69 protein-coding genes and 1 pseudogene are annotated in these 84,136 nt (G+C 67.1%); 26 read left to right on the plus strand and 44 right to left on the minus strand.

Features of this window, described 5'->3' with window-relative positions; genetic code table 11:
* Positions 1-66 precede the first annotated feature (66 nt).
* The 3 genes from ACFE87_RS00845 to ACFE87_RS00855 all read left to right on the plus strand — a co-directional run bounded on the left by ACFE87_RS00845 (position 67) and on the right by ACFE87_RS00855 (position 1,408).
* Positions 67-618: a thioesterase family protein gene (locus tag ACFE87_RS00845; protein ID WP_375457694.1), complete on the plus strand. Its 552-nt coding sequence runs from the start codon at positions 67-69 to the stop codon at positions 616-618.
* Positions 619-742: 124 nt separating this feature from the next.
* Positions 743-940: a hypothetical protein gene (locus ACFE87_RS00850; RefSeq protein WP_375457695.1), complete on the plus strand. Its 198-nt coding sequence runs from the start codon at positions 743-745 to the stop codon at positions 938-940.
* A gap of 66 nt (positions 941-1,006) precedes the next feature.
* Complete coding sequence (locus ACFE87_RS00855; RefSeq protein WP_375457696.1) at positions 1,007-1,408, plus strand: hypothetical protein; 402 nt, start codon at positions 1,007-1,009, stop codon at positions 1,406-1,408.
* Positions 1,409-1,607: 199 nt separating this feature from the next.
* Here ACFE87_RS00855 and rpsD read toward each other — a convergent pair whose 3' ends face one another.
* The 8 genes from rpsD to groES all read right to left on the minus strand — a co-directional run bounded on the left by rpsD (position 1,608) and on the right by groES (position 9,445).
* On the minus strand, positions 1,608-2,225 hold the full coding sequence (rpsD, locus tag ACFE87_RS00860) for a 30S ribosomal protein S4 (protein ID WP_375457697.1): 618 nt from the start codon (positions 2,223-2,225) through the stop codon (positions 1,608-1,610).
* 210 nt (positions 2,226-2,435) lie between these two features.
* Positions 2,436-3,326: a glutamate racemase gene (murI, locus tag ACFE87_RS00865; RefSeq protein WP_375457820.1), complete on the minus strand. Its 891-nt coding sequence runs from the start codon at positions 3,324-3,326 to the stop codon at positions 2,436-2,438.
* Between the two features lie 79 nt (positions 3,327-3,405).
* Positions 3,406-3,744 (minus strand): SMR family transporter, encoded by a 339-nt coding sequence (locus tag ACFE87_RS00870; protein WP_375457698.1) that lies wholly within the window; start codon positions 3,742-3,744, stop codon positions 3,406-3,408.
* A complete protein-coding gene (locus ACFE87_RS00875; RefSeq protein WP_375457821.1) occupies positions 3,741-5,066 on the minus strand; it encodes a flavin monoamine oxidase family protein in 1,326 nt (441 codons plus the stop codon). Before ACFE87_RS00875 ends, ACFE87_RS00870 begins: the two co-directional genes overlap by 4 nt.
* A 73-nt stretch (positions 5,067-5,139) precedes the next feature.
* Positions 5,140-6,354, minus strand: a complete 1,215-nt coding sequence (locus ACFE87_RS00880; RefSeq protein WP_375457699.1) for an alpha/beta hydrolase — start codon at positions 6,352-6,354, stop codon at positions 5,140-5,142.
* A 71-nt stretch (positions 6,355-6,425) separates the two neighbouring features.
* Positions 6,426-7,169, minus strand: a complete 744-nt coding sequence (locus ACFE87_RS00885) for an RNA methyltransferase (RefSeq protein WP_375457700.1) — start codon at positions 7,167-7,169, stop codon at positions 6,426-6,428.
* A gap of 144 nt (positions 7,170-7,313) precedes the next feature.
* Positions 7,314-8,975, minus strand: a complete 1,662-nt coding sequence (gene groL, locus ACFE87_RS00890) for a chaperonin GroEL (protein ID WP_375457701.1) — start codon at positions 8,973-8,975, stop codon at positions 7,314-7,316.
* Positions 8,976-9,133: 158 nt separating this feature from the next.
* Complete coding sequence (groES, locus tag ACFE87_RS00895) at positions 9,134-9,445, minus strand: co-chaperone GroES (protein WP_375457702.1); 312 nt, start codon at positions 9,443-9,445, stop codon at positions 9,134-9,136.
* A 241-nt stretch (positions 9,446-9,686) separates the two neighbouring features.
* Between groES and ACFE87_RS00900 the strand changes: the two genes are divergently transcribed.
* Both ACFE87_RS00900 and ACFE87_RS00905 read left to right on the plus strand, forming a co-directional pair.
* A complete protein-coding gene (locus tag ACFE87_RS00900) occupies positions 9,687-10,490 on the plus strand; it encodes an HAD family hydrolase (RefSeq protein WP_375457703.1) in 804 nt (267 codons plus the stop codon).
* A 135-nt stretch (positions 10,491-10,625) separates the two neighbouring features.
* Positions 10,626-11,783, plus strand: a complete 1,158-nt coding sequence (locus ACFE87_RS00905) for a dimethylmenaquinone methyltransferase (protein WP_375457704.1) — start codon at positions 10,626-10,628, stop codon at positions 11,781-11,783.
* A gap of 71 nt (positions 11,784-11,854) precedes the next feature.
* On the opposite strand, the gene ACFE87_RS00910 is transcribed toward ACFE87_RS00905, so the two are convergent.
* Positions 11,855-14,044 carry a hypothetical protein gene (locus ACFE87_RS00910; protein WP_375457705.1) on the minus strand — a complete coding sequence of 730 codons (2,190 nt, stop codon included), beginning with the start codon at positions 14,042-14,044 and terminating at the stop codon, positions 11,855-11,857.
* A 306-nt stretch (positions 14,045-14,350) separates the two neighbouring features.
* Here ACFE87_RS00910 and recA point away from each other — a divergent pair, with 306 nt between their 5' ends.
* The 5 genes from recA (at position 14,351) to ACFE87_RS00935 (ending at position 18,066) form a co-directional block, all read left to right on the plus strand.
* Positions 14,351-15,433 (plus strand): recombinase RecA, encoded by a 1,083-nt coding sequence (recA, locus tag ACFE87_RS00915; RefSeq protein WP_375457706.1) that lies wholly within the window; start codon positions 14,351-14,353, stop codon positions 15,431-15,433.
* A 250-nt stretch (positions 15,434-15,683) separates the two neighbouring features.
* On the plus strand, positions 15,684-17,090 hold the full coding sequence (leuC, locus tag ACFE87_RS00920) for a 3-isopropylmalate dehydratase large subunit (RefSeq protein ID WP_375457707.1): 1,407 nt from the start codon (positions 15,684-15,686) through the stop codon (positions 17,088-17,090).
* Between the two features lie 10 nt (positions 17,091-17,100).
* Entirely contained in the window at positions 17,101-17,364 is a 264-nt protein-coding gene (locus ACFE87_RS00925; protein ID WP_375457708.1) for a hypothetical protein, read from the plus strand.
* A gap of 7 nt (positions 17,365-17,371) precedes the next feature.
* Entirely contained in the window at positions 17,372-17,827 is a 456-nt protein-coding gene (locus tag ACFE87_RS00930) for a metallopeptidase family protein (RefSeq protein WP_375457709.1), read from the plus strand.
* Between the two features lie 65 nt (positions 17,828-17,892).
* A complete protein-coding gene (locus ACFE87_RS00935) occupies positions 17,893-18,066 on the plus strand; it encodes a CsbD family protein (protein WP_375457710.1) in 174 nt (57 codons plus the stop codon).
* A 210-nt stretch (positions 18,067-18,276) separates the two neighbouring features.
* Here ACFE87_RS00935 and ACFE87_RS00940 read toward each other — a convergent pair whose 3' ends face one another.
* Positions 18,277-19,233 carry a Tim44 domain-containing protein gene (locus tag ACFE87_RS00940; protein WP_375457711.1) on the minus strand — a complete coding sequence of 319 codons (957 nt, stop codon included), beginning with the start codon at positions 19,231-19,233 and terminating at the stop codon, positions 18,277-18,279.
* A 299-nt stretch (positions 19,234-19,532) separates the two neighbouring features.
* Here ACFE87_RS00940 and alaS point away from each other — a divergent pair, with 299 nt between their 5' ends.
* On the plus strand, positions 19,533-22,196 hold the full coding sequence (gene alaS / locus ACFE87_RS00945; protein WP_375457712.1) for an alanine--tRNA ligase: 2,664 nt from the start codon (positions 19,533-19,535) through the stop codon (positions 22,194-22,196).
* Between the two features lie 77 nt (positions 22,197-22,273).
* Here alaS and ACFE87_RS00950 read toward each other — a convergent pair whose 3' ends face one another.
* The 7 genes from ACFE87_RS00950 to ACFE87_RS00980 all read right to left on the minus strand — a co-directional run bounded on the left by ACFE87_RS00950 (position 22,274) and on the right by ACFE87_RS00980 (position 31,479).
* The gene (locus tag ACFE87_RS00950) at positions 22,274-23,779 is read right to left on the minus strand and encodes a diguanylate cyclase (protein WP_375457713.1); all 1,506 of its coding nucleotides are present in this window, start codon (positions 23,777-23,779) and stop codon (positions 22,274-22,276) included.
* Between the two features lie 71 nt (positions 23,780-23,850).
* On the minus strand, positions 23,851-25,065 hold the full coding sequence (locus ACFE87_RS00955) for an NADP-dependent isocitrate dehydrogenase (RefSeq protein ID WP_375457714.1): 1,215 nt from the start codon (positions 25,063-25,065) through the stop codon (positions 23,851-23,853).
* A gap of 115 nt (positions 25,066-25,180) precedes the next feature.
* The gene (locus tag ACFE87_RS00960) at positions 25,181-26,032 is read right to left on the minus strand and encodes a 2-keto-4-pentenoate hydratase (protein WP_375457715.1); all 852 of its coding nucleotides are present in this window, start codon (positions 26,030-26,032) and stop codon (positions 25,181-25,183) included.
* Positions 26,033-26,126: 94 nt separating this feature from the next.
* Complete coding sequence (locus ACFE87_RS00965) at positions 26,127-27,713, minus strand: FAD-dependent monooxygenase (RefSeq protein ID WP_375457716.1); 1,587 nt, start codon at positions 27,711-27,713, stop codon at positions 26,127-26,129.
* The gene (locus ACFE87_RS00970; protein WP_375457717.1) at positions 27,710-28,681 is read right to left on the minus strand and encodes a ketopantoate reductase family protein; all 972 of its coding nucleotides are present in this window, start codon (positions 28,679-28,681) and stop codon (positions 27,710-27,712) included. The genes ACFE87_RS00965 and ACFE87_RS00970 overlap by 4 nt, the downstream gene beginning before the upstream one ends.
* 8 nt (positions 28,682-28,689) lie before the next feature.
* Positions 28,690-30,417 carry a thiamine pyrophosphate-requiring protein gene (locus ACFE87_RS00975; RefSeq protein WP_375457718.1) on the minus strand — a complete coding sequence of 576 codons (1,728 nt, stop codon included), beginning with the start codon at positions 30,415-30,417 and terminating at the stop codon, positions 28,690-28,692.
* Between the two features lie 141 nt (positions 30,418-30,558).
* A complete protein-coding gene (locus ACFE87_RS00980) occupies positions 30,559-31,479 on the minus strand; it encodes a LysR family transcriptional regulator (protein ID WP_375457719.1) in 921 nt (306 codons plus the stop codon).
* A gap of 193 nt (positions 31,480-31,672) precedes the next feature.
* On the opposite strand from ACFE87_RS00980, the gene ACFE87_RS00985 reads away from it, so the two are divergent.
* Genes ACFE87_RS00985 through ACFE87_RS00995 form a run of 3 tightly spaced genes read left to right on the plus strand, consistent with a single transcriptional unit; the run spans position 31,673 to position 34,917 of the window.
* Positions 31,673-32,659, plus strand: a complete 987-nt coding sequence (locus ACFE87_RS00985) for a Bug family tripartite tricarboxylate transporter substrate binding protein (RefSeq protein WP_375457720.1) — start codon at positions 31,673-31,675, stop codon at positions 32,657-32,659.
* Positions 32,660-32,682: 23 nt separating this feature from the next.
* Complete coding sequence (locus ACFE87_RS00990; protein WP_375457721.1) at positions 32,683-33,678, plus strand: Bug family tripartite tricarboxylate transporter substrate binding protein; 996 nt, start codon at positions 32,683-32,685, stop codon at positions 33,676-33,678.
* A gap of 33 nt (positions 33,679-33,711) precedes the next feature.
* Positions 33,712-34,917 carry an FAD-dependent monooxygenase gene (locus tag ACFE87_RS00995; protein ID WP_375457722.1) on the plus strand — a complete coding sequence of 402 codons (1,206 nt, stop codon included), beginning with the start codon at positions 33,712-33,714 and terminating at the stop codon, positions 34,915-34,917.
* A gap of 37 nt (positions 34,918-34,954) precedes the next feature.
* Here the strand turns inward: ACFE87_RS00995 and ACFE87_RS01000 are convergent, their stop codons facing one another.
* Genes ACFE87_RS01000 through ACFE87_RS01020 form a run of 5 tightly spaced genes read right to left on the minus strand, consistent with a single transcriptional unit; the run spans position 34,955 to position 42,050 of the window.
* Positions 34,955-35,710, minus strand: a complete 756-nt coding sequence (locus ACFE87_RS01000) for an SDR family NAD(P)-dependent oxidoreductase (protein ID WP_375457723.1) — start codon at positions 35,708-35,710, stop codon at positions 34,955-34,957.
* 8 nt (positions 35,711-35,718) lie between these two features.
* On the minus strand, positions 35,719-36,897 hold the full coding sequence (locus ACFE87_RS01005; RefSeq protein ID WP_375457724.1) for an NADH:flavin oxidoreductase/NADH oxidase: 1,179 nt from the start codon (positions 36,895-36,897) through the stop codon (positions 35,719-35,721).
* Between the two features lie 5 nt (positions 36,898-36,902).
* Positions 36,903-38,921, minus strand: a complete 2,019-nt coding sequence (locus ACFE87_RS01010; protein ID WP_375457725.1) for a hydantoinase B/oxoprolinase family protein — start codon at positions 38,919-38,921, stop codon at positions 36,903-36,905.
* Positions 38,918-40,966, minus strand: a complete 2,049-nt coding sequence (locus ACFE87_RS01015; RefSeq protein ID WP_375457726.1) for a hydantoinase/oxoprolinase family protein — start codon at positions 40,964-40,966, stop codon at positions 38,918-38,920. Before ACFE87_RS01015 ends, ACFE87_RS01010 begins: the two co-directional genes overlap by 4 nt.
* A 40-nt stretch (positions 40,967-41,006) precedes the next feature.
* Entirely contained in the window at positions 41,007-42,050 is a 1,044-nt protein-coding gene (locus tag ACFE87_RS01020; protein WP_375457727.1) for an extracellular solute-binding protein, read from the minus strand.
* 232 nt (positions 42,051-42,282) lie between these two features.
* On the opposite strand from ACFE87_RS01020, the gene ACFE87_RS01025 reads away from it, so the two are divergent.
* Genes ACFE87_RS01025 through ACFE87_RS01040 form a run of 4 tightly spaced genes read left to right on the plus strand, consistent with a single transcriptional unit; the run spans position 42,283 to position 45,734 of the window.
* Entirely contained in the window at positions 42,283-43,371 is a 1,089-nt protein-coding gene (locus tag ACFE87_RS01025; RefSeq protein ID WP_375457728.1) for an ABC transporter ATP-binding protein, read from the plus strand.
* Complete coding sequence (locus ACFE87_RS01030; RefSeq protein ID WP_375457729.1) at positions 43,368-44,273, plus strand: ABC transporter permease; 906 nt, start codon at positions 43,368-43,370, stop codon at positions 44,271-44,273. The genes ACFE87_RS01025 and ACFE87_RS01030 overlap by 4 nt, the downstream gene beginning before the upstream one ends.
* Positions 44,273-45,100, plus strand: coding sequence for an ABC transporter permease (locus tag ACFE87_RS01035; protein ID WP_375457730.1), 828 nt, complete (start codon positions 44,273-44,275; stop codon positions 45,098-45,100). Before ACFE87_RS01030 ends, ACFE87_RS01035 begins: the two co-directional genes overlap by 1 nt.
* A 22-nt stretch (positions 45,101-45,122) precedes the next feature.
* Positions 45,123-45,734 (plus strand): helix-turn-helix domain-containing protein, encoded by a 612-nt coding sequence (locus ACFE87_RS01040; protein ID WP_375457731.1) that lies wholly within the window; start codon positions 45,123-45,125, stop codon positions 45,732-45,734.
* Between the two features lie 323 nt (positions 45,735-46,057).
* Here ACFE87_RS01040 and ACFE87_RS01045 read toward each other — a convergent pair whose 3' ends face one another.
* The 12 genes from ACFE87_RS01045 to ACFE87_RS01100 form a co-directional block, all read right to left on the minus strand.
* Positions 46,058-48,124, minus strand: coding sequence for a beta strand repeat-containing protein (locus ACFE87_RS01045; RefSeq protein WP_375457732.1), 2,067 nt, complete (start codon positions 48,122-48,124; stop codon positions 46,058-46,060).
* A 568-nt stretch (positions 48,125-48,692) separates the two neighbouring features.
* Positions 48,693-49,343, minus strand: a complete 651-nt coding sequence (locus tag ACFE87_RS01050) for an FkbM family methyltransferase (protein ID WP_375457733.1) — start codon at positions 49,341-49,343, stop codon at positions 48,693-48,695.
* Positions 49,344-49,553: 210 nt separating this feature from the next.
* Positions 49,554-51,869: a glycoside hydrolase family 99-like domain-containing protein gene (locus ACFE87_RS01055; RefSeq protein ID WP_375457734.1), complete on the minus strand. Its 2,316-nt coding sequence runs from the start codon at positions 51,867-51,869 to the stop codon at positions 49,554-49,556.
* A 116-nt stretch (positions 51,870-51,985) separates the two neighbouring features.
* Entirely contained in the window at positions 51,986-54,652 is a 2,667-nt protein-coding gene (locus ACFE87_RS01060; RefSeq protein WP_375457735.1) for a glycosyltransferase, read from the minus strand.
* A gap of 123 nt (positions 54,653-54,775) precedes the next feature.
* Positions 54,776-55,756 carry a GDP-L-fucose synthase family protein gene (locus tag ACFE87_RS01065; protein WP_375457736.1) on the minus strand — a complete coding sequence of 327 codons (981 nt, stop codon included), beginning with the start codon at positions 55,754-55,756 and terminating at the stop codon, positions 54,776-54,778.
* 40 nt (positions 55,757-55,796) lie between these two features.
* Positions 55,797-56,867, minus strand: coding sequence for a GDP-mannose 4,6-dehydratase (gene gmd, locus ACFE87_RS01070; protein WP_375457737.1), 1,071 nt, complete (start codon positions 56,865-56,867; stop codon positions 55,797-55,799).
* A 124-nt stretch (positions 56,868-56,991) separates the two neighbouring features.
* Entirely contained in the window at positions 56,992-57,714 is a 723-nt protein-coding gene (locus ACFE87_RS01075) for a class I SAM-dependent methyltransferase (RefSeq protein WP_375457738.1), read from the minus strand.
* Positions 57,715-57,946: 232 nt separating this feature from the next.
* The gene (locus tag ACFE87_RS01080) at positions 57,947-59,899 is read right to left on the minus strand and encodes a hypothetical protein (protein ID WP_375457739.1); all 1,953 of its coding nucleotides are present in this window, start codon (positions 59,897-59,899) and stop codon (positions 57,947-57,949) included.
* A gap of 315 nt (positions 59,900-60,214) precedes the next feature.
* A complete protein-coding gene (locus tag ACFE87_RS01085; RefSeq protein ID WP_375457740.1) occupies positions 60,215-60,463 on the minus strand; it encodes a hypothetical protein in 249 nt (82 codons plus the stop codon).
* A gap of 341 nt (positions 60,464-60,804) precedes the next feature.
* Complete coding sequence (locus ACFE87_RS01090) at positions 60,805-61,890, minus strand: metallophosphoesterase (protein WP_375457741.1); 1,086 nt, start codon at positions 61,888-61,890, stop codon at positions 60,805-60,807.
* A 283-nt stretch (positions 61,891-62,173) separates the two neighbouring features.
* Positions 62,174-63,490, minus strand: coding sequence for a protein kinase (locus tag ACFE87_RS01095; RefSeq protein ID WP_375457742.1), 1,317 nt, complete (start codon positions 63,488-63,490; stop codon positions 62,174-62,176).
* Between the two features lie 10 nt (positions 63,491-63,500).
* Positions 63,501-64,484 (minus strand): hypothetical protein, encoded by a 984-nt coding sequence (locus ACFE87_RS01100; RefSeq protein WP_375457743.1) that lies wholly within the window; start codon positions 64,482-64,484, stop codon positions 63,501-63,503.
* A 166-nt stretch (positions 64,485-64,650) separates the two neighbouring features.
* Between ACFE87_RS01100 and ACFE87_RS01105 the strand changes: the two genes are divergently transcribed.
* Positions 64,651-65,937: an NAD(P)/FAD-dependent oxidoreductase gene (locus ACFE87_RS01105; protein WP_375457744.1), complete on the plus strand. Its 1,287-nt coding sequence runs from the start codon at positions 64,651-64,653 to the stop codon at positions 65,935-65,937.
* Positions 65,938-66,043: 106 nt separating this feature from the next.
* Here ACFE87_RS01105 and ACFE87_RS01110 read toward each other — a convergent pair whose 3' ends face one another.
* From ACFE87_RS01110 to ACFE87_RS01145, 8 genes are all read right to left on the minus strand, one after another.
* Positions 66,044-67,045, minus strand: a complete 1,002-nt coding sequence (locus ACFE87_RS01110) for a Bug family tripartite tricarboxylate transporter substrate binding protein (protein WP_375457745.1) — start codon at positions 67,043-67,045, stop codon at positions 66,044-66,046.
* A gap of 54 nt (positions 67,046-67,099) precedes the next feature.
* On the minus strand, positions 67,100-67,696 hold the full coding sequence (locus tag ACFE87_RS01115) for a thiamine pyrophosphate-dependent enzyme (protein WP_375457822.1): 597 nt from the start codon (positions 67,694-67,696) through the stop codon (positions 67,100-67,102).
* On the minus strand, positions 67,696-68,232 hold the full coding sequence (locus tag ACFE87_RS01120; RefSeq protein ID WP_375457823.1) for a thiamine pyrophosphate-binding protein: 537 nt from the start codon (positions 68,230-68,232) through the stop codon (positions 67,696-67,698). Before ACFE87_RS01120 ends, ACFE87_RS01115 begins: the two co-directional genes overlap by 1 nt.
* A gap of 587 nt (positions 68,233-68,819) precedes the next feature.
* A complete protein-coding gene (locus ACFE87_RS01125) occupies positions 68,820-70,328 on the minus strand; it encodes a tripartite tricarboxylate transporter permease (protein ID WP_375457746.1) in 1,509 nt (502 codons plus the stop codon).
* 9 nt (positions 70,329-70,337) lie between these two features.
* Positions 70,338-70,817: a tripartite tricarboxylate transporter TctB family protein gene (locus ACFE87_RS01130; protein ID WP_375457747.1), complete on the minus strand. Its 480-nt coding sequence runs from the start codon at positions 70,815-70,817 to the stop codon at positions 70,338-70,340.
* 10 nt (positions 70,818-70,827) lie between these two features.
* The gene (locus ACFE87_RS01135) at positions 70,828-71,799 is read right to left on the minus strand and encodes a tripartite tricarboxylate transporter substrate binding protein (RefSeq protein WP_375457748.1); all 972 of its coding nucleotides are present in this window, start codon (positions 71,797-71,799) and stop codon (positions 70,828-70,830) included.
* Between the two features lie 236 nt (positions 71,800-72,035).
* Positions 72,036-73,865 carry an EAL domain-containing protein gene (locus ACFE87_RS01140; RefSeq protein WP_375457749.1) on the minus strand — a complete coding sequence of 610 codons (1,830 nt, stop codon included), beginning with the start codon at positions 73,863-73,865 and terminating at the stop codon, positions 72,036-72,038.
* A gap of 83 nt (positions 73,866-73,948) precedes the next feature.
* Positions 73,949-74,836: a LysR substrate-binding domain-containing protein gene (locus ACFE87_RS01145; protein ID WP_375457750.1), complete on the minus strand. Its 888-nt coding sequence runs from the start codon at positions 74,834-74,836 to the stop codon at positions 73,949-73,951.
* A gap of 192 nt (positions 74,837-75,028) precedes the next feature.
* On the opposite strand from ACFE87_RS01145, the gene ACFE87_RS01150 reads away from it, so the two are divergent.
* The 6 genes from ACFE87_RS01150 to ACFE87_RS01175 all read left to right on the plus strand — a co-directional run bounded on the left by ACFE87_RS01150 (position 75,029) and on the right by ACFE87_RS01175 (position 81,937).
* A complete protein-coding gene (locus ACFE87_RS01150; protein WP_375457751.1) occupies positions 75,029-76,285 on the plus strand; it encodes a ribulose-bisphosphate carboxylase large subunit family protein in 1,257 nt (418 codons plus the stop codon).
* Positions 76,282-77,652 carry a four-carbon acid sugar kinase family protein gene (locus tag ACFE87_RS01155; RefSeq protein ID WP_375457752.1) on the plus strand — a complete coding sequence of 457 codons (1,371 nt, stop codon included), beginning with the start codon at positions 76,282-76,284 and terminating at the stop codon, positions 77,650-77,652. Before ACFE87_RS01150 ends, ACFE87_RS01155 begins: the two co-directional genes overlap by 4 nt.
* A 23-nt stretch (positions 77,653-77,675) precedes the next feature.
* On the plus strand, positions 77,676-78,455 hold the full coding sequence (locus tag ACFE87_RS01160) for an SDR family NAD(P)-dependent oxidoreductase (RefSeq protein ID WP_375457753.1): 780 nt from the start codon (positions 77,676-77,678) through the stop codon (positions 78,453-78,455).
* Positions 78,456-78,507: 52 nt separating this feature from the next.
* Positions 78,508-79,527 carry a TRAP transporter substrate-binding protein gene (locus ACFE87_RS01165; protein ID WP_375457754.1) on the plus strand — a complete coding sequence of 340 codons (1,020 nt, stop codon included), beginning with the start codon at positions 78,508-78,510 and terminating at the stop codon, positions 79,525-79,527.
* A gap of 82 nt (positions 79,528-79,609) precedes the next feature.
* A complete protein-coding gene (locus ACFE87_RS01170; RefSeq protein ID WP_375457755.1) occupies positions 79,610-81,490 on the plus strand; it encodes a TRAP transporter large permease subunit in 1,881 nt (626 codons plus the stop codon).
* A gap of 153 nt (positions 81,491-81,643) precedes the next feature.
* Complete coding sequence (locus tag ACFE87_RS01175; RefSeq protein WP_375457756.1) at positions 81,644-81,937, plus strand: DUF6894 family protein; 294 nt, start codon at positions 81,644-81,646, stop codon at positions 81,935-81,937.
* A gap of 57 nt (positions 81,938-81,994) precedes the next feature.
* Here ACFE87_RS01175 and ACFE87_RS01180 read toward each other — a convergent pair whose 3' ends face one another.
* Positions 81,995-82,720: a Crp/Fnr family transcriptional regulator gene (locus ACFE87_RS01180; RefSeq protein WP_375457757.1), complete on the minus strand. Its 726-nt coding sequence runs from the start codon at positions 82,718-82,720 to the stop codon at positions 81,995-81,997.
* Positions 82,721-82,854: 134 nt separating this feature from the next.
* On the opposite strand from ACFE87_RS01180, the gene ACFE87_RS01185 reads away from it, so the two are divergent.
* On the plus strand, positions 82,855-83,088 hold the full coding sequence (locus ACFE87_RS01185) for a DUF6894 family protein (RefSeq protein WP_375457758.1): 234 nt from the start codon (positions 82,855-82,857) through the stop codon (positions 83,086-83,088).
* A gap of 266 nt (positions 83,089-83,354) precedes the next feature.
* Here ACFE87_RS01185 and ACFE87_RS01190 read toward each other — a convergent pair.
* A pseudogene (locus ACFE87_RS01190) lies at positions 83,355-84,136 on the minus strand (hypothetical protein); the annotation flags it as partial.

Consider the following 84,136-nt stretch of genomic DNA (forward strand, 5'->3'; position numbering starts at 1 on the left):
ACTGCCGACCCTTGGCGCGAGCGCCCGCTTTGTGCCTTATGGGCAACCGCAACGGGGAGACGCCAGGTGAGCGAGGGAGCAGGTCCGCCGGTCTTCGTCTTCGCGCCGTTCGTCTCGTCGACGATGCGGGTCGAGCCCGGCTGGATCGACTATAACGGCCACATGAACATGGCCTATTACCTCGTGCTCTTCGACCGGGCGATCGACGAGGCGCTGGCGGTCGCGGGGCTCGGGCCGGATTACCTGGACAGCCGGGGCTGCTCCTACTTCACGGCCGAGATCCACACGCTCTACCGGCGCGAGCTCTCGCTCGACGACGAGGTGCGCGTGACGATGCAGCTCATCGATCACGACGAGAAGCGCATCCATGCCTATCTCGAAATCCGCCAGCATCATGAGGGCTGGGTGGCTGCGAGTTGCGAGAAGCTCTTCCTCCATGTCGGCATGACGGACCGCCGAGTCTGCCCCTTCCCGCCCGACATCCTGGCCAATCTCGGGGCGATCAAGACGGCCCATGGCCGCCTCCCCCGGCCCGAAGCGCTGGGCCGGAATGTGAGCCTCCGGGCGCCGCGGCCGAGGGACCGGTCACCGGCCGAGACGTCGAGCACCCACCACTAGGGCGGGTGCTGTCCTCGTCGGTCCCGGGACGTGACGGCCCTCGGACACCTTGCGCCAGCTCCGCCCGGTAAGCCTTCCATCACCCTTCCGGGCTAGGGTCTCCCGAGCACCGAGGATGGCCCACATGGCAAGGGACCGCGCTGATCCGGGCAATCCCGCCGCGCTCGACGAGAAGATCCTCGAGCAGGGCCGCGCGTGGTTTGCCGAGATCCGGGAGAGCCACCGGGAGGACGACGAGACGGCCCGACGCGCCAAGGCGTCGAGGGATGCCGGCGACGGATCCGTGCTCGATTGGTCGTCCAGCGGAGACGGCGGGGACTGACACATTCCGGCGCTCACCGGGCGCCACAGGACGAGCATGAAAGCCATGTCGATGGACACACAACACTTGCTCCGCAAACCCGCCCTCAGGCGCGCCGTGCTGGGCGGCCTCTTCGGGCTTTTCGCCTGGACCGGCAATGTCGCGGCGGAACCGGTTCCGGCATTGCGCGAGGGCATGCTCTACGCCTCGGCCCGCGGCACACTGATCGCCAAGGGCTTCCAGCCCGTCCCGTCCGGAAACCGGGACGACGCACGCTGCAGCGCAGGCCGGCAGGATGTCTGCAACGCTTATCCGGAGACGGTCTCCTGTTCCGGAACGGGCGCTGCCACCTGCCGCTTCATCTTCACGGGGAAAGGCGGCGCCACCCTGACCGTCTTGGCGGACGGCGACGATGTGGGCCACCTCAAGGTGGTCACGAGCCGGCGCTCCTCCGAGAAGGACGCGAAGTGGCAGCGGGCTGGCCGCTAAGGCCTGCCCGTCCGACGCTCGATCCGGAAGGCCAGAACGGCTTGTCGTTGATCGCGATCTCGACCGATCCGGCGAATATCGGTCGGATCCCGCGTCGATCGCCGGAAGATGGCCCAAGCTCGAACCCATAGAAAAAGGCGCTGCGCGGGAGCGCAACGCCTTCTGAGCGTAGCAGAGCCGCCGGAGGCGGCCCTTCGAATTAGCGCGAGTAGAACTCGATGACGAGGTTCGGTTCCATCTGGACCGGATAGGGCACCTCGCTCAGCGTCGGGATGCGGGTCATCCGGGCCGTCATCTTGGCGTGGTCCACCTCGATGTAATCCGGCACGTCGCGCTCGGCGAGCTGGCTCGCGACCACGACGATCTCGAGCTGCTTCGAGCTGTCCTTCAGCTCGATCGCGTCGCCCGGCTTCACGAGGAAGCTCGGAATGTTCACGCGCCGACCATTCACCTTGATGTGGCCGTGGTTGACGAACTGGCGCGCCGCGAAGGGGGTCGGCACGAATTTCGAGCGGTAGATCACGGCGTCGAGGCGGCGCTCCAGCAGACCGACAAGGTTCTCGCTCGAGTCGCCCTTCATCCGGATCGCCTCGCCGTAGTAGCGGCGGAACTGCTTTTCGGTGATCGAGGCGTAATAGCCCTTGAGCTTCTGCTTGGCACGCAGCTGCGTGCCGAAGTCGGACATCTTGCCCTTGCGGCGCTGGCCATGCTGGCCGGGGCCGTATTCGCGGCGATTGACGGGGCTCTTCGGGCGGCCCCAGATATTCTGGCCCATACGGCGGTCGAGCTTGTGCTTCGCCGTGACTCTCTTCGTCATTCGCTGTCCCTCATGATCGCCGGATGGCGAGGAACGCGCCCTCCTCTCCCGTCCGGCCTGGACCGGGGGGCGACAGAGCCGGGCTTCGAAGCCGGCTCACGGGTGCGTGAAACGAGACACGCGGCCGTCGGGCCGCGTGTCTCACCGGCTCCCTAGACGCGCCACGACCTCAGGTCAAGGTCGAGGCCGCCCGCCCCGCGGGCGCAGAGCTCAATGCGGAACGGGTTCGGCCAGGGGATGGATGCCGGTCCGCGTCTCGTCGAGGCCGCGGGCGGCCAGCGCGTGCCGCAGCGCCGGGGTCAGGTTGCCGGGACCGGTGAAGAGCAGCATCGTGCTCGGACCGTCCTGCCGGGACAACGAGGCGTCGGGCGGTGCTTCGCCCAGGATCGCCGTGACGCGCCTCGCGATCGCCGGAGCGGGATCGATCCAGGTCACCGGCCAGGGCGCGACCGCCCGCAGCCGCTCCAGCAAAAGCGGGTAATGCGTGCAGGCGAGCACCACGACATCGGTGCGACGTCCCTCCCCGTCCCGGAAACAGGGCGCGATCTCGGCCCGGATGACGCTGTCCGGCGCGGGCTCGCCCGCGAATTCGGCTTCGGCCAAGGCCGCCAGCCGCGTCGAGCCGACGAGATCCACCTGGCACGAGCCCGCATAGGCCGCGACGAGGCCGCGCGTGTAGTCGCGCCGGACGGTGCCGGGGGTCGCCAGCACGGCGATCCTCCCGGTGCGGGACAAGGCCACGGCCGGCTTCACGGCCGGGACGGTTCCGACGAAGGGCACGTTGAAACGGGATCGAAGCACCGGCAAAACCAGGGTCGAGATCGTGTTGCAGGCGATGACGACGAGGTCTGGCCGGTGCTGCCGCAGCAGCCCCTCGACGACCGCGACGACACGGGTGGTGAGCGGGCCCTCCGACCAATCCCCATAGGGGAAGGCGGCATCGTCTGCTGCGTAGACCACATTCGCGTCCGGCCGCGCGCGGGCGACCTCGCGCAGCACGGTGAGGCCGCCGAGACCGGAGTCGATGAGCAGGATCGTCGGCCGGGTCACGGGCATCGGCGCCGGAGGCCGGACGGTTCCGGCGAGAAGGTCGATCAGCATCAGCAGACACGCCACCAAGGGAAGTGGCGATCCTGCACGTGTCGGGTAAACGAGCCTTAAGCGAAACCGCCCTGGGGGCTCAATGCCGCACGGACCCGGACAGGAGGTTGATGACGAGCACCCCGGCGACGATCAGGCCGATTCCGGCAAGCGCCGGCCCGTCGAGCCTCTCTCCGAAGGCGAGCCAGCCGACGAGCGAGATCAATACGATGCCGACCCCCGACCAGATCGCGTAGATGACCCCGACCGGCACGCTTCGCATCGCGAGCGACATCATCCAAAAGGCGAGCGCATATCCGACGATCGTCGCGATCGTCGGCCAGAGACGGGTCAAGCCGTCGGAGGCCTTGAGGGCGGTGGTCGCCGCCACTTCGGCCAGGATCGCGACCGCGAGCGCGAGGAGGCTCGTCGGGCTCACCCGACGCCCAGCGCGCGATGCACCTCGTCCGCCGCGCGAAAGCCCTCGAGCGTAGCGCCCCCGGCGGTCATGGCCCCTCCCGCCGCGCTGGCCTCGCCCGCGAGCCACAGCCTCTCGCCGATCGGCTGCCTGAGAGCGAGCCGGGCCCCGGCCCCTCCGGGCCGTGCGATCGAGTAGGAACCTTGGGCGAAGGGGTCGGCCCACCAGCCCGCGAGCACGCCGCCCGTCACCCCGCGCGCCATCTCGGCCCCATAGACCACGCCCAACCGCTCGCTCGCATGGGCGACGGCCTCCCGCTCGCCCGCCTCGCAGAGCCGACGGGCGGCGTCGCCGCCGAGATGAGCCACGACGAGATCAGGCCCGCCGGCTCGCACGTCGAAATTGATCAGACCGCTCCCGCCGCCGAGGTCCAGGACTTCGGGAAGATCTCCGGCGGCAGGTTGGGCCAGCCGCAACGCGATCTTGGTATAGGCCCCCATCCCGAGACCATCGAGAGCCGTCAGCGTCGTCCCGGGCAAGGCCGGCCGGAAGCGGAGCGAGCCGGAGCGCAACATCCCGACCGAGACCGTGACGATGGCGGATCTCGCGCGCACGGTTCCACTCGGCGTGGCGACGCTGACGCCCGGACCAGACCAGTCGATCAGACGGGCGGGCTCGTTCAGCCGGACCGGAAGGCCGGCCCCGTAGCGCAGGAGCAGGGTGCCGTAGCCGCCCGGGACCTCGAGATCGTCGCCGGACCAGAGCTGACCGTAATCGGCCCCGGAGACGCGTTCGGGTTCTTCGCCGAGCGAGAGCAGGGTCAGCCCGGCAGCGGCCCCCCGCGCGTCGGTGTCGGCCGGACCGGCGATCTCCGCGATCGACCGGTCAGGTCCGGTGATCCCCCGCTCCAGCACATCGTTCAGTCGGGTAAAAGCCTGCCGCCGGCTGGAGCGCTCGTCGGCCGAGAGCGGCCGCCCCTCGTCAAGCACCGCGAAGCCGCCCGGGCTGCCGCTTTCGTCACCCCGGGTTTCGAGCCCCAGTTCCGCCGCAAGCCGGCGCCAGGGATTGCGCTCGGCCCAATGAATGTAGCGCGCACCGGCCTCGAAGGGCTGGCCGAGACGCAGATCGGTATGGACCCGCCCGCCGAGGCGGTCCCGAGCCTCCAACACGATCACGCTGCGGCCAAGAGAGAGAAGGTGTTTCGCGGCCGCCAATCCGGCCGCGCCGCCCCCGATCACGACGACATCGACGTCAGTGCCTGCGGCGGCACGGCCGGCGAGCGCCGGGGCAAGCACCGAGAGGGCCGGTCCGGCCAGGACGGCGCGTCGAGAAATCCGATTCATGGTCGGCAAGTGGGGAGCGCCGTCGCAACTCCCAAGATGTGCCCGCGTCCTGTTTCGAGCCCAGAGAGTCCGGTCAGCGAGCCTGCCGGGTCTCGCGCCGACGGACGACGGGCTGCTTGCTCTGGATCGGCGCCGGTCCGACGGCGCGGGTCGGCGGCGCGGATGCAACGGTCTCGCCGCTCTTCGGTGTCTCCGCGATCAATCGCCTCACGGGCCAGCTGTCCGTCCAGCGGCCCATGTCGAGGAAGCTCGGGTCGGAGCGGAGCAGGGTCAGGTCGCCTCCGCCGACCGCCGCGGCGGCCAGGATGTCGAAGCTACGCCAATAGGCGAGATAATCGAGCGTATCGGTGACGTTTCGCTGCAGCTGGCCGAGCAGGACCGTCTGCTCGCCCGTGAGCACGGAATCGGCCGACCATCTCGGACGCGCCGTGCGCGGCGCCTTCGGATCGATGGGCGGCTCGGGCGCAAGCTTGATCGTGGAGGAATCGTAGCCGTCCTTGGCCGAACCGGCCGAGGCCAGCGTCGCGGTCAGGGCCGGGAAACCATGGTCGTCGGAGAAGGAGCGCATGAACAGCTTGCGGCTGGCCGGCACGTTCGTCGTCTCGCGGAGAATCCGGCGAGACGCCCGATCCGCCGCCTGGAACTCGCGGTCGCCGACGATCGTCGTGATCAGCGTGGCCGGATCGATCCGGGAGAGGTCGGCCAGCTGGATGCCGCGGGACTTCTCGTCGCTCGCGATACCGCCCGGCATCACGGCGAAGACGAGGCGGGGCGATGCGAGGCCCCGGTCCTGAGCGGTGGCCGCAAGGTTCAGCCCGATGGCCGCGCCAGCGGAATGGCCGATATAGAAGAGCCGCGAGCTGTCGGGCCGGGCCTGCGGATCGTCGGCGAGCGCGGCGAGCGCATCGCGGATCAGGGTCGCGGCCAGATCCGTCGCCTCGACCGGCCGGGTTCGGCCGACGGTCTGGAAGCCAGGATACAGAACGAGATTGCCGCGCCTCGCGAGCTGGTCGATCCAGCCGCCATAGACGACCGGGTTCACGGCGCCCCAGGCATGCAGGAGCACCACGACCGACCGGGGCTCCGCGGGGGCGGCTGCGAGATGATAGACATAGGTCGCAGCCCCGGTGCGGCCGATCGCGCGCTTCACCACCTCGGTCGTCGTATCGCCGGCGCTGCCCGGGCCCGTCCTGGGCTGGGCCGGAGGAGTCGCGGCCTGGGCTCCGCCGAGCACGACCGCGCCCCAGGCCACGGCAGCAAGGATCGTCTGAACGGCACGGCTGGGCATCGCTGGGGCGACCTGGTCAGTCTCGATGAATAGTCTGACGCCCGCATAGCAGCTTTGAGTCGAACGCGCGCCTAGCCTTTTCGTCTCGCCGCTCGCCCGAGCGCCCGGATGACACCGCGCCAAGTGCTGACATCCTGCGCCGTCATGCTCATCCGGTGGAACATGTCGCGCATGTTCCGGGTCATGACCGAGCGCTTGTCGGGCGGGTAGTAGCCGGTGGCGTCCAGTTCGCTCTCGATATGGTCGAACAATCCGACGACGGCCTCGCGTGACGCCGGCTCGGCCCTCGGCGCCGGATCGGGCGAGTCCGTCGCGGTTGCGGAGATCCGGGCCCATTCGTAGGCGGCGATCAGAACCGCGCCGGCGAGGTTCAGCGACGCGAAGCGTGGATCGACCGGATAGGTGAGGATCGCGTCCGCGAGCGAGATGTCGTCGTTTTCGAGCCCGGTCCGCTCGCGCCCGAACAGGATCCCGGTACGCTGTCCGGCGGCAGCCCGGCGAGCCAGATCCGTGAAGGCCGCCTCCGGCGACAGGACCCGCTTCATCTGCCCGCGCGACCGAGCCGTGGTCGCCAGGACCCAGGTGAGATCACTGACGGCCTCGGCGGTCGAGGAAAAGGCGCGCGCATCGTCGAGGATCGCGGTCGCGTTCACAGCCGGGGCGCGCGCCTCCTCGTTCGGCCAGCCCTCGCGCGGCACGACGAGGCGAAGCTCACCCAGTCCGAAATTCGCCATCCCGCGCGCCGCCATGCCGATATTCTCCGGCAGTTGCGGCTGGACCAGGATGATGACCGGAGGAGCAAGGACAGCGGCCAAGGTCAGCTTTCCGGTCCGGGTGGGGCGCGGCGTCGCCCGTGGCGAGAGAAACAAGACAGGCCCGCTTCACTCCAGCACGGGCCTGCATGAAAAAGGGCTGCCCGTGAGGGCAGCCCTTGGTCGGCGAGCCTCAGCTGGCGTCGGTTAGAAGTCCATGCCGCCCATGCCACCCATGCCGCCCATTCCGCCGCCGCCCGGCATGCCGCCGCCGGCCGGTTCTTTCTTCGGCGCTTCGGCGATCATGGCTTCCGTCGTGACGAGGAGGCCGGCCACCGAGGCCGCGCCCTGGAGCGCGGCGCGGACGACCTTCGCCGGATCGACGATGCCGGCCTGGAGCATGTCGACATACTCCTCCGTCTGCGCGTTGAAGCCATAGGTCGGCGAGGACTGACCCAGGATCCGGCCGACGACGATCGAGCCTTCGACACCCGAATTCTGCGCGATCTGACGGATCGGCGCCTCGAGGGCCTTCAGCACGATGTTGATGCCGGCCTGAACCTCGGCATTCTCGTTCTTCGGGAGCTTCTGGACGGCCGCCTTGCCGAGCAGGAGCGCGACGCCGCCGCCCGGAACGATGCCTTCTTCGACGGCTGCGCGGGTCGCGTGCAGGGCGTCGTCGACACGATCCTTCTTCTCCTTCACCTCGACCTCAGTCGAGCCGCCGACCCGGATGATGGCAACGCCACCGGCCAGCTTCGCGAGCCGCTCCTGCAGCTTCTCCTTGTCGTAGTCCGAGGTGGTCTCCTCGATCTGCGCCTTGATCTGGCCAACCCGGGCCTCGATCGCGCTCTTGTCGCCGGCGCCGTCGATGATCGTGGTGTTTTCCTTCTCGATGCGGACCCGCTTCGCGCGGCCGAGCATCTCGAGGGTCACGTTCTCGAGCTTGATGCCGAGATCTTCCGACACGGTCTGACCGGCGGTCAGGACGGCGATGTCCTCGAGCATCGCCTTGCGACGATCGCCGAAGCCCGGAGCCTTCACGGCCGCGACCTTGAGGCCGCCGCGGAGCTTGTTCACGACGAGCGTCGCGAGGGCCTCGCCCTCGATGTCCTCGGCCACGATCACGAGCGGCTTGCCGGTCTGCACCACCGCCTCGAGGACCGGAAGCAGCGCCTGGAGCGACGACAGCTTCTTCTCGTGGATGAGGATGTAGGGGTCTTCCAGCTCGGCGACCATCTTCTCGGCGTTGGTGATGAAGTAAGGCGAGAGATAGCCGCGGTCGAACTGCATGCCCTCGACGACGTCGAGCTCGGTCTCGGCGGTCTTGGCCTCCTCGACCGTGATCACGCCTTCCTTGCCGACCTTGTCCATCGCCTTGGCGATCATGTCGCCGATGTCCTTGTCGCCGTTGGCCGAGATCGTGCCGACCTGCGCGATCTCCTCCGAGGAGGCGACCTTCTTGGCCCGGGCTTCGATATCCTTGACGACGGCCGCGACCGCGAGGTCGATGCCGCGCTTCAGGTCCATCGGGTTCATGCCGGCCGCGACCGACTTCGCGCCCTCACGGACGATCGAGGCGGCGAGCACCGTCGCCGTGGTGGTGCCGTCGCCGGCCAGGTCGCTCGACTTCGAAGCGACTTCGCGCACCATCTGGGCGCCCATATTCTCGAACTTGTCGGAGAGCTCGATCTCCTTGGCGACCGTCACGCCGTCCTTGGTGATGCGCGGAGCGCCGAAGCTCTTCTCGATCACGACGTTGCGGCCCTTGGGGCCGAGGGTGACCTTGACCGCGTTGGCGAGCAGTTCGACGCCACGAAGCATCTTGTCCCGGGCGTCGGTGGAGAAGCGTACGTCTTTGGCTGACATGTGAATACCTGCAGATAAGACCTTCGCCGAGCCGTCGCGACTAGTGGCGGAGGCTCGGACACGAGATCTGGGTTGATGATGTCCTGGACAAGGCCAGGGCCGGCTCTTCGAGAACCGGCGCTCGGCCGGAAGCTCGGATAAGACCTACGGTGCGTGCGTTAGGCCGCGAGCGCCATCTTCTGGCCCTCGATGATGCCGAGGATGTCGCTCTCCTTCATGATGAGGAGATCCTCGCCGTCGATCTTCACCTCGGTGCCGGACCACTTGCCGAACAGGATGCGGTCGCCAGCCTTGACGTCGAGCGCGTTGATCTTTCCGCTTTCGTCGCGGGCGCCCGGTCCGACGGCGACGATCTCGCCCTCTTGCGGCTTTTCCTTGGCATTGTCCGGAATGATGATGCCGCCCTTGGTCTTGGCTTCACCTTCGATACGACGGACCACGACGCGGTCGTGCAGCGGACGAAATTGCATGGGAGTCTCCGGTTCGGTGTGCGGCGCCAGGAACGGCGGAGGCGGGCTCCGAGCCAGCCCGGGCGTCATCGACACCCTCGCAACTGACCCCTCACTAGCACTCGGATTCAGGGAGTGCCAGCGAAATCGTCGCGTTTCGGACGTAGCTGAGGCCATCGTGGCGCGGTAAATCCGAGCCGTACCGCCGCTTTCGCTACGCCGAATCGGCGTCGCTCCGACAATCTCCTGCGGGAAACTTTCGATGATCCGTCTCGTCGTGTCGGATGTGGACGGTACGCTGGTGCAACCGGACAAGTCCCTTGCGCCGAGCACGGTCGCGGCCGCGAACCGCCTGAGATCAGCCGGCATCCCGCTTGCCATCGTCAGCGCCCGTCCACCCCGGGGCATTGCGTGGATCGCGGACGAACTCGGGCTCGCCTTCACGGCAGGCTTCAATGGTGGAACGGTCGTGCGGCGCGACGGAACCTTGCTCGAAAGCCACCTCGTGCCGGCAGACGCCGCCCGCACGGCTCTCGACCTCCTCGTCCGGCACGGAATCGACGCCTGGCTCTTCACCGAGACCGAATGGCTCGTCGTGAACCCGACCGGATCCCATGTTCCGCACGAGCGCATGACCGTGCGGTTCGACGAGCGGGTCGTGGAGAGTTTCGAGCCCTATATCGCCCAGGCGGGCAAGATCACGGGCGTCACGGATGATGCCCCGCGTCTCGCCGCTGTCGAGGCGGAGTTGCAGGCTCTCCTGGGCCAGACCGCGAGCGCGAAGCGATCGCAATCCTATTATCTCGACGTGACCAACCAGGCGGCGAACAAGGGCAATGCCGTCCGTCTGATCGCCCGCCATGCCGGCGTGGATCCGTCCGAGGTCGCCGTTCTGGGCGACATGGCGAACGACCTGCCGATGTTCGACGTCGCCGGATTCTCGATCGCGATGGGCAACGCGTCGGCGGAGGTGAAGGCCCGGGCGAGCGCCGTGACGGATGCGAATGACGCGGATGGCTGGGCGCGGGCCGTGGATCGCTTGATCCTCGCCAGACGAACGGAATAGGAGGTCCACTCCGCCCGTGGTCCGAACGGCTCAAGAACCGCTCCTGCTCCCGTCTGCTCGCGGTGCGGGACGCGAGGGACGGATCTTGCGACCGCCGCGCTCGCCCGTGCGGCCTTTGACCTTGAGGATCGTCGGTTGAACGTCACCCAGATCACGCATCACGATCTCGACGGCTACGGCGCCGCCACCGTGGTCGGCGCCTATGTCGAGGTCGGCCGCATCGTCCATGTGCCGCGCTACGCGGATGTCGGGCCGGTCGTCGACGAGGAGCTGAAGCGTCTCGGCAAGACCGCCGAGTCCGAGATGCTGATCCTCACCGATCTCGGTCTCGAAGACGTGGCCGTCAAATTCATCCAGAGCTTCGCGGCCCTGAATCGGCGGCGTGACGAAGGCGTCCGGCATCGCCTCGTGGTGCTCGATCACCACGTCTCCTCGGTCGACCGCCTGCGCGAGCATCACGCGCTGCCCGCATCCGAGGAGGGCAGCCTTCGGACCTTCGCATTCGACGATCCCGGCACCGTGGTCCTGATCGACGGCAGCCGCTGCGCGACCCGGATGGCCTACGAGAACCGAGCCCTCTACGCGGCGCGGGACCCCTCCCCCGAAGTCCAGGGTCAGATCGAGACCCTGGTCGCGTCGATCGACGCCGTCGACCTCTGGCAGAAGACGCTCCCGACCTTCATCGGCGGCCTCGCGCTGGACGAGGTCTTCTGGGACAATGTCTCGAACCTCGTGCCGATCGGCCATCCCTGGCACGATCGTTTCGTCGGCGCCCTGCTCCTGGGCGTGGCCCGTCTGCTGCAGCAGGGGCTGCCGCCGGCCCGGATCGAACGCGAGGTCGGCGCGCTCCGGACAGAGATCCTCGACGCGTTCCTCAGCGACGATCCGGGGGACGACCGCAGCCTCACGACCCGCATGCGGATCGCGCCCGTTCTCGCCCGCTCACGCGAGCTGTTCCGCCCGCTCTCCGACGGCACGCTCCTCTCCTTCGGGCTGGATGCCGGCACGTTCCAGCGTGTCTCCGACGCGATCATGGACGCGGGCGGGGCGACCCGGGTCGTGAATGTCCAGCGGACCGGCTCCCTCTCGTTCCGGTCCACGAACGAGACCGCGCTCGACGGCGCGCGCAAGTTCCGCGGCGGAGGCCACAAGGATGCCGCCGGGGGCAAGCTGCCGAACGGATCCGCCTTCTCGCTCGCGGATGCCTGCGCCCAGGTCGAGCCGATCCTCAACCCTCCGCCTCCCGACCTGTCGAAGAACCCCTTCGGAGCCCTCAAGAACTGGAAGGGGTGAAGCGAGGTCAGGCCGGTGCGACGATCAACGCCCGCCGCCGCGATGGACCCGAGGCGGGCCTAGGGCCGCGCCTATGACCTGGGCGGCAGCAAAGACCCTACCGTGTCGACCTCGGACCTGTCGCCGGGTCGGCCTTCGGCGATGCCGTGATCGATGAAATGCGAGAAGGCGCCCTGCCCGGATGTCCGGACGTCCTCGTTGTGGTCGAGATAGAAGGCGGGATCGAAGGACGGGATGGGCCTGCGGCCCTCCGCCTCTCCCTGTTCCAGGTAATGCGCGAGCGCAGGCACGCCGGCGGCCCGGACGTCGGGGTTGGATTCGAGATAGTAGGCCTCGTCGAAAAACGGAGCCAGGGGATGGTCGCCCGCCGGGTCCGAGGGCTCCTGGGCGTCTCTTCGGCCGGACAGCCTCGCCCCGAGACGCCGCAAGGGCCCGGATGTCGTCTCCCTGTCGCGACGGCCCTGAGCGCGGAGCTCGAGAAGGCTGGTGTCGCGTCTCAGGATATCGCGTCGAAGCGACTGGATGAGTTCGCGTTGTCGGGTCAGTATCGCCGTGATCCTCTCAAGGTTCTCCCGCTCCGTCTCGAGAGGGCGGGGAGCCGGGTCCTGAGGGATGATCTGCGCCGGTGAAACCGGCGGCCTGTCCGGCGGGCGTGCCGCCCGAACCTCCAATTCGCGCAGCTCTCGCGCGAGCCGGACCCTGTCCTCCGCCGCGAAGGCGAGCTGGTTTTCGGCTGCGGCGAGATCGGCCTGGAGACGGGCTTCCGCACGCTCGAGTTCGGCTACCCGGTCTTCCAGATGGCGGTTCTGCCCAGCCTCGAGAGCAGCCGCCTTCTCCTCCGCTTGGCCCAGGTCGGCCCTGGAGCGGGCTTCCGCATGGTCGAGTTCGACCACCGGGTCGTCCAGATGCCGGTTCTGCCCAGCCTCGAGAGCAGCCGCCTTCTCCTCCGCTTGGCCGAGGTCGGCCCTGAGCCGGGTCTCGGCCTCGGTCAGCGCGGCCACGCGATCCTGGAGAAGGCGCTGCCCTGCCACCAGGGCAGCCGCTTCTTCGGCACGACGCCGAGCGTCCTGCCGTGCGCCATCCAGTTCGGTGCGCAATGCGTGTTCGGAATGCTCCAGCGCCCGGAGCTCCTCCCCGACCTGCTGCAATTCGGCCGCGCGATTTGCGGCCTCCTCGCGCGCAGTCTCTTCGGCACGCCGCGACGCCTCGAGCTCGCTTCGAAGGTCAGCCTCCGCCTGTTCCCGGCCCGAGACGCGATGCTCGAGCTGGCGAGACGCGTCCCTCGCGGCTTCGAGTTCGGCCGTTTTTTCGAAGATGGATCCGTGCAGCCGCGTCAGCGGGAGCTCGAAGGGAGCGACACGCTGAAAGATGTTGAACTGCTCGATGAAGACGTCGAGCTTCGCCCGGACGCCAGGATCCGACAGGTCTTCTTTGATCAGCTCATAGAAATACTGCACGATCCGCTGTGCCGAAGGTCGGCCTTTCGCGCCCTCACGGTTCAGCTGCGCGTCGACGATGTCGAGGATATCCGCACTGCCGTCGTGGACGAGGTTCAAGGGCCGCAGGAATGCAAGCAGTCGCCTGAGCGTCCCCTCCCCGTCCGTGAACCAGTCATCGTAATCGAGCACGAAGACGTCATCTTTCGCCCGGGCGAAGAAATCGGCATTGTAGACGAGCCACCGGTATTCGCCCGAACGGAGCGGGATATCGTCGCGTGACCGGAGCGACGCGGCAACGTTGGCCGGATTACGAACACAGAACACATATTTCGGGGTGAGGGAGAGATTGTTGAAGATTTCTCCCCATGTCGCAAGCAGCCGGACAGCTCGGGGGTCCTTGAAACCGAACGGTTCGGCCGGATGCATCCTGGATTGCAGGTAGGCCTCCACTTCGGACCGGATCTTTCGCACCTCCGGATTGGCCCACCAGCCGCTCGGGAGAGGTAGATCATGGAGGGGGGAGTAATCGCCGACGCCACCCATCGGTCGATTGAGCAGGTCCAGGATCCGATTGTGCTGGGACACGATTTCCCAGCGCTCCCAATGACCGTCCTCGTTCCCGCGGGCGCGGCCCACGTCATCCGCCATGTCGACGCCGAGGGCGCTGAGCAGATGGGCGCAAAGCGACGTGCCGCTGCGATGCATGCCGAGAACCACGACGATCGGCCTGCGTGAGGCAGGCGTGGTCAGCGCGTCGCGCGTCCGAGCCGCCTTCGAAGCCGGCGAGACGGCCGACGGTTGATCCCCTGTTGTCACCTGCACGCCCGCAACCTCTCCCTTTGACACGCGATCCCCCGTCCCGAATAGACCCGCTGTCACATCCCCTCAAGGCCGCAGGCCCGAGCCGTCGATCAGACGTACGTGAGCGCTCGCGGAGCCGCGACGCCGGTCTCGTCCCGGCCCGGCCCGGCCCGGCCCGGCAGGCTGCAACCGGCGCGGTCAAGTTGTCCTGTATACGGCGCGGCGTGGGCCAAAGAAGTTGTTGCGGATGAGAACAAACCATGTACATTCACGAGGACCGGACGCGTTTGAGTCCGGCTCCTCCCACTGCCATAAGGATCGCCCGCCATGGCCTCTGCCCTGCGCCTGATCGAGACACCCTCCATGGACAAGACCAAGGCGCTGGACGCGGCGCTGTCGCAGATCGAGCGCTCCTTCGGGAAGGGCTCGATCATGCGACTCGGCAAGAACGAGAAGATCGCCGAGGTCGAATCGATCTCCTCGGGCTCGCTCGGCCTGGACATCGCGCTCGGCGTCGGCGGGTTGCCGCGCGGCCGCGTGATCGAGATCTACGGGCCAGAATCCTCGGGCAAGACGACGCTCGCTCTCCACACCGTCGCCGAAGCGCAGAAGAAGGGCGGCGTCTGCGCCTTCGTCGACGCCGAGCACGCGCTGGATCCCGTCTACGCCCGAAAGCTCGGCGTAAAGCTCGACGACCTCCTCATCTCGCAGCCCGATACGGGCGAGCAGGCGCTGGAGATTTGCGACACGCTGGTGCGGTCGGGGGCGATCGACGTGCTGGTGGTCGATTCGGTCGCCGCGTTGACGCCCCGGGCGGAGATCGAGGGCGAGATGGGCGACGTGCAGCCCGGCGCACAGGCGCGGCTGATGAGCCAGGCCCTCCGCAAGCTCACCGCCTCGATCTCGAAGTCGAAGGCGATGGTGATTTTCATCAACCAGATCCGGATGAAGATCGGCGTGATGTACGGCTCGCCCGAAACGACGACCGGCGGCAACGCGCTGAAATTCTATGCCTCCGTCCGGCTCGACATTCGCCGGATCTCGACCCTGAAGGACCGGGACGAGGCGATCGGCAACCAGGTCCGGGTCAAGGTCGTCAAGAACAAGGTCGCGCCGCCCTTCAAGCAGGTCGAGTTCGACATCATGTTCGGCGAGGGCATTTCGAAGGTCGGCGAACTCGTCGATCTCGGCGTCAAGGCCGGCATCGTGGAGAAGTCGGGCGCCTGGTTCTCCTTCGACAGCCAGAGGCTCGGCCAGGGGCGTGAGAACGCGAAATCGCTCCTGCGCGACAATCCCGAGATCGCGGCCAAGATCGAAGCCGCCATCCGCCAGAATGCAGGTCTTCTGGCTGACCGCATCCTCGACACGGCGACCCCGACCGACGACGACCTCGACGAAGGCAACCCGTAGCGGGTCGCTCCGATCCGGCGCCTCGGGACAGGCCTCCAGGGGGGCTGGTTCGACCGTGCCATTCGTAAGAAGGCGTGTTGCAAGGCGTGGCGCCGACGGGCCGCGCCTTTTCGCGTCGTGCAAGTCCCCGGGTCGGAGCCGATCCGGATGGAGGCTGCGGCGACCGCGGGCCCTTCCGAAAGCTCGGTCGCGGTATTAGAGACACTCTCATCGGAGCATCTCCGCGACTCCGCACAGGATGACGAGACCCATGTCCGCCCCCCGCACCCTCTACGACAAGATCTGGGATGACCACGTCATCGATCGCGGCGAGGACGGGACCTGCCTCATCTATATCGACCGCCACCTCGTGCACGAGGTCACGAGCCCGCAGGCCTTCGAAGGATTGCGGGTGGCCGGCCGGGTCGTCAGGGCCCCCGGCAAGACGCTGGCCGTCGTCGACCACAACGTGCCGACCACCGACCGCCGCGGCGGCATCGCGGATGAGGAGGCTCGCATCCAGGTCGAGACGCTCGCGGCCAATACGCGCGATTTCGGCATCGAGTATTTCGACGAACTCGACCAGCGCCAGGGCATCGTCCACATCATCGGCCCCGAACAGGGCTTCACGCTCCCGGGCATGACGATCGTTTGCGGCGACAGCCACACCTCGACCCACGGCGCCTTCGGGGCGCTGGCGCACGGGATCGGGACGTCGGAGGTCGAGCATGTGCTCGCGACCCAGACGCTGATCCAGAAAAAGGCCCGCAACATGCGGGTGACGGTCCACGGCGACCTCAGGCCGGGCGTGACGGCGAAGGACATCGCGCTCGGAATCATCGGCGAGATCGGGACGGCCGGGGGGACCGGTCACGTCATTGAATTCGCAGGCGAGGCGGTCCGTGCTCTCTCGATGGAGGGCCGGATGACCCTCTGCAACATGTCGATCGAGGGCGGGGCCCGGGCCGGGATGGTGGCCCCCGACGCGACCACCTTCGCCTATCTGAAAGGCCGCCCGAAATCTCCGACGGGATATGCCTGGGACAGTGCCGTCCGATATTGGGAGACCCTTCCTTCCGACGAAGGCGCGGTGTTCGACACCGAGATCCGGATCGATGCGGCGAATCTCGCGCCGCTCGTGACCTGGGGCACGAGCCCGGAGGACGTCGTCTCCGTGAACGGCATCGTGCCCGATCCGGCCGCGATCGACGACGAGGGCAAGCGGGCGTCGAAGGAGCGTGCCCTGACCTATATGGGCCTGAAGCCCGGCACCCGGATTACCGACATCGCCGTCGACCGGGTCTTCATCGGGTCCTGTACCAACGGCCGCATCGAAGATTTGCGCGAGGTGGCGCGGGTCGTCGCCGGCAAGAGCGTCCATCCCTCGGTCAACGCCATGATCGTGCCGGGCTCGGGCATCGTGAAGATGCAGGCCGAGGCCGAGGGCCTCGACCGCGTTTTCCTGGAGGCCGGCTTCGAGTGGCGCGAGCCGGGATGCTCCATGTGCCTCGCCATGAACGCCGACCGTCTCGGCCCCGAAGAGCGCTGCGCCTCGACCTCGAACCGGAATTTCGAGGGCCGCCAGGGCCACAAGGGCCGCACGCATCTCGTCTCGCCCGCCATGGCCGCGGCGGCCGCGATCGCGGGCCGCTTCGTGGACGTCCGCGCGCTGGGCTGAGGCACGCGGGATGAACGATCCGGAGCGCGAGGCCGAAGCGCGCCGCGCGCTCGATCGGGTCGCGCGTGACAGTGAGTCCGTGGGCTCGTCCTCGCTCGCCCGCGCCGGCAAGCGGCTCGGCGGCCATTTCTCCGCGGCGGACGCTGAGGGCGAGGGCGAGGGAGGGACGACGGATCCGGCCGAACTCTGGGGCCGGCGGGTCGGCCGCGCGATCTCGGTCCTGCTCGGGGCGGGGCTCGCCTGGTGGCTGGGCGCACAGCTCGGCTGGTGGTGAGGCTGCCGTGACCCGATCGGTGGACTGGGCGGAATGCCGGGCGCCGTCGCTCGCCGAGGTCGAAACCTTGGCTGAAGCAGCCTTCGCGGCTTTGCCGGAGGCGTTCCGACGGCTTTGCCAGGGCGTAGTCATCCGCGTCGTGGACTTTCCCGACGACGAGACCTTCGAAGAGATGGGTCTCGAGAGCCCGTTCGACCTCCTCGGCCTGTTTCGCGGCGTCGGGCTCGCGCAGGGCGGCTTCGCCGACGGCCTGCAGACGGGTCAGTTCCCGAACATGGTCTGGCTCTACCGCCGACCTCTCCTCGACTATTGGTCCGAGCACGAGGAGACGTTGGGTGCCCTCGTGACGCATGTGCTGGTCCACGAGATCGGCCACCATGTCGGGCTATCCGACGAGGACATGGCCCGGATCGAGAGCCGGGCCGATGACGAGCCGCCGAAACCGGGCGATCGTACGGCCTGAAACAAAATCCGATTCTTCACGTTCCCTCTCCATGTCGGACGGACGTGTCTGAACAGGAGAACGAGATGGACAAGGATCGGATCGAAGGCGCCGTGGAGAAAGCCAAGGGCACCGCGAAGGACATCGCCGGCAAGATCACCGGCGACACCAAGCTGGAAGCCGAAGGCAAGGCCCAGAAGGCCGGCGGCACCGTTCAGAACACCGTCGGTGGCGTGAAGGACACGCTCCGCGGCAAGTAGGCCCACGGACGTCGGCCGGTCGGAGCAAGACCGACCGGCGTGGTCGATAATCTACGGCCGTATCGGGAACGACGCGGCTTATTGCGTCGTTTGCCGTTTCGGCCATGATTGTCGGTAGGCGCTCGGCGAATCAGCCGACCGGCACGAAAAGAAGGGGGCCCGAACGGGCCCCCTTCGTCATTCGCGGCGCGGCCGAGGCCACGCGCAGCCTCAGGCCGACTGCTGGATCGCCGACAGCAGCCAGGGACCCTGGTTGTCGCGGCGGAACGTCCAGAGTTCGGTCGCTTCGGTCGGCGCCGTCTTGTTGCCCGATACGACCCGACCCGACGCGACGTCGACGAAGACGTCGATGATCTCGAACCGCATCGCGACCGTCGCGTATTCGGCGCTGCCTTCGCGCCAAGCCTGAGCGAGGTCGCCCTGGAGAAGCTTCGGCTCGGACACCTCGTTGCGGACACCGCGACCGCGATCCTCGGCGAGATCCTGCTCGAAATACCCCGCCATCTCGGGCGTCGCGAGGCGGCGCAAGGCGCCGAGATCGCCGCGTCCATACGAGATCTGGATCTCGCTGAGCGCCCGCTCGAAGGCCTTGTAGTCCTGCGGGTCGATCTCGATCGGCTGCGGAGTCGTCGCAGGCCGAGCCGGACCCGTCGGTCCGCCGCCGGAACCCGGGAGCCCGCCGCCCAGAGTCTGACGCGCGTAAGGTGCGCCGGCACCTGCCAGGGCGGGTTCTGACCGCCGCCGGAAGAAGCGGAGTGCGAGCCAGATCAGGCCGCCGATCAGCGCCACCTGCATCAGAAGGCCCAACATCGAGGCGAGGCCGCCGAGGCCGCCCATGAAGCCACCGCCGAAGAGCATGCCGAGGAGCCCGGCCCCGAGGAGGCCGGCCATCAGGCCGCCGCCAAAGCCAAGCCCGCGGCTCGGCGCTGCGCTCGCCGGCATGCCGGGACGCGGCGCACCGACATTCGGAGTTTCGGTGCGCTGCATCGGCTGGGCCGATCGCGGTGCGGTCGCCGTCGAGGGCGGCGCCGAATAGGTCTGGCTGCCGCGGGAGCCGAAGCTGCCCTTGCCGCCGCCGGGGCGTGCATCGACCTGCGGCGCGACGAGCACCACCGCAAGTCCGGCCAGAAGAGCCGCCCTTGCAGCGGTCCTGAAACGTCTGGTCATCTGTTCCCACCCGATGAGGGTTGATCCCTCCAGACCAATATGGTGGGAAGCGACGACAAGCTCAAGATAGTTAGAGGCGGAGAGCTAACGACTGGTTCCGGCCACCTGGCGCCGACGACTGGATCGGCGAGGTTCCTGGTTTTTGCCGAGCCGGATTGGGGCCGCGGTTCGTGTCGGGACCGGCGCCGGTGCCTCCCGCCGTAACCATCCTGCTTGCTCGACAACCCCATGGCGCGCCCCTAGAAACCGGCCCGGAGGCCGCCGTGCCGGCGGCCGCATCTGCACGGGTTCATCCACCGATGAGTGGCGTCAACGAGATCAGGTCGGCCTTCCTCGACTATTTCGCGAAGCACGGCCACGAGCCGGTCGCCTCGTCGCCGCTCGTGCCCCGCAACGACCCGACCCTGATGTTCACCAATGCCGGGATGGTGCAGTTCAAGAACGTCTTCACCGGGATCGAGAAGCGGCCCTATTCGCGCGCGACTACCTCGCAGAAATGCGTGCGGGCCGGTGGCAAGCATAACGACCTCGACAATGTCGGATACACGGCCCGGCATCACACCTTCTTCGAGATGCTCGGCAATTTCTCCTTCGGCGACTATTTCAAGCCGGACGCGATCGAGCTCGCCTGGAACCTGATCACGAAGGAATTCGGCCTCGCCAAGGACAACCTTCTCGTCACCGTCTACGCGGACGACGACGAGGCGGCCGCGCTCTGGCGCAAGATCGCCGGGTTCGGCGACGACCGCATCATCCGGATCGGGACCTCCGACAATTTCTGGCAGATGGGCGATACCGGTCCCTGCGGACCCTGTTCCGAGATCTTCATCGACCAGGGCCCCTCGCTCCAAGGCGGGCCGCCCGGCTCACCGGACGAAGACGGCGACCGCTTCCTCGAATTCTGGAACCTCGTCTTCATGCAGTTCGAGCAGATCGAGCCCGGCAACCGGGTTCCTCTGCCCCGTCCCTCGATCGACACCGGCATGGGCCTCGAGCGCATGTCGGCCATCCTGCAGGGCGTCCACTCGAATTACGACACCGACCTCTTCCGCACGCTGATCGAGGCCGTCGCGCATGCGATCGGGCGGGGTCCGGACGAGACGAGCCGGGCTTCGTTCCGGGTCATCGCCGACCATCTCCGGGCCTCGTCCTTCCTGGTCGCAGACGGCGTCCTGCCCTCGAACGAAGGCCGCGGCTACGTGCTCCGCCGCATCATGCGCCGCGCCATGCGGCATGCGCAGCTCCTCGGCTCGCGCGAGCCGGTGATGTGGCGGCTCGTGCCGGCGCTGGTGCGGGAGATGGGCCAGGCCTATCCGGAACTCGTCCGGGCCGAGGCGCTCATCACCGAGACCCTGCAGCTCGAGGAGACCCGCTTCCGGCGCACGCTGGAGCGCGGCCTCGCCATGCTGGACGACGAGAGCGCCGGCCTCACCGCCGGTCAATCCTTCTCGGGCGAGACCGCCTTCACGCTCTACGACACCTTCGGCTTCCCGCTCGACCTCACCCAGGACGCGCTCAAGGCCCGCGGCGTGACGGTCGATACGGATGCCTTCAAGGTCGCGATGGAGCGCCAGCGCGAAAAGGCTCGGGCGGCCTGGGCCGGCTCGGGCGAGGCCGCGACCGACATCGTCTGGTACGGCCTCCGCGAGCGCGTCGGCGCGACCGAGTTCCTGGGCTACGACACGGAGCGGGCCGAGGGCATCGTGACGGCGATCGTCAGGGGCGGCGCCGAGGTCGCCGAGCTCGGGCCCGGAGAAAGCGGACTCGTCCTCCTGAACCAGACGCCCTTCTACGCGGAATCGGGCGGCCAGGTCGGCGATACCGGCGAGCTCGTCGGGGCCGGGATCCGGGCCCGTGTCACCGACACCGAAAAGAAGCTCGGCGACCTCTACGTCCACCACGTCACGGTGCAGGAGGGCCGGCTCGAACCCGGCGCGGCACTCGAACTCGCCGTCGAGCATGCCCGCCGGTCGGGGGTCCGGGGCCACCATTCCGCGACCCATCTTCTGCACGAGGCCTTGCGCCGGGTTCTCGGCGATCACGTGGCCCAGAAGGGGTCGCTCGTCACCCCGGACCGTCTCCGCTTCGATTTCAGCCATCCGAAGCCGATGAGCCCGGCCGAGATCGCGGCCGTCGAGGATCTGGCGAACCGCCTCGTGCTGCAGAATGAGCCCGTCACCACACGCCTCATGGCCGTGGACGATGCGATCGCGTCCGGCGCCCGGGCCTTGTTCGGAGAGAAATACGGCGACGAGGTAAGGGTCGTCGCCATGGGGCGCGATCCCGACGCCAAGGGCCGCACGTTTTCCGTCGAGCTCTGCGGCGGCACCCATGCCGGCAGAACGGGTGATATCGGCCTCATCTCGATCCTGTCGGACAGCGCCGTCGCCGCTGGGACCCGCCGCCTCGAGGCTCTCACCGGCGATGCGGCGCGCCATCATCTCGCGGGCGAGAGCCGCGCCCTGCGGGAGGTGGCCGCCCTGCTCAAGGCCCCAGTCGGCGACGTCGGCGAGCGCCTGGCGGCCTTGGTCGAGGAACGACGCCGGCTGGAGCGCGACCTCGCCGACGCCCGCCGCAAGCTCGCGATGGGCGACGGCGCCGGCGGCGCGGCAGGCGGCAGCGAGACCGTCGTCAACGGGATGAAGTTCAAGCGCTCCGCCGTGGACGGCCTCGAGATGAAGGATTTGAAGCCGATCATCGACGCGGAGAAGAAGCGCCTGGGCTCAGGTGTCGTCGCCATCGTCGGGGTCGGGCCGGACGGCAAGGCCGGGATCGTGGTCGGCGTCACGGACGATCTGACGGGCCGCGTCGACGCCGTCACGCTGGTGAAGGCGGGTGCGATCGAGCTCGGTGGTCGAGGCGGCGGCGGACGCCGCGACATGGCACAGGCCGGGGGGCCGGACGGCGCCAAGGCGGAGGCGGCGCTCGCGGCCGTGGAAGCGGCGCTCGCCTCTGCGGCGTGAGCGATGGGTCCTTCGCTGGGACAATGGCCTAAGCTCGCGCTGGCCGGCGAAGGCGTCGGTGGGAACGGGCCCGCCGCTCAGGCGGCGGATCGCTGCTCGAACGCCAGGGTCGCGCGATCGCGGCCGTTGCGCTTGGACGCGTAGAGGGCGCCGTCCGCCTCCGCCAAGGCTGAGGAGGCGTCCCCTCCGCGGATGTCGGTCACGCCCAGGCTCGCCGTCACGACCCCGGGGGGCGAATCCGCGTGTGGACAGGCCAGCGATCGGATGGCCGACCGAATCCGCTCGGCTAACCCAAGGGCGGCCGGCAGATCGGTGTCCGGCAGGATGGCCGCGAATTCCTCACCGCCGATCCGGAAAGCGCCGTCGCCCGGCCGGCCGCAAGAAGCCCGGATGGCGCCGGCCACGGCCACCAGGATGCGGTCACCTTCCTGATGTCCGTAATGGTCGTTGAACCGCTTGAAATGGTCGACGTCGAGCAGCACGAGGGAGAGCTTGGTACCGGTCCGGCCGGCTCGCCGTGTCTCGCGGGCGAGGCTCTCGTCGAAGGATCGGCGATTGCCGAGGCCCGTCAACGCGTCCGTGGCCGAGAGGCGGGCCAGTTCGGTGTTCAGCCGGCCGAGGTCCCGTTCGGCGACGGCCCGCCGCGTCAACTCCCGTGTCAGCACCATCGTCAGCGCGACGATGATGAGGCAAATGACGGCCAGGACGAGGCCGAGCAGGATCGCGCGCTGGCGCCAGTCGGCGAAGATGTCGTCGGTCGCCTGGGCGATGCTCAGGAGCAGCGGCCGTTTTTCGATCTGCGTGAAGGTGTAGGTGCGCTCGATACCATCCACGGCCGACATGCCGACGAACTGACCGGAGCTGTCGGCCATCATGCGCCTGAATACCGGGGAGGCCGAGACGTCACCCGCCGGCGCGCTCGTCGACGACCCGTGACGGACGATGAAGGTGCCGTCGGTCCTGATCAGGCTGACCACGGCTTTTGGCCCAAGGTGCAGCCGAGAGAGAAGCTTCTCGAAATAGGCGACCTCGATCGTCGCGAGCGCCACGCCTGCGAAAGAGCCGTCGGCATTCGACAGCCTTCGGCTGAGGCCCACGACCGGCTTGCCGATGAGACGCGAGACGTAGGGCCGACTGACGAAGAGGCCGCGGTCGGCCTCCCGTTGGGCCTGAAAGTAATCTCGATCGAGGACGGGCTTGATCTGGCGCGGAACGAGGCTGCCCGACTCGATCGTGATCAAGCCCTCGGCATCGAACACGATGAAGGCGCCCACCCCGGAGGCTGATCCGGATCGGTCGAAGAGGATCTGCCGCCGAACCTCCGGGTCCGCCTCCATCACGTCGCGGCGCGACACGCCGTCGACGACGGCCTGGAGGGACAGGTCCAGGATCTCGATATTGCGGGCGATGTCGCGTTCGATCGCCCGCAGAAGGTTTTCGGAGTTTTCGCGGGCGCGGTCCTCGATATTCGCCCGGAGGTCGAGCATCAAGGCAAGCGCGACGATCATCACTCCGACCGTCGCCGCGATGCTGACGAAGAGTGGCCAGCGCCTTACCCTGACAGCCTCCCCCTCGTTCTGCATTCTGGTCCGCCTCTTAAGAGGCGAAACCTAGGTGAAGATGATTTAGGAAAAGGTGCACGGCGGGCCGCATTTCACGCACCCATCGCCGTCCGGAGATTCTCGTCCACCTTGTCGAGGAAGCCCGTCGTCGAAAGCCACGTCTGATCCGCGCCGACCAGGAGCGCAAGGTCCTTCGTCATGAAGCCGGCCTCGACCGTGTCGACACAGACGGTCTCGAGGGTGGTCGCGAAACGGGCGAGTTCGTCGTTGCCGTCGAGCTTCGCGCGGTGCGAGAGGCCTCGGGTCCAGGCAAAGATCGACGCGATCGAGTTGGTCGAGGTCTCCTTGCCCTTCTGGTGCTCGCGGTAATGCCGCGTGACCGTTCCGTGGGCGGCCTCGGCCTCGACCGTCTTGCCGTCCGGCGTGAGCAGGACCGAGGTCATCAGCCCGAGCGAGCCGAAGCCCTGCGCGACCGTGTCGGACTGGACGTCGCCATCGTAGTTCTTGCACGCCCAGACATAGCCGCCGGACCATTTCAGCGCCGAGGCGACCATGTCGTCGATCAGGCGGTGCTCGTAGGTGATGCCGAGCGCGGCAAAGCGCGACTTGAACTCGTCCTGGTAAACCTCCTCGAACAGGTCCTTGAAGCGCCCGTCATAGGCCTTGAGGATGGTGTTCTTGGTCGAGAGGTAGACCGGGTACTTGCGGTTGAGGCCGTAGTTCAGCGAGGCGCGGGCGAAGTCGCGGATCGAGTCGTCGAGGTTGTACATCGCCTGGGCGATACCGGCGCTTGGGAACTTGAACACCTCCCGCTCGATGACGGTGCCGTCTTCGCCCTCGAACTTGATGGTGAGCCGGCCCTTGCCCGGCACCTTGAAATCGGTCGCCTTGTACTGATCGCCGTAGGCGTGGCGCCCGACCACGATCGGCTGGGTCCAGCCCGGCACGAGGCGGGGCACGTTCTTGCAGATGATCGGCTCGCGGAAGATCACGCCGCCCAGGATGTTGCGGATCGTGCCGTTCGGCGACTTCCACATGTCCTTGAGCTTGAACTCTTCGACGCGCTGCTCGTCGGGCGTGATGGTGGCGCATTTCACGCCGACGCCGTGCCGCTTGATCGCCTCGGCGGCATCGACCGTGACCTTGTCGTTCGTTGCATCGCGGTGCTCGACGCCGAGATCGTAATAGTCGAGGTCGACGTCGAGATAGGGGTGGATCAGCTTGTCCTTGATGACCTGCCAGATGATCCGGGTCATCTCGTCCCCATCGAGCTCGACGACGGGGTTCGCTACCTTGATCTTCGCCATGGATCTCACCTGCCAGAACGCGCAAAAGCCGCCTGCCGCCCGTTCGGGGCGGCGAGTCATCGGGCTCTTATCGCGGTGAGAGGGTGGCGGGAAGGCTTGCCGGCGGACCTTCCGGCTATTCGAACGTGACCGAAACCTTCGGCGTCCCGGGCAGGCCCTCGTAGCGCACCTCGACCCGCTGGCCGGCCTTCGGCGGAAGCAGGGCCGAGAACGATCCGACGCTCAACAGATCGCCGGCCTTCAGCTTGCGGCCGGAGGCGGCAAGGTCGGCCGCGAGCCAGACGACGGCGTTCAAGGGGTTGCCGAGCGTCGCCGAGCCGAGCCCTTCCCCGAGGACCGCGCCGGTGCCGTCAGTCATGACGATCCGGGTCTCGGCCAGCATGCGGACCGTCTCCGGCCCGGGCGGAAGCGGCACGACCGCGCCGACCACGCCGAGACGGGCGGCGGCGTTCACCGAGAGAAGCTGTGTCCCTTCGAGCTTCTCGCCGGGCGCAAGAGCGAGGTCGGGCAGTTCGATGAAGGGCCGCATGGCCGAGATGTGGGCCATGGCCTCGTCCGGCGTCTTCGCGCCGTTGATGCCCTCGTCCTTCACGACGAGCAGCATGTCCGCCTCGAAGAGCGGGCGCGCGCCGAAGCCGGCCGGGACCTTGCTGCCATCCGGAACGATCATCGTGTCGAGAAGGATTCCGGCGACCGGCGCATTCGCCTTGAAACGCTCCTGCACCGCCTTCGCGGTCAGCGCGGCCTTGTAGCCGACCACCTTGCCGCCGCTCCGCTCGAGCAGGGCGACAATCCGGTCGCGGGCGCAGCCCGCATCCGCCAGGGTGTCGACCGCAAAGCCCTTGGTTGGGCGCTTCGCCGCCCAATCGGCCGCGAACCGTTCGATCTCGGCCGGCTCCGGGCAGGCTGCGAGCGCCGTGGCCGGCAAAGCGATCAGGGCCGCCGCGAATGACGTGACCAGGCGCATGGTGATGTCCTCCCGCAATTGCGCTCACCATCGACGGCCGACGCGGGCCCGTAAAGGGCGCATCCGCCTGCCGCGGCGGACGCGCCGGCTCGCGTCAGACGCCGATCGCCTCGCGAAGGATGCGGCCGGGATCGGCCCCGTCCATCTCGCCGGCCCAGGCGACGAACTGGTCCGGTCGAACAAGGATGAGCCCGGCCTCCCAGCGCGCCGCCTCTCCGGTCCGGTCGCTCCGAACGACGGAGAGCGGCAGGCCGAGCGCCCCCGCGCCCTCCTCCCAGGCCCGCGTCGCCTCGTCCGGCAGCCCGAGCGCGACGAGCGTGAAGCCGGAGCCGAGGGCCTCGTAGACGTTGCCCCCCGTGCCGAGCGTGAGCGGAGCGAGATGGTGCCCGGCCCGCGCCGGAAAGCGGTGGCTGCCGACGGCGCTGGGCGTCGGACCGCCTCCCGATCCGACGATGGGAGAGCCCTCGTAATTCGGCTCGAACGCGTCGACCTCGGCCGCCGCGCCCGATTGCCGGGCCTCCCATTCCCGCTCGAAGGCCTCCCGGTCGACGGCCGGATCGTGGCTGGCCAGGAAGTCGCGATCCTCCGTGATCGACTTCGCGATGAAGTCGCGCGCGGTCGATTCGAAGACCGGCCGGCGCTCGGCATCGTAGCTGTCGAGAAGGCGCTCCCCGCCCCAGCCCGCCTCGACGGCCGCGATCTTCCAGCCGAGATTCACGGCATCCTCGAAGCCCGTATTGATGCCGTAGCCGCCATAGGGCGGGTGGCTGTGGGCCGCGTCGCCCGCCACGAACACCCGACCGTGGCGATACCGGTCCGCGATCGCGAAACGCAGGTCCCAGAACCCGACATGGATGATCTCGACATCGAATTCGGCGCCTGCCGCTTCCTGCAGGAGGGCCGGGAAGTCCCCGGTCTCGGCCGTGGTGTCCGGCGGCACCGGGGCGTGGAAGAAGAAGGTGCGGCCGAGATCGACCCGGCCGAAAAACTGCCAATAGCCTTCGAGACGCGGATGAAGGACATTGTAGAAAGACTTGCCCGGGTAGCGTTTCAGGAGCTCGTGCAGGGCCTCCGACCGGAAGACGAGCAGGACCATGAGCCGGTCGTGGTCGGACCGGGTCTGCGTGATGCCGGCGCTTTCCCGGGCGATCGAGCGGCTGCCGTCGCAACCGACTGCGTAATCCGCGCGAAGCTCGCGCCGGCCGCTCCCGCGCCGCTCCGTGATCACGACCCGCACGCCGTCCGCATCCTGGTCGACGCCTTCGACGGACCAGCCGTAGAGGATCGTGATCGGGGCGAATTCGGCCGCCCGCTTCCGCAGCACGGCCTCCGTCTCGTATTGGGGCAGCCGCTCGTTGTCCGTGTAGTAGAAGGGCCGGACGAGCGCCCGCTTCAGCCAGTCGTAATGGTAGTCGCCGAGCAGCGTGCCGTAGCTCGTCATGCCGCCGATCCCGTATTCGGGCGGGATGGTGCGGGCGTCCCGGAGCTCCTTCTCGATCCCCCAGAAATGGAAATGCTCCATCGTGCGCTGGGTCAGGTTCTGCCCGCGCGGAATCGGCTGCGGCTGCGGGTAGCGCTCGACCACGATCGAGGGGACGCCCCGCTGCGCGAGCGAGATCGCGAGACCGAGACCAACCGGGCCTCCCCCGGAGATCACGACGGCGCTGTCCTTCGCACTCATGCCTTGCTGTCCCCATCGCCCGTCGCGGCTGGCCCGTAGGCGGCCCCGAGAGCTCGTGCGCGTTCCATGCCCTTCACCAGCCTGTAGACGGTGCGGCAGGCCGCGACCGGCACCCCGAGCCGCTCGCCCTCCCGCACCACGAAGCCCGTGAGTTCGTCGATCTCGGTCGGAACGCCGCGCGCCATGTCGAGCGCCATCGAGCCCGCGTGGCGCGACATCGGCGCCTCGCCCGAGCGGACCCGTCGGACGTAGGCCAGCGGATCGCCCGCGGGCCTGCCGCCCAGAGCCGCGACGACGGCGAGGCATTCCTCCGCCATCTGGTCGATGAGGGCCCGCATCTCCGCCACCTCGTAGCGGGCCGCGTTCACGCCGAGCGCGAGCGCACCGACCGGGTTCATCACGGCGTTGAAGACGAATTTCGACCAGACCGCGCCCATCGGGTCCGCGACCGCCTCGGCCTCGAGACCGGCCTCCCTCATCAGCAGGACGAGCGGCCGCACGTCCTCTATACCGCCCCGGACCGGCCCGAGCGTCGTCGGACCGGCGATGAGATGCTCGATGTGGCCCGGCCCGACGAGACGCGCCGCGTGCATGGTGGTCCCGCGCGCGACCGGCGCCGTCCCGGCCCGCAGCGCCTCCGCATTGCCCATTCCGTTCTGCAGCGTCACCAGAAGCGCGCCCTCGGCCAGAGCCGGCGCGACCGAGGCCAGCGCCGCGCCGGTCGCGGCCGATTTGACCAGCATGATCGCGACCTCGGCCCCGATGCCGGCAAGAGCCGACGGATCGTACTCGGCCTCGATCCGCGCCATGCGCTCGCTCGCGCCAGTGATCCGCAGCCCCTCCGCACGGATCGCATCGATATGCGGGCGGCTGAGGTCGAAGGCGACCACGCGGGCCACGCCGGCCAGCATCGCGGCGAAGAGGCCGCCGATGGCGCCGGCGCCGACGACCAGGATCGTGCGCGGCACGGGCGCGCTCACAGCGGCGTCACCCGCACATGCAGCAGGGCGGCCCGGCCGCCGTCGATGGCGGCGAGGCAGCGCGCGATCGCCTGGTCGAGCCCGGCCGGCTCGCGCAGGTATTCGCCGTGCGCACCGAAGGCCTCGGCGATCCTGTCGAAGCGGCGGACCTCGTCCTGGCGCCCGCTCTCGAGCCGCGACTGGAAGCGGTCGGTCTCGGCTGCCCTCCCCTTCGGATACATCCGCAGCGTCGCCTGTTTCACGGCCGACCAGCCACGATTGTCGAGGACGACGACGAGGATCGGCAGGCCGTATTGCTGCGCGGTCGCGAAGACGGAATCGGGCGCCGAAAAATGGAAGGTGCCATCGCCGACCAATGCGACCACGCGCCGGTCCGGACCCGCGAGCTTCAGCCCGAGCGCGGCGCCGCCGCTGAAGCCGAGGCCGCCGCCCGCATTGGCGAAATAGGTGCCGGGCAGGCTCCGCGCGAGCTGGTTCAACACTGCGCCCGTGTTGCGGATTGCCTCGTTCACGACGACGTCCTCCGGCCGGAGTTGCCGGGCGAGCGCCGCGCAGACCGCGTCCGGGCCGATCGCGTCCTCTCCCCCGAGCGATAAGCCCGCGCCCGCGATGCGGTCGCGGCGGGAGGCGTTCGGAGCGTCCCAGCCTGCGACCCGGCCGGCGATCCGGGCCCGGGCGGCCTCGTCGGTCCGCCCTCGCACCGCCTCCAGCACCTGCCGGAGCACGGTCGCGGTGTCGGCCTCGCAGCGCAGGTCGGTCCGGAAGCCCCACATCGGGAAGGCGCGCTTGCCGGCATCCATGTCGACCTGGATCCAGCGCATCGCATCCGCGTCCGGCGCCTGCCCGTGCAGGAAGGGCACGTCCACGTCGAGGAGAAGCCCGAGATCGGCACCCGCGAGAACCGGTCCGGCCTCGAATCCGGCAAAGGCCGGGGAGGCGCGATCGATGTTGAGATAGGTCGGGTTCGCCTCGACCACTCGCATCCCGGTCTCGCGGGCGAGCGCCTCGAGAAGGGGCGGAGCCTCGGAATCGCGACCGAGATAGCTCGCGACGGCGACCGGCTTCTCGGCCGCGAGGAGCGCCGTGGCGATCTCGGCTGCGACCTCGGGGGCCACGCCTCCGGCCCGCACCGGGCCGTAGCCCTCGGCCCCGAAGGAGCGGATGCGGGGCGTCTCCACCGTTTCGGCCAGGACCTCGCGCGGCAGGGTCATATAGACGGGACCAGGCGGGTCGCTCTCCATCACGGCCTGGGCGCGGCGGAGGGCCTCCTTGGCGACATAGCCGCTCGGCAGCGTATATTCCCACTTCACGTAGGGCCGGACGACGCTCGCGATGTCGAAGGGGTCCTGGACATAGTGGACGTAATTGTCGCGCGCACCCGGCAATTCGCCGTGCAGCGCGAAGGGAGCCTTGCCGGCAAGGAGAAGGACCGGAATCCGGCCTCGGAACAGGTTGTGGGCGCCCATCGCGGCATTCGCCGTGCCGGCATCGACATGGACAAGCACCGCCTGGCCGCGTCGGGTCGCCATCGCGTAGCCGCCCGCCATGTGCATGGCGACATTCTCGTGCGGGACGAGGAGCACCGTCGGGCGCCGCCCCTCCTCCCAGTCGGCCATGTCTTCGATCAGGGAGACGTGGTCCGTGCCGAGATTGGCGAAGACGTAGTCGATCCCGATCTCGTCCAGCCCGCGCAGCACGTGATGCGCCGTCGTGTGGTCCGTCACGGACTTCTCCGGGTCACCCGTGGCGCTGCCGCCCGCTTCATGGCGGCCTCCCTCGATCTTCTCTTGTCGCGGAGGCTATAGGGCCGACCAAAGAGGAGCCAGAAGCATGTTCGACCACGAGCGGAAGGAAAAAGCTCCGGCTCAGGCGAGCGGGTGCCATCGCAATTCGCCCGCCGCCACGATGGCGGCGACGCTCGCGTCGAGCCAGCGGTCCAGGGCCTGCGAGAGCGGCTCCGGCAGGCCCGAGCGCCGGGCCAGGTAGAGCGTGAAACGAAGGTGGGGGGACACGATGCGCCAGGCGCCCATTTCACCGCCCCGGATCTCGTCGAGGAAGAGCCCGAGCGGCGCCACCGCGAAGACGCCGTAGCGCCGGATGAGAGCTCGCTTGGCGTCCACTGGTTCGACCTCGTGCCGAACGTCAAGCTGGAGGCCGCGCTCGGCCGCGACCTGTTCCAGGAGCCGGCGAAAGACCTGGAAGCGGCGCTCCAGCACGAGGGGCACGGATGGCAGCTCGGCGAAGGCGACCGTCCGGCCGCGGCCGAGCGCGCCCGGCTTGCCGACCAGATAGAGATCCTCCGCGTAGAGAGCACGCGAACCATCGGCCGCCTCCCCGGGCCGCCCGTAATGGACGGCCGCGTCGATGTCACCGGCCTCGATCTGCCGCCTGAGGTCGTCGCTCAGCCCGGGGATCAGCACCAGTTCCGTTCCGGGCCGCTGGACCGCGCAACGCTGCAGGAGTTCCGGGGCGAGGGTGGCTTGCGCCGTCGGCGTGACGCCGAAGAGCAGCCGGGCCGGTTCCTCCTGGCGCATGGCCCGGAGCGCGAGTTCGGTCCGGTCGGCCTCCGCGAGCAGGGCCTCGGCCTGGGGAAACAGGCGGCGGCCCGCAGCGGTCAGCGTCGCCCCGCGGCCGTGGCGGTCGAACAGCGCGATGCCGTAGCGCTCCTCGAGCTGGCGCACATGCGCGCCGAGCGAGGGTTGCGACAGCCTCAGCTGCTGCGCCGCCGCCGTGAAGCTGCCGCGCCGGGCGACCTCCACGAAGCATCGGATCTTGCGCAACAACATCGCTGGTCCGCTCCGTCCGAGGATCGCGCGCCCTGCTCTACGTCATCGCATGCCGAGGTCTGAAGCTTTTTCCTTCAGCTCTTGATCGAACATGCTTCTGGCGCCTCCGCATCGCAGTCTCTAGCGTCGTGGTCGGGTGATCTTCGAGGTCACCGGGAGCCGGCGGAACAGCCGGCCGGACCGGGAGAATGTTATGGAGCGAGACCGCAGGTGGCTGCTGCGATCGGGAGTCGCGTGTGCGACCGCGTCCCTCGCCGGCATCGTCGGTCCCGCCGCGGCGCAGGGCCTGTCCGACCGCACCATCATGCTGCTGGTCCCGTTCACGCCCGGTACCGGGCCCGATTCCCTCGCCCGCATCCTGGCTGAGGAGGTCCGGCAGCGCTGGAACCAGCCGGTGATCGTCGAGAACCGGGCGGGCGCGAGCGGCAATATCGGCACCCAGGCGGCCGCCCGCGCCACACCGGACGGCCACACGCTTCTCGTCACCGTGAACACCTTCGTGATGAATGTGAGCCTCTATCGCTCCGTGAATTACGATCCGCAGAAGAGCTTCGTGCCGATCGCCGAGGTCGCGATCGGCGCCCTCGCCCTCGCCGTCCATCCCTTGCTCGGAGTGTCGACCCTCGCTGGCTTGATCGAGGCCGCCAGGGCAAAGCCCGGCGTCATCAACTACGCCTCGCCCGGCCGGGGGACGCCGCAGCATCTCGCGATGGAGCTGTTCAAGCTCACGAGCCGCATCGACCTGAAGCACGTGCCCTATACGGGATCGGCAGGCGCGTTGAAGGATCTGGCCGGCGGGCATGTCTCGGCCATGTTCCTGCCCGTCCACACCGCCCTGCCCCTCGCCGAGAGCGGGCAGATCCGCATCCTCGCCGTCGGCAGCGAGAGGCGGGTCCCGCAAGCGCCCACGGTGCCGACCCTCGCGGAATCCGGCGTCGACGGGTTCGACGTGGATCTCTGGTACGGCGTGCTCGCGCCGGCCGAGACGCCGAAAGCGATCGTCGACCGCTACAATACCGTCTTCAACGAAATTCTGGCCCAGCCGTCCGTACGGTCGGCGCTCGAGAAGCAGGGCCTCGTCGCCCGTGGCGGCCCGCCCGAGCAGCTCGCCGCCCTGATGGCCAGGGACGGCCCGCGCTGGTCCAAGGTCGTGAAGGACGCCGACATCACGGCGGATTGAGCATCGTCCGGGAGGATCGCATCATGGTTCAGGCATCGCTCTCGCGTCGTCTCTCGGCTGTGCTCGGGCTCGCTTCGCTCCTGGCCTACGGCCTGGTTCCAGCCCGCGCCGAGGGACCCGTCGACTACCCGACGCGCCCCGTTCGCCTCGTGGTCGGCTTCGCGGCAGGCGGCGGCAACGACATCCTGGCCCGGGTGCTGGGCGAAAAGCTCGCGACGCGTCTCGGCCAACCGGTCGTGGTGGAGAACAAGCCCGGAGCCGGCGGCGTGCTCGCCGCCACCTCCGTCATGCGCGAGCCCCCCGACGGATACACCCTCCTCGTCGGCGCGAGCGGGGCCATGTCGATCGCGCCGGCCGTCTACACGCGCATGAACTACGAGACGCTGAAGAATTTCGCGCCCGTCTCCCTCTTCGGCACCTATCCGCTCATCCTCGTCGTCGGAGGCGAGACGGCGTTCCGCAGCGTCGCCGAGTTCATCGACTGGACCAAGGCGAATGCCTCGAAGGGCAATTACGCCACGTCCTCGCCCTCCTTCACGCTCGCGACCGAGCTGTTCAAGATGAAGACCGGCGCCGACCTGCAGCGCGTCACCTACCGGAGCAGCAACGACGCCGTGGTATCCGTGCTCGGCAAGCAGACCACCGCGACGCTCGTCGAGACATTGCCGGCCATGTCGCTCGTGCAGGACGGGAAGCTCAGGGCTCTCGCGACGACGGCCACGGCACGACTGCCCGAATTGCCGGACGTGCCGACCATGGCCGAGGCCGGAATCCCGGGCATGGAGGTGACCCTCTGGACCGGGCTCTTCGCGCCCGCCGGCACGCCGCCCGCGATCATAGCGAAGCTCGAAGACGCCTGCCGCAAGATCCTGACCGAGCCGGACGTGCGGGAGCGACTTCGCAGCCTCTCGACGGACGCGGTCGGCAGCTCGGCGGGCGAGTTCGCAGCCCGGATCGCGTCGGACATCCAGGCCTGGACGGCGGTGGCGAAGGCCGCCGACGTGAAGATCGACCCCTGAGCCGGACGTCTTTCCCGGCCCGGACAGGCTGACATGGCCGCGATGAAGCACCATTGCGCGATCGTCGGCGCAGGGATTGGCGGCCTCACGCTCGCACTGAGCCTGCTCCGGGCGGGCTACCGCGTCGATGTCTACGAGCAGGCTCCGGAGTTGCTGGAACTCGGCGCGGGCGTGCAGCTGGCGCCGAACGGGACGCGGATCCTCCGCCATCTCGGGCTCGAGAGCGCCCTCATGGCCAAGGGCGCGGTCGAGGCGGCCGGCAAGGAAGTCCGGATCTGGAATACGGGCGAAACCTGGCCGCTCTTCGACCTCGGCGAGGATTCCATGCGCCGGTTCGGTGCCCCTTATTGGATGATCCACCGGGGCGACCTCCATCGGGTCCTGCTCGATGCGGTTTTGCGGGAAGCGCCGGGATCGGTCCATACGGGCCACCGCCTGACGGACCTCGGCCAGTCCGGCGACGATGTCTCGCTGCGCTTCGCGAACGGGGCCGAAGCCAGGGCCGACCTGATGATCGGCGCCGACGGCGTGCATTCCGTCGTTCGTCGCGCGTTGTTCGGCGAAGACGCGGCCGAGTTCACCGGGATCGTGGCCTGGCGCGGGCTCGCCCCGATGGCGGCGCTCCCGGCGAGCCTGCGCCGCAATGTCGGCACGAACTGGGTCGGACCGGGCGGCCATTGCATCACCTACCCGCTCCGGGGGGAGACCGTGATGAATTTCGTCGGCCTCGTCGAGCGCGACGACTGGCGGAATGAATCCTGGACGGAGGCGGGCACGACGGCCGAAAGCCTGGCGGATTTCGAAGGCTGGCATCCGCTCATCCGGCAGGTCATCGCCGAGGCCGGCACGCCCTATCTCTGGGCTCTGCTGCAGCGCCCTTCCCTCGAGCGCTGGACGTCGGGCCGCGTCACCCTGCTGGGCGATGCCTGCCACCCGACCCTGCCCTTCCTCGCTCAGGGCGCCATTATGGCGATCGAGGACGCGATCGTTCTCACGCGCTGCCTCGAGGCCTACGGGAGTGATGCGGCCGGCGCCTTCGCCCGCTACGAGGCGCTGCGCCTGCCCCGGACATCGGCGATCGTGAACGGGTCCCGGGCCAACACGGCGCGTTTCCACAACCCGGTCCTGGCCGATCGCGACGCCGCCATCCGGTACGTCGAGACCGAATGGAAACCCGAGACGGTGCGGAGCCGCTACGACTGGCTGTTCGCCTACGACGCCATGCAGGTCGAAATCTGACGCGGCGCCTCGGGCGCTGGTGGCGAGGGCGAATGCCTCAGAGGCGGCCGCCGTCGACGGAGAGTATCTGGCCCGTGATCCAGCCGGCCTGCTCGCTCGCCAGGAACAGGGCAGCGGTCGCGATGTCCTCGGCCGAGCCGAGGCGCCGGGTATGGAGACCGTCGAGGATGCGCTGCCGTCCCTCGGGGCCGTAGCTTTCCCATTGCTCGTGGGTGGCCGGATTCGTCAGGATCAGGCCCGGCGCGACCCCGTTCACGGTGGTGCCGTGCGGCGCGAGTTCCCAGGACAGCTGCCGGACGAGGCCGACGACCGCGTGTTTCGCGGCCGCATAAGCCTGGATGCCGGTCAGACTCGGCCGCAATCCGGCGCCGGAGGCGATCATCACGATGCGGCCCCAGCCGGACCGTTTCAGATGCGGCGAGGCCGCCTGCGATAACCAGAACGCCCCATCGACATTGGCCTGGAAGAGCGAGCGCCAGTCCTCCTCCGTGATCTCCTCGATCGGCCGGCCGACCTGGCCCCGCACCCCGCCCGCCGCGAGCGCCAGAATGTCGAGCCGGCCCTCGGCTTCCGCGATCTTTCGGACCAGGGCATGGGCGGCGGCCCGGTCGGAGAGGTCGCAGGCGTGAGCGGGCGCGGACAGGCTGGCCCCGGCCGCCGCGACGCCGGCCTCGTCGAGATCCGTCAGGTGGATGGTCGCGCCCGCCGCCTTGAAGACCAGGGCCATCGCGCGCCCGATCCCCTGGGCTGCGCCGGAGATCAGGACCACGCGGTCATGCAGGCGAATGTCCATCCGGTGCCTCAGGCCTCGACGCCGATGGCGTCGCGCAATTGCAGCCACCAGCCGTAGGAGGGCGGCCATTTCTCCCAATCGGGGTCGATCCCGAGCGCCTGGGCCGCGTGCAATCCCCAATGCGGGTCGGTCAGAGCCTCGCGGCCGATCGCGATCAGGTCCGCCTGGCCCGCCTGGAGGATGGCCTCGGCCTGCGGCCCGTCCAGGATGACGCCGACCGCCATGGTCGGGATGCCGGTCTCGCGCCGGATCGTCTCGGCATAGGGCACCTGATGCCCGCGCTTCAGCTTCCTCCGCATCTTCTTGTAATCCATCATCGAATTCTCGGCCCGTATGCCGCCGGACGAGCAATCGATGAGGTCGACGCCGCGGGCGGCGAGTTCGCGCGCCAGCACGCAGCTATCCTCGATCCGCCATCCGTCCGTCCGGCTGTCGAGATCCGGGCGCCAGTCGACGCAGGAGAGGCGGAAGAAGAGCGGCTTCTCCTCCGGCCAGCTCTCCCGAACGTGTTCGGCGATCTCAAGCGCGAGCCGCATGCGGCCCGCGAGATCGCCGCCATAGGCGTCGTCCCGCCTGTTCGCGACCGGCGAGAGGAAGGCGTGGATGAGATAGCCGTGGGCCGCGTGGATATCGAGGACGTCGAACCCGGCCTCGTCGGCCCGCCGCGCACCTTCGCGATAGGCGACGAGCAGGGCCTGGATCTCGCCCTCCGACATCGACCGCGGCGTGTGCCAGCCGGCAACGCTGCTGTCGCCGGTCGAACTCACCGGCTGCCAGGGCGGCTCGCCCTTGGCCGCCTCGGCCTCGCCGAGGGGGCCGAGACCTTCCCATGGCCGCTGGCGGGAGGATTTCGGGCCGGCATGGTGGAGTTGCGCGGCCGCGACCGCCCCCTGCCCGTGCAGGAAATCCGCGATGCGCGCCAAGGGCGGCACATGCTCGTCCGACCAGATGCCGAGATCACCGTAGGTGTTGCGGCCGATGGGGTCCACGATCAGCGCCTCGGTCATCACGGTCCCGGCACCGCCGATGGCGTATTTCGCGAGGTGCTGGAAATGCCAGTCCGTGGCCTTCCCGTCGGGCGCCGCCTTGTACATCTGCATCGGGGCGATCACGATCCGGTTCGGGAAGGTGACCTCGCGCAGCCGGTACGGGCTGAACAACAGCGCGCCAGGTTCGTGGACACCCATGCCGGCTACTCGGCCGCGACCGCCGCCTGGCGGGCCGGCGGCGACACCCGCGGGAGGTCCTCGAACCGGGCCACCACGTCGTCATAGGCGCGGTACACGTCCTCCGCACCGCCTTCCACCGGCGCCACCCGGCCTTTCAGCGCCGCGAAGATCTGGTGCTTGACGAAGAAGCGCCAGGTGACCGGAAGCTCGGCCAGGATCCTGGTCAGGGCGCCGTAACGGTCGACCGTCCAGACCCGCTCGAAGGCGATCCGGCCCGGGCCGTGGCCGAAGAGATGCGTCGGCCGGCGCCGGGCCATCTCGCCGCGCAACCGGGCGGTCTCAGCCGCATCGACCTCGCCGTCCGAGCCGATCGCGACCCCGTAATCCGACCTCGCCCGCTCGGCCGAGATGAAACCGCAGCGCACGTCGTGCAGCACCGCGCTCTCGGGCCGTTCGGTCGGGTCGCCGTAGCCGCCCGCCCCGGGCCCCTGGATCAGGATGATATCGCCCGGCTCGCACAGGACGACGTCCTGCGAGCCGAGTTCGATGGCCCGCTCGGTATCGGGGTTCTGGATGAATCGCGAGACGCGGCCGGAGCCGCCGCCCCGCAGGCCCCAGGCTGAGAAGACCGAGCGGTCGCGGTTGCGGGCCGTGACCATGGAGCCCGGCGCGAAGACCTGGAACTCCATCTCGCAGGCCGAGCCGCCGCGGTAGCGGCCGGGCCCGCCGGAATCCGGCACGAGCCCATAGCGCAGGATGCGGACCGGGATCTCGGCCTCGTTGATCTCGACCGGCGTGTTCTTGAGGTAGGACATGTTCGCCCCGCCCCCCTCCGCGCCGTCCCGGAACGGACCGCCGCCGGCGCCGCCGCCGACGGGGCCGATCGAGGCCATGACGGCGCGGCCGGCCCGGGTGCTCGTCTTCACGTTCATCAGGCTCATGCCGCTCCCGGGAGAGGCCGGGAAGCGGGCTGGCAGGGCGCGGCAGAAGGCGCCGATCACGACCGTCTGGGCGAGGTTCGACATCAGGCTCCGCATGCCGACCGCGGCTGGCATCACGGCATTCATGACCGACCCTTCCGGCAGGATCGCCCGCGTCGGCCGGACGAGGCCGGCATTCAGCATCATCGTGGGGTTGAGGCAGTAGAGCGAATAGACCGTCCCGACGGTGACGAGCGAATGCCGCTCCTTGCCGCCGGTCGGCATGTTCAGCGAGGAGGCGAGCTGCGGGTCGCTTCCGGTATAGTCGACCGTGAGCGTGTCGCCATGGATCTTCAGGGTCACGGCGACGCGGACCGGATAGCCGCCCGCCTGGTCCTCGTCGGCATAGTCGGCGAAGAAATACTCGCCGTCCGGAATGTCCCGGATCACCGCGCGCGCCTGGTTCTCGGCATAATCGAGCAGGTCGTAGAGGCCGGCCTTGAAGTCGTCCTTGCCGAAACGGTCGATGATCTCGTGGATCTTGCGCTCGCCGACATTCACGCAGGCGATCTGGGCGTTGAGGTCGCCCCAATTCTGCTCCGGCATGCGGACGTTGTTCGCGATGATGCGCAGGAGATCCTCGTTCATGACGCCGTCGCGCATGAGGCGCATGGGGGGAATGCGGAGCCCCTCCTGCTGGATCTCCGTCAGGCTGCGGGACAGGGTCGCCGGGACCGCGCCGCCGACATCGGTGTTGTGGATGTGGTTGCCGACGAAGCAGACGATCTCGCCGTCCCGGAAGACCGGCTTCCAGAGGTGGATGTCCGGGGTATGCGTCGCGACATAGCCCGCATAGGGGTCACTCGTCAGGCAGATGTCGCCTTCGCGATAGTCGAAGAGCTTGATGACGTCGCCGTAATCGAGGCCCGTATACCAGGTCGCCCCGAAGGTCTTCGGCGAGGCGACCGTGAGCCCGTCTGGCGTCAGCACCTGGCAGGAAAAGTCCTCGGTCTCCTTGACGAAGGTCGAGTGGGCGGTCCGCATCAGCGTCCAGCCCATGCTCTCGGCCGCGGCCGCGCAATAATTGGCCAGGACCTGGAGCGTCGTCGGGTCGAGCTTCATCGCCCTGCCTCCGGCACGATGCGCAGATTGCCGTATTCGTCGACCCGGGCGACGACGCCCGGCGGCATGACGGTCGTGCAATCGTCCTGGGTGACGACGGCCGGGCCGGCGAAATGCTGCCCGGGAACCAGGTCGGCCCGGCGGTACACGGCGACGCGGCGGCTCTCGCCGTCGAGCCAGACCTCGGCTTCGCGCGTGACTTCAGCGGGGCCGGGCCGAAGCGCGTGGCGCTGAAAGTCGGGCTTCGCGGTCTCCCCGCTGATCACGAGCCGGAGAGAGATGACCTGCACGTCCGCCTGCCGGTCGGCATGGCCGTAGATGCGCTCATGCTCGACATGGAAGGCGTCCACGAGAGCGACGATGTCGCCTGCCTCGACGGCCTCTTCGTCGAGGGGCGTATCCAGTTCGAAGGATTGCCCGCGGTAGCGCAGCTCGGCCGAGTAGACGAGCTTGTGCGGGCCCTCATAGCCCTGGTCGCGCTGCAGCCAGGCGAGCGCCCGCTCCCTCAGGGCCGCGTATTCGGATCGGATCAGGGGCGAGGCCTTGTCGTCGAGGTCGAGATAGAGCGTCTTGATGAAGTCGCTCTTCAGGTCCGCGATCAGGCCGCCGAGCGCGGAGAGAACGCCGGGCGTCACCGGCACCACCACCTCCTGCATGCCGAGTTCCCGGGCGAGGAAACAGGCCAGCATGGGCCCCGCGCCCCCGAAGGCGAGGCAGGAGAATTCGCGCGGGTCGATGCCGAAACGCGAGACGAGCGCACTCACGTCCGAATACATGCCGGAGACGGCGATCCGGATGATCGCCTCCGCGGTCTCCTCGACGGACCGGCCGAGCGCGTCGGCCAATTCGCCCACCACCGCCCGGGCCTTGTCGCGGTCGATCGTGACCGCGGAATAGCCGATGTCGGAGAGGCCGACGAGGCCGAGTGCTGCGAAGGCGTCCGTGATGGTCGCGCGCGTGCCACCCCGCCCGTAGCAGGCCGGCCCGGGCCGCGAGCCCGCGCTTTCCGGCCCGACCTTGAGCACGCCGAGATTGTCGACCCAGGCGATCGAGCCGCCGCCCTCGCCGATCGAGCTCACCGAGACCGACGGGATGTAGATCTGGAAGTCGCCGATCTGCTCCCCGACCCCGTATTGCGGCTGGCCGTCGATGATGATCGCGACATCGGCGGAAGTCCCTCCGATATCGAGGCTCATGCAGCTAGCGATGCCGCACATCTGGGCAACGTAGCTCGCGCCGATCACGCCCGAGGCCGTGCCGGACAGGATCATCTGTACGCACTGGCTCTTGCCCTGTTCGGCCGTCATGACGCCGCCGTTCGACTTCGTCAGGCGCGGGTCGGCCGGCACGCCGACATCCTTGAGGGCCTTCTGGAGCGAGCCGAGATAATGGGCGACGCGCGGCTGAACGTAGGCGCCGATCGCGGCCGTGATCGTGCGCTCGTATTCCCGGATGATGGGCCAGGTCTCGCTCGAGCAGAAGACCGGGATCTCGGGCGCGAGTTCCTCCACGATCGCCTTGGCGGCGAGTTCATGCTCGGCATTGCGATAGGCATGCAGGAAGGAGATCAGGATCCCTTCCGCGCTCGCCGCCCGGGCCCCGTCGACCGCCCGCCGGACACTCTCCCGGTCGAGCGGCTGGTATTCCCGCCCATCCGCGTTCAGCCGACCCGCCACTCCGAAGACGAGGTCGCGCGTGATCAGCGGCGGCGCCCGCTTCGAGAGCAGGTTGTACATGTCCTTGATCTTGAGGCGGGCAACCTCGAGCACGTCCCGGAAATGCTCGGTCGTGAACAGCGCGAGCCGCAGCCCCTTGCGCTGGATCACCGTGTTCACCCCGACGGTCGTGCCGTGGGTGAAGTAGCTGATCTCGTCGGGCCGGATGCCGTAGCGTTCGCCCACGAGCCGAACGCCTTCCAGGACCTCGGCTCCCGGCTCGTCGGGGCGGGACAACACCTTCAGGCTCTTCAGGCTCCTGGTGTCCTCGTCGAACAGCGCGAAATCCGTGAACGACCCGCCGATATCGACGCCTACCCGATAGCCCATCGTGCTGCCTCTTGCCTCCTGGACGGTCGGACGAGCCGCGTCAGCGGCCGATCTCCTTGTTCCACGTTTCGACCCATTTCGACTGCATCGGCACGATCTCCTTGTAGGGCGGGAAGATGATCAGCGAAGGATCGGTGATCTCGTGGGCGATCTTCGGGTCGAAGGTCGCGTTCTTGTTGACGATCCCGTAGCGGATCGCGCTCCCGAAACAGGATTGCGATTCCTTGCTCAGCGTCTGGTTGATGTAGTCGTAGGCGAGAGGAGAGCCATTCTTCACCATCTGCACCCAGGTCACGCCGACCACGACGCCGGGCTTCGGCGACAGATAGTCGAAATCCTTGTTGCCGTCGTCGATGAAGGCCCAGGCCCGGCCATCCCAATACATCGCGAGATCGATGTCGCCGCTCTTCAGGCCGTTGAGGACGGAATTCGGATCGAACCAGAAAGCGATGTTACCGCTCTTCTGCATCTTCTTGATCTGCTCGAGCCCGGGCGCGATATTGTTGACACCACCGCCATATTCCTTGGCGAAGCTCCAGACCGAGGCGGTCAGGCCGCCGCTCGGATACGTGACGGTCGGCATCGAGGCCTTCCACTTGCCCGCGATCGTGCCCTCGACGAAGGCCTTCCAGTCCTTCGGGGGATCCTTCACCGTCGTCTTGTTGTAGATGATGCCCATGCCGCCGTAATTATGCGGCGTGCCGAAACCTGTCCCCAGCTGCCTGAACTGCTCGCGGACGTCGCCGAGATTCGGGACTTTCTCGGGCGGCATCGCCTCGACCAGGCCGCGGTCGATGGCATCATACGCGTTCTCGCTGGGGAGATAGAAGACGTCCAGCGGAGGCTTGGTCGGCGTCGCGGCGATCTGGTTCAGCCACTGCACGGGCGCGCCCAAAACCACGTCGACGGTCTTGCCGGTTCGCTTCTGGAAGGGCTCGACGACGCATTTGCGCAGGCTCTGCTCCCAGATGCCTCCAAAGGCACCCACCGTGAGATCGGCGGCGACCGCGGCGCCGAGGCCCAGAAGGAGCGTAGCTCCGAGAGCCGCCGGCATGGTACGAACGATCCAGACCCCGTTGCGCATCAGGAACCTCCAGCCAACCCACAATCGACAGCGAAGCATTCACTAACGTGAACGGCGGCGCAAGGTGCTTCACTACGCAAGCACCGGGCGAAGTAGGCCTTCGCCAAAAGAAGCAGCATTTGCCTAGTGATGGGGCGAGAGGCTGCTCTTGACCTCACCCCGGTTCGGGCGGCTACCATTCAGCTTATTGAATTCTATCGCCTGTCCGGGCTCGCGGAGAGAGTAGCTGCCGATGACGAGCGCGGTCCCGCTCCATCTGAACGAGGTCAGCAAGAGCTTCGGCCCTGTCCAGGCGCTGAAGCCCATGACCCTGACCGTCGATGGCGGCGAGATGCTGGCCCTTCTCGGGCCCTCCGGCTGCGGCAAGACGACGACGCTCAGGATCATCGCGGGGTTCGAGGAGCCCGATACGGGCAGCGTCGTCATCGGCAGCCGGGATGTCACCGATCTTCCGCCGAACAAGCGCGGGCTCGGAATGGTTTTTCAGAATTACAGCCTGTTCCCTCACATGAGCGTTGGGGAGAACGTCGCTTTCGGGCTGAAGATGCGGGGCGTCGCTATTGCCGAGCGGACGCGGCAGGCAAGAGCCATGCTCTCCCTCGTGCGGCTGCAGGGCTTCGAAGACCGCCATGCCCACCAGCTCTCGGGCGGCCAGCAGCAGCGGGTCGCGCTGGCGCGTTCCCTCGTCACGAACCCGTCGATCCTGCTTCTCGACGAGCCGCTCGGCGCGCTCGACAAGAACCTGCGCGAGCGCATGCAATTCGAGCTGCGGGAAATCCAGAACAGACTCAGCCTCACCTGCATCATCGTCACGCACGATCAGGAAGAGGCTCTCACCATGAGCAACCGGGTCGCCGTCATGTCGGACGGTGAGATCGTCCAGGTCGGGACGCCGACCGAGATCTACGAGCGCCCGCGCACGCGCTTCGTGTCGGAGTTCCTCGGCACGGCCAACATCTTTGCCGGTACGGTCGTAGGGCCGGATGGCGACGAGGCCTGGAATGTCGATCTCGACGGGAAGCCGGGCACCCGCGCCGGCGCCCGTTCGGAGGCGCCGATCCGACCGGGTCACAGGGTCCTCCTTGCCGTTCGGCCGGAGCAGCTGCAGATCGGCCCGGTCGCCTCCGGGATGATCACGGCCAACGTCAAGGATCTCGTCTTCCGGGGCAGCTATTTCGCCTACGAGCTGACGACGGAGGGTCGCGACGCGCCGATCTTCGCCTACAGCCAGAGGCGCCAGGAGATTCCGGCAGACGGCATCGTCGGCCTTCGGTGGCGTCCGGACGGGGCCGTCGTCCTCCAGGACGCGCCGCCGTCATGACGGCCGAGCGGCAAGGGCTCGCGCCAGCCTCCGGCTTTCCCGGCATGCGCCGGAGGCGCCGGCCAGGTCCCTATCGTCTGGCTCGGCCGAGCTGGACGATCCCGGTCCTCCTCTTCCTCGGCCTGTTCTTCGTCGTGCCGCTCGGAGCCAACATCCTGCGGAGCATCGGCACCGGTCAGGCGGTCACCGACGGTCCGCTCTTCTACTACGTGAAGCTTCTGACGGACGCCTTTTATGCCGGAGTCATCGCCGAGACTCTCAAGGTCGGGATCGTCTCGACCCTGATCTGCCTCGTCATCGGCTATCCGGTGGCCTATTTCATGGTGCGGCATGCCGGGCGCTGGAACGCGGTCATCGTCTTCTTCCTGCTCGCGCCTCTACTCACGTCGATCATCATGCGGACCTTCGGCTGGCGCGTGCTTCTGGCGCGACGCGGCCCGCTCACACCGCTCCTGGTCGAATGGGGGATCCTGGCCCGGCCCGTGAACCTCGCCGACGAGCCGATCGCCGTCTATCTCGGCCTCGTCCACGTCCTCGTCCCCTTCATGGTGCTGTCGGTCGCGGCGGTGCTGCAGAAGGTGGACGTCCGCCTCGAAGAATCGGCAAGGGTCCTGGGCGCCGGCCCGGTTCGCACCTTCCTGCAGATCACGCTCCCGCTCAGCATCGAGGGCATCGCCACCGGATGCATCCTGGTCTTCGTCGTCACGAACGGCAGCTTCTTGACGATGCTCCTCCTCGGGGGCGGTCAGATCAAGACGCTCTCGCTCCTGATCTACCAGCAGTTCAACGTCACCCAGGATGTCGGCTTCGCGGCCGCGATGGGGAACCTCCTTCTGCTGATCGCGATCGTCGGACTGGTGGTGCAGACCCGGTTCCTGCATCGCAGAGGCGTGAAGGCGTGATGGCCGTGTCTCCGCTGCCCCGCCCCCGCCGGCGCCGGATCCCGTACGGGACCATCGCCCTCGCCGCCTATGTCGTCCTCTTCATCGGCTTCCTGGTCGCGCCGATCGTCTCGGTCGTCCTCGTGTCCTTCTCGACCTCGTCCTTCATCGTGTTCCCCATCCCGGGATATACGTGGCGCTGGTATTGGCGGATCATCGAATACCGGCCCTTCGTCGACGGCATCATCGTCTCGATTCAGGTCGCGCTCCTGTCGACGGTTTTGGCGTCGCTGCTCGGACTTCCGGCGGCCCTCGCGGTGGCCCGCTCACGATCCGCCTTCGCGACGACGCTCGCGAACTTTCTTCTCGCTCCGGTCAGCGTGCCGGCGATCGTCCTCGGCCTCGCGCTCCTCTATTTCATCGCGAGCCTGTCGCTCGGGATCTCGTTCACGGCGCTGCTGATCGCCCACACGGTCGCGGGCATCCCCTATGTCGCCCGCACCGTGCTGGCGGTCTATCGCTCGGTCCCGCCCGATCTCGAGGAAGCCGCGGCCGTGCTCGGGGCGAACAGGTGGCAGACGCTCATCCACACGACACTGCCGCTCGTCCGCCCCGGCCTTTTCGCCGGAGCCGTGTTCGCGGTGCTGACCTCGCTCGACAACCTCCCGCTCTCGTTTTTCTTCGGTAGCTCCGGCACCAGCACGCTCCCGGTCGTGATGCTGAGCTACATGGAAAACCAGTTCGACCCTTCCATCGCCGCGGTGAGCACCGTCCAGATGCTGCTTGCCATGATCGTGCTTCTCGTGACCGACCGTCTCTACGGAATCGAGAAGCTCACCGCCTCCTGACCACCCATCTCCCGGGAACACGATGACGACCACTGCCTCTCTCGAGAGCCGCGACGCGAACGAGGTCGATGCCGCCGCGATGGGCGCGCGCGTGCGATCGCTGCGCCATGGCCTCGGCCTGTCGGCAGGCGAGCTCGCCGTCAGGGCCGGCCTGTCGATCGGACTGATCAGCCAGATCGAGCGGGGCCAAGGCAATCCGAGCCTCCGGACACTGGAACGTCTGCGTGTCGCCCTGAACGTTCCGCTGATGCGGCTTCTCGAAGGCCCGAAGAGCAACGGGTCTGAGGCGTCCTTCATACGGCGCCGCCACGCCCGCCCTCGCATCCTGGTCGGAACCGACGGGCTGACGAAGGAGGTGCTCTCCCCGCCGGAGACGGAGGGGCTCAGGATCCTGATCCTGACCGTGCCGCCGAAATCACGCAGCCGGGAGATGGTCATCGGCCCTGGCCAGAAGGCGGGGCTCGTGCTGAGCGGACTGATCCGCATCGTGGTCGGGTCCGAGGAAGGCCAGCTCGCCGAGGGGGACAGCTTCCAGTTCCCCAGCCACAAGCAGCACGCCTTCATCAACGACACCGAACGGCCGGCCGAAATCCTCTGGATCATGCAGGGGCCCGAGCACGAGACGCAGGTCTAGGGACGCTCCGCGTCCTCTAAGAAGGTAGTCACAGCAAGTGAGGCGAGATGGCGCCGCCCGTCGACGGGTTCGAAGCCACATGACCCTCCCCGCCCGGGCGGACGTCTTCGTCGGGGGCTGACGATCAGCCCGTACTGTGTGGTCCCCGCCCGGTTCGGGGACTTCGTGCCAATCCCGCATACAAGCAACGAAACGCCAGCGCCTCTTATCGAAGCACGGGCGCACGGTCGTCATCCGACGAAGCGCGTCGCCGTTTCTCTGCGGTCCGGCGTCTGTGCCGGACCGCAGAGGACGAGCGGGTTGCCGCGACCTCGATCGGCTGGTCAGACGAAGAGGAATTGCGACGACTGCAGTTCCGCCACCGTGACGTTCTCGAGCGTGATGGAGGAATTCGCGTTCAGATCGATGACCGTGCTGGTCCCCACCTGACTCGCATTCGCCATCACCGACCCGAAATCGGTGAAATCAGCCTGCGACAGGGCAATCTGATCCTGTGCCGTGCTGAAATCCATGATGGTATCACGCCCGAAAGCCGCGGCTGAGAAGGCGAAGGTGTCGCTACCCCCACCCCCCACGAGGGCGTCGTTGCCCGCACCGCCATTCAGGACGTTGCTGAGATTCCCCGTCAGGCCCGCGTTGATGTAGTTGCTCAACGCGTTTCCGGTGCCGTTCGCGGCCGAGCCGGCCAGGAAGAGGTTTTCGACGTTGTCGGAGAGAACATAGTCGATAAAGGCATAGACCTGGTCGCCGCCTGCGCCGGCCGCCTCGACGACGATGTCTCCCGCTTCCGTCACTGCGTAGAGGTCGTTGCCGAGCCCGCCGACCATCACATCGTTGCCGCCGCCGCCGTTCAGTACGTTGTCGACGGCCCCTTCAAGGCTCGCCGTGATGTAGTTGTCGAGGCCATTGCCGGTCCCGCTCGTGGCCGAGCCGACCAGGAAAAGGTTCTCGACATTAGCGCTCAGCGTATGATCGACATAGGCGTAGATTTGGTCGGCCCCTTCACCGACAGCTTCGATCACGGTATCTCCGGCCTGCATGACCTCGTAGAGGTCGTTGCCGAGCCCGCCGACCATCTGGTCATTCCCGCCGCCGCCGATCAGAACGTTGTCGACACTGCCTTCCAACGCCGCCGTGATGTAGTTGTCACTGGCATTGCCGATCCCTATCGCGGCGGAACCGAGCAGGAACAGGTTCTCGACATTGGCGGTCAGGCCGTAATCGACAGAGGCGTAGACTTGGTCGACCCCTGCGCCGAGACCTTCGACGACGTCGTCTGCGGCCTCGGAAACCTGGTAGAGGTCGTTGCCGCCACCGCCTGTCATCACGTCGTTGCCGCTCCCGCCGACGAGGATATCGTCGCCGCCGCCGCTCGTCAGGACGTCGTTGCCCGCTGACGTATAAATGCTGTCGACGCCATCGCCGGTCTGGATCGCGTCGTTGCCGGTCCCGGTGGCGATCGTGAAGTTCTCGACGCCCTGGAAGCCGAGGGTGCTGACCGCGAGATCGGCGATCTGGCCGACATAGCCGGAGCCCAGATTGCCGGCCGTGACGCCGCCCGTCACATTCGTGATCATGGTCGAGTAATCGACGATCAGCAGGTCGCTCTCGGCGCCCGCCGTGACGCTGTCGGCACCACCTCGAACCGTGATGGTATCGGAGCCCGCGCCCGAGACGATCGTGTCGGCGCCCGTGCCGGACAGGATGGTGTCGATACCTCCGCCGGTCGTGATCGTGTTCGTTCCGTCGCCGCCATCGACGAGGTTGCCGCCGTCGAGCGCCGTGATGGTGTCTGCGTCGGCTCCGCCCAGGATCGTGTTCTGGCCCTGTCCGGCCGACACCGTTCCGGCTCCGAGGCCGGTGCTGATGAAGTCGTTGCCGTCATAGGTGGTGATCGTGTCCGCGCCTGCCCCGGTCAGGACGCTGAAGTTCTCGAAGGTGCCCGCCGTGACGGTGACCGTGCGGCCCCCGCCGCCGGCCTCGGTGAAATTCGACAAGGCGTCCCCTGTCACCGCGCCTGTCGCGAAGCTGTAGTCGACGACCAGGCGGTCCACGCCCAGTCCGCCATCCACGGCGTCCACGCCGCTCCTCACCAGGACGGTGTTGTCGCCTGCATTGCCGACGATGCCGTTGCCGTCGATCGCGTCGAACACCGTGATCGGTGCGGTGCCCGTGAGGGTAAAGGTCGGAACCCCAGTCCCGAGTTGCAGGGTGATGCCGAGCGAGCTCGCGTCGCCAAACACCGTGATGTTGTTGAACGGGATCGTGGCGGCCTCGTTGCTGTAGCCGGTTTCCAGCTGGATCACGTCTCCCGGGCCGGCGCCGATGTCGGCCAACGCGGCAGTGATGGTGGGGTAGGTAGAATTCGGTCCGACGATTCGAGTGGCCATGTAAGCTCTCCCTGAGCTGAGACGGCCAAGAGATGCGTATCTCTCCGAGCCGAACTCGCAATGACGATGATTTCGGGCGTGGTTTTAATCCGGCCGCTGAGATCAGAGGCGGAAGGGCAGGCCGGCTACGTTCGAGGAGGCGCAGATTGCCACCCCAAGGTGGTACGATGCGGTCTCTGCAACGACGGAGCGCTTAAAATATTAAAGGTTTGCCGTGAAGTTCGGGCCAATTGTTCAGGCATCGGCAATGACGCCGAGCGCGGCGAAACCGTTCAGGCTGCTATTTTTCCAGCCGGCGCCCTCGGAGGCCGGTCTTCCCTGGCCCACCTCGCACGGGCAGGTTGGATCGAGCCCTGTCGAAGATGTCGCGGCCTAACGAGCGGCGGTCGCGTGGGCCGTGGTCGAAGGCAGGGACACTGCGGGGTCAGCGTTGCCGACCGCGCAGGACGGCTCGAGGCGGCGCCGCTGAGGCATCGTGGCCTTTGACTGTTTCGTGGCCGAGACGGTCGCGGCGGACGATCGGGGCCAAGGCGCTCCGGCGGAACTTTTGACCGACAACGACGCAGGATCAGGCCTGTACGGCCCCCTCGTATGACGCGACCGGGACCCATTCCGACCATGCAAAGGAGCGCGTGTCCCACGGCCTGAGGGCGTCCAAACGGGCGACGGCCGGCGAAATCATGACGAGGTCGGCCTGAGAAAATACGTCGTAGTAATAGCAGGTGTCGATGATATCGAAGATCGTGAAGCCTCGCGCCGTCAGCAGATTGAGACGGTCAGCGAACGTGCTCTGTGTCGCCTCGACGATCACGACGGCGATATCGTCCCAGATCCCATCGCAACCATTGATGACGTAAGGCTCGAACCCATCCACGTCGATCTTGACCAGGTATGGCTTGGGATCGTCCCGTCGACCCATGAACGTGTCCAGCCGCACCGTCTCCACCTGGGTCAGCTCGCCCTCCGTGGTGGGACCGACGAGGCCGCTATGCGTGACGCCCTGTCCGTCGATCGAGATCTTCTTCAGCTGAGCGAATCCGTCCGTGTTGGATACCGCAACCGGGGCCAAATGGTAATCCAGCCCCTTGTAGTTCTCGTGGATCGACGGAAAGAAGTCGTCGGCAGGCTCGAAGAGAATGTGGCGCTTGTCGGGGAAAGCAGCCTTCAGCTCGGGCGTTTCGGCGTGGGTGCCGACATCGATGACGGTGCCGATGTCCACGCCCATCCGCCGCAGGGACGCCAATGCGTTCAACTTGGATGGGAAACGCCTCATAGGTTGTCCTTTCACGTAAGCCCGGAATGCGATCGTCCGACGCTCATCGTCATTCATCGCCGAAAGAAGAGGGTTCCGTCCCGGCGACGCTGGATGGAAGTGGGCTACCGGTCAACCTGCGCGGCCCGTGTTTCGTAGGGAGGCGTCCCGCCCTGGTCAGGCCCGGGCAGTCCGGGAGATCGCCTTCACGAATGCCCGCTCGCGTTCCTGGTCGGGGCCGAGCACGTGATCCACGATGCCCTGCTTCAAGGCCAGGTAGGTCACGTCCAGCAGGTCGCGTCCGTGCGCCTCGTCGGGCTCGAGAACGGTGCCCTCCGCCCACTCATTCCAGGCATTGATGAAGACGAGCGGCTCCTGCTGATCCTGCCGCAGCAGGCTCTCGCGAACCAGATATCGAAGCCACTGGCCATAGGCTTTAGGACTGTCGTTGATGAAGATGTGCGCCTTCTCTTTTCGCCTCGGCGTATTGTCCCAACTCGGGAAGCAACCCCGGTAACGGATATAGTCCATCGGCGCATGGTGGATGCTGCGAAGAGCGACCGAGATGTAGTCCTCGATATAGCCCGAGAATTCCGGACTGACCCCCCGGAGGCGGTTCGGATCGACGAGCTGACGCTCGATGTGAGGGGGAGAGAATTCGACGGCGGAATCCGCCCCGTACGGACGGGGGTCGCCGAGCCCGAAGGACTGGACCGCGCAGACATGGAGCTGGATCCCTCGTTCGGCCGCAATGCGCCGCCACACGGACACGCTGCGGATCGGGTCCGGCAGCTCGGAGATCCGATAGATCAGAAGAAGGGCCGCTCCATCGACCGTAATGTAGCGAGGATCCGACAGGATGGGGAGGATGTCCCGTGCGAAACGCTCGTCGTTGCCCGGGGTATAGTCCTGCGCGACGAGGATGTGGCTGTCAGACCCGTCCCAGCGGCGGCTCCAATTCTCATTCGCCCAGCAGATGCAGAACGGGAAGTCCGGGCCGTCCGTCGACAGCCACAGATCCAGGGGTTTTTCGAGAAGCCGGCGCCCGGCGAACCAGTAGTAATAGAAGCAGAATCCGTGAATCCCGAATTCACGAGCCATGTCGGCCTGCTGTTGCAGTACCTCCCGAACCCGCAAGTCGTAGAAGCCGAGCTCGGTCGGCAACCGTGGCTGACGATGTCCCGCGAACTGGGGCTTCGCCCGAACGACGTTCGTCCATTCGGTAAAGCCCTTGCCCCACCAGAGATCGTTCTCCGGGATCGGATGGAATTGCGGCAGGTAATGCGCGATCAGCTTGACCGGGTATCTGACCGCCGGGCTCTCCTCCGGTCCTTGCTGCGTCCGTGAAGAGGCCGGTTCGCTCAGGCTCTGCTGGGTGCGGGCTCGCTCGCGACTGGTGCGCGACTGAGCTTTCGCCAAGTCGCGATAGAACCCATCGAGCGACTTCGCGGCTTTGGCCCAAGTCAGGTTGGCGAGAGCAAACCTGCGTGCGTTGTCGCCGAGCGCGACCCGGAGCGCGGGCTCGTCGACGAGGCGCTCGATCGCGGCGCTGAGTTCGCCCAAGGAGCCGGAGACGAGCTTCAGGACGTGCACGGAATCGGTGAGTTCCCGGCCGATATTGCTGTCGGGAAGGATGACGGGCCGCCCCGACACCAGGTATTCCGGCAGCTTGGAGGGAAAGCGGTAGTCGTTGAAGAGGTCGCTCCTCCCCGGCTGCACCAGAATGTCGGCCGCACCCAGAATGCCAGGAACGTCCCTTCGGGCCACGAAGCCGAGTTCCAGCACGGCGTCGCCGACCGCGGCGCGAAGCTCGCTGCTGATGGGCGCCATGTCCCAGCCCGTGCGCAGCAGGCGGATTCTGCGGCCTCCCGCATTGAGCCGCGCCACGGCGGCATACAGCTTGGACACGTCATCGACGATCGAGTGATGCACATTCCCTGAATAGAGGAGCGCAATGTCGCCGGGGTTCAGGCCGAAAGCAGCGCGATCACCTGCGGTGGGTCGGGGGATATTCTCGAATTCGGTGTCGAAGCCCGGCCAGAAGACGAGGCTGGGCATCCCGGCAGGGCTGAATTCCAGCAATCGGTCGATCAGGCAGGTGAAACCTGCCGCGGCCTTGATGAAGCGCGAAGCCCGGCGGGGGTGGGACCGCCACGGCAGGAGCAGGGACGAACCGATATCCTCCGGAAGCGACGCAAGCTCCTCGTAGGTGAGACCGCGGAGTTCGTCCCGGACGATCTGCTCCTCATTATCCTCCAAATGGACGATGTAGGGGCAGCCGAACCGCGCGGCGAGCGCCTCCGTCGCGATCCGGACGTGATCTCGAGGCGTGAAGGCGTGGATGTAATCGGGGCCGCCCCCGCTCCGGAACGGTAAGCCTCCTGTGTTCGCGGTGTGAAGGTCGAGAACAGGGAAGGTCGCAACGCCGTGTTCTTTGACTGTTTCCGGATGGTTCGGGACCAGGACGACACATTCGTGACCCAGCTTCTGCAACTGCGTTGCCAGGCTGTAGATATGGAAGGCACTGTTTCCCTGAAAATTACAGTGCGAAACGAAGGCTAATCGCATGGGTCATCCGCCAGAGACTACGGCCTGGGAAGAGTTCGCGCTCACGCGTCGTAATCCCGACCGGCCTGGAAATTCGAACTGTAATAGCGGTCGCCGCGGCCGATCAGCTCTCGATGCAGGTCCAAGAAATGCAACCTGTCGCCAGGATCTCTTGTGAAGAGATCCACGTTGTTCGTCGTCAGACCGAATAGTGGGGTCGCAATATTGATATTGCGGTATCCAGCCTCGACTCCGCGCAGCATCATCTCGCCGAACGCGTAGTACGGGCTCTGAAAGAGGCGATCAAGCCCGCCGAGATCCTCAAACGCGCGGCGCTTGATGAGGATCGCGCTCCCGTGGCTCGCGGTCACCTCACGGTCGCAGGCGAGAGAACCGGCATAGCCGTCCATGCCGAGCGCCCACCCGGCCATGAGCGGGCGCAAACCGGCTTTCGGATCGAGAGTGGAACCGCTGATCACACACCGGCCGTCAGCGTCGAAGATGCTTGCCGCCACACTCAGGACATCCGGCAGGTCCGCGTACATGAGAAGGTAATCGAGCCAGCGCGCATTGCTGGGCTCAAGACCGGGTCCGACGAACAGGATGTAGGATCCGGACCCGCGGGAGCAGAGCTGGCTCAGATCCGGCGCGACCGCAGGGGGAGCGACGCTCGCGTCACGGCCCAATTTCAGGCCGATCGGACGGCCCGAAGCGTCGCTGCCGGCGGCCACCCGAGCGCCGGCGATCCCGTCGAGCCAATCCATGACCTCATCTTGCGGCCGCCGATATGCGACGACGTCGATCGTCGGCCGCTCCCCGCGACCCGTGGGCGCGATCGTCAGGCGGTGCGGAAGAGTCGGATGCGGAGAGGCCCGGCCGGCGAAGCCGGTCCGGTCGAGATGCGCGTTGACCGCCGCGGCCTGGAGGGGCTCGATGCGGCCCTTCGAACTCGCGTCGAAGGCAATGCTCCCGGGAATTCGTCGCCACTGATAGAGCATTTCACGCACATGGGCGACCCGCGGCTTGAGCTCGCTCAATCGCAACATGAACTCGAAATCCTGCACCCGATCAAAACTCTGGTCGAAACCGCCGACACTCTCCGCAAGCTGCCGCCGGACGACCAGGAGATGCCCGATATACATGACCCCGGTCAGGAATACGGGCGACCAATCGGGCTTGAAGAAGGTGCCGTCGAAGGTTCCCCATTCGGAGACATAGGATTGATCGGTGAAGCAGATGTCGGCCTGCTCGTCGAGGAGCGTCGCGACGACCCGCCCCAACGCGTCCGGAAGGAGAACATCGTCGTGGTCGAGAAGGGCGACGAAGTCACCGGACGCCAAGCCTAGGGCATGGTTCGTCGCGGCCGAGATGCCGACATTCCTCGGGAGACGGTCGACCTGGATTCTGGGGTCGATCAGCGACAGCCTCGACAGCATGGCCTCCATATGGGGCGCGCTGGAGCCGTCATCGACGATGATGATCTCCCAATGAGAATAGGTCTGGGACCGGATGGAATCGATGGCCCGACGGAAATGCGTCTCGGGCGAATTATACGCCGGCACCAGGATCGAGACGAGCGGCTCCGAGGAGGGAGGCGGCCGATCAACGGACCGGCTGGGCAGGATGGCCCGTCTCGGAGTGGGTATGCCGGTCGCGTGGGCATTCACCAGAGCGGGGTCGAGATTGGACCGGAAAAGAACATACTCGACCAATGGGTCGTCAGCGGTGCGCTGAACGAGATGGGTCAACGTGCCCTGATACTCGGAATCCACCAATGGATGCGGATGCCGGCGATGCGGCCTGTCGAGCCTCAGGTATTGGCTCAGGAGGTCGCGGTGCGGATCGAGCACGTCCGCATGCATCGTCGAAAAATGCGCGGCATCGAAAACCGGGTGGGGGTTGCGTCCCTGCCGCCCGCCCTCGGTCGCGTAATGGTGGAGCGGCCGCTCGGGCGAGGGCTCGACGCCGCGGGCATAATAGGAGGGATCGAACAGCTGGTGCGGCGAGCGCCCCTCGCGATCCCCGAAGCAGACGAATTGCAAGAACAGTTTTTGCGCCGGGAGGTCCGGATTTCCGTCCCGGTACCATTGCAGATCGAACATCGGGCAGGGCGAAACCTCCTCCGACGGATCGCTTGCGAGGTAATGCAGCAGCGGGTCGACTCCGCCCGCCAACCGGGCGCGGTCACGGTAATAGCCCCAGTCGAAGAGAGGATGCGGGTTCCGTCCTTCCAGGAAGCCGTGCCGCAGATAATGCAGCGTCGCCGAATCTCCCGCAGCGGCTACATCCGGATAGGCCGAGAGATACCAATCCGAATCCAGCAACGGGTGATGTGTGACGCGGTCGCGCCACGACGTCATGAAGCGCCGGATGAGGGTGGGCGGGGAATCCGACTGGCCCGGGTTTAGGGCTGCGAACAGATCTGGGTCGAACAGGGGATGCGGGCTCCGCCCCTCGTCCAGGCCATGTTCGAGGAAATGCAGGAACGGGGGCATGCCCGCTGCCGCGACATCCGGATTTTGAGCCAGATACCAGTTGCGGTCGAAGAGCGGGTGAGCCGCGCGATCCGGCCGATCGGCCACCAGGTCGGCAAGCAGGTCCGAAGGCTCGGCGCCTTCAGGTAGATAGGAGGTCTTGTACCAATCCGCGTCGAAGACACCGGCGAGTTGTACGATCCTGCCGATCTCCTCCGAGCTGTCTCGGCTGTTCGTCGGACCTTCGGCGGTCATGCGGCCCGTTTTTGGCGCCGCCGGTTTCCTAAGTCGTCTCAGCATGCCGAGCCCAATAACCTTGCACACAGAAACAACATGGCCAGGGGAACACTCGAGGCGGGGGTTCGATCGCCACGCGCGTCAGGCGGCCCGGCGCGAACCGTCGCGGTAGGTGCCCTGCGTCGCGACGAAGTCCCTGATGGCCGCACCGAGCCCTGCAGAAAGCGGCGTGCGAGCCTTCCATCCGGCTTCCGCCAGCCGGGACACGTCGAGCAGCTTGCGGGGGGTCCCATCGGGTTTGGAGGTATCGAAGCGGATCTCTCCCCGGTACCCGACAAGGCTCGAGATCAGGCTCGCGAAATCGGCGATCGATACGTCCTCCCCGACGCCGACATTGACGATATCGTGCGCGGTCGGGCGCTCCAGCAGGAACACGCACGCATCGGCGAGATCGTCCACGAACAGGAACTCGCGCCGGGGCGTGCCGGTCCCCCACACGGTGACGTTCGGCGCGCCGGCCTCCTTGGCCTCGTGAAAACGCCGGATCAGCGCGGCCGGCACGTGGCTATGCTCCGGGTGATAATTGTCGCCCGGTCCGTACAGGTTCGTGGGCATGGCCGAGAAGAAGTCGCAGCCATATTGGCGACGATAGGCCTGGCACATCTTGATCCCGGCGATCTTCGCGATCGCGTACCATTCGTTGGTCGGCTCGAGCGGCCCCGTCAGCAGCTCATCCTCCGTCATGGGCTGGTTTGCGAGCTTGGGGTAGATGCAGGATGAGCCGAGAAACAGGAGCCGCTGCACGCCGGCCTCGTGGGCGGCCCGGATGACGCTCTGCTCGATCGCGAGATTGTCCATCAGGAAGTCGACGGGAAAGGACCGGTTCGCCTCGATTCCGCCGACCTTGGCGGCTGCCAGGATGACGATGTCGGGGCGGGTCTCGGAGAAATAGGCCCGGACGGCGGGGCCATCCCGGAGGTCGAGCTGGCCGCGCGACGCCGTCAGCGTGACGCAGGCCTCCGACGCCAGACGGCGAACGAGGGCACTGCCGACCATGCCGTTCTGCCCGGCCACGAACACCCGACGGTCTTTCAGGCCTGCAAGGCCCCGGCCCTCGCTCATCTGCCTCTCCTCGTGATCTCGCGCCCGGACCATAGGCGTTCTAGCCGGTCCGGTCTCGCCGGTCCTTTTGACGCGCGATCAACTGCCGGTCGCCCTCGACCATGTCGAGCACCAACTCGCCGAAGCCCGTCGTGTGCGTCCAGCCCAGCAGGTCGCGCGCTTTGGTCGCGTCGCCGAGCAGCAACTCGACCTCGGTCGGGCGGAAATAGCGGGGATCGATCTCGACCAGGACCTCGCCCGTCTTCTCGTCCGTGCCGGTCTCCGCGACACCCTCGCCCCGCCAGACGATCGTTCGGCCGATGACCGCGAAGGCACGCTCGACGAATTCCCGTACGGAATGCGTCTCGCCCGTCGCCAGCACGTAGTCGCCGGGCTCGGGGTGGCGCACGATCCGCCACATCCCCTCCACGTAGTCCCGGGCATGCCCCCAGTCGCGCTTGGCGTCGAGGTTGCCGAGATAGAGACGGTCCTGCAGCCCGAGCTCGATCGCCGCGACCGCGCGCGTGATCTTTCGGGTGACGAAGGTCTCCCCGCGAATCGGGCTCTCGTGATTGAACAGGATCCCGTTCGATGCGTGGATACCGTAGGCCTCGCGATAATTGACCGTGATCCAGTAGCTGTAGAGCTTCGCCGCCGCGTAGGGGGAACGCGGATAGAAGGGGGTCGTCTCGTTCTGCGGCACGGCCTGGACCAGCCCGTACAGCTCCGATGTCGACGCCTGGTAGAATTTCGTGACCTTGTCCCGCTTCAGGATGCGGATCGCCTCGAGCAGGCGCAGGGCCCCGATCCCGTCGGCATTCGCGGTGTATTCGGGGGTTTCGAAGGAGACCTGGACGTGGCTTTGGGCTGCCAGATTGTAGATCTCGTCCGGCTGCGTCTCCTGGATGATCCTGATCAGGTTCGTGGAATCCGTCATGTCTCCATAATGCATGAAGAAGCGGGTGCCCGGCCGATGAGGGTCCTGGTAGAGGTGGTCGATCCGTTCCGAGTTGAAGCTCGAGGATCGCCGCTTCACGCCGTGGACCAGATAGCCCTTGGCGAGCAGAAGTTCCGACAGATAGGCGCCATCCTGGCCCGTGACGCCCGTGATCAAGGCAACTGGAGGGGCCAAGGAACCTGCCTCAAACTGTAACGATGGCTGCGCCGGGCAGCGGAGGCCTGCCTTACGGCGGCGCCGGCGGAGCCGTCAAATCAGGCTCCAGGTCTGCCCTGCCCTGCAGCGGCGAGAGGCCCGGCTAGACCTTCTGCAGCACGACATACACCTGGGGCAGACCCGTAAGCCTCTCGAATTTCAGCAACCGGTAGCCATCGACCGTCTCCCACCACCCTTTTGGGACCACAGCCTCGCCGTATGTCTCCGCAGGCCTCGATGGGTCGCCGCCGCCGGTCGGCACATACAGATGCTGGCCTTCTGCGGCACGCTCCCACCACTCGACCCTGTCGAATTGGCAGGCATTCAGGGCATCGAGGTACCGTCCTTCAGATCGGTGGCGATCCCAAAGATCGATGTGGGCCATCCGAAGCGTCGTCAGAGCCACGAGCCCATTCGGGTTCAGCGCCTGCCTCGCATGCTCCAAGGCGCCTCGGGCTGCCGCCTCGCTCAGATGCGAGAAGACGGAATAATAGAGAGCCAAGTCAAACAGCCCCCCGTCGACCGGGTAGGCATCGCTCGGGGATATGTGGCGGAAGTCGCCGTCCGGCATGGCGGTTCGGCACATGTCGACAGCCGCGATGTCGACATCGAGGCCGCGAATATTGCGCGCCTCCAGATCACGCAGCATCCACCTGTAGGTTCGGCCCCAGCCGACACCGACATCGACGACCCGTGTGCCGGCATGGATGCCGTTGCCCGTTTCGGCCATGGCGTTTCTGGTCAAATTCCAGAAAAGGGCCGTTTCCTTGAAAGCCTCGACCCCACTCGAACCCACGTATTTGGACTGGACCTCGGCAGGCGGCATCGAGGGCGCCCGTGGATCTCCTCCCGCCAAGGCTTCCGCCCAAGCCTGATCGTCCAAACCCCGAGCCCAATCCATCTGACGTCCGCTGAGATTCCTCAATGGGCGGTTGGTAACAGCAGCCACTGACGGCAACAAGGCTCCGACCGTGACGGCGTGATTGCGGCTTTTGGGGGAAACGATTCGGATTGAGGTCAGCTTCGCAGAACCGAACCTCGAATGGGCCTGGAGGGCGCTATGTACGCTTGGCGGAAGCTGGATGTCGTGGCGAATGGCGCTCCGCTTCGGGGCTATCTGCCACGGGCGGAACAAGCTCCGTCCACGCCGCCGACAAAAGATCCACCAGCACGGACGGCGCGAGGCTGAAGTTATCAGCCGGCGATGGACCATCGTCAACGAACTGATCGTTGGCGGGGTACCAGATCTTTGCCATTCCGGGCCGAACCTTCTCCCAAAAATTCAGCTGAATACGGTGAAAGGCGTTACCATAACAGATGCCGGGCTTGCTTGCGATCCAAGTCGGAAACACAAGACCACTTCCGATGGTTGTCAGGAAGAAGTCACTTCGAAACGCCCAATACACGGTTTCGTGAAATTCGATGCTGGCGGCCGACCCAGCGAGCCCGTCCACGTATTGAACTCCAGGAACATCAGCGGCCGCGATCCGCTTGGCGATCGGTTCACAGTCGAAAAAACCGTCGAAAAAGACAATCATCTCTTTGGCGCAAAGTTCGCGCATCTTGCGTATGCACGCGATGATTCCTTCCTCCTGCTCCTTCCAGCCCCTATTGTGGGCTCGAAGATTCACAAACAAGATGAATTTACCAGCAGATGTCAGCTCCTCTGCGGCCGCATGCCTGGTCGCGTTTCTCTCGACGAACAACTTGTCCGCGGCACGCCGTATCCTGTGTGCGAGACCGTCGTCCATCTTCGTCCCCGTCGGGCGGACGACGAGAAGGTTGTGCTCCAAGGTGTACCCTGCGAGGTCCTCGCCCCGAGCTTCGATCATGGGCGGCATGCCTTCCCGCCCAAAGATGTCCTGCGGAGACATCCAGCGGGTGCGGGGAACGTAGATCCGGTCGACGGCTCCGAGGCTTTCCGAGCGGATCATGCGCTCCAGTCCGGATGTCTCGTGCCAGAAATAATGGCCCATATTGTCGAGAAAGCCGGAAACGAGAGCCAGCTTGTGGTCCCTTCGCCGATATCGGAACAGCTTTTCGGCATTGGCGATGATAAACGAAACGAGCACAGGAACGGCTTGTTCTGGCTGCCACCAGAATGGCGACACCTCGGAGACGAGAATATCGTCTTCGACCAGCCAGATGAACGAGACTTGTCCAGCCCACCCCGTGCTGACGACGACGGGGCGTTCTTCCAGAAACTCGTAGAAGACGGAGACGGCGCCGATCCCCATGACCAGCGGGATCGAGCTCTGGGTCTGGATGGGCCGCCCGGTATAGGGGGAATCGATCGTCAGAAATCCGTGCCGCAAGATCTCTTCTTGGAACTTATTTGGCAGGACCGGATGGCCATCGACGAGGCTTCCTTGCTCCGGGCACGCCCCTGGCGAAGGCTGATTGTTGCGGGCGAACAGAGCCTTTATGGCGGCGGGGTGAGCGCCCACGTGTCGCAGCAAACTTTCGCTGGCGTCCAGGTCCGGGAGAGAGATAACGGTCAGCGCGTTGTCGCGCAGAATGTCTTCCGTCGCGGTGCGCACGTCCATCCAACGCGAGGGTGAGTCAGGCACGAGGTCGGGCCGGAACAACGCGGCAAGCTGCCCGCGAACCCGATCCCGTCGAGTTACATCATCGCGGCCGGCGATGCCGGAAACATGCATGACGCGCGTGATGTCGAAGGGCGTATTGTCCGAGAGAACGCGCAACTCGATGGGACAGGCCCGCGGCACGTAGGCGGATATCCGAATGCCCGTGCACCGCCCCTCCACCTTCTGAGTCGACAGCACGGAGCCATCCCCGAATATCTCGAAGACGACCTGCGGTCGTCGCAGCGTCGTCGGGAACGTCACGTCTATGAGGAAGGTATGCAGCCCCGCATCGACCGGCAGGTATGGCCCGTGGAGTGCAATGCCGGACCGAGCGCCATCGAACCGTATCGAAGTTCCGTCCTCGGAGATCCCGGCTCCCACCAATGGGATGAACCAGGACAACGGGAGTTGTGTGGCCTCCACGGGGGCTCCTGTGTTCGACTTCGGGTGGCTTCGTTGAAGATCACCGAGTTGGACTCCCGGCGGGCGAATGTCAAAATACCCGGAGGCCGGATATGCCGCCGCGCCTTGGCGTGAGTTGTCCTACTCACGAACGACCGCGGGACGCTGCTTCCGACCCACCTTTCGCCGGGTCGGGGCAGTGACACCGGCTGGGCCTTCGGCGCTACGCATGCGGCTGCGATAAGACGTCAATCGAACGACGCCGCCACCCGCCGGAGCCTGGAGCGCCTGGCGAAGCACCGGCCGTCGCGTGTGCTCGAAGCGCCGCCCCTGCCATTAACGTCCCGAATTGAGCAGAACGTTCAGCAGCAACTCCAGCAAAGGTCCGCTCCCCATCAGCCCGAACACGAACAGCCCGACGATGAGGAAGAGCACCAGCATGACGAGGCGCCGGATGAAGCCGAAAAGCGGCGGCGCTGTCGGACGGGGTGGAGCCGAGTCGTAGGAAACGGGCGCGCGGCGTCGCGCCGCTCGCAGGAGTTCGGGCAGCGTCATCCGGCGCGGGCCGGCCGAGGTCGGGATCATGACATGCGGTTCGGGCTCGACGGGCGGCCTTTCGGCCCTCCCCCATGGGCTACGCCCCGCCTTCGGCCGTAGCGTTGGCGGGCTCCGTCGAGGCGGTTCGACCGGCCGCGGCGCCGGCTTCGGGGCCGGAGGATCCCGCCTCGGGGCAGGCGTGGGCGCAGGCCGTGCCGGGGCGGCCTCCCCGAACCGCGCGCCGCATTGCGGGCAGGCGGGAGCGTCTGTCCAGCGGCCAGGATTGTGGTTGGTGCAGAAGTAGCTGACCTGCGCCTCGGAGCAGGCCTCGCACTCGCCGGGCGTTGTCTTGACGGTCCCGCAATTCGGGCAGCGAAGGACGACGCCGCTCATGGAGTGGGCTCCGGGGTCGCCGCATCAGGAACGGCGACCGGCTCGGGATAGACCTCCTCGATGATCGGAGGCGGGATATGCAGGCGATACACCTGCGGCAGGGCGTCTGGGACGATCCGGGCCAGGGTCGGCACCCTTGCATAGGGCCCGAAACTCTCTCGCGGCAGCCGCCGCGACAGCGCAACCGTGGTCAGGATCGGGTGGGCGGGGTCGATCGCGTAGACCGCATAGCGATTCTCGACATGATCGTGCCCCCGCACCAGGCGGTCGACCCGCCGTCCTAGGGAGGTCGAAAGAGCACAGAAGGCGGCGAAATCCTCCCGGCCGAATTGGCTGCCGCGCGAATAGCGGTTGGGCAGCTTCTTGCGGGCGGTCGGATGAGCCCGCGTCCATACGAAGTCGGCAAGACAGGCCGGATCGTTCCAGTCGCCGGTTTCAGTCAGCCGGGCATGCAGATCCGCCAGCGGAAAACCCCCGTGGGCAACGAGAAGCCCGTCCGGGAAGAAGAGGGCCCGGGGCGCGGTGGCGAAGAGACGGACGGCCAGCTTGCCGGCGCGCTGGATCCATTCATGCGCGAGCTGGGCGTTGAGGAGATCGGAGAAGTCCGACGGCGAGACGCCGGCCGCGAAGCGAACGCCGTCGAAGCTCAAGGCTTCGTCATGATTGCCGGCGAGAAGGCAGACGCGTTCCGGCGCGGCGACGATCAGCTCGAAGACACGCAGGAGCAGCTCGAGCCCGTAACCCTCGTCGTCGAACAGGTCGCCGAGAAACACGATCCGGGACTGCTCGCCTCCCTCGATCGCGGCAACATCGCTGATCAGGGCCAGCGCCGCCTCGAGCGCCAGGAGATCGCCGTGCAGGTCGCCGATGATCCAGGTCGGTCCCGCCTCGGCTCCGGCCTTGACCTGGATCGCCCGGTCGCTCGGGTTCGCACGATCGGGATCGAACAGCATTCCGGGCCCGCCGGCCCGGTCGAGGAGAGCCTCCACACCCTCGACGGTGGCCCGCATGCGGGCCCTGATCGCAGGGGGATCGACGCGGGCCCGGATGGCGGCCCAGTCGAGCTCCGTGACGTCCACCACAGGAGGTATCGCCGGGATCGGGACAGGAGCTGGGTCCGGAGGCGCGGCCTCGCACGCTCCGACCAGGATCGCAGCTGCAACCTCGTCCGAAGCAGCAGCCCCGGGCAGGCTGTCGGAAGCTGGCGGTACGGCGTTCTCGGCCGCCGCGGCCGGCAGCTCCGCCGGGGCGTCCGCAGTCGGCTCACCAGAAGGGTCGGGAGAGACGGCAGCGGCTAGGCAAGGGTCGGTATCGGGAGTCGCCGAGAGTGTTCCGGCCTCCTCGGACTCAACCGTGCCGCCCGGCTCAGCGCCCACGGACGGTCAGCGGCAGCTTCGCCACGCCCTTGGCTTGCCGACCGACCGCCAGCACATCGCCCTGACGCAAGGATCGCTGCGCCGTCACGGTCTCGCCGTTGCAGAGCGTTTCGTTGGTGGTGCCCGGCACCGGCGATACCAGCCAGCGCCTCGCGCCGTCGCGCTCGATGACGCACTGGCGCTCGTCCCAGAACTCGGCGTCGGGCCCGAATTGCCGGGCCAGGGCCTTGCCGAACTCCGTCCGGATACCGATCCGCAGGACGCGGCCGTCGGGTCCGGCGAGTTCGATCGCATCCGCCACGATCGGCTCGCGCGCCGGTCCTGCTCCGGCCCGTGCCGGTGCGGGGGCGGCCGCAGGAGCCGCAGGTCTCGGCGCAACCACTGGCCTCGGGCCGCGGCCGCTGAGGATGGCGCGCAACTCGGCCGCGCTCGGGCGGGCGGCCGGGTTCGGCGAGAGGCATTGATGTAGGGCGGCGCTGACCTCGGCATTGCTGGCCGGGGCCGGCATCAGGCCGACGAGCGCCGGCGGCTTAGCGCCATAGGCCATGACGAGCCGCGCATAATCGGATTGGTCGTCGCTCCAATACGGATGCTGGCCGGCGAGGAGCTCGTACAGCATCAGCCCGCAGGTGAAGACGTCCGAGGCGAGCCCCGGCACCGCGCCACGCGAGAGGTGCTCCGGGGAGCGGTAATTGTCGGTGCCGATATAACCCTGATGCCCGTGCCAGGGCGCCCGATGGTCGGCGAGGAGCGAGAAGTCCATGTCGATCAGCTTCAGCTGATAGCCGGACGCGATCGTCGAATCCTGGATCAGGTAGGCGTTGGCGGGCTTCAGGTCGGCATGGACGATCTTCGATTCGTGCAAAGCCGCCATCCCGGCCATGAACACCTTGGCCCAGGTGACGTGACGCGCCCAGATCGTCGGGTCCGAGGTCGGCGCGACCTTCGTCCGGAGATGGATGTCGCGCTCGGCGTCGAGCATGCCCTGCAGATCGGCGCCGTTCTCGACGAATTCATAGACCGAGAAGTAGCTGCGCCCCCCCCAGATCTCCTCGAAAGCGTCGAGCTGGCGAACGGCCATGTTCGCCGCCTTCCAGGTCCGCACGCGATCCTGCAGCTCCTTCTGGTAGGCCACGAAGGCCCGGTACCAGACGACGGTCGGGGCCGGCGACTTGTATTGCTTGAAGAAGACCTTCTGGCCCGACGGCGCCTGCGCGCCGTAGGAGATGGCCATCATGCCGGGGCCGAACACCTTGGTGATGCGGTAGCCCCGGATCTCGTCCCCGGCCTTGAGTTTCTTCGCCACGATGCCTGGCCTAGAGAGCCACGGTTTCGGCCGAGCGGGACACGCTTGCCGCGAGTTGCTTCAACGTGTTCCGGAAATTGGCCGGATCGGAGGTGAATTTCTGCAGCGCCTCCTGCGGGTTTAGGCCTTCGAACTCGACCACTTCCCATTCCGACTTGTCGATCTGGCTCAGCCGGTCGTATCCCTCGAATTGCGGCGCGAACAGGCTGAGGATGATGCGGTTGGCCATCACGACATTCGCCACGTCCTGCAACGAACCGCCCTTTGCCTCGGGAAGGCTCATCGTCTCCTTGAACGATGCGTCCGTGAAGACGATCACGACCCGCGCGGCATCGCTCCGGTAGCGCCACTTGCCGGGCTCAATCGTCTGGGAGCCCTTCGAAGTGGCCTCCATCGAGGCGACCGTGAAGAGCGCGTCGAGAAGGGATTCGGGCTCGTCGCCGCCGCCATTCGCCTCGAGGCCGGCGAGTTGCGCCTTCAGGGCCCCGGCATCGCGCACGAAGGCGTTGTCGACGATCCAGGGCAGCCCCTCCGTCTGGGCGGCCTCGATATCCCGGTAGCCGACCACCTTGGCCCGCCAGTCCCGAACGGGGGCCGCATTGTTCGCGTCCCCTCGGCTCAGGGAGTCGACGAAGGCCTCGATGTTGAGGCGGAGCGCGTCGATGCAGGGCGACATGCTGCCACTCACGTCGACGACGAAAACGATGTCGGCGACGCCCTTCGTCTTCGTGCGGGCTTGGGGAGCAGGAGCGGCTGCCGCGATCCCGGCTTCGCCCTGCTGACCTTCGGGGATGACCGGATCGAGACTGACGGGTGCGACCGCCGCCTCGGACGGTGCAAGCGGGAGATCGGTGGGCGTTCCCGGGTCGGGAGCAGCGGCCGGCGGCACGCCCGCATCGGCCGGGGTGACAGGGCTCGTCGGGGCAGGCACGTTCTCTGCACTTGGCTCCGTGTCGGCCGGCAACACGGTGTCTGTCTTCTCGCTGCCGGTCATTGTCTCCCTCCACAAGAGCGCCCGAACCCGACCGAGCGCCACCCCACTCGCAACAGGCATCTCGGATCGAAGTTCCGCGCGGCACCCGTCTTGCGACAGCTCACGGCATTTGACGGGCCGGCGTCTTCCCGCCACTTCGGAGCACGAACGAGATGAGGTCCGGCCGATGATCGGAGATCCCTATTGGTGGATCGAGGCACCGCTCGAGCCTGGCACTCGACGGGCCGTCGACCCTGCCTGCGATGTCGTGATCGTCGGGGCCGGCTATACCGGGCTGAGTGCCGCGATCACGCTGGCCCGGGCCGGGCGTTCGGTTCAGGTCTTCGACCGCCAGAAGCCGGGCGAAGGCGCGTCCACGCGCAATGGCGGCATCGCGAGCGGCAACCTGCGCCCGAGCCACGCCGACCTGGTCCGGCGTTTCGGCAAGACCCGCGCGCTCGCGATCGAGGCGGAGGCGAAGACGGCCCGCGAGGATCTCGCCCGTTTCATCGCCGACGAAGAGATTGCCTGTGACTTCGTCCTGACCGGCCGGTTCACCGGAGCATCGGCACCGGGCGATTACGAAAGGCTCGCCCGGGAGGCCGAGCATCTCCACCGCACGACCGGCATCGAGGCCCATGCGGTCCCGCGCGCCGAGCAGCGCGCCGTGCTCGGCACGAGCTATTACCACGGCGGGTCGGTCCGGATGGATATCGGCGGGCTGCATCCGGCCAAGTTCCACGCCGGCATGCTGCGGGTCGCGAAGGCGGCCGGCGTCGTCGTGCATGGGGAGACGGCCGTTCTCTCGATCCGGCAAGAGGGCGACGCCTACGTGGTCGAGACCGCTCGCGGCCCCGTCCGGGCCCGCGACGTGATTGCCGGGACCAACGGCTACGGCGACCGCTACGATCGCTGGCTGCGCCGCCGCATGGTCCCGGTCCGAAGCCGCATCATCGCGACCGCGCCGCTCTCCGGCAACCTGATGGGCGAGCTGATGCCGCGCCGCATGATGTGCAGCGAGACCCGCAAGCTGCACTATTACTACCGGCCCTCGCCCGACGGCACCCGCATCCTGTTCGGCGGTCGGGACGGCACGATCTCGGGCGACCCGGCCTGGCCGACGGAGAGCCTCCGGAAGGCGATGGTCGATGTGTTCCCCGAACTCGACGGCGTCGAGATCACGCATTCCTGGTTCGGACATGTCGCGATGAACCGTGACATGATTCCGCGCGTGTTCTCGCGAGCCGGGATGCGCTACGCGGCCGGCTATTGTGGCTCGGGCGTGGTCTGGGCGCGCTGGGCCGGCCAGAAGGCCGCCCTCCAGCTGCTCGGTCGCGACGAGGGGAAATCGGCGCTCGACTTCCGTCCGCCGCCTGCCGTGCCGTTCTTCAACGGGACCGCCTGGTTCATGCCGGCCGTCTTTGCCTGGCTCACCTTGCAGGATCGCCTCGCCGCGCGCCGCGGCCGAAGCTGAGCGACATGTCGTCGGCCAAAGGGACCTTCCTGTCGTCGCGTGAGGCAGCTCTCGAAATGTGCCGATGCCTCGGATGGATTACGGGGCCGGGCCGTGCCGCCGCAGGCTATTGCATCTGCGCGCCCGAGATCTGGACGAGCTTGGCCCATTTCACGAGTTCGGCCTCGATGAAGGCCCGGAACTCGTCCGGCGTGTTTCCGACGGGCTCAGATCCCTGCTGAGCGAGCTTCGCCTTCAGGTCCTCGGACCGGAGCGCCGCGACCACCTCCTTGTTCAACCTCTCGATGATCGCGGGCGGCGTGCGGGCCGGGGCCAGCAGGCCGTTCCAGAGCGCGACCTCGTAGCCAGGGAGGCGCTCGCCGATCGCTGGCGCGCTCGGCAGCAGGGGCGAGCGCTTGGCGGTCGTGATGCCGAGCGCCTTCAGCTTCCCGTCCTCTACGAATTGCAGCACCTCGACCAAGGGCGCGAACAGGACCTGGATCTGTCCGGACAGGAGATCCGTCACGGCCGGGGCGCCGCCCCGATACGGCGCATGGGTCATCCGCACGCCGGCCAGCGACTTGAACAATTCGGCCGAGAGGTGCTGCGACGAGCCGTTGCCGGCCGAGCCGTAGGTCAGCTTGTCCGGGTTCGCCTTCGCGTAGGCGATCAATTCCTCGACCGTCGCGGCCGGCACCGCGGGGTTCACGACCAGCAGGTTCGGGATGAAGGCGGTTAGCGTGATCGGCGCGAAGTCCCTCTGGACGTTGAAGGGAAGGCTCTTGTAGAGGCTCGGATTTGTGGCGTGGGTGGTGCTCGTCGTGAGCAGCAGCGTGTAGCCGTCTGGCTCGACCTTCGCGACCGCGTCCGCGCCGATATTGCCGCCCGCCCCGCCACGGTTCTCGACGACCACCTGCTGACCGAGGCGTTCGGACAGGGCCTGCGCGATCAAGCGCGCCGTCACATCGGTCGAACCGCCGGCCGCGAAACCCACGATCATCTTGACCGGACGGTTCGGCCAGGCCTGGGCCGCCGCTATGGTCGCGAACGGGAGGCAAGCCACGCCCAACGCGGCCACAGAGAGAGCGGCGCGCGCGAGCGCGGACCGGAGGAAGGTTGATCGGCGCATGGTTGTCCTCCCTCGCCCGCCGGCCTCTCGTGGGCCGGCTTCAGGCGTCAGCGTTCAGTTGTACAAGGCCGCCTCGCCGAGGACGGAGCGGCGGAAACGGGTGGCCAGGATCACGCCGTCGGCCGGCGGCAGCACGAAGGGCAAGGCCTCCGGATCGATCTTGACGGTCGCGAAAACCGGGCCCGCACCTTCGTAGACCTCCCGGCGCAGCCCGGCCACGTCCTCCGGATTGCGTATGGTGAGGCAGGTCGGGATGGCGCAGGCCTTCGCGACGCCGGTGAGGTCGACCCCCGCGGCCGTGTGCGTCTTCTGCATCCCGGTCTCGCCGTAGCGCTCGTTGTCGAGCACCACGATGGCGAGGTTCGCGGGCCGCTGGACGCCGACGGTCGCGAGCGCGCCCAGGCTCATCAACATCTCGCCGTCGCCCGCGAAGACAAGGATCCGGCGGCTCGGCTGGGCGAGCGCGAGGCCGAGCCCCATCGTCACGGACGCGGCCATCGCGCCCCAGAGCGGGAAGTTGTTCGGGTGATCGCCCGAAGCCGAGATGTCCCAGTTCGGCGCCCCGAGGCTGGCGATCACGAGGAGGTCCCCGCGGTCGCGCAGGAGCTCGTCGACGACGGCCCGGCGATGGAGGAGGTTCGCGGGCGACATCATTTCTGGGTCATCTCCTTGAAGTTCTTGGCCCCGAGCGCGTTCTGGCCGATCAGGACGGCGACCGGGCGCCAGGTGTTGAAGGCCAGGTGAGCACCGCCCGAGACGGCCCGGGCGATCCCGTCCGGCTCGTCGGCCCTGCGCACGATCACGCCCATGGCTTCGAGCGCCGGCTGCGTGCCCTGGCCCATGGGCACCTGCCAGGGGTTGAACTCGCCCCATTCGCCCCGCATCGTGACGATCATCAGCAGCGGCATCCGACAGGTCTGCGGCAGGGACAGCATGTTGATGCAATTGCCGACGCCCGAGGACTGTATCAGCAGCACGCCCTTCTGACCGCCCAGCCACGCGCCGGCCAGCATGGCGACGCCTTCCTCCTCCGTCGTGAGCGAAACGACCTGGATGTCGTTGTCGGCCTCGAAGGCTCGGATGAGACGGCTGTGCCCCGCATCGGGTACGATCGCGACCTGCTGGATTCCGGCATCCTTGAGGACCCGGTAGACCTCGTCCGGCCAAGTCGGCGACGAACCTGCCATGTTGCCTGCTGTCACGCGTTGCTCCCCGTTCATGGGAGGTCTGCCCGTGCCCCGGCCGTCAGTCAACCAGACAATCTCGCGAATGCCCTTTTAGTTGCTCGCCTGATGAGGCCCCGCTGCCCTGACCAAGTTGTCCCAGAGCGGTCAACGCCCGCTCACCACTCTTGGAGTTGCGGGCGATGTTCTGGAGCGAGGTCTGGTCGCTGGTGGGGAGGCTCTTTCGCTGCCCGGATGATCAACGGCACAGCGAGCAGGATCCCCGTGACCAATGCGCTGATCGCCAGCATGTTCAGGGGCTTCACGTCCACGTGGGCCTCCAGCTCGAAATGCGGGCCAGCCCGAACTCGCAGGGAGGCTCCCCGCCTATGCTCAATCGCCATGCGGGTTCCTCTTGCGTTCCGCGCGTGTTCAGGCCCGTCTTCGGCCTCGTACTTACCAAGGCTCCCGGCGACAGTCCAAGCGGTGGGAGCCACGGCGGCCGACGTTGTCGCCCTCCGCTGGTACGGGCTGCCGTAGCGCTACACGCCATGTTGATCTCGACCCCGCCTCCTTTGCTGCCCGGGTCGGCAGGTGATCGGGACGTGGTCTCAGGCCGTCTCGTCGAGCGCGACCGCGTCTCGCTTCCTGCGCAAAGCCGGCAATAGCGGAAAGACGAGAAGAGCCGCGGCGAAGGCGAGGCACACGGCCGAGATCGGGCGGGCCACGAAGGTCGTCAGGTCGCCTTGGGAGAGAATGAGGGCCTTGCGCAGGTTGTTCTCCAGCATTGGGCCGAGCACGAAGGCGAGGACCAGGGGAGCCGGCTCGTAGCCAGTCTTTCGCATCAGATAGCCCAGGATCCCGAACGCGATCATGACATAGACGTCGAAAACGTTGTTGCTGGAACAGTACACGCCGACGATGCTGAACAGCACGATGAGCGGGAACAGCACGTTGTAGGGGACCCGCAGCAACTGCGCCCACATGCCGACGAGCGGCAGGTTCAAGACGACGAGCATGACGTTGCCGATATACATGCTCACGATGATCGCCCAGAACAGGGTCGGGTTCTGGGTCATCATCAACGGGCCGGGCTGCAGGCCGTGGATCACGAAGGCGCCCAGCAGCAGGGCCATGACGACATTGGGCGGAATGCCGAGCGTCAGGAGCGGAATGAAGGCCCCGCCGGCCGCCGCGTTGTTTGCCGCCTCGGGACCGGCCACGCCCTCGATGGCCCCGCGCCCGAAACGCTCCGGATGCCGGGAGAGGCGCTTCTCGAGCGCGTAGGACGCGAAGGAGGCGATGATGGCGCCGCCGCCCGGCAGGATACCCAGGACGAAGCCGAGGAGGGTGCCTCGCGCGATCGGGCCGGCGCTCGCCCCCCAATCCTGCCTGCTCGGCCACAGTTGCGTGATCTTCGCCTGGACCACGTCGCGGATGATGGGCCGCTCGAGATTGTGCAGCACCTCCGCGAGGCCGAAGAGCCCCATCACGACCGGCACCAGGCCGATGCCGTCGTAGAGCTCGATGCGGTCGAAGGTGAGACGCGGCTGCGCCGTGATCGAGTCCAGCCCGATGAGCCCGAGCACCGCGCCGACGCAGGCCATCAGCAGGGCCTTCGCCATCGAGCCCTGCGTAAGGAAGGTCAGGATCGTGACGCCCAGCACCATGAGGCTGAAATATTCCGCCGGCCCGAAGGCGACCGCCCAGATCGCGAGCGTCGGCGCGACGAGCATCAGCGCAACGATCGCGAACGTGCCGGCCACGAAGGAGCCCAGTGCCGCGATGCCGAGCGCCGGACCCGCGCGCCCCTGCTTCGCCATCTGATGCCCGTCGAGGCATGTGACGACGGAGGCTGCCTCACCCGGAATGTTGACGAGGATCGACGTCGTCGAGCCCCCGTACATCGAGCCGTAGTAGATGCCGGCCATCATGATGATGCCGGCTTCCGGGGTGCCGGCCAGCGTGATCGGCAGAAGCAGCGACATGGCCGAGACCGGGCCGATGCCGGGGAGCACGCCGACCAGCGTGCCGATGAACACGCCCAGGAAGCAGGACAGGAGGTTGATGGGCTGGAGGGCGACCCCGAAGCCCTGGGCGACGTTGGCGAGGACGTCCAAGGCCGCCCGTCAGCCGATGTCGAAGCGGCCGCCGGGCAGCTGGATCAGCAGCAGCCGCTTCAGCACCCACCAAATTCCGACCGTCCCGACGACGGCGACCGGTATGGCCGTCCGCCACGGCACCGGGTCGACGCCCCGCAGCAGCACCAGGAGCAGCGGGATCGTGGCGACCAGAAAACCGAGCGTGTCGAGGAGAGCGGCATAGACGGCAAGACTCGCCACCATCAACACCACGTTGCCCCAGCGGACGCCGGCCCATAGCGACGCCACGCTCGGGCCCACCTCCCGGACGGCCTTCCACAGGATCGCGAGCGACAAGCCGCACATCATGAGCCCGGCCCAGAGCAGCAGGAAGCCGCTGCCCGGCGCCGCGATCGTGCCCGCGCCGAGGTCCCGGCCCGCCCATACGACGAAGACGCTGACCGAAAGCCAGAGCAGCGACGCCCAGAACTCCGCACTCTTCAGGAGCGAGGGTCGGTCCGGGGCCACGTTCGCGGGCTCAGTTCGTCTTCGCGAGGCCGAGATCCGTGATGATCTTGCGCTCCCCCTCGATCGTCTCGCCGACGAACGCCCTGTAATCCGCCGTGCTCTTGTAGTTCACGACCATGTCGTATTTGGCGAGCGTGTCCTGGACCGCCGGCTCGTCGATCGCCTTCTTGAAGGCGTCGTGCAGCTTGGCCACCACTTTGGGGTCCATGCCTTTCGGCCCGGCGATGCCGAAGGGCGAATCGAAGACGAAGGGATAGCCGAGTTCCTTCAGGGTCGGCGCGTTCGGATAGTTCTTCGAGCGCTCGGCCGTCCAGATCATGAGGAGGCGAAGCTTGCCGGCTTCGACGAGCGGCTTCCACCCGCTCGAATCGGCCTGCAGCGTGGTGTGCCCGCCCAGGACCGCGGCATTCGTCTCCGCGCCACCCTTGAAGGGAACGTGCGTGAGCTTGATGCCCGCCTTCGCGGCAACCTGCTCCATGCCGACATGCAGCGACGTGCCGGCGCCGGGCGTCGCGTAGGTGACCTTGCCGGGATTCTGCTTCGCGAAGTCGACCACGTCGCTCCACGCCTTGAACGGCGAGTCGGCATTCGCCGTCACGCCGAACGTGTAGCCCGTGAGGTGGACGATGTAGGTGAAGTCCCGTTGGGCATCCCAGGTCGTCTTCTGCATCAGGGGAAGGCGGAAGACCGTGATGGGGATTTGCGCGATGGTGTAGCCGTCGGGCTTGGCCCCGACCGCCATGGTGGCCGGGCCGACCGTGCCCCCGCCGCCCGCCTTGTTGTCGACCACGATCGGCTGGCCGATATGCTTGCTCGCGGCGTCCGCGATCGCCCGCATGCTGATGTCGGTGGATCCGCCTGCCGGCCACGGCACGATCAGCGTGATGGGCTTGACCGGGTAGTCCTGCGCGAGCGCCTGCGCGGCGACGCCCGCGATGACGACGGCCAGAACGTATCGAGCGAGCCCGTTCAAACCGAGCATCTCATCTCTCCGACGTTTCCCCGACCGGATCGTGTCACACCTCGCCCGATCACGGCAAGGATCCTGTCGGGACGAGTCGGCCACGCCTCGAGCGGAAGTTCGGGCTGTTTCGGAACTCGCAGCCATTGCCCGATACGGCAATCCGCTACGGGATCTTCCCAGCCAGGCCGGGACGGACGCCGGCACCTTGCCGAACAGCAGACATCGATGCTCTGAAAGCTTCTCGGCCGGTCGAACTAAGCCACGCGCGCGGCGAGGACGTCCTGGGTCGTGGGGAGCTGCTGCGAAAACCGAAGCACCAGGTCCGTCGTCGCCATGAAGTCCTGGGGGCGTCCGAACAGGTATCCCTGGCCGAGGATGCAGCCCAGTTTCTCAAGCTGTGCTGACTGGCCTTCATGCTCGACGCCCTCGGCCACGATCCGGATCCCGAGGCCGCGCGCGATGTCGATCAGGCCCTTGACGATCACCTGCCCGGCATCACCCTCGCTGAGGCGACCGATGAAGCTCTTGTCGACCTTGATGATGTCGACCGGAAATGTGAGCAGGTGCGTCAGGGAGGCGTAGCCCGTCCCGAAATCGTCAAGCGCAACGAGCAGTCCGTCGGCCCGCAATCGCTCGATGGTATGCGCGATTTTCCGGTCACCCTCATCCATGTAGACGGATTCGGTGACCTCCAGGATCACATGCTTCAGAGGCACGCGATGTCGGGAGAAGGCTGCTGAAACGCGTTCGTAGAGATCCCTGTCCTGGAAGTCTGCCGTCGTGACGTTCACGCCGACATGCTGGACCGGAATGCCTCGATCCAGCCAGGAGCGGATATCGTAGGCGACCCTGTTCAGCATCTGCGCGGTCACAAGCTTTCCGATCGAGAGGTCCTGCATGGCCTCCACGAACTCCGCCGCCTCTACGATGCGTCCTTCCGAGGTTCGAAGGCGGCAGAGAGCTTCAAGGCCGATGATCTCGCGCGTGTCGAGCCTCACGATAGGCTTATAGAACGGCTCCAGACGATACGCAGCGAGCGCATTGGTCACCCGCCGCATGGTGCTAAAACGGCGCGCGATCGTGCTCGACAGCGTCTCATCGTAGAGGACGAAACTCCCCCTCGCCCCTTCCTTCGCGTGATAGAGGGCAAAATCCGCCTGCTGCTGCAATGTCCGCAGGTCGCCGGGCGCGACGAGACGGGACACTGCCCCGCCGCAGGTCACGGTCGCGGCGATGACACGATTGTTCGATCGGACCGGTTTCTTCGTTGAGGCGAGAATTCCGGCTGCGATCCGGGCAGGCTCGCCATCGTTTCCGATGGCCAGAACGGCAAATTCGTCACCTCCGATCCGGAAGGCTTGTCCGGACCGCGCATTCTTGGCGATGCGTCCGGCAAGCTCGCGGATGAGATCGTCCCCGACAGCATGACCCAGTGTGTCGTTCACGCGTTTGAGATGATCCAGGTCGATCAGAACGAGCCCGATGCCCTCGTCTCCGGTCAGACGCACATCCTCCAGGGCTTTGTTGAAGCTGGCCCTGTTGCGCAATCCCGTGAGCGCATCGAAATAGGCGAGGCGATGGTTCGCGGCTCGGACCTCCTCGCGTTCGAGCATGACCGAGCAGAGGTCCACGCAAGCCGCGACGATGATTTCCTCTTCCTCTGTCGGCCCTCGACATTCCTTGAAATAGAAGGCGAAAGTTCCAAGAACCCGGCCCTCGCTATGCAGGATAGGGCTCGACCAGCACGCTTTGATACCGAGGGGCTCGACCAGCCCCTTGAACTCGGCCCAAAGCGGATCGGACATGATGTCGACGACCGTCACCGGCTTCGCCCGGTATGCGGCCGTGCCGCAGGAGCCGACAGCCGGCCCGATCGGGACGCCTTCCAGGGCCGCCGAGTAATGCGCCGGCAGGCTTGGACCCGCGAGAGGGTGAAGCAACCCAGATGCGTCCACAGTCAGTATCGAACACTGGGCACCGGTTCCGAAACGCTCGGCCTCGCAGCAAATGGACTCCGCCGTCTCGTTGACGGAGCAGCCCCGAGCGATCTTTTCCAGAATGTTTTGTTGAAAGCGCTGCAACATGTAACCGCCCGAGCATCACGAAAAATGCTAGTCGGCCAGAGTTTACGGTCCAATAATCTGATGCCTGCCGTTTTCGGCAATCCTCATCTTGCACCCTCGGGCGATTGCATCTCCTCCTCGATCCAGCCCGCGAGACGTCTTACATCGGAGCGGTTCCTTACGTGAGGCGCGATCCACAGATTGAGTTCGTGCGGCCCGGCCACGAAGCCGAAAGGTGCAAGGAGATGTCCACGACGGATCTCGCTCTCGACGAGGATCTGAGGGGCGATGGCGACCCCTAGGCCGCAGGCGGCAGCCTGGATCTGAAGATAGAAATGTTCGTAGGTTTCCTGCGGGACGAGCGGCAGGCCCTGCCAGCCGCTCGCATCCATCCATTCCCGCCACGCCGATGATCGGGTCGCAATGCCGAGCAGGCGCGCGCTTGCGAGATGGGCCGGCGTCGCAAGCCCCGTGCGGGCCGCATAGTCCGGGTGGCAGACAGGGCCGACATACTCCCGCAGGAGCGGTCGGATGATCACCTCCTGCGGCGCCTTGAACATGGTGGAGCGGATCGCGAGGCTGACCTCGTCGCGCAGGAAGTCGACCTGCCCATAATTGACGTTCAGGCGGAGTTCGACGTCGGGATGAAGGCGCTTGAATGCTCCCAGGCGCGGGATGAGCCACAGCATGCTGATCGTCGCGGAGCATGAGAGCGTCAATTGCGCAGGGGAGAGGGCGGAGACGCCTTGCTGCATGACGCCGAACGCCTCGCGGAGCGCCGACGCCAACTGACCGCCCTGCGCCGTCGGCTCGACGGACTTCGAGAGCCGCTTGAGCAGCGACACGCCGAACTCTCTTTCGAGGCTGCGGACATGTCGGCTGATCGCGCCGTGCGTGACGCCGAGTTCGACCGCGGCTCCCGACATGCTGTTCAGTCGGGCCGCCGCCTCGAAGGCACGCAGGGCGTTGAGGGGCAGTCGCGAGGTCGCCATGCCGGCACCGGGTCAAATTGGTGTGAGTAAAGCTTACACCATACTGCATCGAATTGGGATGTCGCGCGCAACCGTCCCGGCCTAGCGTCCCGCCAAGTCAAAAGATCAGGGCGGAAATGTCGGGATCGCGTGTCGGAAGCGTCGCGTCGGCCGCCAGGCGTCTCACCTGCCCGGTTGCCTGAGGGATCGCCGATGCTGTCCGACCGCTTCGAAGCCGACTACCTGCTCGAGACGCCCATCGAGGTCGCCCGCGCCGCCGAGATCATCGCCGGCGAACAGTCGAGCGGCACCTTCGTCGCCGTTCCCGGGGAGACGCCGGAGCTGAAGGAGCGCTCCGCGGCCCGGGTCGTCGCGCTCGAGGTCGTCGAGGAGGTAGCGGGCCGCTCGCTCCCGTCCGGCCGCGGCCCGCACCCGGACGAGCGGGTGACGCGCGCCAGGATGACGTTGTCATGGCCGCTCACGACCACCGGACCCTCCCTCCCCAATCTCGTCGCCACGGTCGCGGGCAATCTCTTCGAGCTGAAATGCGTCAGCGGGCTCAAGCTGCTCGACCTGCGCCTGCCGCCTGCCTTCGCCGAGGCCTATGGAGGGCCGCGCTTCGGCGTCGCCGGCACGCGGACGCTCGCCGGGGTTCACGACCGCCCGATCATCGGGACGATCATCAAGCCGAGCGTCGGGCTCGATGCCGAGGCGACTGCTTCCCTTGTCGGCGAGCTCTGCGAGGCGGGGATCGACTTCATCAAGGACGACGAGCTGCAATCCGACGGGCCCTACTGCCCCTTCGACGCGCGCGTCGCGGCGGTCATGCGGGTCATCGAGGCGCAGGCGGACCGGACCGGCAAGAAGCCGATGTTCGCCTTCAACCTGACCGGCGACCTCGATCAGATGCGCCGGCGCCATGATACGCTCCTCGCCCACGGCGCGACCTGCCTGATGGCGAGCCTGAACTCGGTCGGCCTCGTCGGGATGATCGAGCTCGCGCGCTTCGCCGAGCTGCCGATCCACGCGCATCGGAACGGCTGGGGCTATCTCGGACGCCACCCGATGCTCGGGTGGTCCTACGTCGCCTGGCAGAAGCTCTGGCGACTGGCCGGGGTCGACCACATGCATGTCAACGGCCTCGACAACAAGTTCTCCGAGACCGACGACAGCGTCATCAGTTCCGCGCGGACCTGCCTCACGCCGCTGTTCCCGGACAAACCCTGCACGGCCATGCCGGTCTTCTCGTCGGGTCAGACTGCACGACAGGCGCATGGCACCTTCGCGGCCCTGCGGAGCACGGACCTGATCATGACCGCGGGCGGAGGCATCATGGCCCATCCCGACGGCCCAGGCGCCGGCGTGCGCTCGCTCCGGGAGGCCTGGGACGCCGCGGTCGCAGGAATCCCGCTGGACGTTCATGCGCGAAGCCATCCCGAGTTGCGGCGTGCGCCCGGTGTCGCCGCGTGAGTGCACCGCGCGCCCTGCCCGCGGGGCCGCTCGTCGCGTTCTACGGCGACGATTTCACCGGCTCTTCGGCATCGATGGAGGCGCTCGCCTTCGCCGGGCTCGAGACGGTTCTCTTCCTGTCGCCGCCGTTGCCGGAGCGGCTCGCCGCCTTTCAGGGCTATCGCGGGATCGGGATCGCGGGGGCCGCCCGCTCCCGTAGCCCGGACTGGATGGACGAGCACCTTCCGCCCGTCTTCGGGCTGCTCCGGAGCCTCGGCGCGCCGGTGGTGCACTACAAGGTGTGCTCGACCTTCGATTCCGCTCCCCACGTCGGATCGATCGGCCGGGCTGCCGACATCGGCGCGCGAGCCTTCGGCGGCTGGATCCCGCTGGTCGTGGGCGAGCCGTCGATGGGCCGCTTCCAGAGCTTCGGCCATCTCTTCGCGCTGGCGCACGGGCGAGGATACCGGCTCGACCGTCATCCCGTGATGGCGCGCCACCCCGTGACGCCCATGTCCGAGGCGGATCTTGGCATACACCTCGCACGCCAGACCGACCTGCCGATTGGTCTCATCGACTTCGTGGCGATGAAGCGCCGCGAAGGGGACGCGAGGCTCGCGGAGCTCATCGAGGCGGGCCATCGCGTCATCTCGATCGACGTTCTCGATGAGGAGACGCAGGTCGAGGCCGGGCGCCTGGTCTGGGAATGCGGGCAGGAACAGGTCTTCGCCATCGGTTCGCAGGGGCTCGAGATGGCGCTCGCCGCCTATTGGCGAGCGTCGCGGCTGCTACCGGAGGCGGCGTCGCCCCCTCGTCCGGCGCCCGTGGGGCAGATCGCCGTAGTGTCGGGCTCGGTGTCGCCGGTCACCGCCCGGCAGATCGCCGCCGCCGGGCAGAGCGGCTTCACGCCGATCCGCGTCGCGGCCGAGCGTGCGGTCGACGCCCGGTCCTGGGATGGCGCGATCGCGGAGGCCGTCGAGCGCTCGCTCAGTGCGCTGTCCGCCGGCGCGAGCCCGCTCGCCTTCACGGCGGCCGGTCCGGACGATCCGGCCGTGTCGCGCCTTCGCGACGCCATCGCGGTCTCGGGGCTCTCGGCCGAAATGGTCAATGACCGGATCGGCGCGGGGCTCGGCCGCCTGCTCGACGCGGTGCTCAGCGCCTCGCGCCTGAAGCGAGCCGTCATCTCCGGCGGGGACACGTCCAGCCACGCTGCGGCGATGCTGGGCATCGACGCGCTGACGGCGATCGCCCCGATGGCACCAGGCTCACCGCTCTGTCTCGCCCACGCGACAGCGCCGGAGCGCAACGGGCTGGAGCTGGTCCTCAAGGGCGGCCAGGTCGGCGGCGACGATTTTTTCCAGGTCGTTCGCCACGGCGCGGCGTCATGAACGGCAGAGGCGGGAAGGACACCATGCGACTCCAGGGAAGAATTGCGCTGGTCACGGGAGGAGCGCGGGGTATCGGCCTTGCGATCGCGAAGGCGCTTCACGCGGAGGGCGCCGTGCCGGTCCTGGCCGACGTCAACGAGGAAGGCGCTCGGGACGCGCTCGCGACGCTGGCTGCGACCGACGGCATGGCCGAGAAGGTCGACGTGGCAGACCAGGACTCCGTCACCGCCCTGATCGACGCGATCGTCGCCCGCTACGGCCGGCTCGACATCCTGGTCAACAACGCCGGGATCGGAGGCAACACGCCGTTCCTCGACATCACGGCCGAGGCCTGGAACCGCACGATCGGGATCAACCTGACCGGGGCCTTCTTCGTCGCGCAGGCGGCCGCTCGCGTGATGGCGAAGCAGCGCGCCGGGAAGATCGTCAACATCGCCTCGCTCTCCGGCCAGCGCGGCGGCCATGGCCGCGGCGCCTACGGTGCCGCGAAGGCGGGGCTCGAGCTTCTCACCAAGGTGATGGCCGTCGAACTCGCCGAATTCGGCATCAACGTCAACAACATCGCGCCCGGCGCCATCGAGACCGAGATGGCGAAATTCGCCCACGATGGGCCGACGCGCGCCGCCTATAACTACCTGATCCCGATGACGCGGTACGGCACGCCGGAGGAGGTCGCCGACGCTGCGGTGTTCCTCTGCTCGGACGAGGCCCGCTACGTTCACGGCCACACGCTCAACGTCGATGGCGGGTTCCGGGAGGCCGGCCTCATGTTCCGCGGCTCGAAGGCCGCCCCACCGGCATAAACGAGCCCGCGAAAGGCCTGGCCACCACCAACACGAAAGGGAGGAAAACATCATGACCCTGACCATCAATCGCCGAAGCTTCGCGACCCTCGCCGGAGCCGGGGCGATCTCCGCTGCGCTGCCGATCCGCTACGCGCATGCTGCCGAGCACACATTCAAGATCGGCACCAACGTGCCCGCTTCACACCCGCTCAACATTCATCTCACCAAGGCGGCGGAGCAGGTGAAGCTCGAGACGAATGGCAGGTTCGAGTTCCAGCTTTTCCCGAACAACCAGCTCGGCGCCGATTCCGACATGCTGTCCCAGCTCCGCTCCGGCGCGCTGGAATGCTTCCTGAATTCCGGCGTGAACGTGCTGTCCACCATCATCCCGGCGGCGGCGATCTCCGGCGTCGGCTTCGCCTTTAAGGACTACCCGGCTTTATGGGGCGCCATGGACGGCAAGCTCGGCGCTCACCTGCGCAGCCAGATCACCCGCGGCGGCTTCGTCGTCATGGACAAGATCTGGGACAATGGTTTCCGCATGATCACGAACAGCGCGAGGCCGATCGTGCAGCCGGAGGATCTCAAGAACATGAAGATCCGGGTTCCGGTCAGCGCGCTGTGGCTGTCGCTGTTCCGGTCGCTCGGCGCATCGCCGACCGGACTGAATTTCGCGGAAGTCTATTCCGCGCTGCAGACCAAGGTCGTCGACGGCCAGGAGAATCCGCCCGCCATCATCTCGGCGGCCAAGCTCTTCGAGGTGCAGAAATACTGCTCGGTGACCAATCACATGTGGGACGGCTGGTGGTTCCTGATGAACCGCCGGTCCTGGGGACAGGTGCCGGCCGACCTTCAGGCGATCGTGACCCGGGTCGTCAACGATGCCTGCATCGCCGAGCGCGCGGAGGTCGCCAGCCAGAATATCAGCCTGCAGAAGGAACTCGCGGCCGCCGGCCTGATCTTCAACGAGGTCGACCCGGCTCCCTTCCGTGATACGCTGTCGAAAGCCGGGTTCTACAAGGAATGGCGCGGCAAGTTCGGCGAAGAGCCGTGGGCTCTCCTCGAAGAGGCCGTCGGCAAGCTCGCCTGAGCGCGCCGGTCGACCGTCATCACCCGCCGCCCTCCGGAAGGCGGCGGGCCATTCCCGAGCCAGATTCCCGAGCGACGCACCGATGGCCGATGCAACTCCGATCACCGAGATCCAGGCTTTCGCGGTCGAGGAGCAGGTGCCGCCGCGGCCGTCCGGGCGACTGCGCTTTCTCATGGGACCGCTCGAGGCGATCTCCGCCGCCCTGATCGTCGGACTGATCGGGCTCGTCCTGGTCGCGGTGTTCTCGCGCTACATCCTGGGAGCGCCGATCACGGCGGCCGACGAGATCGCGTCCTTCGTTTTCCTCTGGATCGTGATGTTCGGCTCGGTGATCGCCATGGATCGCAACGAGCATCTCCGATTGGCGCTTCTCCTGAACGGCGCCGGGCCGCGGCTGCGAGGTCCCCTCGAGGCCACCGGCCTTGTCGTTGTCGCGACCTTCCTCGTCGCGCTGCTGCCATCGGCCCTCGAGCATTGGCAGGACGAGTTCCCGGTCGTCTCGCCGGGCCTGGAAATCTCAACCGCCTGGCGGGTGGCCGGGATCCCCATCGGGATCGGGCTGATGCTGGTCGTGCTCGCCGCAAAGCTCTGGCACGACGTTACGAGACGCGATCTCTTGACGGCCATCACGGTCGTGGCCCTGGCCGTCGGAGCGCTCTGGCTGCTCTCGCCCGTCTTCGCCGGACTCGGCCGGGCCAATATCCTCGTCCTGCTCGTCGCCGTGATCGCCGTCTGTCTCGCCATGGGGGTTCCGATCGCCTTCTGCTTCGGCGCGGGCGCGATGGCGTTCCTGGTCTTCTCGACGAGGCTTCCCGTGACCGTCATCGTCGGCCGGATGGACGAAGGGATGTCGAGCCTGATCCTGCTCTCCGTCCCGATCTTCGTGCTGCTCGGCTGCATTCTCGACGCGACCGGCATGGGCAAGGCGATCGTCGACTTCCTCGCCTCCCTGCTCGGCCATGTGAAGGCCGGCATGTCCTACGTCATGCTCGGCTCGCTCTACCTCGTGTCCGGCATCTCCGGCTCCAAGGTGTCGGACATGGCGACGGTGGCGCCGGCGCTGTTCCCGGAGATGAAACGGCGCGGGAACCGGCCGGAAGAGATGGTCGCGCTCCTCGGGACCGGGGCGATCATGGCCGACACCGTCCCGCCCTCGATCGTGCTGATCGTGATCGGTTCGGTCGCCGGCATCTCGATCGCGGCGCTGTTCGCCAGCGGCTTCGTCGTCGCCTTCTTCCTGCTCTTGATCCTGGCGGTGGCGGCGCGCTGGAGGGCGCGCGGCGAGATGATGGGGGGCGTGCGCCGGGCACCTCTGCCGGTGATCGGCAAGGCGCTGATGATCGCCGCGCCGGCTCTCGTCCTTCCCTTCCTCGTCCGCGGGGCCGTGACGGAGGGCGTCGCCACCGCGACGGAGGTTTCGACCATCGCGGTCGTCTACGCCCTGATCGCCGGCATGATCCTGTATGGCGGCATCAAGGCCCGGGACATGTACCGGATGCTGGTCGAGACCGCGGCGATGACGGGCTCGATCCTGATCATCCTCGGCACGGCCTCGGCGGCCGCGTGGGTGCTGACCCAGACCGGCTTCGCGCAATATCTCGCCGGGGTCATGAAGGGCCTGCCCGGAGGCTGGATCGTCTATATGGGCGTGACGGTCGCGGTGTTCCTCACCTTGGGCTGCCTCCTGGAAGGCCTGCCCGCGATCGTGCTGCTGGCCCCGTTGATGTTCCCGATTGCCAAGGATCTGGGCATCCACGGCGTCCACTACGCGATGGTGGTCGTCGTCTCGATGAATATCGGCCTGTTCGCGCCCCCCATCGGCATCGGCTATTATATCGCTTGCTCGATCGGGAAGGTGGACCCCGATTCCGCCATGACGACGATCTGGTTCTACTTGGCCGCGCTGGTGCTCGGCCTGGTCGCGATCGCACTCGTGCCGGCCATCTCCATCGGGCTGCTCTAGGCGCTGTCAGATGGACCCCGGCCTCGGTCGATCGGCCGATAGGGTCGCCCATCGTCATACATGGCGAGCGAGGCTGCTCCGTCCAATGGCGAACCGCAACTCGGCCTCCCCCATCAGGTTGGCCGTCATTGCAGACCGCAGGAGATTTTGGCGGTGCCGCGTTTCTTCTTTCATGTGACCGACGGGCACGCGTTCGCCTACGATCAGGAAGGGACCGATCTCTCGGAAAACGCCGTCCACGTCGAGGCTTTGGACAGCGCCCGGAATTTGATGGCGGATGGCGATCAGCGCGGATTGTGTCGGCGCCACTGGGAGATGACCGTGGCCAATGAGGGTGGCGAGCCGATATTCAAGCTGGCCTTCGGCCACGCCCTGCGGGCCGACCATCTGCGCACGGCCGATCTGCTCGACCTGAAAGGAAGACGGCTTGGCCGACCTTCGCCTTGAGGTCGCCGCGTCATTGTTCCTTCGTTCAGGACGTCGGCCCACGCATGCGGAATTCCTCTAGAGCCCCGACACGAGCCCGGAGCTTTCGCGAATGTGCAGGTAGGCAGGATCGAATTGCCCTTCGGCGACCAACGCTGGCCAGTCCAAGATTGTGAGCGTGCGCTTTTGAATGGAGATCAGGCCGTCGTTCCGCAACTCCGTGATCGTTCGGTTGACGTGAACGTCTGACAGACCGAGCGCATCCGCAATCTCCAACTGCGTCATAGGAAAAGGGCAGCTATCGACGGAACCCACGCCGACGGCGCGGCAACGGGTGAAAAACTCGCACACCAGATGGGCCAGGTGGCCCCTCGCCGTTCGCTGGCCCATGCTGGTGAGCCACTCTCGAAAGATCGCTGCATCGATCAGCGTGTCACGCCAGAGGGCCTCCGTGACACGGGGATGCGCGGCCAGAAACCCCCGCATGCCCTGATGCGAGATGAACGCCACCGTGCAAGGGACGAGGGCCGCGAGGCCGTGGTCCATGTTTGGGAGAAGGAGGCTCTGCAAATCCGGAATATCGCCCGGCGTATGGAAGGCGAGTATCTGACGCTTGCCGTCGGGAAGGACCTTGTAGCGATGCATGAAGCCGTCAACCAAAAGACAGCATTCCTGGCCCACGTCTCCGTCGCGGATGAAATCCTGGTCGTGCTTTAGGTCGGTCATTCGCACGGGCAGACCAGCAATCGCTTTTCGGTCGGCGTCGCCAAGGACGGCGATGCTATCCAACTTTCGCAGAAGCATTGCTGTGGCTCTGGACATAATACTCCGCGCTCTTGCTATTTCATCGCGCGAGGCGCATTCAGACGCATCGCTGGCCGGTTCAGGGCGCTTGCGGCAGAGAGACCATCGTGCTCCCGCCTGTCCGGGATCACGCCATGCCGCGTTATTTTTTCAATGTGACCGATGGACGGTCGTTTGTCGACCCAAACGGGACCGAGCTACCGGACGTCTACGCCGCGCAGGCCAGAGCCATTCAGACCAGCGGCGACATGTTGCGGGACATGGCCGGCAAGTTTTGGACTGGCGAAAGCTGGAAAATGGAAGTCCACGACCAAGCCGGCCGGGAGCTGTTTACCCTGACGTTTTCGGCTCAGGAGCATCTGTCTTAGCGCGACATCTCGGGCTTCGTTGGCCGCAGCGGGCCATGAAGCCTGTCGACCACTGACCCGAGACACGACTCGCCACGCGGGTGGTGGTAGCGCATCTCCGCCAAGTCTGAGGTTTGAACGACGTCCATCCTAGCGCCGTTCAGCGCCTGGCCCAAGCAAGGGCCCGCTTCCGTCGCGGTCCACCAGCGATGGCGCCGGGTCCGTGATCCAAAGCGCCGCTCTCGAGTTCTGAATGTCGGCGTCCGAGAGCGGCCCGAGGTTCCGGCTTAAAACTGGCGCCCGGGACCGCCATCGAGCCACCTCATCAACTGTGGGGGCAGGCTGCTGCTCGTGCTCCTGAATTGGCCAGCACGGGGAGAAACGATCACGATATCTCCATAGGCTCGGTAGGCTCCATAAGGGATTGGGATCCATTCCCGCCTGGGTTGCTGCCACTCGGCGACAATGCTCGGTCTCCTTCCCGCTTGAGATCGACCCCGTGCGTCCTTGATGCGGCCGCGTTCCGCGTTTGCCCATCCAATCCGGCGCCGCTCCTCTGCCGCCCGGTCGGCGATGCGTCTCCGCTCAAGTCTGGATTGTCCGGTTCGAGGTTGATTGAGGCGGGGCTGACCGATCCGAGCCGCCTCCGCATTCGCTTGGTCGATGCCTCTCTGCTCGACTGTGTCTCGTTCAGCCTGGCCTTGCCCTAAACGGGCCTGCTCCACCCGCGCGGCCTCGGCCCGCGCCTGCTCGACACGCCCCTGCTCGGCTCGGGCTTGCTCGGCTTTGGCCTGGGTCAGCCGATACTCCTCGACCCGAGCGGCCTCGGCCTTCGCCTGCTCGATGCGCCGCTGCTCGGCTCGGGCTTGCTCGGCTCCTGCCAGGTCGAGACGGGCCTGCTCCGCCCGGGCGATCTCCGCCCTTCCTTGTTCGATGCGCCTCTCCTCTGCTCTAGCTTGCTCGGCTTCAACTCGAGCGAGCCTGGCCTGCTCAATCCGAGCGGCCTCCGCGTTCGCCTCCTCGATACGCCCCTGCTCGGCCTTGGCCTGCTCGGCTTTGGCCTGGGCCA

It is taken from the genome of uncultured Enterovirga sp. (genome assembly GCF_964242715.1).
Lineage (GTDB): Bacteria > Pseudomonadota > Alphaproteobacteria > Rhizobiales > Beijerinckiaceae > Enterovirga.

Bases quoted from the DNA above. Each gene is read 5' to 3' on its own strand.
- ACFE87_RS01000 (WP_375457723.1), bottom strand. From the start codon at position 35,710: ATGGACATTCGCCTGCATGACCGCGTGGTCCTGATCTCCGGCGCAGCC.
- ACFE87_RS01065 (WP_375457736.1), bottom strand. From the start codon at position 55,756: ATGAGCGAGGGCCGGGGCCTTGCAGGCCTGAAAGACCGTCGGGTGTTC.
- ACFE87_RS01045 (WP_375457732.1), bottom strand. From the start codon at position 48,124: ATGGCCACTCGAATCGTCGGACCGAATTCTACCTACCCCACCATCACT.
- ACFE87_RS01120 (WP_375457823.1), bottom strand. From the start codon at position 68,232: ATGGCAGGTTCGTCGCCGACTTGGCCGGACGAGGTCTACCGGGTCCTC.
- ACFE87_RS01100 (WP_375457743.1), bottom strand. From the start codon at position 64,484: ATGACCGGCAGCGAGAAGACAGACACCGTGTTGCCGGCCGACACGGAG.
- ACFE87_RS01020 (WP_375457727.1), bottom strand. From the start codon at position 42,050: ATGCGCAACGGGGTCTGGATCGTTCGTACCATGCCGGCGGCTCTCGGA.
- recA (WP_375457706.1), top strand. From the start codon at position 14,351: ATGGCCTCTGCCCTGCGCCTGATCGAGACACCCTCCATGGACAAGACC.
- ACFE87_RS01115 (WP_375457822.1), bottom strand. From the start codon at position 67,696: ATGTCGCCCGCGAACCTCCTCCATCGCCGGGCCGTCGTCGACGAGCTC.
- ACFE87_RS01135 (WP_375457748.1), bottom strand. From the start codon at position 71,799: ATGCTCGGTTTGAACGGGCTCGCTCGATACGTTCTGGCCGTCGTCATC.
- ACFE87_RS01110 (WP_375457745.1), bottom strand. From the start codon at position 67,045: ATGCGCCGATCAACCTTCCTCCGGTCCGCGCTCGCGCGCGCCGCTCTC.
- ACFE87_RS01025 (WP_375457728.1), top strand. From the start codon at position 42,283: ATGACGAGCGCGGTCCCGCTCCATCTGAACGAGGTCAGCAAGAGCTTC.
- ACFE87_RS01180 (WP_375457757.1), bottom strand. From the start codon at position 82,720: ATGCTTCTGCGAAAGTTGGATAGCATCGCCGTCCTTGGCGACGCCGAC.
- ACFE87_RS00990 (WP_375457721.1), top strand. From the start codon at position 32,683: ATGGTTCAGGCATCGCTCTCGCGTCGTCTCTCGGCTGTGCTCGGGCTC.
- ACFE87_RS00935 (WP_375457710.1), top strand. From the start codon at position 17,893: ATGGACAAGGATCGGATCGAAGGCGCCGTGGAGAAAGCCAAGGGCACC.
- ACFE87_RS00995 (WP_375457722.1), top strand. From the start codon at position 33,712: ATGGCCGCGATGAAGCACCATTGCGCGATCGTCGGCGCAGGGATTGGC.
- rpsD (WP_375457697.1), bottom strand. From the start codon at position 2,225: ATGACGAAGAGAGTCACGGCGAAGCACAAGCTCGACCGCCGTATGGGC.
- alaS (WP_375457712.1), top strand. From the start codon at position 19,533: ATGAGTGGCGTCAACGAGATCAGGTCGGCCTTCCTCGACTATTTCGCG.
- groES (WP_375457702.1), bottom strand. From the start codon at position 9,445: ATGCAATTTCGTCCGCTGCACGACCGCGTCGTGGTCCGTCGTATCGAA.
- ACFE87_RS00940 (WP_375457711.1), bottom strand. From the start codon at position 19,233: ATGACCAGACGTTTCAGGACCGCTGCAAGGGCGGCTCTTCTGGCCGGA.
- ACFE87_RS01165 (WP_375457754.1), top strand. From the start codon at position 78,508: ATGACCCTGACCATCAATCGCCGAAGCTTCGCGACCCTCGCCGGAGCC.
- ACFE87_RS01015 (WP_375457726.1), bottom strand. From the start codon at position 40,966: ATGGGCTATCGGGTAGGCGTCGATATCGGCGGGTCGTTCACGGATTTC.
- ACFE87_RS00880 (WP_375457699.1), bottom strand. From the start codon at position 6,354: ATGCCCAGCCGTGCCGTTCAGACGATCCTTGCTGCCGTGGCCTGGGGC.
- ACFE87_RS00955 (WP_375457714.1), bottom strand. From the start codon at position 25,065: ATGGCGAAGATCAAGGTAGCGAACCCCGTCGTCGAGCTCGATGGGGAC.
- groL (WP_375457701.1), bottom strand. From the start codon at position 8,975: ATGTCAGCCAAAGACGTACGCTTCTCCACCGACGCCCGGGACAAGATG.
- ACFE87_RS01145 (WP_375457750.1), bottom strand. From the start codon at position 74,836: ATGGCGACCTCGCGACTGCCCCTCAACGCCCTGCGTGCCTTCGAGGCG.
- ACFE87_RS01060 (WP_375457735.1), bottom strand. From the start codon at position 54,652: ATGACCGCCGAAGGTCCGACGAACAGCCGAGACAGCTCGGAGGAGATC.
- ACFE87_RS00875 (WP_375457821.1), bottom strand. From the start codon at position 5,066: ATGAATCGGATTTCTCGACGCGCCGTCCTGGCCGGACCGGCCCTCTCG.
- ACFE87_RS01035 (WP_375457730.1), top strand. From the start codon at position 44,273: ATGGCCGTGTCTCCGCTGCCCCGCCCCCGCCGGCGCCGGATCCCGTAC.
- ACFE87_RS01150 (WP_375457751.1), top strand. From the start codon at position 75,029: ATGCTGTCCGACCGCTTCGAAGCCGACTACCTGCTCGAGACGCCCATC.
- ACFE87_RS00900 (WP_375457703.1), top strand. From the start codon at position 9,687: ATGATCCGTCTCGTCGTGTCGGATGTGGACGGTACGCTGGTGCAACCG.
- ACFE87_RS01075 (WP_375457738.1), bottom strand. From the start codon at position 57,714: ATGCCGCCTGCCGAGGTCCAGTCCAAATACGTGGGTTCGAGTGGGGTC.
- ACFE87_RS01040 (WP_375457731.1), top strand. From the start codon at position 45,123: ATGACGACCACTGCCTCTCTCGAGAGCCGCGACGCGAACGAGGTCGAT.
- leuC (WP_375457707.1), top strand. From the start codon at position 15,684: ATGTCCGCCCCCCGCACCCTCTACGACAAGATCTGGGATGACCACGTC.
- ACFE87_RS01160 (WP_375457753.1), top strand. From the start codon at position 77,676: ATGCGACTCCAGGGAAGAATTGCGCTGGTCACGGGAGGAGCGCGGGGT.
- ACFE87_RS01170 (WP_375457755.1), top strand. From the start codon at position 79,610: ATGGCCGATGCAACTCCGATCACCGAGATCCAGGCTTTCGCGGTCGAG.
- ACFE87_RS00985 (WP_375457720.1), top strand. From the start codon at position 31,673: ATGGAGCGAGACCGCAGGTGGCTGCTGCGATCGGGAGTCGCGTGTGCG.
- ACFE87_RS01030 (WP_375457729.1), top strand. From the start codon at position 43,368: ATGACGGCCGAGCGGCAAGGGCTCGCGCCAGCCTCCGGCTTTCCCGGC.
- ACFE87_RS00950 (WP_375457713.1), bottom strand. From the start codon at position 23,779: ATGCAGAACGAGGGGGAGGCTGTCAGGGTAAGGCGCTGGCCACTCTTC.
- ACFE87_RS01105 (WP_375457744.1), top strand. From the start codon at position 64,651: ATGATCGGAGATCCCTATTGGTGGATCGAGGCACCGCTCGAGCCTGGC.
- ACFE87_RS00850 (WP_375457695.1), top strand. From the start codon at position 743: ATGGCAAGGGACCGCGCTGATCCGGGCAATCCCGCCGCGCTCGACGAG.
- ACFE87_RS00965 (WP_375457716.1), bottom strand. From the start codon at position 27,713: ATGAGTGCGAAGGACAGCGCCGTCGTGATCTCCGGGGGAGGCCCGGTT.
- ACFE87_RS01005 (WP_375457724.1), bottom strand. From the start codon at position 36,897: ATGGGTGTCCACGAACCTGGCGCGCTGTTGTTCAGCCCGTACCGGCTG.
- ACFE87_RS01010 (WP_375457725.1), bottom strand. From the start codon at position 38,921: ATGAAGCTCGACCCGACGACGCTCCAGGTCCTGGCCAATTATTGCGCG.
- murI (WP_375457820.1), bottom strand. From the start codon at position 3,326: ATGCTGATCGACCTTCTCGCCGGAACCGTCCGGCCTCCGGCGCCGATG.
- ACFE87_RS01085 (WP_375457740.1), bottom strand. From the start codon at position 60,463: ATGATCCCGACCTCGGCCGGCCCGCGCCGGATGACGCTGCCCGAACTC.
- ACFE87_RS00925 (WP_375457708.1), top strand. From the start codon at position 17,101: ATGAACGATCCGGAGCGCGAGGCCGAAGCGCGCCGCGCGCTCGATCGG.
- ACFE87_RS01140 (WP_375457749.1), bottom strand. From the start codon at position 73,865: ATGTTGCAGCGCTTTCAACAAAACATTCTGGAAAAGATCGCTCGGGGC.
- ACFE87_RS00960 (WP_375457715.1), bottom strand. From the start codon at position 26,032: ATGCGCCTGGTCACGTCATTCGCGGCGGCCCTGATCGCTTTGCCGGCC.
- ACFE87_RS00980 (WP_375457719.1), bottom strand. From the start codon at position 31,479: ATGTTGTTGCGCAAGATCCGATGCTTCGTGGAGGTCGCCCGGCGCGGC.
- ACFE87_RS01185 (WP_375457758.1), top strand. From the start codon at position 82,855: ATGCCGCGTTATTTTTTCAATGTGACCGATGGACGGTCGTTTGTCGAC.